Here is an 80971-nt window from a genome sequence, read left to right as displayed (position 1 = left end):
GACCACACCCAGCCAGCACCAGCAACACACCCACTCCCACCCTCACCAAACACCGCGCATCCATACCCCCAAAGTTACCCCGCTCACACCAAGCGTGCAGGAAATCAGCCCAGCTGTGGATAGGGCAGTCTCGTGTCGCGGGGTGGTGTCCTTCAACAAGAAGGGGGAGGTAAGTAGGCCTTGGGGGCCGCGCTGCGAGGTGGGCCTGCTAGAGGACGCAATTGTCCAGTGGGTAGCGGTGCAGTGCCGGGTTGCAGGCCGGGGAGGCCAGAGCGCCGGATCGTGAACCTGAGTCTCGAATCGCGCCGGGTTGTAGGCCGGGGGAGATCGGGTGGTAGAGGTTGGGGGAGGGGAGGCGGTAGGGATGCTGCCCACACTGTCTCGCCCCCACCAAGATTCATGTAATACTTGCGCAAGAGTAAAGAAGGAGAAAAGTTATGGTCTTGCGTGAAGGACGCTCGGCACTGTCGGCATTCCGGAAGGGGCGCTTCCACGAGGCGGGCACGAAGCTGGTCAACCTGGTGGTCAACGTGGGGGTGGATGGCACTGGTCCGCTGAAAAGCGCTCAGGATACCGCCGCCGCTGCTCTGCAGCGCGCGGACGGCGACGTGGAGGCGGCCATCAAGCACCTCATTGCTAGCCACTCGCGCTCCGTGGGGGTGGCCGGGCTGGCAGCCGGTTTTGGGGGTATCGCCTCCCTGCCGATCTCGCTTACGGCAGACCTCGCGGTCGTCTCTACGCAGGCTGCCCGCCTGAGTGCCGCTATCGCGCAGCTGCGCGGCTATGACATTGCTTCCGAAGAGGTCCGCTCGGCTGTCGTGCTGTCGCTGCTCGGTAAGTTCGGCTCCCAGGCGCTGGAGAAGCTCGGCAGTGACACTCCGGGGATCGCGGGGTTTGCCGCGCTGCGCGGGCTGCCGACGACGATGTTGCTGGCTTTGCAGCGCAAGGCCGCTACCCGGCTGATGGCCCGTTTCACCCAAAAGGGACTGTTTAAGCTCACCAAGCTGGTGCCGGTGCTGGCCGGCATCGTGGGCGCGGTTGCCAACGTTGCGGCACTGCGGAAAGTGGCCCGCAACGCCAAGCACAATTTCCCCACCCAACAGGTAGTGCTGGAGGGCTGAGCATTCGCTTTGGCTCGCTCCGTCTCGGGCTTCGGCTCGGGGCGGGGCTTTGCTGTGGGCGCCAGGATAGGGGTGGGCAACAATACGCCGTCGGGCAGGAGGGCCACCGGCACGTGGGAACCAGGCGGTGCCCGCCGTGAGGGTGGTGCCAGACAATAGGGAGGTCCCCCGGCACGGGGGTGCCAGGCATTTCTAATCGGGAGATGAATACGGCCCGATGGGAGGTCCCCCGGCACGGGGGTGCCAGGGTGGTGGTGGGCGCCAGCAGCCGCCCACCACCACGGAATATGCAGAGGTGAATCCGGGCTGAGTGCCCCAAGTTTGTGGGGCATTCAACCGCACGCCAAGAGAGGGCAGCGTGACAGCTGTAGGCTCAATGACATCCGTCAGGCGACCGGAAAGGGGCAGTCATGCAGGTGCGGAAGATCGGTGCCATTGGGAGCGCGCTCCTCCTGCTCGGCGGGATGTTGACCGCCTGCAAGCCGGAAGGCGACGGCAAGCCCGTGTCTGGTGAGCAGCAGCGGCAGATCATCGACGAGATAGCCGCCAAGTTTGTCCAACAAGACGAATCTGACCCAACATATTTGGGCACCAAGGATCGGACGGTCACGGGGGACTTTGATATAGCCGAGGAATCCGCCGGATACAGCGCGGCGTTTGCTGGCAAGATGACTTTGCGGGTGGATGTTGACGCGAAGCTGTCCTTGCTCACCATGGATGTAAGGACCAGGGAGACGCAACCTGACGGTGTTGCTGAGGGCTTCGATTCAAAGTTTGACATGTACCTGAACCTGGAGAAGGACTCGGCCCGCATCTACGCGGGGCAGGACGGGCAATGGCATCAACAGCAGCTCGACCTGGAAAATTTCCGTGACATGGTGGGCTCCCCGCAGCTACAGGTGGACATTAGTTCCTACCTGAAAAATGGCGAGAAGGTGTCACTGGAGGAAAAGGGAGACACCTACGTTTTGCGCGTTGACCCGCGCAGCGAAGCTATCCGGGAACAATTTAGTGAAATCAGCGGGCGCGGGCAGATTAGCGACATCGCTGGGGAAGTCGAGATCGTCGTCGACAAGGATGACTACGAGATGCGCAGCTACCGAGTCGACACACAGGCGCGGTTCGAGATGCAGGGCGAAGAAGGCAAGATGCGGTTCTTCCTTGACATGGATTCTCGGGACGAATCGGTCAAGCTGCAGGTGCCGCGGGAGGCGCTGGATGCACCAGAAGCCGAGATTTTCCCGCACTAGCCGAGCTGGGATGTGCCCGCGGTCCGGGGCGTGCAAGGAGGTGAGTCCGGGGTGAGCGCCCCGAGTTTGTGGGGCGGGGAGCCATGCAGCTGTGGCAAGTCTGCCGTCCCGGTAGGCTCGTTACATCTTCAGACTGACAGGAAAGGCACAGTCATGAAACTGCGGAAAATCAGTGCCATTGGGGGCGCGATACTACTAGTCGGCGGGATGTTGACCGCCTGCAAGTCGGAAGGCGACAGCACGCCCGTGTCCGGTGACCAGCAGCAGATCATCGACGAGATTGTCGCGAAGTTTGCCCAGCAGGACGAAACCGATCCGTCGTACCTGGGGGACAGCGACCGGGTCGTGCAAGGGGACTTCAATGTCGCCATTGACGCCCCCAGTGCCCAAATGGAACTTGGTGGCAAGATGACTGTGCAGGTTGACACTGACACGAAGCTCGCCATGTTAGCCATGGATGCAGGGATCAAGGGGCCGCAGGCTGGTGGCGCTGGGCAGATGCAGACCAAGATCGACCTATACATGAACTTGGCGAAGGAACCGGCGCGGATATATGTCGGGCAGGACGGCAGGTGGCAGCAGCAGGAGATCAGCATCGAGAAGCTGAGTGAGCATATGGCCTCCCAGCAGTCGCAGGTTGATGTTGACTTCTACCTGAACAACGCCGAGAACGTGACCCTGGAAGAAAAGGGGGACACCTACGTGCTGCGCGCCGTCCCTCGTAGTGAAGCCATGCGGGAAAAATTCGCCTCCTCCAGTGGCGATGCGCAGATTAATGATATCGACGGGGAGTTTGTGCTCACCGTTGCCAAGGACGACTACGAGATGCGTAACTTCCGCGCCGACCTGAAGATGGTGGCCGAGACGCAGGGCGAAAAGGGGGACATGCGTGTCACCTTCGACCTGGACTCCAAGGAAGAATCCGTCGACCTGCAGGTGCCGCAGGAAGCGCTAGACTCCCCTGAGGGCAGCATCTTCCCGAACTAGCTAGCTCCACGGGGCGCGGGCGGGCCGCCGTCCCGTAGCTCGTTGACGTTGGTGGCGGCAGGTTCGCAAGGACCTGCCGCCACCAGCTATCCTCACCTAGGGAACCGTCGGCCAGCGAACGGAACCACCATGCTGCACTACCCCTTCACCCATCTCTGCTTGAGCGAGTGGTCGGCCCGCGGCTGTTCCCTGACCGTCCGGCCACGCACAGAGCGCACCGTCGAGGAGCTGTTGGCCTGGCCGCTGGCGTGGGTGCCGCAATTCCGCCACAGTGGCCAGGCACTGTGTCTCCATCCCGACGACGCCCTTGAGCTGCAGGGGCCGAGCGTGAGCGGCCGGGTCTTTGGCATGGTGGGCGACTGCCTGCTGGCGGTGGTTGACACGATTGGGCCCGACGCCGACGTGGCCCCCGCCGCGGCCGCGTCGCGGCCCGGCTGCGTGGTGGAGCTCGACCCCACTGCCCCCGACACCTTGCCTGAGCTGGGCGGCCCGCAGCCACTAATGCGCGTGGCCAACGCCAGCCTGGCGCGCTACGCGGGTGCCCACCTGGCCTGGCTGCGGGCCTGCGCCCGCAGCTGGCAGGCCCACGCTCGCGCCGAGCCCGACGCGGACGAGGTGGCGGCCGCCGAGCTGGCGGCAGAGCTGAGCGCCCGCGGCGACTTCACCGAGTTCTGGCAGGATGCCGCCGAGCTGCTGTGCGAGTTCGGTCCCAGCCGGGGCGGAGCCATGCTGCTGGAGCAGATGGGCGGCCGCGATAGCCTGCCCGCCTGCTGACGCACGCGCCCCTTTTGCTGCGGGCCGCTCTCCTCCGGCCAAGGGCGTCTGCCGGGTGAGGTGTGTCCACCGACGGCTGCGGGCCGCTCTCCTTCTGCCAAGGCCCGCTACCCGCCGCGGCGGGGCTCGCCCGGCAAAGCCACTACCCGCCGCGGCCGGGCCCGCCCACCAAAGCCTGGCCCCGTCGGCGGCAACTAGGAGACACGAAAGCGCTGCGCTGTCCCGCCCGGCGGCGTAAGGTCGCAGGCGTGCTACTCGACAATGTCCGGCTGGTGTCCTTCCGTGCTCGCCCTGCCCTGGCCCGGGCCCGCGTCGCGGGCCGTCTGGCCGCCCCGCCGCCCCCAGACCCGCAGCTGACGCGGGTGCGGGTTGCGCAGGGGCGTGTCACCCAGATCGACCCCACACTGGCGCCCGCGCCGGGAGAGGAGGTGCTGGACGCCGACGGCGCCTGGCTGTTGCCGGGGCTGTGGGACGCTCACGCTCACCTCGATCTGGAGGCCGCACGCACGGCCCGCCTGGACACCCAGGCCACCCGCAGCGCTGAGGAGGCCTTGGCGCTGGTGGCTGGCGCCCGCGCCGCGCTGCCTGTCGGGCAGCCGCAGACCATTCAGGGGTTCGGCCACCGGCTCGCCAACTGGCCGCGCGTGCCGACGGTCGCCGAATTGGACGCCGTCGTCGGCGACATCCCCACCGTCCTCATCTCCGGCGACGCCCACTCCGGTTGGGTCAGCTCGGCCGCCCTGCGGCTGCTCGGGCTGCCAGCAGCCAACGCCACCGACCCGGGCCGCCCCCTGCAGGAGGACGTCTGGTTCAAAGCCCTGGAGCGGCTAGACGTGATTCCCGGCACTGCCGCCCTGCGGGAGTCCGGCTACCTGCCGACCATCAACGCCCTGCTCGCCAAGGGAGTGACCGGGGTGGTGGACATGAGCTGGGGTGCCCAGCCGACTGACTGGCCGGAGCGGGCCCGGCGCCACCCCGCCCAGCCTTGGCCGCGCCTGCGGGTGGCGGTCTACCGGGAGCAATTCCCGCACTGGGTGGCCCAGGGTCTGCGCACCGGCCAGGCTTTGCCGGGTTCTCCCGTCGGCGGGGACGGTCAGGCCCTCTTCACGCAGGGCCCGCTGAAGGTGATCGCCGACGGCTCGATGGGCACCGCCTCAGCACATCTGTGCGCTCCCTACCCGGCGAACCTGCAGGTCCCGCACCCGCATGGGGTGGCCAACATCTCCCGCGCTGCCCTCACCGAGCTGCTGGCCGCCGCCCGGGCGGCCGACTTCGAGGTGGCCATTCACGCCATCGGGGACGCGGCCATGAACGACGTTGCCGCCGCCTTCACCGCCTCGGGCGCGGCCGGGCGGCTGGAGCACGCCCAGCTGCTGCCCGCCGACGCCCTGGCCCCCACTGGCGCCCTGACTCAATTGGTGCGGGCGGGCGTCGAGCTGTCGGTGCAACCCGCCCACCTGTGCGACGACTACCTGGCCGTGGACCGCGTCTGGCCGGGCCGTAAGGAACGAACCTACGCGTTCGCGGACATGGCGGGGGCGGGTGGACTGTTGCAGTTCGGCTCCGACGCTCCGGTCGCCCCGCTGGATCCGTGGCTGGCGCTGGCCACCGCCAGCACGCGGCAAACCCCGGACGGACAGGTGTGGTCGCCCTCCCAGCGCCTGACGGTCGAGGAGGCACTGGCCGCCAGTGTCGACGGGCAGGGGCCGGTCAGTGTCGGCAGCCGCGGCGACCTAGTGCTCGTGGCCACCAATCCACTGACGTGCCCGGCCGCCGAGCTGGCGGAGATCCGTCCGCTGGCCACGTTGGTGGCCGGACAGGTGGCCTGGCAGAAACCTTAAGAACTGGCACGAACAATTCCCAGACAACCCAAAGGTTATATTCCTGTCATCTAACGGCCAGGTGTGGTTGAGTGGGGGCGGCCACAGACAGTGTCCCGGGTATAGGGAAGGAAGAATGTTGCGATCGTCGCGCCTGCTTGCTGCTCTCGCGGTTGCTGCCGCCTCACTTGTTGCCTCTCCGCTGGCGCACGCCGCACCCCCGGCGGTGACCGCGCTGAGCGCCCCGGAGGTAGGTAGCGTCCCGCTGGTAGTCAGTCCGGAAGGGGCCCACCATGCCCAGACCATCCTCGACCGGGTCAACCAGTTGCGCGCCAGCCTCGGGCTGGCGCCGGTGGCCCGAGTGGGGGAGCTGGACGTCATCGCCCAGGATTGGAGCGAGCAGATGGCCGGGCGGCAGGAACTCAGCCACCGCCCGGGCTTCGCTGACATGTATCCCGGCGGCTGGACACGCGGCTCGGAAAACGTGGCCATGCGGGGCGGTTTCGGGGCCGAGGACGTCGGCGCGCAACTCTACTTGCAGTGGGAGAACTCGGCCGGTCACTACGCCAACATGGTCGACCCAGAAGTCAACGCCATCGGTATCGGCATCGCCTACAACGCGGCCGACGACTCCTGGTACGCCACCCAGAACTTCGCGGCCTACCCTGACCTCTCCCAGTTGACCGTCAGCCAGCAAGCCGCCGCCCCAGCCGCGCCCGCCCCGCAGGCTCCCGCCCCCGCCGGCTCGGAGGGCAATGCCGAGGCCCTAGCGGGCAGTGCGCCCGCCGCCCCGCAGGCCCCGGGCGATGACGAAGCCGCAGAACCGGTGGCCCCTGCGGCAGAGGAGTCGGCTGCCTCCGCTGCCCCGGCCGCGCCCGCCCCGACCCACAGTCCCGGCAAGCAACCGGTCGATCCGGCCGCGGTGACGACGGTACAGGCATATGCCAGCCCGCTGCCGGTGGCCGCCGCCGCCCACGCGCCCGCGACGCGCCTGGCCTCGACCGGCCTCAACGTTTGGCTGCCCGCCGTGGCCGGGGCGGGACTGTGTCTGGGGGCCAGCCTGTTGTGGGTGCGCCGCCGCCGCACCATCGACTAGGAGCCACCCGCCTGGGCCCCGGCAGACGCCGGGGCCCAGTCCTATCTAGGGCTCGTTCATCACCCCGAACGGCACGTGCACGCTCGGGGTGGGCGAGAACTCCAGGTGCCGCAGCTGGTCGTCGAAGAAGATATGGGGTTGCAGCACCTCCAGCACACGGGACTTCTCCACCCCGCCGAGGAAAAAGGCGTCGTTGACATGCAGACCCCAGTTCTGGATGGTGCGCACCACCCGCGTGTGGGCGGGGGCGCTGCGAGCGGTGACCACCGCCACCCGCAGGCGGCGCTGATAGGCGGCGTCGGCGGCCACACGTTGCTCCTCCAGCGCCTGAATCCGATTCAGGCCCGCCAGGAAGTCCGCGAGGCGACCGCGCTCCATCGCCACCTCGGCGAGCCGCTCCTCGTTCTCCTGGAACGCTTGCAGTCCCTCGCGTTGGTTGATGCGTTCCGAGGCGTCGTCAGCCAGCACCCCGTCGAAGTCAAAAGCCACCAGCAGCTCCTCGCCGCCCGGATCTTGCCTGCTGGGGCCCACCACCTGGCCGGCGGCGAATCCCAGCCGGGTGGCCTCCCGCACGTCGTCCGGGTTAGCCGACAAAAATAGCGACATGTCGAAGGCCGCCATAAAGGGGTAGGGGCTGCGGCCCTGTGTAAACACTGCCCGGGTGATGGGCAGGCCGTGGTGCTTGATCGACTCCATCACCCGCAGGCCGGTCTCGGGGTCGTTGCGGGACAGCACGATCACCTCCACCAGCGGCGTGGTGGCCGACAAACTGTTCAGGGCCAACAAGCGCCGCAGGAAGGGGAAAGCCACCCCGGGCTGCAGGGGGGCGTGCAGGTGCGCGGCCTGGTACTCGCGGTACGCCTGCTCTCCCTGCTCGCGAAAGACCGCATCCGACTCGGTCAGATCGAATAGGGCGCTGGACGCCACCCCCACCACTAGGCTGTTGGTCAGATCAAGCATGCGTGTTCCCTCCCACGCAGCGAGGCTACTGCACGGCACTGACTTCCTGACTGGCCCCGCTCAACTCAACAGGTCGTCGACCGCGTGGCGGCGCCGCAGCAGCTCGACGGCCGACGTCTGGCTCTCGTCGTACGCCCGGCTGCCGAGCAGTGCCACCACCGCTGCGCGTCCCACTGTCCGCTCCGCTGCCTCGAAGACCGCGAGATCCTGCCAGGCCGCTCCGAGGATGCGCTGGCGGAGGCTCGGCAGGGCCAGCCCGTCCAGGCCGGGATAGAGGATGAAGGGGTCGCCGCCGGGCAGTGCCCCGCCCGCACAGGTGTCCTGATAGGGATCGATGCGGTGCCGGGCGAGCGCCGTGTAGTAGAAATTCAGTCCCCAGTGCAGGAAGCCCTGCGCCCCGCTGAGGAATAGCTGCTCAGCCAGGATCCGATGCCGGGTGGCAGGTTGTGCAATGAAACGGTTGGCTACCGCGCGGTTTTGGGCGACGCAGTGGTAGACCCAATCCGCCCGCCGCCCCGCCTGCCAAAACTGGCGCACGGCGTCGGTGGCCACCACGGGCGTCTGCACCAGGGTGGCAAGCTCAGGAGCCGAGACGGCGTCGAGAACCTGCGCCCCGGCCAACAGGTCTTGCACGATCGCACTGGCCTGGCTGTAGGAGCCCACGTTGTGGGCGTGCGGCTCGTCGGACACGTGCCACCACACGTGCTCCGCCCCGACGGCCCGCTCCAGGTGGGCGCGCAACGGGGGCAACACCTCGGTCAGGAATTCGCGGTAGCGCGGATCGGTGGCCGCCACATCCCAACCGAACTCGCGCCGCCCGTCGACCCAGATCTGCGGGGTGGCACGGGCCCCCCACTGCGTAAACAAGTGCGGGCACTCGATGTCCCGCAGGCCAGCCCCGGTGACCTCATCCAGCCACCGGTCCAACTCGCTCGTGTCCATGACGATGCGGCCGTCCACGCGGCGAAAATCCAACAGCTGCACGTTGGTCCGGTAGGTTCCCTCCGCGGTGTCCAGCGGCGGGGTCCACAGGGGAGCCAACACCCCGGTAACCCCCATGTCGGCCGCTGCCTCCAGGTAGGAACGTAGCGATGCCCAGTGGGCGGGGGAGTAGGGGGAGACACCCAGCTGGTCAGCCAGGGCATCGGCATGCAGCCACTGGAGGAACCGCACCCGGCTGCGCCCGAGCTCCTGCGGCACCAGGCGCACCGCCAACGGGTGCCGGAACAGGACTTCCGCGCCCTGGCTGACGGTGACCACGATCTGGCGTGTGCCCGGACCCAGTTCAACATCGACCCACAGACTGTGCCAACCGACATGGCTGAACGCCACCTGCCCCGTGGAGGGGTAGAGCGGGTCGGGTAGCAACGTGGGCAGGGTGGCCAGCATGTCCGGGTCGTGGTCGGTGAAGCACGGCACCGTCACCGGTACCAGACCCACCTGCCACAGCTGCACGTAGGCATCGTCGGCGGTGACGGACACGGTGACGGTATCGGCGGGGGCGGAGTTGGCGCTCGGTGGCGGCAGTAGCGCCACCTGGAAGCTCAAACGCTCCCCGATGAGGCCGCTAAACGCGGCGGTCAGGGCAGGTGGCTCCTGGCCTGGTAGCACCTTGGTGACCGCGTCAACGAGACGTACTTGCCACATGTCATTCCCCTCCGAAACCGGAACTAGTAATGCCTTGGACGAACTTGCGCTGTAAAAACACGTAGACGATGAACGGCACCATGAAGGCCACCGTCGTGCCGGCCATCACCATGCCGAACTCGGTGCTGAAGGAGCCTTTGAGCTGGGAGATGGCCACGGTGACGGTGCGACTGCTGTCCGAGGTGATGGCGATCAACGGCCAGAGGAAGTCGTTCCAGGTGGTCAGGAACGTGAAGACCGTGAGGGCCACCAGCACCGGCCGAATGAGCGGCAGGATTATGTGGGTGAAGACCCGCCAGTGGGAGGCCCCATCGATGCGAGCCGCGTCCAGCAGCGAGTCGGGGATGGACAGCATGAACTGCCGGATGAGGAACACCCCGAATGCGTTCACCACGGGCAGTGCCAGGCTCAGCGGGGTGCCCAGAATGCCGAGCTGACGGAAGATGATGAACAGGGGAATCATCGTCACCTGGCCCGGCACCATCATGGTGGCGACGTAGAACCAGAACAGCTTGTTATGGCCCGGGAAACCCAGCTTGGCAAACCCGTAGGCAGCCAGCGCGCACACCACATTATTGAGCACGCAGGCGATGAGCACGACCAGTAGCGAGTTGCGTATCGCCACCCCGAACTCTTGCACCGTGAAGAGGTTGATGAAGTTATCGAGGGTGAACTGGCCTGCCGAGAACCGCAAGACCGAGGTTCGCTGGAAGGCGGTAAGCACCATGAGCCCGAAGGGTAGGACGGCGAGCAGCAACAACACCGCGGTGCAGGACCACAACAGCCCCTTGCCGAGTTTGCTCATTTGTCTTCCCTTCCGAACGCCAGCCGCTGGAGGGCGGAGCAGCCGACCACGATGACCAGCAGCAGCATCGCAATGGCGGAGGCGTAGCCCATGCGGTAGCCCCCGGCGAAGGCCAGCTCGTAGATTGCCATGACGATCGTGGTGGTCGCCCCGCCGGGCCCGCCGCCCGTCATGGCGTACACCAAATCAAAGACCTGGAAGGACCAGATGGTGGAGAGCACCAGCACCAGGAACGTCACGTTGCGCACCCCCGGCAGGGTGATGGAAAAGAAACGCCGCACCGGCCCGGCACCGTCCACCATGGCGGCCTCATATAGGTGCTGCGGCACATCCAGCACGGCCGCGTAGTAGATGACCAGGAAATAGCCGATGTTTTTCCACACCGTTACCAGGGCCACGCACACGAGGGCCAAGGTGGGGCGGCCCAAGAAATTGATCGGCCCGACGCCCAGCGCGGCCAGCGTGTCGTTGAACAGCCCACCCTGGGCGGAGAGCAAAAACTGCCAGATGGTGCCCACCAGGATGAGGGAGGCGATGACGGGAATGAAGAGCACCGAGCGCACGAAGCTGGACAGCCAGCGGTCCCGGGTGCGGGCCAATAGTTCGGCCAGCACCAGGGGGAGCGTCATTTGCAGGGGCACCGCAATCACGGTGAAGACGACGGTGTGCCACAGGGCGGCGTGCAGCGACTGATCGGTCAAGAGCTGGCGGTAGTTGGCGAGGCCGACGAACTGCCCCGGCGTGAAGCCGTCGTAGTTAGTCAGGGACAGCCACGCCGAGTAACCGATCGGGGCCAGGGCGATCAGCAGCAGGATGCAGAACGAGGGCAGGACGAAGAACAGTCCGGCGTAGGAAGATTTCTGGCGCATGATGCTGGCGCTGGGCGGTCTCCCGCCCACCGTGACTGGTTATTGCAGTACCTGGCGGCCCTCGGCGGCCGCGTCCCGCATTGCCTGCTCCGGGGTCTTTTCCCCGTTCAGCATCTGCTGAAGGTTCTTGTACAGGGCGGCGTAGGCCCCAACACCCTTCGGCACCACCGGCAGTGGGCGGAGTGCTGCCGCGTGGGAGGTGTAGAACTGCAAGACCTCGGGCGAGAAGTTCGACTTTTCGTCCTTGCCGATGGGCGGGAAGTGCGCCTTGGCGTGGAACTTCTCCATCTGCGGGCCCTGCGTCATGAAGTCCACTAGCGCCGCGCACAGTTTCGGATCCTGGCACTGCTTGAGGATGACCAGCGAGTCCAAGGCGATGAAAGTGCCCTGTTGCTTGTCCTTGAGGGACAGCGCGAAGCCGTAGTCGAGGTTGGCGTACTTGGGGATATCCACCTCGGAGGCCACCGTGTAGGCCGACTTGCCGTCAACGAACAGCTGCGAAGCACTCGCGCCGTCGACCCCGGTGGCGTTGGCGCCGAAGCATCCCGCGTCCTGCATATCTTTAACGAAGTTCGCGGCCCGCACCACCTCCGGGGAGTCGAAGAGCACCTCCTTACCGTCGGGGGAGAAAAGCTGCCCACCGGCCTGCCACACGTAGGGGAAGAACAGGGAGTTCAAGTTGCCCTTATTGGGGTCGCCCCAGCCGGCCGCGTAGGGGGTGTAGCCCGCAGCGGCCAGCGGCTGGCAGGTGGCGAGGAACTCGTCCCAGGTTGCGGGCGGCTGCACGCCCGCCTTAGCTAGGGCCTGCTTGTTGTAGACGAAGATGCGGGCGGCGCCGACGACGAAGGGCACCGAGTACTGCTTGCCGTCAAACAGTCCGTGGTCGAGGAATAGCAAATTGTCGCGTTGCTGGTCGGTGAGGAGGTCGTCGAGCGGCACGAGGAGGTCCCGCGTGGTGTAGTCCCCGATTATCTCTTGGTACATGTACCCCACATCCGGACCATTGCCGGAGGTCACCCCCGTTAGGTATTTCGTCTCGTAGTTGTCCCACGGGACGATAGTGACCTCGATCTTGACCCCGTGTTCCTTGCTGAAGGGAGCCAGGATTTCGTTCCACATGGCCTTGTCCTGCTGGTCGTCGGCGAGCGGCGGCATCCACAGGTTCAAGGTGGTCATCTGGCCTCCGCCGTCCGCCTGCCCGGCATCGGGGGCGCTGGGAGTGCAGGCGGTCAGAGCGCAGGTGGTGGCGACGACTGCGATGCCGAGGCGAGACGGGCGCATGAAGCCTCCTTCAAGGCAGCTACTTTGCTGGGGATTTGTGAAATATATCTCACTTACGGATAGTTGTCTATATCATTTCCATAACTGATTTTCGCTGCCTGACAGTCGTAAGGTGGGCCCGTGGCCCGACCATCCTCGCCCCCGTCCGCGCGCGCGGCCACGCGCGTGCTGGCCGCCCTGGCCGAGGCGCACTGGGCGACCATCGCCGAGCTTGCCCACGCCGCCGACCTGTCACGCCCCACCGTGCTGGGGGCCCTGACGCTCTTCACCGAGTTCGGGTGGATAGAGGCGCAGCAACGCCCCAGTGCCGCTGGTTCTGGCGGGCGTCCGGCCGAGTCCTACCGCCTGGCACCGCAGGCCGCCACCTGCCTGGTGGCCCGGCTCTGGGCGCGAGAGGTGAGCGCACTGCTCCTGGATGCCACGGGCAGACCCTTGGCCCAAGGTCGGGTTCCACTGGCTGAGCCGCGGCAGGCGGCAGCCGTGCTGCAACAACTGGTGGCAGACCTACAGCAGCAGACCCACCGCAGCGAGCTGACCCTCGCGGTCGTGGCCACCATGGGGATTTGCCGCCAGGGCCGCGTGTTGGAAAGCGTCGTCTTTCCCCAGCTGGTGGGTTCGCGGGTGGCCGATGACTTGGCGGAACGGTGGGGCTGCAGCGTCGACTTCGACAATGATGCCAATCTGTCTGCCCTCGCGCAGTTGGCCGACCTAGGGCGGGACGATCCCCACCTGAGCATGGTGGCCATCCACGTTGACGAAAGTCCGGGCTGCGGCCTGATAGTCAATCAGCAGCTATGGCAGGGGGCGCACGGGGCCGCAGGTGAGCTGGCCTTTGGGGCGGACATGTCCTGGCACGTGATGGAGCGCAGGCTGCGGCAGGCGGCCGCCGCCCGCCAGTGCACGCCCCGCGATATCTTCCAGGCCGCTCGGGCCGGGGACCGGGCCGCCCGGGCGCTCATGGCACAGGCCATAGACGCTCTCGCCGACGGCATCATTAAGCTGCTTTTGGTGCTCGATCCGCACGTGCTTAGTCTGGCTGGGCCGGGGGTGCAAAGCGAGCTGTGGGCGGCGCGGCTGCAACGACGTCTCGCCCCACACGTGCCGCGGCTTCCCGAGATTGTGGTGCGGGAAATGGACGAATCCGTCCTGGCGGGTGGCTGTCTGCGGGCGGGCGAGCAGCTGCGGCAGCAGCGCGAACAGCGGCTGCGCAGCCTGCCCGGGCTGGCACCGGTGGCGCACCCGCGGCTCCGGTAGTTCAGCTGCCCAGGGCTAGTGGTAATCGGCGATGGCACGCCCGAGCGTCACGAGATCGTCGGTGAGGCGCCCGTTGGCGGTCAGGAGGTAGTAGCGCTCGGGGGCCTTGCCGGGAATGACGTAGCACGAGGCCAGGCCCGCCACTTCTCCACAAAAGCCGCCGGAAAAGTCCACGACGTTGGCCGAAGAATCGCGGGCGGCGGCCACTTCGGCGGCGGAAGCATCGAGTGAGGAGATAAGCAGGGGGTCGTTGGACTTTGTCCAGTAGGTGTAGGGCGGGGATGCCTCAAACTCCAGGCCTGGCACCTGGGTGGGGAGCGTTGCGGGGTCGACAGGCAGGAACGCGTCGGCGGGGATCTGCGTCTCTTGGACATCGGCACCCTCGCTGTCCTGCACGGCGGTGCGGTTGTCGTGTCGATCCGCCGTCTCCTGCGGGGTTGCCAGCTCGGGGGCAGCTGCGAGGACTTCTTCGGTACCGGGGCCCGCGGACTGGGTTGAGTGGGCGGCGCTGGTGGCCGCCGCCGTGGTATCGCCAGAGTCGCTAAAGAAGAATGCGCCCAAGGTGCCGCCTATGCCGACGCCGAGGGTTAACAGGCATGCGCCCACGACGAGGACATTCTTACGCCGGGCCGCAGCTAATGCTCGCGGCAGCGCGGTGCCGTAGGGATTGGTGGCACCCCGGTAGGGCGACACGGCATCTTCCACCCGAAACTCATCGTCGCCCGCCTCGGGAGATTCGCTCCCCCCGGCACCCACTATTTCCAGCCACGGGGGAGTGCTGGGGGTGTCCGGGACGCCGGGCCCGGCCGCTGGGGCGGCAGGGGCCTGCCCGGGACCGGCAGACATCGACCAGGCGGGCACCGCGGTTGCGGGGGGCGGGGCGGTAGCGGCCACGGCCGGTGTCGGCAAAGGCAGGCTGCCAGTGGGTGGGGTAGTGGGGGGCGGGCAGGCGCCCAACGGGGCGCCGCCAGCCGGAGTAAGCGGCGGGGGTGTAGCGAGCGCGGCTCCCCCTGGCGGGGTGGCCGACGTGATGGTGTGGAGTTGCGGCGGCGGGGCGGAAGGAGGGGTTTGGCGGGGTCGGGTTGCGTCGTCAACCGCCAGCGGGGGTGGGGTGAGGCGTCGCCGGATCCCCCGCATAGTCGAACCCCGCGTTGGGGCGGGGGACGGGTTGGGGGTGGGCGGCGACGGGTGGGTGCTGCCGTCCGCCGGGGTAGGAGAGGGCGGTGGGGCCGCAGTCCGCGGCGCACGCGGCACGGTTTCGGCCGCCGGCCAGTTGTTGGCTGGTGGCGGGAGGGGACCGGAGGAGGGAGTCGACTCCTTATCCGGGGTGGTCATAGTGCCGCCGCGCCTTCTCCGGTGGCCCTAAGCGGGCATAAAACTGGCGGCGCGGCGCAGCAGACGTTGGGGGCGCTGAGCTGCTGGTGTGACTTGCGCATCGTGGCCTCCCTCTCATCTTGTGACTTCGGCACTTTATATGACGCTTTGCGACGAGAGTGCAACCTTGTGGCAAAGGGGGGCGGGTTGGGGTCGCAAATGGGGGCCTATGGGGCAAAACGGGGGCGCTAACGGGGTGGCGTGTCGGAGATGAGAGGTAGGCAACGCCGCCAGGATAGCGACAGGGTGTCAGAAAGATGGGTAAGGTGTGCCTTACGTAATTCCTATGGAGGTGGAAGATGACCGAGCCCCTGTCCGTTGCCCTGAAAAACGCGACGGCTGAGGCCCACGCCGAGGCGGAGAGTGCCAACTTCATCAGTGACCTGATGGAGGGCAAGATCAATCGCGACGCATTCGTGGCGCTCGCGGTGCAGCAACTGCCTATCTACCAGGCCCTAGAGGATGTGCTGGAGAGTCACTACCGCGATCACCCCCTGGTGGCGCCAATCCACGATGTGCGCCTGCACCGGGTGCCGTCCCTGCGTCACGACCTGGCCCAGCTGGTGGGCGACGACATTGCCGCCCAGCCGGTCCATCCCGCCACCCAGGAGTACGTGCGGGTGCTGACCCAGGAACACTCGCCAGAGCTGGTACTGGCCAACCACTACGTGCGCTATCTCGGCGATCTGTCGGGAGGTCAGATCATCGCCCGCCTGGTTCAGCGGCACTACGGGATCAGCCCGGAGGCGCTGACCTTCTACCAGTTCCCCGGCATCGACAAGCTCAAGGTCTACAAGGACGCCTACCGCGCCAAGCTGGACGCGCTGACTCCCACGCCGCAGGAGCGAGCCGAGATCATCGCCCAGGCGGTGCGGTCCTTCGCGCTCAACGCGGCGGTATTTGCCGACCTGGCCGCCGCCGGTTTCGTGGCCGACGGGCAACTTGGCGCTGCCTGATGCTGAAGGAACACCCGTTCGCGGTGGTTTTCGTGTTCCTGTACCTGTTGGGCACGGCCCGCGGGCAGGGCACCTACTGGTTGGCGCGCGTAGTGACAGAGCAGGCATTGGCCCGCACCCGGCCAATGGTCGGCTGGCGCTTGCGCCTTCATCAGTGGTTGGCCGCGGACGGGGTCGGGCGCGGACGGGCCCTGCTCAATAAGTGGGGATTGGTGGCAGTTCCCGTGTGCTACCTGACGGTGGGGGTGCAAACCCTGGTGTTGGCTGCCGCCGGGGTCACGCGGGTGCGGTGGCTGCACTTCACCCTGGCGCAGATCCCGGGCGCCTTGGCCTGGGCCACCATTTACTCCACCATCGGTTTCGCGGCCTGGTATGCCGCCTGGAGGGCGGCGGCGGGAGAGCGGCCGTGGCTGACAGCCGCGGTGGTGCTCGGTATCTGCGTGGCGGGGGCCTGCCTGGGGTGGCGCGCGCGGCGGCGGGTGCGGGCCTAGGTGCCTGGCTGCCGGGCCAACGGCATTGTTAGGCTTCGCCGAGCGGACGCACTCGGGCGCTCGCGTTACGGCAGAGGGGGCTAACTTGGGCGAACTGCGATTTCCGCGGGTGCAGGATGGTTTGGCCAACGCTTGGGCGGGGCCCGGGGAGCGGTTCACGCCGGAATACGAGGCGCGCCTGCAACGGGTGGCTATCACCATCGCCGCCTGCGGCTGGCGGCCGGCGATCGAGTTGCAAGGGACCCAGGACGGTGAGGTCGTCGTCGCCTATCACCCACACGTGGACTATCGGGCAGTCCTCTTCCAGATTGAGGACCCAAGTGAGCAGCAGCGGGTGGACAAATTGCTCGCCGCCGACAGTGTTGAGCCGGGCGGCGCCCAAGGGCTAGTGGCCCACCTGCTGGAGCGTTTTGCCCAGGCGGAGGGGGAGCGCAGCGGGTGTGCCCGCGCATCCGTGCCGAGCACCAAGGGTGGGTGCGGAAATTGCAGCTGCGGGAGCTGACGGTTCGGTTTGACAGGGAGGCCCAACCTGACGACGATTGATAATCGTTATCAATAGTTGTCTGTGCGAGAGGCTTTGTACCCGCATGAATCTTGCATCCCTATCCCGAGCGGGCCGCCGACGCGTCGGCCTCGCGCTGGCCGGTGCCCTGGGTTTGGTATCTGTGCTGGCCACTCCGGCCCTGGCCGGTCCTGATCAGGACCGTGAGCGCATAACCTCCCAGCACGTTGACGCCCCGGTGCCGGCGTGGAATGAGGGCACGCGCGAACTGTCCATCCTGGCTGCCGAGAAGAGCGCCGATGACGTGGTGCTGTGGCTCTCGCGCGGTTGGGGAACCTATCGCGGACGTCCCGTCGCCAAGTACCTCTACACGGTGCCCAGCCGGGTGCCCGCCCTGAGTTTCCTCGGCGAGCCTGGCACCGTCCTCAACCTCGCCCCCCAGGACCCTGGGCGAGGAAACGCCCCTATCTGGGCGGGATTCGGGGCCGACGCCTCCATCGTGGGGGCGGCCCACGAGTTCGAAGGCGGGAACTACGTGCTTGATCTGGTTGACGTGCGGGGGCCGGGCCAGGTGGAGATGTTCTCGCACACCGCCTACGGCGTCACCCGCTTCCTGTCTAGCCACGACTTGGCCCATCGCACGGTATTCGACCCGCGGCACACGCACCTGAATACCACGTTCTCCAAACCCGGGCGGTACGAGTTGGTGTACCGGGCGGTTGCGCGGGATGCCGATGGCCAGCGCCTGTATGCCTCGCCGCCGACGCCGATCGTGTGGCAGGTCGGGGGCACTGACCCGCGTACCGGGCAGATCAAGGACTTCCGGGCCGCCTTTGCCGCCAGCCCCACCGAACGCACCGCTGCGGGCCAGGCGGCCCCCAGCTTCGGCTTGCACCGCCTAGCCACGCTGCAAAATCCCGGAGACGAGGAGCACACCGAGTTCGTTTTCGACACCGGTAACCCCGCGGACACGGGGCGGGTAATCGTCACCATCGACGGTTTCTTCCTTACGGAAATGCCGGTGGAGAACGGGCGCGCGGCGGGCAGCGAGATGATTGGCCAGGCCCCGTCCACGTTCCAGGCCATATTCATTCCGGACGCAGACTCGGGTGTGGCGCGCTGGGCCTCCGCGCCTGTGCGCTACCAGCGGGCGGAAGAGCCGGTGCAGGTGACCACTGGCACCGACGAGCTCGTTGAGGAAACCCCGGCCGAGCCCGCCCCCGCGTGGAACGTGGACGAGCTGCCAGTGAGCGACCCGAGCGTGAACGTCAGCATCACCCCAGTGCCGGACGACGAGGATGAGCACACGATCCGCATCCAGGCCGCCGACCCGACGCTGCGCGCCGCATACAAGGTTGCTTTCTTCCTCGGGAGCACCGACGTGGCGCCGTGGTGCAACGTGGAGGGAGTGCTCGGAGCCGGTGGGGTGAGCGAGGTGGTGGAGGATCTGGAGGGCTGCACCAAGGGTGTCACGATGGTTATCACCATCAAGCCCCACCCGCGCTCGGCGGCCAAGCCGCTCCGGCACGAGGTGAAAGACATCGCGGTGGGCAGCGGCACCTCCTACCCGCTCAAGCTGGCACTGCGCACGGCACCCGCCCCGAGCGAGCCGACCGCCACGCCGACCGTCTCCCCGACCCCTTCTGCCCAGCCGACCACTAACCCGACGCCGCAGCCGACCGCCACCCCAACGGCGACGCCTGCGCCGGACATCCTTGACCAGCCGGTGAGCCTGACGCGCGGGCACGTGGACGTCCGCCTGGCCCAGACGGGGGACGCCTGGCAGGTGCTCCTTAAGGACGACACCTACACTGCCGCCAGCTCCTCTGTCCTGCGGCAGCTGGAGCAGGTGACTTTAGCGGTCCCGCGCCTAGCATTGCGTGCTCGCCCCGCAGACACCGACCCGAGCTTTGACTTCCTGGGGCCGGTGGGCACTCGCAACTATCTGCTGCCCGAGACGCAACACACTGATTTAATCTGGCCGGGCTTTAGCACCGAGGGCATCGATTACGCCAACTTCCCCGCGGGCATCGACTACGAACTGCGTTTGGCCAGCGGCCCCAGCGACGGGCGGGTGGTGCTCTACACCCACCAGGACTTTGGGCGTCGAGCCAACGTGCTGTTTGATTCGGCGGTAGCCAAGCCGACGGGGACGCGGGCGGCGGCGAGCCAGCCCGGCGTCGGGCGCATACACACCGTTGACCCGACCCATCTGCACGCCGCCTGGGCCTTCACCAAGCCCGGCACCTACGAGATTTCCGTGCGCGCGCTGAGCGGCGAGCGGGAGCTGGCCCCCCCGCGCACCTTGCGCTTCGCCGTTGACCCGCAGGCCGCCGCTCCGACTCCTGCGCCGGACCCCAGTCCCACGGCGTCCGTGACGCCCGGGCCGACGGCATCGGCCAGCCCCCTGCCGACCGCCGCGCCCAGCCCCACGCCGAGTGCGGTGCCCACCCCGGGAGGCTCGCCCGAGCCCACGCCGGTGCCGACCGAGGTGCCCACGCCCGAGCCCACGCCGGTGCCGACCGAGGTACCCACGCCCGGACCCAGCCAGGCGCCCAGCCCGGCCCCCGTGGTAACCCCGCCCCCGGCGACTGGCAGCCCGGCGGCCCCGGCGGCCCCGGCGGCGCCCCGCGGCCCGGCCAGCACCGGTAAGCAGCTCCCCCGCACGGGGGCGGACGCGGTGACCCTGACCCTGCTGGCCGCCACCTTCGTGGCGGCGGGGCTAGCGGTGCGAGTAGCCGGACGGCGGCGCGCCCGGTAGCAAAGTGACGGGAAGCGGACGGGAGGTGGCTGTGCTGTCCTCCCGTCCGCTTTTGTGACGATGGGTGAAAAACCCCTCACCAGCCGCAAGTGAAACGGTGGGTTGGCACAAAGCGCCGTTGGATAAGATGAGCGGCACTGAAGCAACCGCGTCGGCGTGTCGGCGTTCGCTACTGGATGCCAAACCGACCGGTTGCAGGAGAGGGAATGGTCTTGCTGGTTGCGTGGCTGGGTTTGGGTGCACTGTTCCTGGCACTCAGTGTGGTCGTCCTCGGGACGGGCTACGCACTGACGCGGTTTACCGGTCTGCGCCCCACCGATGCGCTAATCGTCACCCCCTTTGCCGCGTTCAGCACGATCGCTGCCGGCTCACTACTGGGAGTCAGCACCTCTCTCGGGTGGTCGGTGCTGCCAGTGGGCATCACTGGGGCAGTCCTGGCGCTGCTAGCGTGGCCTGCCCGCCTGGCCCCCCGACCATCGGCCGCCGACGACTGGACGGGTTCCTGGCGCTGGGCGGCGGCACTTACGACCCTCGGCAGCGTGCTCCACCTGACCCGCCTGGCCCGCGCGCTCGGCTCCCCGGTGGCCGTGTCGCAAACCTACGATTCGCCCTTCCACCTCAATCTCATCCGGCAGATGCTGGTGGAAAATGACGGCTACTACTTTCACGCCAACCTGGCCTCTTACGCCAGCAACGAAGGCTTCTACCCGGCCCTGTGGCACCAGACAGTCTCGCTCCTGGTCAAGACGACGGGGGCCGACCTGCTGGTGGCCAATAACGCCATGCTGTACTTCGTCACCGGGGTGTTGTGGCCACTCGGGGTGGCGGTGCTGCTGGGCACCCTCCTGCGGTCCTGGCGCGCGGCCGGGGTGGCGGGCCTGTTGGCGTGCGCACTGCCGCAGATGCCCAACCACCTGACCTGGTTCGGGGTGCTGTACGCCAACGAGCTCGGCTATGCCCTGCTGCCGTTCGGGCTGGCGCTGCTGGCCCGCCTGTTCTTCCCCGGCCCAGCCGCCAGCCGCTGGCGGCTGGCGGTGTGGGGCGTCGTCGTGCTGTACGTCTTCATGATCGCCCACCCGGGCAGCGGCATCTCTCTCCTGGTGCTCGCCGCGCCCCTCGCTACCGTGGCGTTCAGTTGGTATCTGTCTCGCCGCGGGGGAGACAACCGCCGCTGGCGGGTGGCGTGGGCAGCGGGCGGGGTAGCGGTAGGGCTCGGCGTCTCGGTGGCCCTCAATGAGCTGTCCTTGCTAGTGCCTCGCATCGTTGGTCTGCGCACCTGGACGGGCTGGTGGGGGGCCGAAGGAACGCTAACAACCGCCCTGTGGCGAGTATCCACCCTCAATCACGGCTACTACATCGGCCCGTCGATGACCATCTCTTACCTGCTGGGGGCCGTGGTATTGGTGGGTTTCGTGGTGGCCTTCCGGCGGTGGCAGACAGCCTGGCTGCCCATCTGCCACCTCATGGCCGCCTTCCTCTACGTGACGGCCTACTCAGGTGCCAACCCGGGACGCGCCTACTGGACGGGGCTCTGGTACGGCGATACCGAGCGCCTGGTGGCGCTGGCGGGCATAACCGCGCTCCCACTCCTGGTGCTCGGCACCCTGACGCTCGGACGGGCCGCGCAAGCGCTGCTCGACCGCGCCGGGTGGACGGCGCGCCTGCCCGGGCCCTTGGCCGTGTCCGCCGCCCGTCGTCGCCGCGTGGCTCGCTGGGGGCCGACCCTCGTGGCGCTAGCGATGCTCGTGCTAGCCCACGCGCACCCGACCCTGCGCCTGTCGTATTGGACAATCTGGCGAGAACACGCCTACGACACCAGCGAGACCATCGGCCTGCTTTCGGCCGATGAGTATCGCCTGCTGCAACGGGTGGCCCCGCAAGTGCCGCCCACAGACGAGATCCTGGGCAACCCCTGGAATGGATCGGTCTTTGCCCCCGCCGTTGCTGACCGCAAGTTCACTTTCCCGCACGTGGCGCTGCTAAACGATCGGGACGCCTACTACGTGGTCGACCGGTTGCGGACGGTGGCGTACGAACCAGAGGTCTGCCAAATCGTGCGCGCGCGACGACAATTCTGGGTCCTGGACTTTGGACAGGACTACCTGTGGGGCGGGGACCACTACGGCAAATCTCGGCAGTTCCCTGGCCTGCTCCGCCTGGTGGAGCGGGGGCTGGCCGAGGTTGTCGATCAAGAAGGCGAGGCCCGGTTGCTGCGGCTTACCGCCTGCGACTGATCGGGTCGGCTGCCACAATGGGGCCATGAGTATCGACAAGCGGCTCGGCGCCGAGGAATACGTCATCCTGCACCTGCGGACGCACATCAAGGCGCTCTTTCCGCAGCTCCTGCTGCACCTCGTGTTGACCGCGGCCCTGGTGTGCTACTTCGTCTTCGCCCCCGCCGACTGGGGGCAGCTCCCGCTGCTGGTCGCGATCGGGGCCTACCTGCTGCTGGTGGGGATCTTCGTGGCCTGGCCGTTCCTAAAGTGGCGCACCACCACCTACACGGTGACCAATCGGCGTATCATCACCCGCCGCGGAGTGGTCAACCGTACCGGCCACGATCTGCCCCTCCGCCGTATAAACAATGTGCAGTACGAGCGCAGCTTCACGGATCGGCTGCTGGGCTGCGGCACCCTGGTGCTGGAGACCGCGGCCGACGAACCCCTGACGCTGCCCGATCTCCCCCGCATCGAAAAGGTACACGTCCAAATCACGGAGGTACTTTTCGGCGAGGACGGTTTCCTCGATAACGAAGACGAGATCGAGTAGGCCCTGCCGATGGGGCGCGGGCCCCGTTTTAGCCCTTTGTCGCCAGGTTGCGACACTGCGGACACCTCGCTGCCACTTCTCGCCCTTAGGCTCTGCAACTATGAGAAGAGCCATCGCTGTTACTGCCACCATCGTGTTAGGCGCCTCGTTGGCTGCCTGCAAGGAGGAAGAGCAGGCCCTGCCCACCGCGGCCCCGGTGGTGCCCACCGCCCAGGCCACCGTCGAAAGTGAATCCTCTGCGGCACCGACGCGGACGGCCGCGCCGTCCGCGTCCAGTGACGCTGCCCAACCCAACGTTCCGGTGGTGCCCGGCTACGCCCCGGGCGAGTTTCCGCCGGTGGCCCCCATCGTGCTGCCCGACATTTCGCTGCTCACGGGCTCGGCTCCCGAGTTCGGCAGGTCGATTTCTGACTCCATCAAAGGGCTGCCCGGGGTGCGGGTGTCGTCCGCTACCTGCACCGGCGGGGTGCCGCATGCCACCAACTGGTCGGCCAGCCTCGTGGGGGACGTCAACCACATCGGGGACGACACTGTGGTAACCGAGCAAGACGGCAAAACCTCCGTCATCGGGGACGGGCAAGTTGTCGAGCTCAATAACGACGGTTCCGGGAAGAAGATCGGCAACGGCGTCATCGTCAATAACGGGGATGGCACAGGCGAATACATCGGCGATGGGATCGTGATCAAGGTTCTCGGAAACGGCGCCGGTTCGTACATCGGCGGCGGTTCCGTCTACACCATCCCGGGGGACGGCTCCGGCGAAATGGTGACTTCCGCGGACACCATTAAAAACCTCGGGGATGGCTCCGGTGAGCAGATCAGCGCTGCGGCCGTCATCAAAAACAACGGGGATGGCTCGGGGGAATACATCGGGAACGGAATAATCATTAAGAACAACGGGGACGGCACCGGTGAGGTCAATGGGGTGTCCATTAAGGTCAAGCCCCTGCCCAAATTGGCGCCGGTAGGTAAGTTCCCCGAATTGGCGGCCTTGGAACCCATCGACGTATGCGGGCTGGCGATCACTTTCCAGGACGAGGTGCTGTTCGACTTCGGCTCCGACGTCGTGCGCCCCGAAGGCGTGTCCTCCCTGCGGCAGTTGGGCGACGCCGTGGGACAGGTCAATGTGCCCAAACTGCTGGTACATGGGCACACCGACTCGATCTCGGAGGAAGACTTCAACCAGTCCTTGTCGGAGCGGCGAGCCAACGCGGTGGCCAAGGTACTGCGGGACAGCGGACTGACCTCCCAGATCGAGGCCACAGGTTTCGGCGAATCCAAGCCGGTGGCCCCGAACACGCAGCCTGATGGCAGTGATAATCCGGCTGGTCGTCAGCTCAACCGTCGCGCTGAGATCATTATCCCGGCCCCGTAAGTTCCACCTGGCCCGGCCTGGAGCCGGTCTGCGGCTCCCCCGTGCCCGAAAGTAGGTTTTATCCCATGCGTATGCCCCTGCGTGCTGTCGCCCTGGCCACTGCCGCGTGCCTGCTGGCGGCCTGCCAGGTTTCCCTTGAACGGGAAGCAGATCAGGGTGCGCCCACCGCGAGTGCCACCGGTCAGGCAGGCGCGGGGCGGGCGGCCCGCCTGCAGGACCTGCAGGCTCGCACCCGCGACCTGCTCGGTCAGTCCCGGTCGCGTCAGGCCGTCCCGTCGCTGCCCCCGGGCAGTGCCAGCCCCGCCCCGGGGGCAGCGGCGCCTGATGCGATGCCTGCCACCCCTCCCGCCACGCAGGGGGTGGAGATAACCGCAGGGGGCAGCATTGAAGACGAGCTCGGCTTGCACGAGGAAGAACCCTTGGGCGGCCAAGCGCGTCGGGACTGGCTCCAGGAGGCTGCCGACCTGCAAGTGCAGGGTGCAGGCGGAGAATTGGTGCTCGGCGATTCTCACAAAACCACAATCATCAGTGGCAACCTTTCCCGCCTGACCGTGCAGGGGCAGTTCCAGGAAATTGTGGTCGATGACCTGGGGGCGGCGGAAATAGTGGGCAATTACAACACGATTTGGACCCGCTCGCTGCAGGAGGCGAGCATCCTCGGGGACTTCAACCGCGTCTACTGGCTGGGCGGGGCGGAGCCCGCCGTGACCATCAACGGGCGGTTCAACGAGACAGGAGTGAACTAGATGACTGGGCAAGTGGCGGTCAAGCGCTTACTGCTCGTCGATGACGACACCGCTATCACCGCTGCGCTACAGCCCATCTTGCAGCGGGCAGGTTTCGTGGTCAGCGTTGCCGGTGACGGGCAAGCGGCCCTGGACATGTGGGAACAGGTGATGCCCGACGTCGTCGTCACCGATGTTCTCATGCCGCGGCTGGACGGGCGGGAGCTGGTGCGCCGCATACGCTCCCGGGGCAGATGGACCCCGGTGGTGTTGCTGACCCAGGTGGGTGAGTCATTCGAGCGGTCCGCGGCTTTGGACGAAGGGGCCGACGACTACCTCAATAAGCCTTTCGACCCCCAGGAGCTGATCTCGCGCATCCGGGCGGTGCTGCGGCGCAGCATGGGCGGGGTGCCGCCCCTTTCGGCCGCCCCCCGCCTGGTCTCCGGACTCCTGGTATTGGATCGGTTGGCGCGTCGCGTTACCTTGGCCGGGCGGGAGGTGCAGCTCACGCCGAAGGCTTCGCTGCTGCTGGATCACCTCATGGCCCACCCGGGGGAGGTGCATTCACGCGAACGGCTGTTGTCCACCGTGTGGGGTTTCGCGGTGGCCACGCCCTCCCGGGCCGTAGACCACCGCATCCGCGAGTTGCGGCGGGCCTTGGGCGATGATGCGGGGGAGCCGCGCTACATCGAGACCGTGCAGTCGATGGGTTACCGTTTTCGCGGCGAGGTGGTAGCGGCGTGAAGAGTGGCGCTGGGCGGGCGGCGCTGCTGATCGGGTTGTTGGGCGGGGCCCTTACCGCGGTGCTGGCGGTGACGCTGGCGGACGCCACCCTGGTGTTCACGATCCATCCGGCCTTGTTGGCACTGTGGGTGACCGTGGTGGGCACCTTGACGGCGGTGGCGGTCAAGTGGGGGGCGCTGCGCAGGCGACGGGCCATCGGGCAGGCGGTCGAGGCGGCGGAGGCGCGCGCCCGGGACGAGCATCGATCGTTCTTGCGGCGGCTGGACCACGAGGTGAAAAACCCCTTGACGGCCATTCGGGCCGCCATCGACTCGCTGGCCCCCGACGACCCAGCCGTGGCGGTGGTGCGCGCACAGGGTGAGCGACTCGGGCGCCTGTTGCGCGATCTGCGCACCCTGGCAGATCTCGATAGTGTCGAGATCGAGCGGGCGCCCGTGAATCTGGAAGAGGTGGCGAGCGATGCCGCGGAGGCGGTGCGCGACGAGGCGCAGGCCGCGGGGCGGCCCCGCCCGGACATCAGCCTGGTTTTCCCCACCACGCCGTGGCCGATTCCGGAGGTGCTGGGGGATGTGGACCTGTTGCTGCTGGCGATGCACAACGTCGTAGCCAATGCCGTGAAGTATTCCCCGGCGGGTGCAGCGGTGGAGGTGCGGGCGCACGAAGTGCCGGGCGCCGTCGTCCTGGATGTGGCGGACCAAGGTATCGGCATTCCGCCGTCCGAGCTGGATCTCGTGTGGTCTGAACTGGGGCGGGCCTCGAACGCGCGCGCGTTGCCGGGCTCTGGGGTGGGCCTGGCGTTGGTGGCGGCAATTTTGCGGCGGCACGGGGGACGTGCGACCCTGGCCTCGCTGGAGGGCACGGGCACGCGGGTTTCCCTCGTGGTACCCACCGGGCGCTAGGGGCTGCGCGCGCACCGAGTGCCACCGCAAACGGCGGGCCAGCCGCCTTCGCACCGACCGGATGGCATGTGACGTGTTTCACCAATCCCTGAGTGGGGGCCACAACGAACTTAGGGGCGAAAGAAAGGAAACGCGATGACAACTCAGATCATTGTTGGTCTGCTAGGTGGGCTCATTACTGGCATCTCGCCGTGTATCTTGCCCGTGTTACCAGTTATTTTCTTAGCCGGTGGGGCCCCGAGCGGGCGGGCAGTAAGCGGAATAAAGGTCGCCCCGGGGGTGCAACTCGGGGCCGGGGCCACGGCGGGTGGGCCCGCGCCGACGGTCTCCCGCGCCCGGCCGTTCCTTTTCGTGGCGGGCCTGGTCACCAGTTTTACCGCCTTCACCCTGCTCGGCAACGCCGTCTTGACCCTGCTGGGACTGCCGCCGGGCATCATTCGCTGGGCTGGGATCACGTTGCTGTTCCTCATCGGGGTGGCCATGGTGTGGCCGCGCCTGATGGAGCTGTTGGAGCGCCCCTTTAGTCGTTTCGCCCGGACGACCGGTAGGCGGCCCGGCAATGGTTTCTGGCTCGGGGTAGTGCTCGGGGCGGTCTATGTGCCGTGCGCCGGACCGGTGTTGGCCGCCGTGTCTGTGGCCAGCCACACCGGTGAGTTCGGGTGGGAGACGGTGGTGCTCGCCGTGTCCTTCGCGCTGGGTAACGCCATCCCGCTGTTGATCTTCGCGCTCGCGGGCCGCAAGGTAGTGGAGCGTCTCAATCAGTTCCGGGACCGGCAGCGCGCCATCCGCATGGCGGCAGGCGTCACGATGGTGGCCCTGGCCGTTGGCCTGGTGTTCGATGTGCCCGCCAAGCTGCAGCGCCTGCTGCCGGATCACACCGCCGGGGTGCAGCGGCAGCTCGATCAAGCGCTGCACGGCGAGCAAGGACGCGGTGGTTGCGTGGACGGCGCTAGCGAACTGGCCAACTGCGGTCCGCTGCCGCAGATTGAGGGCATCCACGCCTGGTTCAATACCCCCGGTGATCAGCCGGCCGACCTCAAAAACAAGGTGACGCTCATCGACTTCTGGGCCTACTCGTGCATCAACTGCCAGCGCACGGCCCCGGCGCTGGAGAAGCTGCACCAAACCTACAAGGACGCCGGTCTGGTGGTCGTGGGCGTGCACGCTCCCGAGTACGCCTTCGAAAAGGATGTCGACAATGTGCGCTCCGGGGCCGCCCAACTGGGTATTACCTACCCGGTGGCAGTGGACTCCGATCTGGTGACGTGGCGCAACTTCGAAAACCGCTACTGGCCTGCGCACTACCTGGCCGACGCACAGGGTCAGCTGCGGCAAGTCAAGTTTGGGGAGGGCGGGGCGGCCACCACCGAGAAGCTGGTGCGGCAGCTGCTGCTGGCGGCCAACCCGGACGTGCAGCTGCCCAACGCGGTCTTCACCACGGACTCGGCGGGCTACACGGAGCAGCGTTCGCCGGAGATGTACCTCGGCTACCAGCGAGCCCGGCACGTCTCGGGTGATCCGGTGCGCCCGGGGGTCAACGAGTACACCTTGCCCGCCGCCAACGAGCAGGACACCTTCGCGTTGGGGGGAACCTGGCAGGTCGATGCACAGGAGATCACCCCGGCCGCGGATACGGCCAAACTGCGATTGGCGTATCGGGGGCGGGATGTGAACCTGGTGGTGTCCGGCTCTGGCACGCTGCGCTACTCGGTTGACGGCAACCCGCCGCAGGAACTGCCGGTCCCAGCGGTGCCCAACGGGGTAGTGCTGGTTGGCGGCAGCGACAAGACCGAGGGGGTAGTGGAACTGGAGGTACCGCGCGGAGCCGTGCTCTATTCCTTCACTTTCGGCGCCGTGCCCAACATCTTCTCTGGCGGTGGGGGCATGGGGGAGAGCTGTGCGGGCACCGGCAAGTGTGGGGACGAGCTGGGGGGCGCCAACTAGGAGGCCAGCCCTCGCCCGGGCGCGCCTACCATGGGACATATGGACGAGACCAGCAGTGCCCACCTGCTTGCAGCGGTGGCGCGCGGCGACCGTGGGGCCTTCGGCGAACTGTACGACGCCTGGGCCCCACGGCTCTTTGCCCTCATCCTGCGGGTGGTGCGCGACCGGGAACATAGCGAGGAGGTCCTCCAGGAGGTGTTCTTGGAAGTGTGGCGGCAGGCGTCCCAGTTCTCGGTGGCCAAGGGCTCGGCGCGGGCCTGGCTGGTGACGGTGGCGCGCCGCCGGGCGATCGATCGGGTGCGGGCCGTGGAGGCAAGCCGCGGGCGGGAGACGGCCTTTGCCGGGCAGGTGGCCCCAGTCGCGTTTGACGAGACAGAGTTCGTGGCGCACACGCACCTGGCGGTGGGGGAGGTACGGGCGGCCCTGGACGTGGTGGGTGAACCGCACCGCACGACCCTGCTGTTGGCTTATTTTTCGGGCCTGACCGGGCGGGAGATCGCCGTTCGCCTGGGAGTGCCAATCGGGACGGTGAAAACCCGCTTGCGCGACGGTTTGGGCAAGCTGCGAAAGGAATTGGGGGTGACCCAATGACAGAGTTTGACGCGGACGAGCCGTGGTGGCCTGCCGACGAGGAGACTGCTGCGCGGCTGGGGGCAGGACTGACGCCGGTTGCGCCCCCGCCGGAACTGCGGGCGCAGTTGCTGGCGGCCATTGAGCACGCCCCCGCCGAGACGGTGGCGACAGTGCTGCCTGCGCCGGGCAGGCCGGTGGCCCCCGGTGGGCGGCAGGGGACGCGCCCGGCGTGGGGGCGCGGCATTGTCTACATCGCGGCGGCCTGCTTGTTGGTCCTAGCCGGGGTGGGCCTGGGGCGCTGGTCGGTGCAGGGCCCGATGGGGCAAGTCAGCGACTTTGCCTCGTTGAATCAGGCGCAGGACGTGCGGCGGATCAACGACCGGTTGCCGGATGGGCACCTGGCCACGCTTACCTGGTCGCCGCGGATGGAGATGGCAGCGGTGACTATGCCGAGCCACATGGATGTACCCAAGGAAAGTTGTTACCAAATTTGGGTCAAAAAAGAGGGGCAGTTCACCGCCGGAGGCCGGTACGCTCCCGTGTCGAACGGTGGGTTTTCGTTCATTGATGCCATGCCCACGCCGGGAACCGAGATCTGGATTACGGTCGAGCCGCTGACCGGCTCGCCCCGCCCGTCGTCGCGTCCCGTGGTGGTGTGGCAGATAGAGGAAGACCCAGAAATAGGGCAGAGTCCGGACACGCGGAAGGGGACGGTGTGAGTGCTGGTGGGACCAAGGCTGCGCAACTCGGGGCCTTGGTGGCTTGGTTGTGGCGGTTGGGGTTAGCGGTCTTAGCGATGTGGGCGTTGGTGCTCATGTTGCGGGGCCCGAGCCTGGCCAAGGCTTTTGACACGTTGTTGTATTTCACCACCTTGACGACGCTGGTGGTTTTTTTGGTTAACGCCGGGGCGGTCATTCGGCCGGTCATGGTGGAGGGGCAGGGGGGCCGCTTCGAGGGTTCGCTGGGGTGGTTTCGTGGCCTGGCCACGCTCATGGCGGTGTTTACCGGCGTCATGTTCGCCACGCTGCTGGACGGGGGCTACCCCGACCTGCAGGGCAAGATATCGCACCTGGTGTTGCCGATCGCGATGACGGTCGACTGGTTGGTGATCGGGCGCAACCAGACGCGCTTGCCGCTGTGGGTCCCGTTGTCGTGGGCGGTGGTGCTGACACCCTACTTCTGGATCTATGCCTGGGACGCGCGCGCGGATGGCCAGCCCATGTATGCGTTCTTAGACCCGGCAGCGGCGGACTGGTGGAACTGGGTGGGCATCGTGGCGGGCATCGCCTTCGGGATCGGGGTAGCACTGTGGCTGCTCGGGCGTTTGCGCGGGAAGTTGCTGCCCGGTTAACCCCTCCCGGATACCCCCGGGGGTATACTGGGGTGACTTCTACACCCAGGGGGTAAACGTGCGCATCGTAATCGTGGGGGGCGTGGCCGGCGGCATGAGCTGCGCGGCCCGCGCCCGACGGCTGTCCGAAGACGCCGAAATCATCGTGCTGGAACGCGGACAGTACGTGTCCTTCGCCAACTGCGGCCTGCCCTACTACGTGGGCGGGGAGATCGCACAAGCCGACGACCTCCTCGTCCAGACCCCGGCGCGCCTGCGGGCCGCCCTCAACCTGGACGTGCGTCCAGGCCACGCCGTCACCCACCTGGACCCGCACCGCCGCCGCGTGCAGGTGGCCAGTGCCGCTGGGGTCAGCGAGCTGGAGTACGACGCCCTGGTCCTCGCCCCTGGCGCCCGCGCCGTCACCCCCGCTATCGACGGCCTCGACTCGCCGCGCCTGCGCACCCTGCGCACGATCGACGACGCCCAGCACCTGCGGGAGCAGGTCGAGGCGGGGGCACGGCGGGCCGTCGTCCTCGGGGCAGGCTTCATCGGGGTGGAAGCCGCCGAGGCATTGGCGCTGCGCGGTCTGGAGGTGCACCTGGTGGAAGCCGCGGCCCACGTGCTGCCGCCCCTGGAGCGCGAACTGGCCCATCTCGTCGCCGAGGAGATTGCTCGCCTGGGCATCACCGCGCACGTGGGCCGCACGGCCACGGCCATCGACCAGCAGCCGAACGAAGACGTCGTGCACCTCGACGACGGCAGCGCGCTGCGCGCCGACCTCGTCGTCCTCGCCGTGGGGGTGCGGCCAGACACCGCGGCCTTCGCTGACAGTGGGCTGGCCTTGGCCGACGGCGCCATCGTCGTCGACGAGCACGGGCGTACCAATCTTCCCGCCGTCTGGGCAGTGGGCGATGCCACCGCCGTAAGTGACCCCAGCACCGGCCTCGTGCGTCCCACCCCACTGGCGGGCCCCGCCAACCGCGCGGGACGGCAAGTGGCCGACCACATTCTGCGCCCGGAAACCGCCCGGGCGCTGCCCGCCCCGCTCGGCACCGCCGTCGTGCGGGTGGGGCAACTCACCGCCGCCACCACGGGCGCCAACCGGGCCGCCCTGCAGCGCGTCGGCCGGGAGTTCACCACCCTGCATCTGCATCCCAACCAGCACGCGGGCTACTTCCCGGGCGCCACCCAGCTGCACCTCGTGGTGCACATCGCCCCGGACGGGCAGCTGCTGGGCGCCCAAGCGGTGGGCCGGGACGGGGTAGAAAAACGGATCGACGTGCTGGCTACCGCCCTGCGATACGGCGGAGGTGTAGCCGACCTGATCGATCTTGACCTGTGCTACGCCCCGCCGTATGGACAGGCCAAGGATGCCGTCAACCTGATCGGCATGGTCGGTGCCAATGTGCTCGATGGGACCCTGCGGCTTTGGCATGCCGCCGATCTCGCCGAGGTGCAGGCCACCTGCCTCATTTTGGACGTGCGGTGCCCCGACGAGATCGCCACCGGGGCGTTGCCCGCGGCGTTGCAAATCCCGCACACCGAGTTGCGCGCGCGCCTGGACGAGGTAACCCAGGCGGCGAACGGGCGCCCGGTGCGGGTCATGTGCGCCTCCGGGGTGCGCTCAGCCCTCGCGCACCGGGTGCTCACCCAGCACGGCTTCGACAGCGCCTCGCTGTCTGGAGGCATGTTGACGCTGCGGGCCTGGCTCGGCGCGCAAGCGGGGCAGGTGCTGCAGTGAGCGGCCTGCCCGCCGACCGGCGGCAACTGGCCAACCGCCTCAAGCGCGCCCGCGGCCAGCTGGAGGCGGTCATCGCCGCGGTGGAAAACGAGGGCGATTGCCGTCAAGTCGTCACCCAACTCGCCGCGGTCACGGCCGCCCTGCACCGCGCCGGCTTCGTCATGGTCGCCACCGCCATGCGCGAGTGCGCGCAAGGAAAAGACACAGATTTGACGGTGGAAGAGCTAGAAAAGCTTTTCCTTAGCTTCGCTTAGGAGGAAAACATGTGCCGGAAGGTGACGTGCAAGAAATGCGGGAAGCCGACGTGGGCCGGGTGCGGTCAACACATTGAGCAGGCCTTGGCGGGAGTACCGCAAGGGGAGCGGTGCCCCGGCCACGCAGAGGAGTCCAAAGGTTTCCTGCAACGGATACTTGGCCGCTAGGCCGCCGGGCGGCGGGCCATGGGCTTGCCGTCAGCGGGGCAAGGCCGCGGCGGCGCGGGCAAAGTCGCGCCGCGCACTGTCCGACAGTGGCGCGAAGGGCACCAACTCGACCTCCCCGCGCCTGGCGGCCTGCCACGTGCCCACGAGTCGCCCGGCCCGGTGCATGGTCGCGCGAAATACCCCGTTGTTGCCTGGTACCACCTGGCGCAGCTCGGCGGCGTCGGCCAGCAGCAGGCGATCCGGGTAGCCGAGCACCACCTCGTCGAAGGCCGGCAGCAGGTGTGCTGCCCGGCAGGCCGCCCGGGCCGCCGTCAGCTGGTCGCCCAAGCCCGGCGCGCCCCACAGCGTTTCGGCGCGCGCGTCGGTGCCGTAGCTTTCCAGCCCGGCCGTGGCCGTCGGCTCCAGGCGCCGCAGCAGGGTCAGGGGGAGCTTGCTCCACCAAGCAAAGTCGCGCAGGGTGGCGGGCCCGTGTCCCCACAGGTAACGGTGCAGCCAGTGTGCGGTGGCGGCGTCGGCGTCGCCATTAAAGCGCCCGGCGAGGTCGCTGCCCCGCGGTAGCCAGGTGTGGGCGTCGGCCACCAGCTGCTCTTTGCCGTCCAGCGGGCCGTAGACGATATCGCCCGTCAACAATAGCGTGATGCACACGTGGTAGACGGCGGGACTCTGGGTGGGCAACAGGCGCCTGACAAAGTCGGCGCGCGTCAGCGGCCCGTCGGCCAGCACTGCGTGGGCGCGATCGGCCAGGGCCGTGAGCTGCTGCACGGTCAACGAGCGGTGCGCTAGCGAACTGGCAAGCCCCGCCAGTTGCCGGTCGCGGGTTAGCTCCGTCATCCAGGCCAAGTCGGCGGCCGCGGTGAGGAACAGCGTGCCGCGCATGGGGTAGCCCCGCACGAGTTGCCCCGCCGCTAGTGCCGCGGCGGGTGGGGCAGCGCCGGTGGCGGAACGTAAAGCCAGGGCGCGCAAGGCGGCGGGCAGCTGTTGCCCCTGGACACAGGTCAGGTGCCGGGCGGCGTCAACGGCAGAGGCAAAAGGCCGGGTAGCCACGCCCTGCGCCAGGAGGCGCAACAGCGACACTTCCCGGCGGCGCGCCAGAGGCAGGGCGGCGGTGCTGGCTGTCATTGCGGCAGTCTAGGCGCTCCGGAAGCGGCGTCGCAGCCGCGCGCCTACCGCACTTGGCTGATGGCGGTGAGGAGCGGGGCGTAGTGTGCCTCGACGGCATTCTGGTAACCCGCGAGATCCCCGGACTCGGCGGCCACCAGCATCGAGCGGTGGGCGCGGGCTGTGTCGACCAGTCCTGTCAGTTCGGCGTGCTCCCCGGGCAACGACGGCAGGGCGGTCATGTGGATTAGCCACATGGCCGAAGCCAACTGGGCCAGCAGGAGATTATCGACCTTGGCCAGCAACCCCTGGTGGAAGGCGATGTCCTCGTCCATGAAACGTTGCCCTTGTTCGGCCTTGGTAACCATCCGGTCGACCAGCTCGTGCAGGTCGTTGTTGCGGGTGCCGGCCATGGCCCCCACGATCTCGGTGGCCAGGCCGAGGTCCAGCACGCGGCGAACGGTCACCACCTCCGTCAGGGCCTCGAAAGAGTCGGGGGCGATGGAGGAACGCAACAGGAGGGCCCGCACGAGGGGACGCAGCGACATGTCGCCGACGAAGGCGCCCCGGCCCTGCTGCACGCTCACAATCTCCAGGGCCTGCAGCTGGCGCAGTGCCTCGCGCACCGAAGAGCGTGATACCCCGAGGTCGTTGCACAGGGTGGCTTCGGTGGGCAACGGGTCGCCAGGCTTCAGCTTGCGAGCGAGGATGTAGCTCTCGATGGCCTCCATCGTGGCCTGTGAGCGGGAGGCCGCCAACGGCAAAGTCCCCGTCTGGCTGGGACGGGGTAACGGGGGCATAAGAGCAACTCGCTCTTCGTCGGGCGGCATAACGAGATCGTAACAGATGTCTGACAAGTGAGCGAAATGTGCGTGGTGACGGGGGCGACATTGCCCACCGGTGAGCGTTGCGATTGCGGGGATTGCGGCAGGCGGCGGGCGACTGTCGTCTGGTTTTAGCCAGAAGTGGGCGAAAAAAGGGAGTTGCGTCCGTCGGGGTGCGGTTGTATCGTTCGACGCGCGGCGACCTGCCGCCACATGTCAGATGTATGACGAATTCTCAAAGGGGAGGATGCTATGCGCCTCGCGAAGCATCGTGTTTCTGGCCTTATCGCGGTCTCGGCCGCGGTGGCCCTGAGCCTGTCCGCCTGTGGCGGCAAGACCGAGACCACCGACAAGGCAACTGCGTCCGGCGAGCAGACCACGCAGACCGAAGCCGCCCCTGAGGGCGGCGCTGGTGGCGAGATCGTGGCCGGTGTGGCCTACGAGACGACCAACTACCACCCGTCCACCACCTCTTCCGCCCTCGCCATGGGCACCAACTGGCACGTGGTGGAGGGGCTCTACCAGCTCAACATGAAGGACTACTCGGTCTACAAGGCCCTGGCCGCCGAGGACGAGCCGAAGAAGATCTCGGACACCGAATACGAGATCACCCTGCGCGACGGTGCCAAGTTCTCCGACGGCACTGACGTCACCACCGCCGACGTCGTGAAGTCCTTCGAGCGCTCCATGGCCGAAGGCAACCTGTACGCCTCCATGCTCAGCTTCGTCGACAAGGTTGAAGCCAAGGACGACAAGACCGTCAGCATCAAGCTGAAGGAGCCCTTCGCGGCATTCAAGTCCCGCCTCACCATCGTCAAGATCGTGCCGGCCGCCGCCTCCGACGACGACCTCACCAAGCTGCCGATCGGCACCGGTCCGTGGATGTATGAGTCCATCAACGAGTCCGAAATCGTCGCCGTGCCCAACCCGCACTACAACGGTGAGCTGAAGGCCGGGGCCGACAAGATGCGGTGGAGCGTGCTGAAGGACGACAACGCCCGCACCACGGCCGCCGAGACCGGTGTCATTGACGTCATGGAGGCCATCCCCGCCGACGCCATCTCCGCCGTCGAGAGCGCCGGGATGACCGTCGACAAGGTGCCCAGCCAGAACATGCCGTTCCTGCTGTTCAACACCACCAAGGCTCCCTTCAACGACGCCCGCGTGCGCCAGGCGATTCACTACGCCATCAACACCGACAAGCTGGTGACCGACAACATGTCCGGGGAAGCCATCGCGGCCAACTCGTTCCTGGCCACCAACCACCCGATGCACAAGGAAGCCAAGACCGTCTTCAAGCACGACCAGGAAAAGGCCAAGGCGCTGCTGGCGGAGGCCGGGGTGAGTGACCTGTCCATCACCCTGCTGTCCACCGACCACCCGTGGGTGGAGGGCCTGACCCCGCAGATCAAGAACGACCTAGAGGCCATTGGCATCAAGGTCACCCTGAAGGCCGAGGCTTCGTCCTCGCTGTACGAGAACAACCTCGACGTGGAGCAGCCGACTTTCGACGTGGCGCTCGCGCCCGGTGACCCGTCGGTCTTCGGCAACGACCCGGGCCTGATCGTCGGCTGGTGGCTCGGCGACAACAGCTGGACCAAGAAGCGCTCCTTCTGGCAGACCGGCGACCCGGAGAACTTCGCCAAGCTGCAGACCATGATGGCCGAGGCCAACAAGCTGGAGGGCGACGCCGCCAAGGCCAAGTGGGGCGAGGTGCAGGACTTCGTGGCCGAGCAGGCCGTCATCTACCCGCTGTTCCACCGCGTGCTGGCCACCGGCTACAACGGCGACAAGCTCGCCAACGTCGGCGGCATCGGCACCACCGGTCTGTACCTGCTGGGCGCAGCCACCAAGTAGTGCCAGCGGCACACGCCGCACACAACCCCAACTAGCAAGGAGGGGCGGGGCCTTGCATCCCCGCCCCTCCTTGCCGTTGCCGCAATATAAGGAGTAACGGCTCGTGTACAACCTCTTTCGCCTGATAGGGCGCAGGTTGGTGGCCCTGCCAGTGATGGTGCTCGGGGTGACCTTCCTGGTCTTCGTGCTCATGTCCCTGTCACCCATCGACCCGGCCTACGCCGCCCTGGGGGAGAACGCCACCCCCGAGCAGCTCAACGCCTACCGCGAGCTGTACGGCTTGAACGACCCGTGGCTCGTCCAGTTCGGCAACTACGTGCTCAACCTGGTCAAGGGTGACCTGGGCGCCTACGGGCAAAACCAGGCCAGCGTCGCCGACAAGGTCTTCGAGGCCTTGCCGCTGACCATGCAGCTGACCTTCCTCGGCCTGCTGGTGGCGATCCTGGTCGCCTTCCCGCTCGGCATCATCGCCGCCATTTACCGCAACAAGTGGCAGGACCAGGCCATTCGCTTCTTCTCGGTGGCCACCATCGCCACCCCCTCCTTCTGGCTGGCCATGATGCTGGTCATTGGCTTCGCGGGCGTACTGCCGGTCTCCGGCAAGATGCCGCTGTTCTCCGAAGACCCGTCCGGCTGGTTCCAGCGCCTGCTCTTGCCCGCTATCGCCTTGGCAGTGCCGGTCATCGGGCAGTTGACCCGCGTGGTGCGCACCTCCATGGTGGAGGAACTCGACCGCGACTACGTGCGCACGGCCCTCGGCGCCGGCATCCCCAAGCGCGTGGTGGTGGGGCGCAACGTGCTGCGCAACGCTCTGATCACCCCCGTCACCGTGCTCGGCCTGCGCGTGGGCTACCTCATGGGGGGCGCGGTCATCATCGAGATCATCTTCAACCTGCGCGGCATGGGGCAGGTGCTGTTGGACGGGATGGAGAAGAACTGGGTGACCGTGGTGCAGGGCGCCACCGTCGTGGTGGCCATCGCCTTCATCGTGGTCAACATCCTGGTCGACCTTCTCTATGTCCTCATCAACCCGCGGATTAGGGCGGTCTAGTCATGCGTAAGAACAAGATTGACAAAGCGGCCCGTCCCGGGGTGCGCGTGAACCGGTGGGCGGCCATGAGCCTGGGCGCCCGGATCGCCACCCTCCTGCTGGGCGCCATTTTCCTGGCCAGCTTGATCGGCCCGTTCTTGACCAGCATCTCGCCGACCTCCACCGAGTTCGGCAAGTGGCTGGCCCCCAGCGGCAGCAACTGGTTCGGTACTGACCAGTTTTCCCGCGACATCTTCACCCGGGTGCTCCACGGGGGACGCTACTCCCTCGGCATCGGCTTGGCTGCCACCGCCATCGCGCTCGTGCTGGGGGCGATCATCGGCTCGATTGCGGCCGTGGTGCGCAAGTGGTTGTCTGAGTTCATCATGCGCCTGATGGACGTAATGATGTCTGTCCCCGGCATCGCCCTGGCGGCCGTGTCGGTCCTGGCATTCCAGAACCCCGAAAGCCGCCTGCAGATGACCATCGTCATCACCTGCGCCATCGCCGCCGTCTACGTGCCGCAGCTGACCCGCATCGTGCGGGCCAACGTGCTGGCGGCCTACGGGGAGGACTACGTCAACGCCGTCGTCGTCTCCGGGGCCCGTGCCCCGTGGATCCTGATCAAGCACGTGGCCCGCAACACCGCCGCGCCCGTGCTGGTCTTCGCCACCGTGCTGGTGGCCGACGCGATCATCCTGGAGGCCTCGCTGAACTTCATCGGTGCCGGCTTCAACGAAGGCGACGTGGCCACCTGGGGCAACATCCTGTCCTCGGCGCAAAACGGTCTGCGCAACGGGGTGTGGTGGCAGGCGGTCTTCCCCGGGCTCCTGATCATGCTCACGGTGCTGTGCCTGAACATCCTGTCCGAGGGCATCACCGACGCGATGGTGGCCGCCCCCAAGGGCGAGGTGGTCGACGCCCCACGGGCCGACGCCGAGCGCGAGGCCGATCAGCTGCTGATCGACCCGGTCAAGGCGCACGCCGCCCAGGCCGAGAGCCTGCAGGAGCGCCTGGACGCGCTGCGGGCCGTCGAAGAACGGCGCACCGACCGGTTCGTCCCCGCCGCGGCGGCAACCCCGCTGCTGGAGGTCAAGGACCTGTGCATCCAGTTCCCCCGCCACGGCAACGTCAACGTCGTCGACCGCGTGTCCTTCACGGTGCGGGAAGGCGAAACCATGGGACTGGTGGGCGAATCCGGGTGCGGGAAGTCCATCACCTCGCTGGCCATCATGGGGCTGCTCGACCCGCGGGCCGAAATCAGCGGCGAGATCCGCTATCAGGGCCGCGACCTATTGCAGATGTCGGCGCAGGAACGCCAGGCGCTGCTCGGACACGAGCTGGCGATGATCTACCAGGACGCCCTGTCCTCGCTCAACCCGGCAATGCTGATCCGGTCCCAGATGAAGCAGCTGACCAACCGCGGTGGCACCCGCACCGCCCACGAACTGCTGGAACTGGTGGGACTTGACCCGGAACGCACCCTGGACTCCTACCCGCACGAGCTGTCCGGGGGGCAGCGCCAGCGCGTCCTCATCGCTATGGCCCTGACCCGCGACCCCAAGCTGATCATTGCCGACGAGCCGACCACGGCCCTGGACGTGACGGTCCAAAAGCAGGTCATCGAGCTGCTGAACTCGCTGCGGGACCAGCTGGGCTTCGCCATGGTCTTCGTCTCGCACGACCTCGCGCTCGTGGCCGAAGTGGCGCACTCCATCACGGTGATGTACGCCGGGCAGGTAGTGGAACAGGCCCACACCTCGGAGCTGCTGACCAACCCGGTCCACGAATACACCCGCGGTCTGCTCGGCTCGGTGCTGTCCATCGAGGCCGGCTCGGGCCGCCTGCACCAGGTGCCCGGCACGGTGCCCTCGCCGCGGGACTTCCCCGTCGGCGACCGCTTCGCCCCGCGTTCGTCGCACCCCGGTATCGGCCTGCACCAGCCGCCGGTGCGTGTCCAAGTGGGCGAGGCTGAGCACTACTACGCCGCCACCGTGAACGACGACGGCCACCGCCTCGACCCGTTCACCGGGCAAGCAATCAAGGAGGAGCAGCGATGACCGCCCCGACCCCGATCATCGAACTGCGCGACGTCCACGTGACGTTCAACGCCCGCACCGGTGGCCTGCTGCGGCCGCACAAGGTGCACGCCGTGGCGGGGGTCTCCCTGTCCCTCATGCCCGGCGAGACCATCGGCATCGTCGGCGAATCGGGCTGCGGCAAGTCCACCACCGCCAACGTCATGTGTGGGCTGCGCTTCCCGACGGCCGGGCAGGTGTTCTTTAAGGGAGAGGAGGTCACCAAACGCACCGCGGCGCATCGCCGTCAGATCGGCCGGGTGGTCTCCGTGGTCTTCCAGGATCCCGCCACCGCCCTGAACGCCCGCATGCTGGTGCGGGACCAACTGCTCGACCCGTTGCTGGTCCACCAGATCGGCACAAAGGAAGAGCGACAAGCCCGCGTGCGCGACTTGATCGCCATGGTGGGTCTCCCAGACAGCGCGTTGCACGCCCTGCCGGGCCAGCTCTCCGGCGGGCAACGTCAACGTGTCGCCATCGCGCGGGCCTTGTCCCTCAATCCCGACGCGATCATCGCCGACGAACCGACCAGCGCCCTGGACGTGTCGGTGCGCGCCCAGATCCTCAACCTGCTCACGGATCTGAAAGACGAGTTGGGCTTGGCCATGGTGTTCATCTCCCACGACATTCAGACGGTGCGGTACGTCTCGGATCGCATCGTGGTGATGAACCGGGGGGTCATTGTTGAGGAAGGCCCGGCAGCCCAGCTGCTGGCCGACCCGCAAGACCCCTACACCCGCACTCTGCTCGGGGCGGCCCCCTCCCTGCTCCACCCCACACTCTGAACCAAGGAAGTCTCAGTAATGACTACTGTTTTGCGGGGCGTTGTCCCGCCCGTTGTGACGCCGTTGACCGAAACTGGCCGGTTCGACGAAGCGTCGTTCGCCCGCAACATTGAGCGGCAGCTAGCTGCCGGAGTGCATGGCCTGTTCGTGCTCGGCTCCTCCGGGGAGGTGGCCTTCTCAACGACGACCCGGCGCCGCGAAGTGTTGGCCGCCGCGGTGCGCATCACCGCGGGCCGGGTGCCGATTCTGGCCGGTGTCATCGACACCCAGACCGAGCGGGTCATCGAACATATTCGGGACGCCGAAGAGCTGGGGGTGGACGGAGTGGTGGCCACCGCCCCGTTCTACGCGCTGGGCGGTGAGGCGCAGGTGGAGCGCCACTTCCGCGCCCTGCGGGCCGCCACCCAGCTGCCGATCTACGCCTACGACATCCCGGTGTGCGTGCACGTCAAACTATCGGTGGACCTGCTGATGCGCCTGGCAGCCGACGGCATCATCCAAGGGGTGAAGGACTCCTCGGGGGACGACGTGTCGTTCCGGTTCCTGGTGGCCGCCAACCGGGCGGCGGGCTCGCCGCTGACGCTGCTGACCGGGCACGAGGTCGTGGTCGACGGAGCCTACCTGGCGGGAGCCGACGGGTGTGTGCCGGGCCTCGGCAACGTCGACCCGGCCGGGTACGTGCGGCAGTGGGACGCCTACCAGGCGGGCGACTGGCAGACCGTGCGCGCCGAGCAGGACCGCCTGGCGGACCTGATGCGGATCGTTTTCGCCGCGCAGGGCATCTCCGGCTACGGCGCGGGGGTCGGAGCCTTCAAGACGGCCCTGCAACTGCTGGGGGTCTTCGAGACCAACCAGATGCCGGAACCGGTGGCGCGCTTGACGGGCGAGTCGGTGGCAGGCGTGCGGGCCGTCCTGGTGCGCAACGGGCTGCTGGAGGCCTGATGCCCACGCTGGCGATCGACATCGGCGGCACCAAGATCCGGGCGGGCCTGGTGGTGGGGGGCGACGTCGTCGCCTCTCACGCCCTGCCCACCGAGGCCGCGGCGGGCGCGCAACACGTGTTGGAGCGCGTCGTCTCGACGCTGCGGCTGTTTGCTGGCTACGACTCGATCGTGGTGGCCGCGGCCGGCGTGATCGCCGACGGGCGGGTGCTCTCCGCCACCGACCTGCTGCCCGGCTGGGCGGGGACCGACATTCGGGGGGCGCTGGCGGCCGCCAGCGGCCTGCCGGTGGCGGTGCTGGGCGACGTACACGCGCACGCCCTGGGGGAGGCCACCTGGGGGGCGGGGCGCGACTACGCCTCCTCCCTCACGGTGGCGGTCGGCACCGGTATCGGCGGGGCGTTCGTCGTCGACGGGCAAGTGCTGACGGGTGACCACCACCTCGGAGGTCACTTCGGGCACATGAGTGTGGGGGCCGCCGCCGGGCTGGCCTGCTCATGCGGCCGCACCGGCCATATTGAGCCGCTCGCGTCGGGCTCGGGGGTGTGCGCCCAATACCAGGCGCGCACCGGGCAGCCCATCGACGGCAAGACGCTAGACGAGCGCGCGGAGGCGGGGGAGGAGACGGCCCGCGCCATCATGCGCGACTCGGCCTTCGCGCTCGGGGAGTTGCTGGCCTCGGTCGCCAACTTCGCCGATCCGGGGGTAATCATCCTGTCCGGGTCGATGACGCGGTCCGGACCCACCTGGTGGGAGGCGCTGCGGGCGGGCTACGCCGCCAGCGCCATGGACCTGGCCGCCGCCACCCCCGTGGTGGTGGGCGAGCTGGGAGACAATGCGCCGCTGCTCGGTGCGGTCGCTTACGGAAAGGAATAGCAATGATTTCCGCCCTGCAGGGCAAGCTGATCGTCTCGGTACAGGCCTACCCGGGGGAGCCGCTGCGCGACCCGGCCACGATGGCCCGCATGGCACTGGCCGCCGAACAGGGCGGGGCGGCGGCGATCCGCTGCCAGGGGCTGGCTGACATCGCGGCCATCAAGGGCCAGGTGAAGGTGCCGGTCATCGGCTTGTGGAAGGAGGGAGACGAAGGGGTCTACATCACCCCGACCCTGCGCCACGCGCGCGCCTGCTCCCTGGCCGGGGCAGACATCGTCGCTCTGGATGCCACGCGCCGTCCGCGCCCGGACGGCCGCAGCTACGCCGAGACGGTGGCGGCGTTGCACGACGAAGGCATCCTCGTCATGGCGGATTGCGGCAGCTTCGCCGACGCCGAGATGGCGGCGGCGGCGGGCAGCGACATCCTGTCGACCACCCTGTCCGGCTATACCGGCGAGCGCCCTAAGACGGCCGGGCCGGACCTGGAATTGCTGGGGCAGCTGGTGGATGCTTTCGAGCAGCCGGTGATCTGCGAAGGGCGGGTGCACACCCCCGCGCAGGCGCGGGCCGCCATGGAGGCGGGGGCCTGGGCCGTCGTCGTCGGCACGGCGATCACCCACCCGACGTCCATCACTGGATGGTTCGCCCAGGAGGTGCACGGCGGCGGCGCGCAGTAGCCGCCTTGCCCTGCGCCCACCAGCCCGCCCGGGGCCAATCGCCCCGTCCTTGCGGCACCAGCCCGCCCTCATTGCACCGTTGTGAGGGCGGGCTGGTGCATTTGGGGTGGGCTGGTGGAGCAAGGGCGGGCTGGTCGCTGCGCCGCTGCGGGACCATAGGACCCGCGGCCCGGAGTCGGTCGGCGTAGGGTAGGACGCAGGCGGACGCCGCCCGGGCGAGGTGGTCCTGGCGGCCGCAGGTACTGAGCTGGCAGAAGGAGCAGGCAGCGTGCAGCCCTCGACGAACAACTACCTGCGCTGGTTAGCCGCCGATACAGCCCTCACCTTGGGATCGGCCCTGCGGGCGTTCGCGATCCCGGCGCTCGTATTCCTGGCCACCGGTTCGGAAAGCCGGGCGGGCATCATCGCGGCAGTGGCGGCGTTTGTCAGCGGGGCCTGCCTGCTGATCGGCGGGGTACTGGTCGACAAATACGACAAGCGGGTGCTGGTGCTGACCCAGGCCGCCATCGGGGTGGTCGTCATTGGGGCGGCCACCGCCTGGGCCAGCGTTTTTGGCCTGAGCTTCGGCCTGCTCCTGGTGCTCGGGGTAATCATGGCTCTGCGTGGCGGGCTGCTCGGCAGCGCCTCCGACATTTGGCTGCGGGACATCGTCCCGGCTCAGGAGCTGCCGCGCCGCATGGCTGTCAACGAGGGGCGCGACGCCACCGTCGAGCTCGGCGGCGGTCCCCTGGCGGGCGTGCTGGTCACCTGGCACTGGGCCGCCACCTTCGTCACCGAGGTGGTGCTGAGCGCGGTCGGGTTCGTGGCGGCCTGGCGGCTGCGGCCCGCGAAGACAGCGGCGCAGGATGACGTCGCGGGCGCTGACGCGGGCGCGGGTACTGCCAACGGAGCGGGCGTAGATAGCGGTACTGACGCGGGCCAGGCCAACGACGATGCGGACGTGGCCGCCACTGGCGTCGACGCGGCGGGTACTGACACCGCCGACGCCCTCGCGCTGCCGCCTTCCGACGGCGAGCCCCTGGACGCGCCCGCCGTGGAACCGCCCGCGACCGATGCCCCCGCACGGGAGGGCAACATCGCGGCCGCCTTCGCGGGCGTTGCGCTGATTACCCGGCACGCGCTGCTGCGGCGCATAGCCGTGCTGTCGGTGCTCTTCTTTCCGCTCGTCAACGGCTTCCTGCTCTACCTGCTACTAGCCACCCTCGGCGGGGGCGGCAAGATCGTCTCCGCCTCACTCTTCAACTCGGCCGTCGCCGTCGGGGCGCTGGTCGGCTCGGCCGTCGCCACCAAGCTCGTCGAGCGGGTGGCGGCAGGCAAACTGGTGGCCGCCACGTTCTTCCTACCGGCACCCCTCACCCTGGCCGTGACCCTCGTGCCGTGGCTGTGGCTGAAACTCGTGCTGCTGGTGCCGTTGTTCTTCCTGCTGCCGGCGGGCAACGCGTCGTTCGGTGGCTTCATGATGCTGGTGATTCCCAAACACCTGCTGGGGCGGACGTTCGCCGCCACCGGGCTCGGCACCGCGATCTGCGCGCCGCTCGTCAGCCTCGGCCTGGGCTTCCTGCTGGAAAACGCCGGGCCGACCGTCACGGGCCTGACCCTGGCGGCCTGCCTGGCCCTGGTGGCCAGCGCGGCCCTCACCTCCCGCGTTATCACCGGCCTGCCACTGCCGGACCAGTGGGAGGAGTACATCGACGCCCACCAGTTGCGGCCGGCCGAACCGGTCTAAGCGGCGGCCCGGCGGGCGGCGGGCCCGCCTTGGCCACCGAGCCAAGCGCGGATGCTAACTGCCGTCGCCCCCCAGGACGGCGGGCCAACCGCCAGTGCGGGCGGCCTGCCCGGCCCGAATGATGAGGGCGTGAAGGTGCTGCCACTGCCGCACCGGCAGCTCCGTGGCAGCCACCTGGGGCGCCAGTGCCCGGTGCGCCGCGGCGTACGTAGGCCAGGGAGGGTAGCCGACGTGGGCCAGCAGGCGGCGCGCGTACGTGTCGCACACGAAGACCGGGCGGTTAAAGACGTACAGGGCCACCACGTCGGCGGTCTCCGGGCCGATTCCCCGCACCGCCAGCAGCTCGGTGCGCAACGCGGCCGTGGGCAGAGCCCGGGCTGCCGCCCCGCGGTCCCGCCACCAGGCGGCGGCCGCCCGCAAGGAGGCGGCCTTGGCCCGCATAAATCCCGCGGGGCGGATGAGCTCCTCCAGCTCGGGGCCAACCGCGGCCAGGGCGGCGGGGGCCAGCAGTCCCGCAGCCTGCAGGGCCGCCAGGGCGCGCGCCGCGCCCGCCCACGCCGTGTTCTGCACCAGGATGGCCCCGGCGATGATCTCCAGCTCGCTGTCGGCAGGCCACCAGTTCGGGCTGGAGGCCCGCCACCAGTCGCCCACGTCCACCGCCGCGTCCAGGCGACGGTACAACTGGGCCAAACTCGGGGGCGGCGCGCTAGCTGCCATCCGTGCGGCTCCAGGCCGCCAGGTAGGGCTCGATGCGGGCAGCGAACGCCTCGGGGTTCTCCCGGCGCACGCAGTGGCGGGCGCCCGGCAGCAGTTCGCCGCGCAGGTGCGGGTTGCCGGTGGCGGCCAGGCGCGCCAGCCCCGCGGGCCCGAGCAAGCAGTCGGGGGTGTCAGACGTGACGAAGACGGTGGGCACCGCCAGGTCTGCCCCCCAGCTGTCCCACGGCGCGCGGTAGCCGACCCGCCCGGCGCGCACCAGCGCGAGGTCAACCTGCGCCTTCGCCGCCAGCCAGCCCGGCAGGTCGCGCGCGGGCCAGGTCGGGTAGGCCTGCTGCAGGTGCGCGCGGGCCGCCCGCGGATCGAAGGCCGCCAACCGGGCGGCCTCCGCCGGGCCCCAGGCGGCGAAGTGTTCCTCTTGCTCGGGTGTCAACCACGCCGGATCCTCGGCAATGACGCCGCGCACCCAGTGCGGATGCTCCGCGGCCAGGCGGCTGACCAGGGCGCCTCCCATTGAGTGGCCATAAAGGATGGCAGGCCCGTGCGTGGCCACCAACGGCGCGAGCGTGGCTGTCAGGGCCCGCAGGCAGGCGGCCAGCGGATCGCCCGCCCCGTCCCAACGGGGCGAGAGCCCGTGGGAGAGTGAATCGACGGCCACCACGTGGAAGCGCCCCGCCAGGCGGGCGGCGAAATCTGCCAAGCTGGCCGCCGAGTCGGTTACCCCGTGGCAGGCCACCAGCAGGGGAGCCGTGACCGGGCCGTGGCTGAGGGCGTGTAGCACGCTAGTGCTTCTTCCGCCGCGTCAGCAGGTGGGCCAGCCCGGCAAAGATGCCGCCCCACAACAACCCGAATACCAGCGACACGAGGGTGTCAGCCACCCACGCGGCCAGTCCGCCCAACGGTAGGTGGCCAGCGGCGTGCGCCGCGGCGTGCGCCACGTCCGCAAACCACGGCAAGCCAACCTGGGCGAGATTCGCCACCACCAGGTGCCCGCCGACCCACAGCATGGCCGCCGTGCCGATGACGCTGATGGCGGCCAGCACCTTCGGCATGGCGGCCACCAGGGCATGCCCGAGACGTTGGGCGCTCGGCTGCGGCCGCGTGGTCAGGGCCAGGCCGACATCATCCATCTTCACGATCAACCCGACGACCCCGTAGACGGCGACGGTGATGAAGATGGCGACCACGACGAGGATGGCAGCGCGCATGCCGAGAGACTTGTCGGCCACCTCGTTCAGGGCGATCACCATGATCTCGAACGACAGGATGAAATCGGTGACGATCGCGCCCCGCACCACCGTCTTCTCATCCTTCGCCTCCACCTCGCTGGCGGTGGAGTGAGCGTGGCCCGTGAACTTCTCCAGCACCTTCTCGGCACCCTCGAAGCACAGGTAGGTGCCGCCGAGGATCAGCAGCGGCGTGAGCAGCCAGGGGGCGAACTGGGAGAGGATCAGCAGCAGCGGCAGAATGAACACCAGTTTGTTCACCAGCGAGCCGGTAGCGATCTTGCGGATGATGGGCAGCTCGCGGGCCGGGGTGACCCCCTCGACGAACTTCGGGGTCACGGCGGCGTCATCCACCACCACCCCAGCAGCCTTCGCGCTGGCTTTGCCTGCGGCCGCGGCCACGTCGTCCAGGCTCGCCGCGGCGGCCTTGGCGAGCGTGGCGATGTCATCGAGGAGTGCAACTAGTCCACCAGCCATTGGTTCCCTTTCGTCGCCTCAATGGTAGGGGGCGCGCGCCAGGGGGATTGCCGTCCAGGAGCAGACCGCCACGACCTGCGGGGGCCGGGGTGGGGTGCGCGCCCGGGGGATCGCCCTAGTTGGCTATCAGGGGAGGTTATCCGGTGTATATGGCGCTTGTGGTCTCCCTGTTGCAAGTTAGGGCGGCTGCTTGCGGGGCTTGAACTGGGCGGTTGCTTGCGGGGCTTGAACGGGGCAGCTACTTGCGGGGCTTGAACAGGGCCGCTGTCGGCGGGGGTTCTTGCGGGCGGGCCCTTGCCTCGCACCTAGGCTTTAAGGCCCCGAAGTGGGTCGCGGGGGAGCCGTAGCCTGGGGGACATGCCCCTGTCTCTCGCCGCCGATGTCGTGCCCGCGCAGTTGGCTGACCTCGCCCTGGCGCTGTGGCGGGCAGGCCAGTGGCCGTGTGGCGAGGGCATCGACCCGTGGCTGACCCGGTTCGGTCTGGGGATCGGGCAGACCGATCCGTTCTCCCGGCGCGGAGGTGTGGTCTCGGGGCTGGTGCGCGGCGGGCAAGCGCGGATCGAACGGACTGCTGATGCGGCAGGCAAGCTGGTGGAGGTGGCACTCCTGGCTGGTGCGGGCGCGGATCGGTCGGTGTTGGCTGACTGGCAGGCGAGCGTGGCAGCCACCTTGCAGCGGGAGGCCGGGCAGGTGGCCGCGGACGCCTTCGCGGTGGACGTGGTGGAGCTCGCGGTGGGGGCGGTGCTGCCGGGTGGGGTGGCCGCAGCGCCGGGCACGTGGGCGTTGCGGGTGGGCGTGCGCGGCCCGAATGTGAGCACCAGCTGTTAACTTGAGGGGCAAACGAAAGGAGACCCCAATGGCCAACTTGCCCGCCTGCGTCCGGATCCACATGTATGACACCGACCCCGCCGACGCCTACCTGGCGATCGAGGCGGGCGACCCACCCACCAGTGCGCTCATTGAGGAGCTGGGGCACGAGCCCGGCGGCTACTTCTGGGAGGGGGTCGTGTCGTGGCTGACCAAGCAGGGCCAGCTGCCGGAGCAGAACCTGGACCCGGAGAGCAGCATGTTCGTGGCCCGCGGCTCGGTGGAGCAGCTGGAACAGTTGGCGCAGGCGCTGACCCCCTACCTGACGGACGACGCAGCCATACGGGAGCTCATCACGGCGGCCGACGCGGCGGGGCACGACTTCGACGACTAGCCCGCCGCGACGGTGGCGCCGGGAAGGGAACGGGGAGCAGGGAACCATGGGGTCGAGGGCGTTCATTGACCGAGTCGGGGCGGAAATGGTCGCTTTGCAGCTGGCCGCCCGGCCGGGGCGGAACGCGCTGTGCAGTCCGGTGGGGGTGGCCGCGTTGCTGTCGCTGTTGTGCCCCGCGAGCGTGACAGAGCTGACCTCCGTGACCCAGTCGGCGTTGCGGCGCTTCGAGCCAGAGCCCGCTGCCCTGCGGGACTTCGATCCAGGCAATCCGCCGACGGCGCCGCTGCTGCACCTGGCCAGTCATCTTCTCCTCATCGCCGGTGCCCAACCCCGGCCCGCCTATCTGGCAGAGGTGACGGGCCGGGCGGAGATTAGTCGGGTCGCGCTCGGTGACGCGACATCCCGCCTCAATGCTTGGGCGGCGCTCCACACCGGCGGTCTCTTTCCGCAGACGGCGGTGGGGGTGGACGAGCAGACCCGCCTTGTGCTGCAAAACGCCCTCTTGTTCGCTGCCCGGTGGGAGCGGGAGCTCACCCTGGTCAGCTGTGGGGCGGCCTTTCGCCGCGCCGATGGCACCACCTCCACCGCCGACTACCTGGGGACTGTCGCCCAACTCCAGCTAGTACGCGGCGATGGGTGGCGGGCCGTCCGCCTGCCTTACCGGGGAGAAGGTTTGGTCTGCGACTTCATTCTGCCGCGGCGCAGGTGCTCGCTCACCGAGCTGCCCGCCACCACCTGGGCGGAGGCCACCGCGGCCCTCTCCGGCGCTGCCCCGACGCTGGTGCAGCTGCGGGTGCCGAAACTGGATCTCGTCTCCGGCCCGCTGGAGTTGGCACCCTTGTTGGACAGGCTCGGCCTGTCGCTGCAGCTTGACCGAATCCTGCCCGGCCTGTCGGGGTGGCAGGCCGCGCAGCAGGTGCGGGTCGCGGTCTCGGAGACAGGCACGGTCGCAGCGGCGCTGACCGAGCAGTGGATGTGTTCCGCGGTTGCTGAGGACGAGCCTGTCGAGTTCACCGTCAACCATCCCTTCGTGCTGCGCGTGGTGGATCTGGCTGCCGACGTCCCCCTCATTGAGGCCGCTGTTGTCGATCCTGCGTGCTGAACTAGACCATGCCTCGTGAGAGTCGGGCGGGCAATCGGCCGCGCCTGGTCCTCAGGCGGTGGTGCCGAGGCGGGTCAGTAGCCCCGCGCGGACCGTGGGCCACTCGGCGGTCAGCACGCTGAAGTAGTCGACGTCGGCGATGGTGCCGTCGGCGGCCGGTCGGAAGGCGCGCAGGGTGCCCTCGTAGGTGGCTCCGAGTCGGGCGATGGCGCGATGCGAGCGCGTGTTGCGAGCGTCGCACCGCAACGCCACCCGGGTCAGGCCGAGCTCGTCGAACGCCAGGGTGAAGAGCAGGAGCTTGACCGCCGGATTCACCGTGGTGCCCCAGACGTGGCGGGCGTAGATCGTGTTGCCGATCTCGGCGCGCACCGGGCGCACGATGTCGTACAGCGTCGTGCGGCCAACGAAGTGGCCGTCTTGCTCAACTGCGAACGCGTAGGAGTCGGGCTGCGCCGTCAGCGCGGCCAGGTGGTCGCGCATGGCGGCGGCGGTGGGCGGCAGGGGCTGACTCATGCCCGCCCACATGTCGGTATCGGCCAGCGCGTGCAGGGCGGGGCCGTCCGTGGCGGGGGACAGGGGACGCAGGCGCACCCCGTGCGTGGCGAGCGAGAGATCGTGCTGCATGCCGGGAGTCTAAAAGGCTTGACGGGGCCATCCCCACCCCCTAAGTTACCGGGTAACTGGTTACTCGGTAAGTAAGGAGGATGTGTGTCCGTTCGCTACGCCCTGCTGGCCCTGCTGGCCGCGCAGGACCAGTCCACCTACCAGCTGCGTGGGGCCTTCGACGCCGCCACCGCCGCCACCTGGCCCCTCAACATCGGCCAGGTCTCGACCACCCTGGCCCGCCTGCACCGCGACGGCCTGGTGGACAAAGACGCCGACGACGCCGCCTGGCATCTGACCTCCGCCGGCCGCCAGGCGCTGGCCGCCTGGTGGGATGAGCCCGTTGCCCGCCTGGCCGCCGGGCGCGACGAACTCATCATCAAGCTCGCCCTGGCCGCCACCACCGGGCAGGACCTCCCCGCGCTCATCCAGCGGCAACGCGTCGCCACCCAGCGCACCCTGCACGACCTCACCGCCGCCCGCCGCGCCGCTGGTACCGCCGACATCATCGGGCGGCTCATCCTCGACCACCACCTCTTCGCGCTGGAGGCTGAGCTGCGATGGCTCGACGACGTCGAGGCCAGCCTGGGGCGCCTGCCAAGCGCACAACCGCGCCGCCACCCCGGCGCCCACTCGGCGCCGCAGCAATCCGAGGGCGCTGCCACCTCCGCCGCCCCGCAACCGGAGCGCGCCCAATGAGCGCCCTGCTGCGCCTGGTGGAGGCCAGCTGCGTGTATGGCGTCGGCCCCACGGCGGTCACCGCCCTGACCGGGGTCAGCTTGGAAGTGGCGGCCGGGGAGTTTGTCGCCGTGATGGGGGCCTCGGGGTCCGGCAAGTCGACCCTGCTGCACCTGGCCGGCGGCCTGCAAAGCCCCACCGCGGGCACGGTGTGGGTGGACGGGCAGAACCTGGCCGACCTCGGCCCCACCGGCCGGGCCCTGGCCCGCCGCCGCACGATCGGCTACGTCTTCCAGGACTTCAACCTGCTGCCCGCCCTCACGGCGGCGGAGAACATTGCCTTCCCGCTGGAACTAGACGGTGCATCCCGCCGTGCGGCCCGCGCCGCCGCCCTGGCGGCCCTGCAGGAGGTGGGCATCCCCGAGCTGGCCGACCGCTTCCCCGAGGACATGTCCGGTGGGCAGGCCCAGCGGGTGGCCATCGCGCGGGCCACGGTGGGACAGCGCCGCCTACTGCTGGCCGATGAGGCCACCGGCGCCCTCGACAGCGTCACCGGCGCCGCCGTCATTGAGCTGCTGCGGCAGCGGGCCGACGCGGGGGCCGCGGTTTTGCTGGTAACCCATGAGGCGCGTTTCGCCGCCTGGGCCGATCGGACCATCTACCTGCGCGACGGCCGCGTCATCGACGAGGCAGGCCCATCCGACCCCGCGGCGCTGCTGCCCAGTGCCGGTCCAGGAACGGGGAGGCAGGCATGAGGGGATTACGGGTCGCTGCCCGCCTGGCCTGGCGCGACGCCCGCCGTCACTGGGCGCGCTCCTTGTTCGCCCTGCTGCTACTGTCCCTCCCGGCTGCCTTCACCGCCGGGTTAATCATGCGTGACGTGGAGGCCCCTCTCGGGCGCGACAGTCAACTGGCTGCGTTGCCGGACTCCGCCGCCGCCCTGCTGACCGCCACCGCGGTGCGCGACCCCAGCGTCGTGCAGGATCCGACCGGCCCGCGGGGCATCTGGATGGACGACCCCGATATCAACCCCGCCTCCCTGCAGGCCCTGCAACGGGTTCTGCCCGCCCACGAACTGGTGCCCTACTACCGGGTGGAACAACTGGTGGCCACCAGCGGCCAACTACTTCCACCCGGGCAGGCCGGCCCCGTGGGCGGGCACACCGTGTGGGAGGGGGTGCGCGCCCGCCAGCTGGCCCTGCCCAGCCTCCTGGAGGCACCCGCCGACCTGTTACCCGAGTTCCTCCCGCCCCTGACGACCGGGCGGGCGGCCACTAAGCGCGACGAGCTGGTCATCTCCACGGCGTTGGCCAAACGCACCGGGGTGCGAGTGGGGCAACAGCTGACCCTCCTTGCCCCACCCTTCTCCGGCTGGTATTCCACCACCGGCCGGGTCCCGGAAGTCATCGCCGACCGCATGCAGAGCTACACCGTGGTGGGCATCGCCGCGCAGCCAGACGAAAGCGCCTGGAGCGTGGAGGGCCTGGTGGCCGAACTGGTGCGCCAAGATTCGCGCGGCATTCCCCGCCTCTACGCGGCCCGCGGTCCGCAACCCGTGACCTGGCAGCAAGTCAAGGAACTCAACGCGCTGCGCACGTTCGCCCTCTCCCGCCACGTGCTGACCCACTTGCCGCCGCCCGCCGAGCTCTACCCCAGCGTCCTGCTGACCGTGCAGGTGCAGCGGGGCCTAGTGGTCTCGGCCCTGACCACCCTGGCCGGGGTGCTGCTCACCCTCGGCCTGGTCACCCCCGCTTTCGTGGTCGGCAGCGAACAGCAGCGCCGCTCCCTGGCGTTGGCGGCCGTCACCGGGGCCACCGGCCGCGACCTACGCCGCGTCCTGACCTGGCAGGGGGCGAGCCTCGGCGCGTTGGGGGCGCTGCTGGGCACGATCGGCGGCACCGTCCTGGCGGCCGGGTGGTACCGGTGGCGGCTACCCGGGGGCGACATCTGGCAACACCTGCCGTGGGGGCTGTTGGCCCTGCCCGTGCTCGGCGGTCTCGTGATGGGCTACCTGATGACCTGGGGGCCCGCCCGGCGCGTAGCGGGCCTGGCGCCCGTGGAGGCGCTCAAGCGGCGGCCCCGTGCAACGGGTAGCCGCCGCGGCGACCGCGCGCGCCTGCTGGCGGCCCTGGGCAGCGCGGGTGCGGCCGGGCTTTGCGCCGCCGCCGTGCTGGCTGTCCCGCCCCCGTCGCCCGGCGACGTCGTCCCCGCCGGTCAGCCAGTGCTCCTGCCGGTGGCCAACCTCGCGCTCCTGATCTTCCTAATCACCGTCCCGCTCGCGGCCTGGCTGGCCCTGCCCAGCTTCCTGCGGCTGCTGCCGCGCGCCCGGCTCCCTTTGGTACTACGGCTAGCGGCCCAGGAGGCCGACCTCCACCGCGGCCGCACCGTTCCCGCCGCCACCGCCGTCATGGTGTGTGTGGCGTTGGCTAGTGGCCTCATCACGGTCGGCTCGTCCTTCGCCCGGGAGATGGAGGACAACCAGAACGCCATCGTCGGGGCCGGGCACCTGGTGCTATTTAACGAAGTGCCGGTCTCCGCTGGTTTCGATCGGGCCCTCGTGCACGACACCATCGCGCACCTGCGTTCCCAGCTGCCGGTGACCGGGGTGCGGGACCTGTACGCCATCGACTTTGCGGCAGGCTACGTGCATCCCGACATTCCCGGCGCGCATGAGTGTGCCGCGGGGGAGGACTACACCCGCCACACCGCTCGTACTCTCGGCGCCCCCATCGTGTGCGTGCCCGTAGAGCTGGGGGCGGACGACGGGCTCCAATTGCCGTGGCTGGCGGGCAGCGACGCCTTCGTGATGGACGGGGCCACCATGCGTGCCTCCGGGCTGCCGGGAGCCGCCGCGGCCGCTGACGTGCTGGAGAGCGGTGGGGTGGTGGTGCGTTTTGCCCCGCACCTGGACGGCACCCAGGTGCGGGTGGTGCGGACCACCGACCTGGAGGAGGAGCTGGCCGCCGTGCAACGGCCCGGGCACCTGCTGTGGGGGCTGGCCGCCGGCATCGTGGTGCCGCCGACGGTCGCCACCGAGTTGGGGGCCGAGCTGCGGTACGTCGCCTCCTACCTGGAGACCAGCCGCCCCCTGACGGCGCAGGAGATAGCGCTGGCGGACACCGCCAGCGGTGAGCTCAACTCGCTGGTGCGCACCGCCACCCGTCCTGCCGCCCCGCAGTTGGGGGGTGCGTTATACACCCTGCCCCTGGCCGCACTCACAGCGCTGGGATTGCTGGCCACCAGCGTGGCAGTGGCATTGGCCCGCACCGTGCGCGTGGCCGACATGGCCACCATGCACGCCGTCGGGGCCAGCCCCGGCTTCCTGCGCCGCTACGACATGGCGCAAGCCGGGGTCATCCTCCTGGTGGGGATGCCGCTCGGGTTAGCGGTCGGTGGGGCGCTGGCCGTCTTCCAAGTCCTCTGGCTGCGGCGCCTGGGGCCCGTCGGCTCCTGGGCGCACATCGACTTCGCCCCCGCCTGGCAGGCGCTCCTGGTGGTCGGCTTTAGCCTCCTCGCCTTGGCCATCACCTGGCTGGGGGCGCGGCCCCACCGCTTGACCGGCCGGTCGCTGGACTAGGGGCCGCCGTTAGCGGGCCGCCAACTGGGCCAGCAGCCAGTCGTTGGCCCGGTCCAAAAACGCCCGCCCCGGGCGAGTGCGGTTGTGATACGACTCGAAGGCGTGCGGGCCGCCCGGCACCACCACCAGCTCCGTGTCCACCCCCGCGGCGGCTAGGCGGCGCGCGTAGCGGCGGGTCTCGCCGTAGAACAGGTCGATGTCGCCCACCCCGAGCCAGGTGGGCGGCAGGCCCCGCAAATCGGCGCGCCGCCCCGGCGCGGCGTACTCGGGAACCTGGGGACTGCCCGGTGGCAGGCCCGTGTAGGCGCGCCAAGCGAACCAGTTGGAGTGGTTGTTCCACAGGAAGTGGCCGCGCTCGTCGAGCGAGCGGTCGGCCGCCGTGCGGTCGTCCAGCATTGGGCAAAACAGCCACCGGGCGGCCGGTTGGCGCCCACCGGCGTCGTGCAGCTGGTGCGTCAGGGCGGCGGCCAGCCCGCCGCCCGCGCTCTGCCCGCCCACCACCAGCCGCGCGGCGTCCACCCCGAGCTCGGCGCAGTGGTCCACGAGCCAGCGCCAGGCGGCCGCGACGTCGTTTAGGGCCGCCGGGTAGGGATCGGCGGGGGCGAAACGATACTCCGGCGAGACCACCACCGCCCCCAGCTCGTGGGCCTGCCGGGCGCACCGGCGGTGCTCGTGCGCCCCATTGCCGAACAGGTAGCCACCCCCGTGGATCCACAGCAGGCCCGGGCGCTGCCTGGTGCCGCGCGGCGTGTAGACGTGCGCCCCCACACCGTCGGCCAGCGGCACGTAGCGGTAGTCCAGACCGCGGGTCAGGCGCGGCGGGGTGATGCGGCGGCTGGCGGCCTGCACCGCCGCCAACCACCGGGGGTTGGCCACCGGCGGCTGGGGCACCCAGCGGTAGGCCCACCGGAAGGCCGGGCGAATGTCGCGGGCGCGCAGTGGCGGCCCGGGGCGTGCCCGCTCCGCACCGTAGCTACTCTCCTGTGTAAGCATCCCACTCGTCCTTAGCTAAGCCCGTCCAGGTGGCAAAGTTACCCAGATATTCCTCCAGGGCCCCCGACTCCTCCGCCGACGGGAAGCGCCAATTGTCGTCCACCACCTGGTGATATTGCCGCCACTTTTGCCCCCGATTCGGGTTGGCCAGCATATCTGCCAACTCTTGGGGGGTCTGCGGGCTGGCGTCCAGCATCCGGGTGGAGGCAGCCGCCCAATCGTCGCGCTGCGAACTGGGCAGCCCACTGATCAATTTCGCCTGCTCCTGGCCGGATAGGCCCGACAGGAACATGCGGCGCCGCTCGTCGTCCCGCATCACCCGGTTGAGGAAATCGTGCCGTCGGGCCGGTGGCAGTGAGTGCAACCAATCTAGGCGGGTTTGCGCGTCTGTCCCCTGTAACGCCGCCTTGATGTCCTTTCGCCGCGCGGCGCCTAACAGTCCCTCGTCCAGCCGCTGCGTACCCCGGGAAGCGTTGGTGGCCAGCTCCGCCCCGTTTCCCGCCGCCTCGGCAGCATTCCCGGCAGCGCGGGCACTGTTACCGGCGGTGCGCAGGAAATTGGAACCGACATCACTCTTATCGACGAAGGAGCGACCAACACTGCGGCCGGCCGCTACCGCTAAGTCGGACGGTAGGTCAAAGAGGCGCCCCAGACCGCGCATGCTCGCGGTGAGCCCGCGCCCGATAGCCCCGCACTTGGAGATCAGGTTCATGATGGCGTCCAGAAGCTTCTTAATCTTCATGGCCTTGGCCGCCACCCACGCGCTGATCTGCGCGGCCACGATCGGTGTCGCCAGCCCGAGGCTGAGGACCTCCTCCAAGACGGTCTGCAGGAACAGGCCGATGGCTTCGGAGATCATGTCGCGAATGGTCTCGTAGGCGGCGCTGACGACCGCCCCGATCATATTGATGTTGTTAGCGACTCCGGTGGCGCTCGCGGCGAGGGCGGTCAGGGCCAGGCTGTGCTGTCCTAGCTTCGCGCGGTACGCGGTAGCCGACTCGCCGCTTTCCTCGGCTGTTTGCCGGGCCGCAGCCTCCACGTCCGCCGCGGAAGCGGTCAACTGGTGGGAGATGTTGCTCCAGGTCTGGGCCCCCGCCGCGATCTCGTCGCGGTCGCCAGTGACCCACTGGAGTGACTCGCGGATGGGGGTGATGTGCTCCATCAGGTAGCTGATGGCCCACCCGACTCCGGTGGCGAGCGGGTTGAAGGCCATGGAGACCCCGCTGGCCACAATGCCCGCCCCGGCCACAAATTCGCCGACGAGGCCTTCGTTGCCGAGCTCCTCGCTGAAGTTGTAGATATCGGTGATGATGCCGGCGCCGTTGATCCAGCCCTCCGACCCGGCGCTGAAGAAGCCTTCCCCACCCAGCTGGGATTCGGTCACCAGGATGTTGTTCACTGCTCTAGTCCTTTGAGGATGTCGGCGTAGAGCGCCTGCAGTTCCGACTCTGTCTCGGCGAAGTCGTCGGCGAGCTTGCTGGTGGCGGTGGCCAGTCGCTGCGCGGACTGTGCGAGTTGATTGGCGGTGTTTTCCGCTTCCTCAGTGATCGCGTCATAAATTGCGCCGCACAGGGGCGTGAAGAGCAACCCGAACGGCGTGCCGGTCATGGTGCCTTGCGCCGCGGCGCACACCTGCGAGAGGTCCGCGGCGACCGGTTGCAGGAGGGAAGCCTGCGCCTTCCAAGTCTCGCTGCTGAATGACAGGTCAGACATGGTTCCTCCTCTCCCGCGGTCGCAGCACCTGCGGGCCGTCCCAGGGACGACGCGGGCCGCTCGGCTTGGTCGGTTCCGGTTGCGGGGTAGGGCCCGCCAGGAAGGCGTCGACGGCGGCGCTGGTGCGGCGCGCGTCGGGATGCTCTTCGCCCCACGCTTCGGTGACCAACTCCTTAACCCGCTGCCCCACCTGCACCCCCGCCTGCTGAATGGTGCGCAGGATGAGGGCCGCGAGCTCGGCCGGTGCCAGACGGAGCGCTTCGTCCTCCAGCTGTAGGTTCGTCGGGATGCCGTTGGCGTTGGTGGTCACGTGCACCTGGCCACACGGTGAGCTGACCTGCGCGCTCAGGGTTTGAATTCGGGCCGCCAGTTCCTGATCCCGACGGGCTTTTTCCTGCGCCTGCTCGGCCCAGGCCGCGATGTGGGCGGAGGTGGCGGCTCGCAGCGACTCAAATGGATCTGTGTTCACCGTTCCGGCTTCCTCCCTGACTGGTGTAGACGGTCGGCAGCGTAGCGCCTACGGCTGGGCGAGCGCCCCCACTGCGCTGGCCGGGAGCAGGATTGGGGGCGCTCGCCCTGGGACTGGGGTCGCTAGAGGGCGGCCAGCAGGTTGTTGAACGCCTCAATGGGGCGCAGCACGGCCGCCACTTTGCTGGTGTCAGGGTGGTAGTAGCCACCCAAATCGACGCTGCGTCCCTGGGCGGCCACCAGCTCGGCCGCGAAGGCTTCGACGTTCTCCTCCAGGGCGGCCGCCAGGGGGGCGAACTTGGCAGCCATCTGCGGGTCGGTGTCCTGGTCGGCTAGGGCCCGCGCCCAATAGGTGGCCAGCCACAGGTGGGAGCCACGGTTGTCTATCTGCCCCACTTGCCGCGCGGGGGAGCGGCCCTCCAGTAGCACTCGCTCGGTGGCCTGCTCCAGTCCGGCGGCCAGCAGCTCGGCGCGCGCATTGCCGTGCAGGTGGGCCACCTGCCGGAAGGACTCGGCCAGGGCGAGGAACTCACCGAGGGAGTCCCACCGCAGGTAGTTGTGCTCCCGGAAGAAGGCCACGTGGCGGGGGGCGGAGCCGCCCGCTCCGGTCTCGAACAGGCCGCCGCCGGCCATCAGCGGCACGATGGACAGCATCTTGGCGCTAGTGCCGAGTTCCAGGATCGGGAACAGGTCCGTCAGGTAGTCGCGCAGCACGTTGCCCGTCACCGAGATGGTGTCCGTGCCGCGGCGCAGGCGCGCTAGCGTCGTGCGGGTGGCGCTGACCGGGTCGGCGAACGTGATGTCCAGGTCGGCGGTGTCCAGCTCCGCCAGGTAGCCGGTGGCCAGCTCCTGCAGGTTGCGGTCGTGGGCCCGGGTCGGGTCGAGCCAGAAGATCGCGGGGGTGGCCGAGGCGCGGGCCCGCCGCACCGCCAGGGCCACCCAGTCGCGGATGGCGGCGTCCTTGGTGCGGCACAGTCGCCAGATGTCGCCGCTGGCCACCTCGTGGCGCAGCAACACCGTGTCGGTGCCGTCCACCACCTCGATGACGCCGTCCGCCGGCACCACGAAGGTCGTCGGGTGTGAGCCGTACTCCTCGGCCTTGCCCGCCATCAGGCCCACGTTGGGCACGGTGCCGAGGGTCTGCGGGTCGAGGGCGCCGTGGGCGCGGCAATCGTCGATGACGGCCTGGTAGACGCCCGCGTAGGAAGAATCGGGGATGACCGCCAGCGTATCTGCCTCCTCGCCCTGCGGCCCCCACAGGCGGCCCCCGTTCCGAATCATGGCGGGCATCGAGGCATCAACGATGACGTCGCTCGGCACATGCAGGTTCGTCACGCCCTGGGCGGAGTTGACCATCGACAGGCGTGGACCGTCGGCCAGCTCGGCGTCGAAGGCGGCTCGGATCTGCGCGCCGTCGGCCAGCTGCTCCAGGCCCGCAAAGATCGTGGCTAGCCCGTCCTCGGCGTGCAGGCCCGCCGCCGTCAGGGCCTGCCCGTGCGCGGCGAAGGTGCGCGGGAAGAAGGCGCGCACGGCGTGCCCGAAGAGCACCGGGTCGGAGACCTTCATCATGGTGGCCTTCAGGTGCAGGGAGAACAGCAGGTCCTCGGCGCGGGCGCGCGCCACCTGCGCGGTCAGGAAGTCGCGCAGGGCGGCGGCCCGCATGACGGTGGCATCCACGACGTCGCCCGCCTCGCTGGCCAACGGCCCGGCCAGCACCTCGGCCCCTTGTGCGGTGACGTGGCGGATGGTCAGCTGGGTGGCGGCGGGCAGGACGACGCTTTGCTCCCCGGCCCGGAAGTCGTCGCCGGACATGGTGGCCACGTTGGTGCGGCACTGGGGGCTCCAGGCGCCCATCCGGTGGGGGTTGGCTTGGGCGTAGGCCTTGACCGCGCGTGGGGCGCGGCGATCGGAGTTGCCTTCGCGTAGCACCGGGTTGACGGCGCTGCCCTTGATGGCGTCGTAACGCCGCCGGATTTCGGTCTGCTCCGGGGTGGTGGGGGAGTCCGGGTAGGCGGGGACGGCGTATCCCTGCCCCTGCAGCTCGCTGATGGCGGCCTTCAACTGCGGCAGCGAGGCCGAGATATTGGGCAACTTGATGATGTTGGCCTCCCGCTGCTGGGTCAGTTCCCCGAGCTCGGCGAGGTCGTCGCTTTGTCGTTGGCTTGGCTCCAGCTGCTCGGGAAAGGCCGCGAGGATGCGCCCGGCCAGCGAGATGTCGCGGGTGACGACTTCGATGTCGCCTGTACGGGCGAAGGCTTCCACGATGGGCAGTAGGGAGGCGGTGGCCAGGGCGGGGGCCTCGTCGGTGTAGGTGTAAACGATGCGAGACATGCAGTCCTCCGTGAAAAAATATCTTGACGTCAAGATTACTCGACGGGGTCGAGCGGTGCAGTCGCCGCGGGTTTTGCGATAATTTTACGTTGCGTTAATCAGTGCGTGGCACGCTCTGGGGGTGTACCTTGGGGCCGGAGAAACAACGGGGTCGCTGCGTCGGTCGGCAGAAAGGTTGACAACAAGGTATTCTTCGCCGAACGGGAGGGCCTGACCTGCCCGTAGGTGCCTGCTGTGGTGCCGCCCAATGACCTCAGGAAGTAAGCAATATGCCCATTTACCTGCTAAGGCGGATCATCAATTACTTGATCCTGCTCTCGGTTGCTGTGTTCCTGGCCTACATTCTGGCCGCCACCCAGCTGAACCCGCGCTCCTTGTTTGAGGTGCGCAACCCGCCGCTCAACCCGGAAGCCATCGACGCCTCGTTGACGGCGCTGAACCTCAACGACAAGGTGCCGTTGCTGGACCGTTTCGCGACCTGGGCGGAGGGCGTCTTCCGGCACTGGGACTGGGGGAAGAAGCCCGACGGCGGCGATGTCACCGCTGAAATAGGACGGCGTATCTTCGTCTCCCTGCGCTTGGTCACCCTCGGGGCCTTCATCGGAATGGGCTGTGGCGTGGCGCTCGGAGCCTGGACCGCCACGCGCCAGTACAAGCTCTCCGACCGGGCCATCTCGATCGCCTCCCTGGTGATCATCTCCACCCCCACCATGGTCATCGCCATCCTGCTGCAGGTCATCGCCGTGCGCATCAACCAGGCCACCGGCTCCAACTTCTTCGAGTTCCTTGGTGAGACCGGCAAGATCGGTAACTACCCCGGGGCGTGGTTCTTCGACCGCCTGCAACACCTCCTGCTGCCGACCATCTCAATGTCGCTGGGCTCCATCGCGATCTACAGCCGCTACCAGCGCAACCTGATGCTCGACACCCTCGGGGCGGACTACGTGCGCACCGCGCGCGCCAAGGGCCTGCGCAAGGGCACCGCCGTGCGCCGCCACGCCCTGCGCACCGCGCTGATTCCCATGGGTACCTACTTCGCGTTTGCGGTGGCTTCCCTGGTGCTGGGGGCCTCCATTACCGAGCGGGTTTACGGTTGGCACGGCATGGGGGTCTACGGCGTTGACGCCATTAGCAAGCAAGACGTACACGGGGCGGTGGCCGTGGCCGCCTTCTCCGGCACCTGTACCCTCACTGGTGCTTTCCTCTCCGACGTCCTAGTGGCGATCATCGACCCCCGAGTGCGGGTGAGCTGACATGAGCGAAAAATTCGTAGAGAGCCACGCGGACGAAGCCCGCGAAGTGGTAGAAAACAGTGAACAGGCAGCCATCGTTGGGGTGACCACCCCCAAGAAGGACGCGGTGGAGCGCATGAGCCGCCGCAAGCTGCTGTGGCGTCGCTTCAAGCGCAACAAGACGGCCATCGTCGGCCTGGTGGGTTTGACCCTGGTCATTTTGCTGGCCGTGCTCGGCCCGGTTTTCTCCCCCTGGGAGTTCACCAAGTCTGACCGCACCGCCTTCCTCAAGCCGCCCAGCCCCCAGCACTGGTTTGGCACCAACTCCGGTGGCTACGACATGTTCGCCATGACGGTGGAGGGATTGCGGAAGTCGCTGCTCATCGGCTTCATCGTCGCCGGGCTGCAGACCACCATCGCGGCCCTCGTGGGCGCCTCGGCCGCCTTCTTCGGCAGCTGGTTCGATAAGTTGGCGCTGTGGGTCGTGGACCTGCTGCTGGTGATCCCCTCGTTCCTGATCATCGCCATCATCACCAAATCCGCGGCCGGTACCAACAATTCGGTGTGGTTCCTGATCATCCTGCTGGCCGCGTTCGGCTGGATGCTCTCGGCCCGCGTCGTGCGCTCCCTGACGCTGTCGGTGCGCTCCCTGGATTACGTCACCGCCGCCAAGTTCATGTCGGTGCCGTCGTTCTCCATCATCGTGCGCCACATCCTGCCCAACATTTCCTCGCTGTTGATTATTGACGCCACGCTCGGGGTAGCCAGCGCGGTGCTGGGAGAGACCGCGCTGTCGTACTTCGGCTTCGGGGTGCAGGCCCCGGAAGTTTCCCTCGGCACCCTAATCGCCGCGGGCCAGCCCAAGGCCCCCACTCACCCGTGGACCTTCCTGCCCCCGGCAGCGGTGCTGACCTTGGCGCTGGTGTGTGTCAACTTTGTGGGTGATGGCGTACGAGACGCCCTCGACCCGTCGTCCAAGTCCGCAGGAGGCAAGGCGTGAGCAAGGAACAAACCCTGCAGGTGGCGGAAAACAAGCTGGACCTGCCCGTGGCCACCCCCGGTGTCCCCGTCCTGCAGGTCAGCGACCTGAATGTGCGGTTCCCCTCCGAGGATGGTTTGGTCCACGCCGTGCGCGGAGTAAATCTCACCGTCAATCAGGGTGAGGTGCTCGGCATCGTCGGTGAATCGGGGTCCGGCAAGTCCGTCACCTCCATGTCGGTGATGGGGCTGCTCGACGAGACCGCCCGGCTGAGCGGTTCCATCAAGCTGCACGGCACCGAGCTGTTGGGGCGGGACGACAACTACATGTCCCGCATCCGCGGGCGGCAAATGGGCATGATCTTCCAGGATCCCCTCTCCGCCCTCACTCCGGTGTACACCGTCGGCGATCAGATCATCGAGGCCCTGAAGGTCCACCAAAAGATGGGGGACGCCGAGGCCAACGCCCGGGCCCTAGAGCTGTTGGACCTCGTGGGCATCCCCAACCCCAAGGTGCGGTTGAAGGCGTTCCCGCACGAATTCTCTGGTGGTATGCGCCAGCGCGTCATCATCGCCATCGCTATCGCCAACAATCCGGACCTGATCATTGCCGACGAGCCGACGACGGCCCTGGATGTGACCATTCAGGCCCAGATCATGGATGTGCTGCGCACCGCACAGCGGGAGACCGGTGCTGCCATCATCATGATTACCCACGACCTCGGGGTCGTGGCCGGCATTGCCGATCGGGTGGCCGTCATGTACGCCGGGCGGGTGGTGGAGACCGGCGGAGTGGAAGAGGTATTTACTCGCTCCCAGATGCCTTACACCATCGGTTTGCTCGGTTCGCTGCCCCGCCTGGATGGGGAAAAGGACGTACTGACCCCGGTGGAGGGCAACCCCCCGTCCATGCTGGACCTGCCCCCGGGGTGCCCCTTCGCGGCCCGCTGCCCGATGGCGGAGGATAAGTGCCGCACCGCTGAACCCGAGCTGTTGACTAGCCCCACCACGGCGGATCACCAGGTGGCTTGCTGGCGTGCCCGCGAGATTGTCGAGCAGAAGCTGGAGTACACCGACATTTACCCGGTGCCGGAGATTCCGCCCGCTAAGATCGCCGAGATTCCCCGCGCCGAGCGCGAGACGGTGCTGGAGGTCACCGACCTGGTCAAGCACTTCCCGCTGCTGAAGGGGGCAGTCTTCAAGCGCCGGGTTGGCACGGTGCGGGCGGTGGACGGCCTGAGCTTTGACGTGCGCAAGGGCGAAACCTTGGCGCTGGTGGGCGAATCCGGGTGCGGTAAGACCACCACGCTGATGGAGGTCCTCAACCTCGTCAAGCCCCAAGAGGGCAAGATCGTGGTGCTTGGCCGGGACTCGATGGAGCTGGGGCGCAAGGATCGCAAGGTGTTGCGGCGGGATGTGCAGGTGGTCTTCCAGGACCCGATGGCTTCCCTCGACCCGCGCATGCCGATCTTCGACATCATCGCCGAGCCGATGCGCTACAACGACGTGCCCAAGGCCGAGATTCCGGAGCGGGTGGCGGAGCTGATGCGCCTGGTCGGTCTGGAACCCAGCCACGTCAACCGCTACCCGCGAAACTTCTCCGGTGGGCAGCGCCAGCGCATCGGCATCGCCCGCGCGCTCGCCCTGGAGCCGGCCCTGCTGATCCTGGACGAGCCGGTTTCCGCCCTGGATGTGTCCATCCAGGCCGGGGTGATCAACCTGCTGGAGGAGTTGAAGGGACGGCTCGGCCTGTCCTATCTCTTCGTCTCGCACGACCTGTCGGTGGTGCGGCACGTGTCGGACCGGGTGGCCGTCATGTACCTGGGCAAGATCGTGGAGATCGGCGATGTCGACAGCGTTTTCGACGCCCCCACGCATCCCTACACTCAGGCGCTGCTGTCGGCGATCCCGATTCCGGATCCGGTTAAGGAGCGTTCCCGGGAGCGGATTTTGCTGCAGGGCGATCTGCCCTCGCCAGCCAATCCGCCCTCCGGCTGTCGTTTCCGCACCCGCTGCCAGCGGTTCCTGATGCTGGGAGAGTCCGAGCAGCAGCGGTGTTTGGAACAGATGCCGCCGTTGGAGGCGTCGGTGGGCGACGATCATCAGACGGCCTGCCACTTCCCGGAGATCATCAACGTGCTGTAAGCCCGGCCGGGGGTGGGAAATGTGAGATTTCCTGCCCCCGGCTTTTGCTTTTCCCACAATCTGGTGCGGCACGGGAAACAGTTGAGTAACGATTTACCAAATGGCGGAGCGATCTCGCTGGGTGGACGCTGGGTGTGGTTAGGTATGCCGGGTACGCATCACGGCGAAGTCCCTAGCACCTCGTCGCCCCAGCAATGAAGGAGGAACGCAGTATGCGTCTGTATTCCAAGGCCGCGGCGGTGGCCGCGATTGTCGGCCTCGCGTTGGCCGGTTGCAGCGCCAGCACCGAGACCGGTGGCGGGCAGGAAGGCGGGGCCGCCCACGAGTACGGCCCGGCCAACATCAACCCGCAGGACCCCGCTTCCCTGAAGGACGGCGGCGAGTTCCGCATGGCCATCGAGACCATGCCGGACCAGTGGAGCCGGGCTCACGTGAACGGCAACACCAATGACAACAAGAAGCTGCAGGACTTCATGCTGCCGGGCAACTTCATCGTCACCCCGGAGGGCGAGTTCGAGGTCAACAAGGACTTCGCGGAGTCGGCCGAGGCCGTGGAAAAGGACGGCAAGACCGTCGTCACCCTCAAGCTGAACCCCAAGGCTATCTGGAACGACGGTTCGCCGATCACGGTCGAGGACTACATCGCCACCTGGAAGGCCCAGAACGGCTCGAACAAGGAATTTGCGGTGGCCTCCACCGATACCTGGGAGCCGGTGGAGTCCGTGGAGAAGGGCGCCAACGAGTTCGAGGTCATCATCACGTTCAAGTCCACCGCTCCGGACTGGCGTACCGCGGCGGGCGGCGCCTACCACCGCGACTCGATGGCGGACCCGAAGACCTTCAACGAGGGCCAGGTCGGTGAGATGAAGGCCGAATGGTACACCGGCCCGTTCAAGGTGGAGAAGTACGACAAGGCCGCCAAGGTCATCACCTACGTGCGCAACGAGAAGTGGTGGGGCGAACCGGCCAAGCTGGAGCGCATCCAGATTCGCGCCGTGGACAGCGCCGGCCAGGCCACGTCGTTCACCAACGCCGAGCTGGACTACCTGGAGGCCATCGACGCCTCCCAGTACGAGCTGCTGCAGACCCGGCCGGACGCCGAGACCCGCGGGGCCACCTCCCCGCAGTGGCGGCACTTCACCTTCAACTCCAAGGCGGGCCTGCTGAAGGATGTTGAGCTGCGCCGCGCCATCGTCAAGGGCATCGACCGCGAGGCCATCGCGGAGTCCGACCTCGCGGGCCTGCCGGTGACCCCGAAGACCCTGATGCTCGGCAACCACTTCTTCATGCCTGCGCAGGCCGGTTACCAGGACAACGGCAAGGACTACGCCTTCGACCCGGAGAAGGCCAAGGCCGAACTGGAGGCCCTGGGCTGGAAGCCGGGCGCCGACGGCATCCGCGAGAAGGACGGCCAGCGCCTGACCCTCGGCTTCACCGTGCTGTCGGGCATCTTCACCTCGGAGAACGAGGGCAAGCTCTTCCAGGAGCAGATGAAGGAGATCGGCGTCGAGGTGAAGCTCGACAACGCTGCCCCCGCGGACTTCTCCAAGATTCTGGACGAGGGCTCCTTCGAGATCATCGCCTTCAGCTGGGTGGGTACCCCCTACCCGATGCACAACATTGGCCAGATCTACGGCAGCGGCTCCGAGTCGAACTACGCCCAGATCGACGACCCGAAGATTGACGAGTACGTCAAGCAGATCGGTGCCGAGATGGACGTGGAGAAGCGCCGCCAGCTGACCAATGAGGTCGACAAGCTGATCTGGGACAACGTCCACACCCTGCCCATCTACAACCGCGTGCTCTTCACCGGGGTGCCGAAGACCCTGGCCAACTACGGCTCCTTCGGTATCTCCTCCGAGCAGCACGAGAAGATCGGCTACACCGCCGAGTGAGGCAGTGTCGCTAATTTGCTGGGCGGGGGTCGCGTATGCGGCCCCCGCCCGCACTTGGTTTAGCCGGGGCGGCCGCCCATAATGGGCGGGTGAAAGCTCCCCGCGTTGTTTGCCGCTCCCGCTTCGCTCTACTCGGCTTCGGGGTGATGGTGCTAGCCGCCGCCGCCATGGTGGCGGCGTTTTGGGGCAACGGTGGCTGGGCGGAGCTGGGGCGCGACGTGGTCTTCCCGGTGGCCCTGTTGGTGGCGGTGGGGGCGCTGTGGGTGTGGCCTTGCGTCGTCGTCGACGACGACGGCGTCCTAGTCCGAAACATCTCCCGCACCTTTTGGATTCCCTGGGCGGATTACGAGGGCGTCGAGTCGCATTGGGCGCTGAAGTTGTTGACCCGGCGGCGGCCGGTGACCGCCACCGCCTGCCCGGCGCAGGGTGGGGCCAATCGGAGCTACCGGCCGGCCAGCCTGCCGGACCTGTACTTCGCCGCCGAGCAGCCCGTGGTGCGGCTGCACGGCGACTCGCGCCTGGTGGCCGAGCTGATCAAGCTGCGCTCGCCCCACTGGGCCGAACAGTCGCCCACCGCGGCAGCCGCCCAGCCCGCCGCCGAGTTTTCCGCCCGGTGGAACCTCGGCCTGCTCGGGGTGCTGGCCGCCACCGGCGCGGCCCTAACCGCGCGCCTCCTGCTGGGGTGAAGCGGCCCCCTTTTCGCCCCTGAGGGCGGGCGGGGCGCCCCAAATTGCGTGGGCAACGGCACGCCGCCGCTGGCCACCGGCTAGCGTGGGGACTCGGTACGCTTCTGGGGGCGAAATGCCCCCAATTCCCACAGTTAAGGACTTGTATGCCGCAGCGCCCCGATATCCGGAACGTCGCCATTGTTGCTCACGTAGACCACGGTAAGACCACCCTGGTGGACGCCATGCTGTGGCAGGCCGGAGCGTTTAGCGCCCACGATGGGGCAAAGGCCGGGGAACGGGTCATGGACTCGGGTGATCTGGAGCGGGAAAAAGGCATCACCATCCTGGCAAAGAACACCGCGGTGCACTACACGGGCCCGGCGGCCCAGGCGCGCGGGCTGACGGCGGGCGTGACGATCAACGTCATCGACACCCCGGGGCACGCCGACTTCGGGGGCGAGGTTGAGCGGGGCTTGTCCATGGTCGACGGGGTGGTGCTGTTGGTAGATGCCTCGGAGGGACCACTGCCGCAGACCCGTTTCGTGCTGCGCAAGGCGCTGGCCGCGCACCTGCCGGTGATCATCGTCGTCAATAAGGTGGATCGGGCCGACGCCCGCATCAGCGAGGTAGTCTCCGAGGCCACCGACTTGCTGCTGTCCCTGGCCTCCGATCTCGCCGACGAGGTCGAGGTGGACCTAGAACAGCTGTTGGACGTGCCGGTCATCTTCGCATCGGCCAAGGCGCGGCGTGCCGACACCGTGCAGCCCGCCGACGGGCAGCTGCCCGCCAACGCGGACCTGGAGCCGCTGTTCGCCACGATCTTGGAGCGGATCCCGGGGCCGAGCTACGCGGAGGACGCCCCCCTGCAGGCGCACGTGACCAACCTGGATGCCTCGCCGTTCCTGGGCCGCCTGGCGCTGCTGCGGATCCACAACGGCACCCTGCGCAAGGGACAGCAGGTGGCGTGGGTACGGCACGACGGCACCACCCGCAATGTCAAGATTGTGGAGCTGCTGAAGACCGTGGCCCTGGACCGGGTGAGCGCCGAGCAGGCCAGCGCCGGGGACATCGTGGCGGTGGCCGGCATTGAGGACATCACCATCGGGGAATCGCTGGTGGACATTAACGATCCGCGGCCGCTGCCCCTTATCAAGGTGGACGATCCCGCGATCTCCATGACGATCGGCATCAACACCTCCCCGTTGGCGGGCAAGGTCAAGGGCGCCAAGGTTACCGCCCGGCAGGTGAAGGACCGGTTGGATAAGGAACTGGTGGGTAACGTCTCGCTGCGGGTTTTGCCCACCTCCCGGCCGGACGCCTGGGAGGTGCAGGGGCGTGGGGAATTGGCATTAGCCATTCTGGTGGAGCAAATGCGCCGGGAGGGCTTCGAATTGACCGTGGGCAAGCCGCAGGTTGTCACCAAGCAGATCGACGGGGTGACGCACGAGCCGGTGGAGCGCATGACCATCGACGTGCCGGAGGAACACCTGGGGGCGGTCACGCAGCTCATGGCGGCCCGCAAGGGTCGCATGGAGAACATGGCCAACCACGGCACCGGGTGGATCCGCATGGAGTTCCTGGTCCCGGCCCGCGGCCTGATCGGCTTCCGCACCAAGTTCCTCACGGAGACGCGCGGCACCGGCATCGCCTCGTCGATCGCCGAGGGTTACGAGCCGTGGGCGGGAGCCATCGAGCACCGCACGACTGGCTCGCTGGTGGCCGACCGCGCGGGGGCGGTCACGCCGTACGCCATGATCAACCTGCAGGAGCGCGGTTCTTTCTTCGTGCAGCCCACCTCCTTGGTCTACGAGGGGCAGGTGGTGGGGGAGAACTCCCGCAACGAGGACATGGATGTCAACATCACGAAGGAAAAGAAGCTGACCAATATGCGGTCCGCCACCGCCGATTCGTTTGAAAACCTGGTGCCGCCGCGGGTGTTGACCTTAGAGGAGTCCCTCGAATTTGCCGCCGAGGACGAGTGTGTCGAGGTCACCCCGCTGGAGGTCCGCATCCGCAAGGTGGTGTTGGATGCCACGGAGCGCGCCCGGATTGCCGCCCGGAAACGGAAAGGCTGACCGCTATGAGTGACGAAATGGCCCGCCCCGGTTTGCCACCGGAGGATTTCCCGGGGCAACACACCCGCCCCCGCTCGCCCGCCCCCGGGGAGGCGACAGAGAAGCTATCGGCCCCGGTGGTGGCCGAGCTGGTGGCCGAGGCACTGGCCGCCTCCCAGCCGCCCACGCCGCTCGCCGCTGCCCCCGCGGAGGCGGGGGAGGAGACGGTGCGGCTGGCGCGGCCCGCGGGGCCGACCCCCACCGCCACCAGCCACAACGTGCCCGGTGCGGGGGCCGCTGCGGGGGGCCTCCAGCCCCAGGACGACCAGACCCGTCCCTTGGCCCGCCCGGTGGGCACGGCCGGGACGCGGGCTGCGCAGACTACGCGCCTGCCTGCCGTGTCGGGGCCGCCTGCCCCCGCCGTGCCGCCCGCCCAGGCACCGGTGGCAAGCCCGGTCGTCGCCCGGCCGCCGACGGCGAGCGGCGCCGCGGCCGCGGCGGCGGCCCACCAGGCCGACGGCAGCCCCGCCGCACCTGCCGACGGCCCGGCCTATTCGCGGGGAGCAGGGGGGTTGCCCCCGGAGCAGGCGGCCCCCGCCCGGCGCCGCTGGCCAATCTTCGTAGCCGTGGGGGTAGCCCTGCTGGCTGTCGCCTACATCGTGGTGGCCCACCTGCTGGCGGGCAACATGCCTAACGGGCTGGTGCTTTCCGGGGTACCGGTGGGTGGGCTCGGGCGGGACGAGGCCCTGCAGCAGTTGGAGGAGGGCCTCCAGGGCGAGCTCACGGCACCGGTGGTCCTGCAGGTGGGGGACAAGCGCGTCGAGCTCGACCCGGCCGCGGCGGGCCTGCGGGCGGACCTGGCGGCCTCCGTCGACCGATACACCGAGGTCTCCTACCTGCCGCAGGACATCTTCAGCCACTTGTTTGGGGCGCAGGCCACCAATGTGGAGACGGTCGTCGACAAGGCGGCGCTCCGCCAGGCGCTGACGGAGGTGGCCCCCCAGTTGACCACTGAGCCCCGGCCGGGCGGACTGCACCTGGAGGGGATCGAACCGATTCGCACCGAGCCCGCCACGGGCCTGGCCCCCGATCTGGAGGCCAGCGTCGAGCTGGTGGCCGATAAGTGGCTGGCGCAGGTGGGGCCGCTGCAGCTGCCCGCCCGCGCCACCGAACCCAGCATCACGGGGAAGGCGGTGGACGAGGCGGTGGGCTTGGCGCGCACCATCACCGGGGCCCCGGCGGCCGTGGTGGTGGGCGACAAATCCCTGTCCTTCACCCCCGAGCAGCTCGCCGCCCTGGTCTCCTTCGAAGCGCGGGACGGCAAACTGGTGCCGCAGATCAATGTCGAGCGCCTGCACGAGCGGGTGCACAGCGAACTGCCGGGGGCAGAAGTGGCGCCGGTGGATGCCAAGTTCGTGTTCGAGGGCGGCAAGCCCAAGCTAGAGCCGTCGGTGCCGGGCGCCAAGATCGAACCCGACAAACTGGCCGCGGCCCTGCTGCAGGCGGCCAGCAGCAAGTCCGATCGCAATGCGCGCCCTGACCTGGTGGAGCAGGAAGCACAGTTCACCACGGAGGCGGCCGAGAAGCTCGGCATCAAGGAAGTGATCGTGGAGTTCTCCACGCCGCTGACCGAGGAGCCGCAACGCACGGAGAACATTCGGGTGGGCTCGGAGAAGATCACCGGCACCTTGATTAAGCCGGGGGAGACGTTCTCGCTGGAGGAGTCCCTGGGACCAGTGGAGCTGGAGACGGGCTTCGTCGACGCGGGGGTGATCGTGGACGGCCTGCACTCTTCGGCGCTCGGCGGCGGGCTGTCGCAACTGGCCACCAATACCTTTAACGCGGGTTTCCTGGCCGGGTTTGAGGATATTGAGCACAAGCCCCACTCCGAGTATCTCGATCGCTACCCGGCCGGGCGCGAGGCCACCCTGTGGACCGGCAAGCACGACGTGAAGTGGCAAAACAACACCGAATACGGGGTTTTGGTGCAGGCCGGAATAAGTAACGGCGAGGCGTGGATCAAACTGTGGTCGACCAAATACTGGGAAGTGACCACTAACACGTCGGATCGTTACGATTTCGTAGCCCCGATTACCCGTTACTCCACCGACCCGCGGTGCGAACCGACGGGGGCGGGCAACTCGGGATTCTCGGTGACCGTGGAGCGCACCCGCAGGCACGGGCAGAAGACGGAGACGCAGTCCTGGGAGACCCGCTACGTGGCGTCCGACGAAATTATCTGCGGCCCGCAGCCCTAAAAACCTGCCGCTACGAGGCGGGGGGAGCAGGTGTGGGTGCCGCCCAGGACGGGGCGGGCGGCACCAGCTTGCCGGAGACCATCTTGGTGGCCGGCACGACAACGTCCCCCCTGCGGGTGCGGATAGTGACGTGATCTGGGGCCACTTCTAGCAGGTCGCCGAGGGCATCGTAGAGGCCGTCGGCCTCCCGGCGCCGCACCACCACCCGTTGGCCGACCCGCCAGCTCAGCCAGGGCAGGGGGGGCGGAGGCGAATTATTAGTCATGATGAGCGCTACTCTAGAGCGGCAGTGTGAGGAACAAAAGGAGGCAGTCAAAATGACGTACGTCATCGCTCAGCCGTGCGTGGATGTGAAGGATCGCGCGTGCGTCGATGAGTGTCCCGTCGACTGCATTTACGAGGGGGCCCGGTCGCTCTACATTCACCCCGACGAGTGCGTGGATTGCGGGGCGTGCGAGCCGGTGTGCCCGACGCTCGCGATCTTCTACGAGGACGACGTGCCGGAGGAGTGGAGCGACTACTACCGGGCCAACGTCGACTTTTTCAGCGACCTGGGCTCGCCCGGGGGCGCCTCGCGCTTGGGGCCGGTGGACAAGGACGATGCGATGATCGCCGCCTTGCCGCCGCAGAACGTGGAATACCGCGCCGAACACGGGCTGCCGTGAGCGCGCTGCCGCGGCCGCTGCCGCTGCCGGATTTCCCCTGGGACTCGCTCTTGCCCGCCCGGGCAGTGGCCGCTGGTCACCCAGACGGGCTGGTTGACCTCTCGGTGGGCACGCCCGTCGATGCCACCCCGGCGGTGGCGCAGGCGGCCCTGCAGGCGGGAGCCGACGCGCCCGGCTATCCGGTGACGGTCGGCACGCCGCAGGTGCGGCAGGCCATCTGTGCCTGGTTTGCGCGGCGGCGGGGGGTTGGCGACCTCACGGACGCGGAGGTAATTCCCTCGATCGGCTCGAAGGAGGCGGTGGCACTGTTGCCGCTCCTGCTGGGGGTGGGCCCGGGGGACAAGGTGCTGCTGCCGCAGATGGCCTACCCGACCTACGACGTCGGGGCCCGCCTGGCGGGGGCCGCTCCGGTGCCGGTGGGGCCAGACCCGGACACGTGGCCCACCGACGCGGCGCTCGTCTGGTTGAACTCGCCGGGCAACCCGCACGGGCACGTGTTGGGGCGGGCGGAGCTGGCCCGGATCGTGCAGTGGGGACGGACGCACGGGGCGCTTATCGTCAACGACGAGTGTTACGCGGAGTTGGCCTGGAGTGAACCGTGGGTCAGCCAGGGGGTGCCCTCGTTGTTGGATCCAGCGGTGGTGGGAGACAGCCGGGCCGGGGTCCTAGCCTTGTATTCGCTCTCCAAGCAATCCAATCTGGCTGGCTACCGGGCCGGGATCATTGCGGGGGCGGCGGATTTGATTGCGCATATTGTGGAGGGGCGCAAGCACCTGGGCTTGCTGACGCCGGCGCCCGTGCAGGCGGCCATGGTGGCCGCCCTGGCGGATGATGCGCACGTGGCGCGGCAGCGGCAGGTTTACGGGGCCCGCCGGGCGGCCTTGCTGCCCGCTCTGCAGCGCGCTGGTCTGGAGGTCGATCCCGCGACCGGGGCGGGCTTGTACATCTGGGGGCGCGTGCCCGGGTGCACGGGCCGCCAGTTGGTGGAGCTGTTGGCGGTGCGCGGCATCCTGGTGGCGCCCGGCGATTTCTACGGCGAGCAAGCAGCCGACTTCGTGCGAATAGCGCTCACTGCGAGTGACGAACGCATCGCCGCGGCTGTGCAGCGATTGACGGACAATCCCCTGACCCGCGGCTAGTTTGGCAGACGTAGGGCAGCTCTTTGCACTACGATTACTGGGACCAAGGTCCGCATTTCCGGAAATATGGAAGCGAGAAGGAATGTCCGCAGGGAAGCCCAATGGGGTGCTCACCGTAGGGGAACAGCAATTAGCGCTGCCGCGCGTGGAGGCGACGGAAGGCAGCGATGGGTTGGCAATCGCCCCGCTGCTAAAGGAGACCGGGCTCATAACCCTTGACCCGGGCTTTACGAACACGGCGGCGGCGACGTCGGAAATCACCTACATTGACGGAGACGCGGGCATCCTGCGTTATCGGGGCTATCCGATCGAACAGCTGGCCAAGCAATCCTCGTTCCTGGAGGTGGCCTACCTGTTGGTGTACGGGGAGCTGCCCGACGGCGCCACGCTGGAGGCCTTCATTCGGCGCGTTAAGCGGCATCGGCTGCTGCACGAGGACTTCAAAGCCTTCTTCACCGCGTTCCCGGCCAACGGCCACCCGATGGCCATTCTGCAGGCAGGTATCGCGGGCCTGGCCACCTACTACCAGCACACGCTGGACCCGAAGGACCCGGAGCAGGTCAACACCGCCACCGTGCTGTTGCTGGCCAAGGTGCCAACAATGATCTCCTATATCGCCAAGCGCGCCGCGGGCCTGCCCCTGCTCTACCCCGACAACCAACGCAGCTACACCGAAGACTTCATCCGCATGACCTTCGGGCTGCCCTACCAGAGCTACGACATCGACCCGGCGCTCGTACGCGGCTTGGACATGCTGCTCATTTTGCATGCGGACCACGAACAGAACTGCTCGACCTCGACGGTGCGGCTGGTGGGCTCATCCAACGCCAACATGTACGCCTCGGTGGCGGCCGGGGTGGGGGCGCTGTCTGGCCCGCTGCACGGCGGGGCCAACGAGGCGGTGCTGCGCATGCTGCGGCAGATCGACCAATCCGACATGAGCGTCAATGACTTCATGACGAAGGTAAAGAACAAGGAAGACGGGGTGCGGCTGATGGGCTTTGGCCACCGCGTCTACAAGAATTACGATCCGCGCGCCGCGCTGGTAAAAGAGACCGCGCACGACATCCTGGCCCGGCTGGGGGCCCGCGACAACCTTCTCGACATCGCGATGGAGTTGGAGGAAATCGCGCTGAGCGACGACTACTTCATCGAGCGCAAGCTCTACCCCAACGTGGACTTCTACACCGGCCTGATCTATAAGGCGATGGGCTTCCCCACCAAGATGTTCACCCCGCTCTTTGCGCTCGGCCGCATGCCCGGGTGGATCGCCCAGTACCGGGAGCTCATCACCGACCCGGCCACCCGCATCGGCCGCCCACGGCAGGTCTACACCGGCTACCCCGAACGGCAGTACGTGCCGCTGCGTGAGCGCAACCGCGCCTAGCCGCCGCCAGGTAGCAGACAGGTTTCAGGTCAGCATCGTAAGGTGATGCTGGCCTGAACTTGTGGAAAATAGGAGGCGAGCATGTGGGCTTTTTGGCTGCTGTACGTTGCTTTCGGCGTGGTGTCCGCCTGGGCTGGCTATCGCTTGGGGCAGCCGGGGGAGCGGGGGCGAAAGTTCTTCGATCTGCAGGGCTATCAGCTGCCCCTGTTCCTGGGCTGGTTGCTGCTGTGCGGGCAGGTGGCGTTCACTTGGGCGGAGCTGTCGTTGTGGCACCGCACTTGGTACTTCTGCGGCGGCCTCGCCCTCGGGGCGGCGGCGTACTGGTGGGCACGTCTCCGTTCCCGCCGCCCCGAGGCCCGGTCCTAGTTCGCGTGTAGTTCGGCGTTGAGTTCGATGCCCTTGCCGCCGCGCGCCAGGGCCTCCACGGCACCTGTCACCGAGTTCCGGCGGAACAGGACGTTGGAGGCCCCGGACAACTCGCGGGCCGAGACCACCTGCGGGTCGCGGAACATTCCGTGCTGGCCAGGCACCACCCCGCCCGACGGCATGAGCGAAACCTTGGTGCCGGCCGTCAGGTAGAGACCGGCCTCGACCACGCAGTCGTCCCCCAGGGCGATACCCAACCCGGAGTTAGCGCCGAGCAGGCACCGCTCGCCCACCCGCACCCGCTCCTTGCCGCCCCCGGACAAGGTGCCCATGGTCGAGGCACCGCCCCCGACGTCGGAGCCATTGCCGATGACCACGCCCTGGGAGATGCGTCCCTCCACCATGGACACGCCCAGGGTGCCGGCGTTGTAGTTGACGAAGCCGGCGTGCATGACGGTGGTGCCCTCCGCGAGGTAGGCCCCCAGCCGCACCCGGTTGCCGTCGCCGATGCGCACGCCGCTGGGGGTCACGTAGTCAACCATGCGCGGGAACTTGTCGATGCCGCGCACTTCGACGTGTCCGTGGCGTTGGCGCAGGCGCAGGCGGGTGGTTTCGAAGTCTTCCACCGGGCAGGGTCCGACCGAGGTCCACACGACGTTGGTGAGGCGGGAGAAGATGCCGTCCAGGTTGATGGTGTTGGGTTGCACCAGCCGGTGGGAGAGCAGGTGCAGCCGCAGGTAGGCGTCGGCGGTGGACTGGGGAGCATCATCAAGGTCGACGACGGTGCGCACCACGGTCGTGTGGACGCCGCGGGCGGGATCCTTGGCTTCCATTGTTGTCAGGGTGGCGAGCTGTTCGGTGCGAGTGTCGGCCGGAGCGGGCCCGAGGGCGGGCGAGGGGTACCAGACGTCCAAGGTCTGTCCGGCTTCGGAAATGGTGGCGAGGCCGTAGCCCCATGCGTGTCGGGTCGTCATGGAGGAAGTGTATTGGGGTGCAGGCCGCCGGGCAGCTAGCTGTCGCGCCTTGGACGGGGCAGCACGCGGGGGGAGAGCACCTGCGCGCCGAGGGCGCGGGCCCGGGTCGCCAGACCTTTATCGGCGGTGGCCAGCAGCACCTGGTAGTCGGCGGCGCGGCGGCGGGCAACCTGCGCGACTATCTCGTCGTCGCCGGCGGCGGGGGCGCACACCACCGTCAGGCGGGCTCCGCGCGGGGCGGTGACGATCCCGGCTGGGGCGGCGGGGCGGGCGGCCCCTTCGAGGACAACATCGATATCGGGGTACCAGTGCCCGCCGGGGAGCTGGAGGGTGGCGGCGCTCAGCCCGGTGCCGAGTGCGGTGGCGCAGTCGGTGAGGAGGCGGGCGGCCGCCCCGGCGCGGTCCCGCCACCAGCCGTCGGGGCGGGAACCGACGACGTTGGCCGCGTCGATCACTAGCACCACGCGCCGGGTCAACGCCTGCAGCTCGGGGTGGATGGCGGCGAGGGCAGGCAGGAGCGGACCCGGTTCGGTTCCGGGGGTGAGCCAGGCCAGTTCGAGGGATTCGTCGGTACGGGCTACCGGTTGCTGGGGGCCGGTCTGCTCGGCCACCACCGTGGTGTAGGTCCAGGTGTGGTGGGCGGGCCCGGGGTGGGTGAGGGTGCGCGTGGCCCACACGCGCAGGTGGGCGGCGGCGATGTCGGCCTCCTCGCGGGCTTCGCGCAGGGCCGCGGCGAGGGCACTTTCCGCCACCTGCCGGGCCCCACCGGGCAGGCCCCACAGGCTGGGGGCGGGCGGCCGGGGCGGGCGTAACTGGCCGAGATACTGGGGGCCGTCCCCCGCTTGCCGCCACAGGTATAGCCCGGCAGCGCCGAGGGCGCCCCAGTGACGGTCCCCGCAGGCGCACGCGAGCCAGGTGTCGGCGAGGCAATCCATATCGTCAGCCTACTGCCAGGGGGCGGCGCTAATTGGCGGCCACTTTTGCCTTGACAAGGACCGGGAGAAATGTAGAGTAATTCACATTCCTGGGAGCGCTCTCAGTATTGCGGGTACTCCCTCCACGACAACGTGCACCAGCCCGGCACGTCGTCCACCCCCACCCCCTGCTGTGTTGCCATAGACAAAGGAGTTGCAGTGAACACGCCCCGCATGATGCGCGCCCTGGCCGCCTGCGCCGGTGCCGCGCTCGTCCTGACCGCCTGCGGCGGTGCGAGCGATAAGGCTGACTCAGCCGACAACGGTGCCAAGTCCGACGGCACCATCACCCTGACCGTGGCCACCTTCAACGAGTTCGGATACGAAGGCCTCTTTGAGGAGTACATGGCCGCCCACCCCAACATCAAGATCGAGCACCGCAAGGCCGCCACTACCACCGAAGCCCGCGACAACCTCAACACCCGGTTGGCCGCCGGCTCCGGCCTGGCTGACATTGAGGGCGTCGAAGGCGGCTGGCTGCCGGAACTGATGCAGTACCCCGACAAGTTCGTCGACCTGACCAGCCCCGAGGTGGCGGACCGGTGGCTGGAATGGAAGACCAAGCCCGCCACCGATAAAGATGGCCGCCTCCTCGGCTACGGCACCGACGCCGGACCAGTGGCAGTGTGCTACCGCTCCGACCTCTTCGCCAAGGCCGGGCTGCCCACCGACCGGGCCGAAGTGGCCAAGCTGCTGGAAGGCGACTGGGACAACTACTTCAAGGTCGGCAAGCAGTTCACCGAAGCCACCAATGTGCCGTGGTTCGACTCGGTGGGCGGGGTCTTCGAAATCATGATCGCCCAGCTGCCCAACGCCTTTGAACAGGCCGACGGCACCCCCTTCCCCCTCAAAGACAACGCCGACATGAAGAAGGTCTACGACACCCTGGTGGCCCAGGTCCCGCTCTCGGCCAAACTCACCCCCTGGACCGAAGACTGGACTGCGGCCTTCCAAAAGGACGGCTTTGGCACCATGTTCTGCCCGTCCTGGATGATCGGCGTCATCGAAGGTAACGCCAAGGGCGTGGCCGGTTGGGACGTCGCCAACGTGACGCCCGGCGGCGGCGCCAACTCCGGTGGCTCCTTCCTGATGGTGCCCACCCAGTCGGCGCACCCCGAGGAAGCCAAAGCGCTGGCCGCCTGGCTGACCGCACCCGAACAGCAGATCAAGGCCTTCAAGAACAAGGGCACCTTCCCCAGCCAGACCAAGGGCCTGGAGGATCCGATCCTGCTGGAGCACAAGAGCGAGTTCTTCAACAACGCCCCGGTGGGCGAGATCTTCGCCGAGCGCGCCAAGGCCGTGACCGTGGTGCCGTTCGCCGGACCAAACTACTTCGCTATCCGCGGGCTGGTGGGTGACGCCCTGACCCGGGTGGAGACCGCGGTCGAGGACGCCGGGAAGTCCTGGGAAAAGGCGCTGAGCGAGTACGACGCGCTCGGCCTGAACTAGCTCTGGTAAGTAGTCGGGTGGGGGCGCGCCCCGCGCGGGCCCCCACCCCCAGATCGACCGGCGGTAACAAATGGACACCGAGCACAGCGGCGGGCAATTGCTCGACGACCGCAAGCGGCAGCGGCGCGCCTGGCGCGGCAAGCTCGACATGCGGCTCTCCCCGTACCTCTATATCTCTCCCTTCTTTCTACTCTTCGCCCTGGTAGGGCTCTTCCCCCTGCTTTACACCGTGTTCGTGGCGCTGCACGACTGGCACCTGATTGGCGGCAAAGGCGACTTCGTCGGGGTGCAGAACTTCGTGGACGTGCTCCTCCAGCCGCGCTTTTGGACCGCGCTGCGCAACACGTTCTCCATCTTCCTGCTCTCCTCCGTGCCACAGGTGATTGCCGCCGTGTTGATCGCCGCCGTCCTCGACGCCAACATTCGGGCGAAGACTTTCTGGCGCATGGGCGTACTGGTTCCCTACGTGGTCGCCCCGGTCTCGGTGGCCCTCATCTTCGGCAAAGTATTCGCCGACGACTCCGGCCTGCTCAACGCCCTGCTGACCAGTATTGGGCTGGAACCAATTGCCTGGCACGCGCAGCCACTGGCCTCGCATTTCGCCATCGCCACGATGGTCAACTTCCGCTGGACCGGCTACAACACCCTCATCGTGTTGGCCGCCATGCAGGCCATCCCCCGCGAGCTCTACGAGGCCGCCCTCATCGACGGCGCCGGGCGGGTGCGGCAGTTCTTCTCCGTGACCATTCCCATGCTGCGGCCCACCATCATCTTCGTGGTGCTGACCGCCACCATCGGGGGACTGCAGATCTTTGACGAGCCCCGCCTGTACGACGTCGGCGGGGTGGGCGGCCCCGACCGGCAATGGATGACCCTGTCCATGTACCTCTTTGAAGTGGGCTGGGGCAGCCAGCGCAACCTCGGCCGCTCGGCCGCCATCGCCTGGATCCTCTTCCTCATCGTCATCGTTTTCGCCGTCATCAACTTCCTGCTCACGCGCCGCATCGCGTCCGAAGATTCCAGGGGGAAAAAATGAGCGCCCCGCGCCTGTCACTGCCCGCCGTGGAACAGCTAGCGGGGAAGGGCGCCGCCCGGGCGGCCCGGCGGCGCGCACTGCGCAGCGGGCAACTGCCGCGCGCGCGGGCCACCGGCGGTACCGCCCGGCGCCCCGGATGGGTGACCTACATGGTGCTGGCGGCGATCTTGGCCATCTCCTTCTACCCGTTGTGGTTCTCGGTGCTGCTGGCGTCGTCCGACGCCGCCACGATTGCGCAAAACCCGATCCCCTCCCCGGTGCCGCGGGGCAACCTGTGGACCAACATTCAGCGGGTGCTGGAGGCCGACATCAAACTGTGGCCCGCGATCTGGAACTCCGTCATCGTCGCCGTCATCACCTCCCTCTCGGTGGTCTTCTTCTCCACCTTGGCCGGTTTTTCCTTCTCCAAACTGCGGTTTCGGGGGCGGGGACCACTGCTGGTGTTCGTGATCGCCACGATGGCGGTGCCCACCCAGCTGGGCGTGGTGCCGCTGTTCATCATCATGTCCAAGCTGGAGTGGACCGGCTCTCTGCTCTCCGTGATCGTCCCGGGCCTCATCTCGGCTTTTGGGGTGTTCTGGATGACGCAGTACCTGCGCGGCGCCCTGCCTTACGAGCTCATTGAGGCCGCCCGCGTGGACGGCTGTTCGCTCATCCGCACGTTCTGGCACGTGGCATTGCCTGCCGCTCGCCCGGCGGCCGCGATGCTAGGCCTCTTCACCTTCGTCGGCTCCTGGACCAGCTTCTTTTGGCCGTTTATCGCCTTGGGTTCGCAAAACCCGACCCTGCCGGTGGCGTTGCAGCTGCTGCAGGCCACCTATTTCAAGGACTACTCCCTCATCATGGCCGGGGTGGTGATCTCCACCCTGCCGTTGATCCTCGTATTCATCTTCGCCGGGCGCCAGCTCGTCTCCGGCATCATGCAAGGAGCTGTAAAAGGATGACCACTTTGCAATTTCCACCCGATTTCCAGTTCGGGGCCGCCACTGCCGCCTTCCAGATCGAGGGCGGAGGATACGAAGACGGACGGGGCCCGTCCATCTGGGACGCGTTTTGCGAGGAGCCCGGCCGGATCGCGGACGGTTCAAACGGGCTGGTGGCCTGCGACCACTACCACCGCATGGAGCAGGACGTCGCCCTCATGCGCTCCCTCCACCTGGCCACCTACCGGTTTTCCACCTCCTGGGCCCGCGTCTGCCCGGACGGGCGTAGCGTCAACCAGCGCGGGCTGGACTTCTACTCCCGCCTCGTGGACGAACTGCTGGCCGCCAACATCAAACCCTGGCTGACGCTCTACCACTGGGACCTGCCGCAGGCGCTGGGGGAGCAGGGCGGCTGGGTCAACCGCGAGACCTCCTACCGGTTTGCCGACTATACGCAGGCGGTGCACGACGCCCTGGGGGAACGGGTGGGCGTCTGGACGACGCTGAACGAGCCGTGGTGCTCGTCGTTCCTGTCCTACGCCTGCGGCGAGCACGCCCCCGGGCACACCAGTCCCCGCGAGGCGGTGGCTGCCGCCCACCACCTGCTCCTGGCGCACGGCCTGGGGGTGCAGGTGCTGCGGGAAGCGGCCAGCAACCTGACAGTAGGCATCACCTGCAACACCTCATACTTCCACCCCGCCGATCCGGACAATCCGGCCGACGTCGACGCCGCCCGCCGGGTGGACGGGGCCTTCCACCGGGTGTTCCTCGACCCGTTGTTCAAGGGGCACTACCCGGACGATGTCCTGGAAGACATGCGAGAGGCTGGCCTGGGGGAGGACGTCCGGGACGGCGACATGGCGCTCATTAGCGCCCCCCTGGACGTGCTGGGGGTGAACTTCTACAACGGGGGAGCTCACGCCGCCCCCCTGCCCGGAGCCCAACCCGAGGTGCGCATCAACGCGGGGGGCCACCCGGTGGCCAGCCCCATCGTGGGCTCGGAGACCGTGCGCCCCATCCCCCGGGATCTGCCGGTGACCGCCATGGGGTGGGAGGTAGACGCCCGCGACTTGCGGCTGATGCTGAACCGGATGCAGCGCGACTACACCGGCCCGGCGGGCATTCCCCTGGTGGTCACCGAGAACGGTGCCGCCTACCACGATGTGCCCGACGAACACGGCTACGTTGATGACACCGCCGACCGGTTGGCCTACCTGCGCGACCACCTGGCGGCGGTGCACGGGGCCATCGCGGACGGGGTGGATGTCCGCGGCTACCTCGCCTGGTCCCTCCTGGACAACTTCGAGTGGGCGTTTGGTTACTCCCGCCGGTTCGGGATCGTGCGCGTCGACTACGACACCCTCGCGCGTATCCCGAAGG

Annotated in this window: 72 protein-coding genes (1 of these 72 running past the window's edge); 52 read left to right on the top strand and 20 right to left on the bottom strand. The window is 68.2% G+C overall.

Annotated features, from left to right (window positions below; all coding sequences use genetic code 11):
• Window positions 1–437: 437 nt before the first annotated feature.
• From BSZ40_RS05575 to BSZ40_RS05550, 6 genes are all read left to right on the top strand, one after another.
• Window positions 438–1121, top strand: coding sequence for an EcsC family protein (locus BSZ40_RS05575; protein ID WP_073824118.1), 684 nt, complete (start codon window positions 438–440; stop codon window positions 1119–1121).
• A gap of 410 nt (window positions 1122–1531) precedes the next feature.
• On the top strand, window positions 1532–2371 hold the full coding sequence (locus tag BSZ40_RS05570) for a DUF6612 family protein (RefSeq protein WP_073824117.1): 840 nt from the start codon (window positions 1532–1534) through the stop codon (window positions 2369–2371).
• A gap of 153 nt (window positions 2372–2524) precedes the next feature.
• Entirely contained in the window at window positions 2525–3358 is an 834-nt protein-coding gene (locus BSZ40_RS05565) for a DUF6612 family protein (RefSeq protein WP_073824115.1), read from the top strand.
• Window positions 3359–3487: 129 nt separating this feature from the next.
• On the top strand, window positions 3488–4132 hold the full coding sequence (locus tag BSZ40_RS05560; RefSeq protein WP_073824114.1) for a hypothetical protein: 645 nt from the start codon (window positions 3488–3490) through the stop codon (window positions 4130–4132).
• Window positions 4133–4380: 248 nt separating this feature from the next.
• Window positions 4381–5973, top strand: a complete 1593-nt coding sequence (locus BSZ40_RS05555; protein ID WP_342741912.1) for an amidohydrolase — start codon at window positions 4381–4383, stop codon at window positions 5971–5973.
• A gap of 115 nt (window positions 5974–6088) precedes the next feature.
• A complete protein-coding gene (locus tag BSZ40_RS05550; protein WP_073824112.1) occupies window positions 6089–7048 on the top strand; it encodes a CAP domain-containing protein in 960 nt (319 codons plus the stop codon).
• Window positions 7049–7093: 45 nt separating this feature from the next.
• Here BSZ40_RS05550 and BSZ40_RS05545 read toward each other — a convergent pair whose 3' ends face one another.
• Genes BSZ40_RS05545 through BSZ40_RS05525 form a run of 5 tightly spaced genes read right to left on the bottom strand, consistent with a single transcriptional unit; the run spans window position 7094 to window position 12610 of the window.
• Complete coding sequence (locus BSZ40_RS05545; RefSeq protein ID WP_073824110.1) at window positions 7094–8008, bottom strand: 5'-nucleotidase; 915 nt, start codon at window positions 8006–8008, stop codon at window positions 7094–7096.
• Window positions 8009–8068: 60 nt separating this feature from the next.
• Entirely contained in the window at window positions 8069–9655 is a 1587-nt protein-coding gene (locus BSZ40_RS11560) for a DUF4091 domain-containing protein (protein WP_073824109.1), read from the bottom strand.
• Between the two features lies 1 nt (window position 9656).
• Window positions 9657–10460, bottom strand: a complete 804-nt coding sequence (locus tag BSZ40_RS05535; protein ID WP_073824108.1) for a carbohydrate ABC transporter permease — start codon at window positions 10458–10460, stop codon at window positions 9657–9659.
• Complete coding sequence (locus BSZ40_RS05530) at window positions 10457–11329, bottom strand: carbohydrate ABC transporter permease (RefSeq protein WP_187343208.1); 873 nt, start codon at window positions 11327–11329, stop codon at window positions 10457–10459. Before BSZ40_RS05530 ends, BSZ40_RS05535 begins: the two co-directional genes overlap by 4 nt.
• Before the next feature lie 39 nt (window positions 11330–11368).
• Entirely contained in the window at window positions 11369–12610 is a 1242-nt protein-coding gene (locus BSZ40_RS05525) for an ABC transporter substrate-binding protein (RefSeq protein WP_073824106.1), read from the bottom strand.
• 120 nt (window positions 12611–12730) lie between these two features.
• On the opposite strand from BSZ40_RS05525, the gene BSZ40_RS05520 reads away from it, so the two are divergent.
• Window positions 12731–13864 carry an ROK family transcriptional regulator gene (locus BSZ40_RS05520; protein ID WP_073824105.1) on the top strand — a complete coding sequence of 378 codons (1134 nt, stop codon included), beginning with the start codon at window positions 12731–12733 and terminating at the stop codon, window positions 13862–13864.
• Window positions 13865–13879: 15 nt separating this feature from the next.
• Here BSZ40_RS05520 and BSZ40_RS05515 read toward each other — a convergent pair whose 3' ends face one another.
• The gene (locus tag BSZ40_RS05515; RefSeq protein WP_124853087.1) at window positions 13880–14758 is read right to left on the bottom strand and encodes a hypothetical protein; all 879 of its coding nucleotides are present in this window, start codon (window positions 14756–14758) and stop codon (window positions 13880–13882) included.
• A gap of 779 nt (window positions 14759–15537) precedes the next feature.
• On the opposite strand from BSZ40_RS05515, the gene BSZ40_RS05510 reads away from it, so the two are divergent.
• The 16 genes from BSZ40_RS05510 (at window position 15538) to BSZ40_RS05435 (ending at window position 32305) form a co-directional block, all read left to right on the top strand.
• Window positions 15538–16194 (top strand): biliverdin-producing heme oxygenase, encoded by a 657-nt coding sequence (locus tag BSZ40_RS05510; protein ID WP_073824102.1) that lies wholly within the window; start codon window positions 15538–15540, stop codon window positions 16192–16194.
• On the top strand, window positions 16194–16685 hold the full coding sequence (locus BSZ40_RS05505; RefSeq protein ID WP_073824100.1) for a DedA family protein: 492 nt from the start codon (window positions 16194–16196) through the stop codon (window positions 16683–16685). The genes BSZ40_RS05510 and BSZ40_RS05505 overlap by 1 nt, the downstream gene beginning before the upstream one ends.
• 85 nt (window positions 16686–16770) lie before the next feature.
• Window positions 16771–17187 (top strand): hypothetical protein, encoded by a 417-nt coding sequence (locus BSZ40_RS05500; protein WP_073824099.1) that lies wholly within the window; start codon window positions 16771–16773, stop codon window positions 17185–17187.
• Window positions 17188–17272: 85 nt separating this feature from the next.
• Window positions 17273–19948, top strand: coding sequence for a choice-of-anchor M domain-containing protein (locus tag BSZ40_RS05495; RefSeq protein ID WP_073824097.1), 2676 nt, complete (start codon window positions 17273–17275; stop codon window positions 19946–19948).
• A 206-nt stretch (window positions 19949–20154) separates the two neighbouring features.
• Complete coding sequence (locus BSZ40_RS05490) at window positions 20155–22182, top strand: DUF6541 family protein (RefSeq protein WP_073824096.1); 2028 nt, start codon at window positions 20155–20157, stop codon at window positions 22180–22182.
• A 25-nt stretch (window positions 22183–22207) separates the two neighbouring features.
• Window positions 22208–22717, top strand: coding sequence for a PH domain-containing protein (locus BSZ40_RS05485; RefSeq protein WP_073824094.1), 510 nt, complete (start codon window positions 22208–22210; stop codon window positions 22715–22717).
• A 100-nt stretch (window positions 22718–22817) separates the two neighbouring features.
• Window positions 22818–24092 carry an OmpA family protein gene (locus BSZ40_RS05480; RefSeq protein WP_073824092.1) on the top strand — a complete coding sequence of 425 codons (1275 nt, stop codon included), beginning with the start codon at window positions 22818–22820 and terminating at the stop codon, window positions 24090–24092.
• A 65-nt stretch (window positions 24093–24157) separates the two neighbouring features.
• The gene (locus BSZ40_RS05475) at window positions 24158–24838 is read left to right on the top strand and encodes a hypothetical protein (RefSeq protein ID WP_073824090.1); all 681 of its coding nucleotides are present in this window, start codon (window positions 24158–24160) and stop codon (window positions 24836–24838) included.
• Window positions 24839–25561, top strand: a complete 723-nt coding sequence (locus BSZ40_RS05470) for a response regulator transcription factor (protein ID WP_073824088.1) — start codon at window positions 24839–24841, stop codon at window positions 25559–25561.
• Entirely contained in the window at window positions 25558–26460 is a 903-nt protein-coding gene (locus tag BSZ40_RS05465; RefSeq protein WP_084542660.1) for a sensor histidine kinase, read from the top strand. Before BSZ40_RS05470 ends, BSZ40_RS05465 begins: the two co-directional genes overlap by 4 nt.
• 135 nt (window positions 26461–26595) lie before the next feature.
• A complete protein-coding gene (locus BSZ40_RS05460) occupies window positions 26596–28404 on the top strand; it encodes a cytochrome c biogenesis protein CcdA (protein ID WP_073824086.1) in 1809 nt (602 codons plus the stop codon).
• Between the two features lie 39 nt (window positions 28405–28443).
• Window positions 28444–28995 carry a sigma-70 family RNA polymerase sigma factor gene (locus tag BSZ40_RS05455; protein WP_124852489.1) on the top strand — a complete coding sequence of 184 codons (552 nt, stop codon included), beginning with the start codon at window positions 28444–28446 and terminating at the stop codon, window positions 28993–28995.
• Complete coding sequence (locus BSZ40_RS05450) at window positions 28992–29696, top strand: anti-sigma factor (RefSeq protein WP_073824082.1); 705 nt, start codon at window positions 28992–28994, stop codon at window positions 29694–29696. Before BSZ40_RS05455 ends, BSZ40_RS05450 begins: the two co-directional genes overlap by 4 nt.
• A complete protein-coding gene (locus BSZ40_RS05445; protein WP_073824081.1) occupies window positions 29693–30328 on the top strand; it encodes a hypothetical protein in 636 nt (211 codons plus the stop codon). Before BSZ40_RS05450 ends, BSZ40_RS05445 begins: the two co-directional genes overlap by 4 nt.
• Before the next feature lie 58 nt (window positions 30329–30386).
• Window positions 30387–32051, top strand: a complete 1665-nt coding sequence (locus BSZ40_RS05440; protein WP_073824079.1) for an FAD-dependent oxidoreductase — start codon at window positions 30387–30389, stop codon at window positions 32049–32051.
• A complete protein-coding gene (locus tag BSZ40_RS05435) occupies window positions 32048–32305 on the top strand; it encodes a metal-sensitive transcriptional regulator (protein ID WP_073824078.1) in 258 nt (85 codons plus the stop codon). The genes BSZ40_RS05440 and BSZ40_RS05435 overlap by 4 nt, the downstream gene beginning before the upstream one ends.
• A 198-nt stretch (window positions 32306–32503) precedes the next feature.
• On the opposite strand, the gene BSZ40_RS05430 is transcribed toward BSZ40_RS05435, so the two are convergent.
• Both BSZ40_RS05430 and BSZ40_RS05425 read right to left on the bottom strand, forming a co-directional pair.
• Window positions 32504–33592, bottom strand: a complete 1089-nt coding sequence (locus BSZ40_RS05430) for a DNA glycosylase AlkZ-like family protein (RefSeq protein ID WP_073824076.1) — start codon at window positions 33590–33592, stop codon at window positions 32504–32506.
• A gap of 44 nt (window positions 33593–33636) precedes the next feature.
• On the bottom strand, window positions 33637–34401 hold the full coding sequence (locus BSZ40_RS05425; protein ID WP_245793867.1) for a FadR/GntR family transcriptional regulator: 765 nt from the start codon (window positions 34399–34401) through the stop codon (window positions 33637–33639).
• Window positions 34402–34647: 246 nt separating this feature from the next.
• On the opposite strand from BSZ40_RS05425, the gene BSZ40_RS05420 reads away from it, so the two are divergent.
• The 8 genes from BSZ40_RS05420 (at window position 34648) to BSZ40_RS05385 (ending at window position 44365) form a co-directional block, all read left to right on the top strand.
• Window positions 34648–36252, top strand: a complete 1605-nt coding sequence (locus BSZ40_RS05420; protein WP_073824072.1) for an ABC transporter substrate-binding protein — start codon at window positions 34648–34650, stop codon at window positions 36250–36252.
• 103 nt (window positions 36253–36355) lie between these two features.
• Window positions 36356–37303 (top strand): ABC transporter permease, encoded by a 948-nt coding sequence (locus BSZ40_RS05415; protein ID WP_073824070.1) that lies wholly within the window; start codon window positions 36356–36358, stop codon window positions 37301–37303.
• 2 nt (window positions 37304–37305) lie between these two features.
• A complete protein-coding gene (locus BSZ40_RS05410) occupies window positions 37306–39342 on the top strand; it encodes a dipeptide/oligopeptide/nickel ABC transporter permease/ATP-binding protein (protein WP_073824069.1) in 2037 nt (678 codons plus the stop codon).
• The gene (locus tag BSZ40_RS05405; RefSeq protein ID WP_073824067.1) at window positions 39339–40145 is read left to right on the top strand and encodes an ABC transporter ATP-binding protein; all 807 of its coding nucleotides are present in this window, start codon (window positions 39339–39341) and stop codon (window positions 40143–40145) included. Before BSZ40_RS05410 ends, BSZ40_RS05405 begins: the two co-directional genes overlap by 4 nt.
• 18 nt (window positions 40146–40163) lie before the next feature.
• Window positions 40164–41087, top strand: coding sequence for a dihydrodipicolinate synthase family protein (locus BSZ40_RS05400; RefSeq protein WP_073824066.1), 924 nt, complete (start codon window positions 40164–40166; stop codon window positions 41085–41087).
• The gene (locus tag BSZ40_RS05395) at window positions 41087–41962 is read left to right on the top strand and encodes an ROK family protein (protein ID WP_073824064.1); all 876 of its coding nucleotides are present in this window, start codon (window positions 41087–41089) and stop codon (window positions 41960–41962) included. Before BSZ40_RS05400 ends, BSZ40_RS05395 begins: the two co-directional genes overlap by 1 nt.
• A gap of 2 nt (window positions 41963–41964) precedes the next feature.
• On the top strand, window positions 41965–42639 hold the full coding sequence (locus tag BSZ40_RS05390; protein ID WP_073824063.1) for an N-acetylmannosamine-6-phosphate 2-epimerase: 675 nt from the start codon (window positions 41965–41967) through the stop codon (window positions 42637–42639).
• Between the two features lie 268 nt (window positions 42640–42907).
• A complete protein-coding gene (locus BSZ40_RS05385; protein ID WP_073824061.1) occupies window positions 42908–44365 on the top strand; it encodes an MFS transporter in 1458 nt (485 codons plus the stop codon).
• Window positions 44366–44419: 54 nt separating this feature from the next.
• On the opposite strand, the gene BSZ40_RS05380 is transcribed toward BSZ40_RS05385, so the two are convergent.
• Genes BSZ40_RS05380 through BSZ40_RS05370 form a run of 3 tightly spaced genes read right to left on the bottom strand, consistent with a single transcriptional unit; the run spans window position 44420 to window position 46782 of the window.
• Window positions 44420–45082, bottom strand: a complete 663-nt coding sequence (locus tag BSZ40_RS05380) for a hypothetical protein (protein WP_073824059.1) — start codon at window positions 45080–45082, stop codon at window positions 44420–44422.
• Window positions 45072–45860 carry an alpha/beta fold hydrolase gene (locus tag BSZ40_RS05375; RefSeq protein ID WP_073824057.1) on the bottom strand — a complete coding sequence of 263 codons (789 nt, stop codon included), beginning with the start codon at window positions 45858–45860 and terminating at the stop codon, window positions 45072–45074. The genes BSZ40_RS05380 and BSZ40_RS05375 overlap by 11 nt, the downstream gene beginning before the upstream one ends.
• A gap of 1 nt (window position 45861) precedes the next feature.
• Window positions 45862–46782 (bottom strand): DUF808 domain-containing protein, encoded by a 921-nt coding sequence (locus BSZ40_RS05370; protein WP_073824055.1) that lies wholly within the window; start codon window positions 46780–46782, stop codon window positions 45862–45864.
• Window positions 46783–47139: 357 nt separating this feature from the next.
• Between BSZ40_RS05370 and BSZ40_RS05365 the strand changes: the two genes are divergently transcribed.
• The 3 genes from BSZ40_RS05365 to BSZ40_RS05355 are packed head-to-tail and all read left to right on the top strand — an operon-like array spanning window position 47140 to window position 49085.
• Window positions 47140–47610, top strand: a complete 471-nt coding sequence (locus BSZ40_RS05365) for a hypothetical protein (RefSeq protein WP_073824053.1) — start codon at window positions 47140–47142, stop codon at window positions 47608–47610.
• 28 nt (window positions 47611–47638) lie between these two features.
• Window positions 47639–47983: an Imm51 family immunity protein gene (locus tag BSZ40_RS05360; RefSeq protein WP_084542658.1), complete on the top strand. Its 345-nt coding sequence runs from the start codon at window positions 47639–47641 to the stop codon at window positions 47981–47983.
• A 46-nt stretch (window positions 47984–48029) separates the two neighbouring features.
• Window positions 48030–49085, top strand: coding sequence for a serpin family protein (locus BSZ40_RS05355; RefSeq protein ID WP_073824051.1), 1056 nt, complete (start codon window positions 48030–48032; stop codon window positions 49083–49085).
• A gap of 51 nt (window positions 49086–49136) precedes the next feature.
• Here BSZ40_RS05355 and BSZ40_RS05350 read toward each other — a convergent pair whose 3' ends face one another.
• Window positions 49137–49709, bottom strand: coding sequence for a GNAT family N-acetyltransferase (locus tag BSZ40_RS05350; RefSeq protein WP_073824049.1), 573 nt, complete (start codon window positions 49707–49709; stop codon window positions 49137–49139).
• 84 nt (window positions 49710–49793) lie between these two features.
• Here BSZ40_RS05350 and BSZ40_RS05345 point away from each other — a divergent pair, with 84 nt between their 5' ends.
• From BSZ40_RS05345 to BSZ40_RS05335, 3 genes are read left to right on the top strand one after another with little or no spacing between them, the layout of a single operon-like run.
• Complete coding sequence (locus BSZ40_RS05345; protein ID WP_073824047.1) at window positions 49794–50387, top strand: PadR family transcriptional regulator; 594 nt, start codon at window positions 49794–49796, stop codon at window positions 50385–50387.
• A complete protein-coding gene (locus BSZ40_RS05340) occupies window positions 50384–51121 on the top strand; it encodes an ABC transporter ATP-binding protein (protein WP_073824045.1) in 738 nt (245 codons plus the stop codon). Before BSZ40_RS05345 ends, BSZ40_RS05340 begins: the two co-directional genes overlap by 4 nt.
• Window positions 51118–53943 (top strand): ABC transporter permease, encoded by a 2826-nt coding sequence (locus BSZ40_RS05335; RefSeq protein WP_073824043.1) that lies wholly within the window; start codon window positions 51118–51120, stop codon window positions 53941–53943. Before BSZ40_RS05340 ends, BSZ40_RS05335 begins: the two co-directional genes overlap by 4 nt.
• A gap of 9 nt (window positions 53944–53952) precedes the next feature.
• Here BSZ40_RS05335 and BSZ40_RS05330 read toward each other — a convergent pair whose 3' ends face one another.
• The 5 genes from BSZ40_RS05330 to BSZ40_RS05310 form a co-directional block, all read right to left on the bottom strand.
• The gene (locus tag BSZ40_RS05330; RefSeq protein WP_084542655.1) at window positions 53953–54936 is read right to left on the bottom strand and encodes an alpha/beta hydrolase; all 984 of its coding nucleotides are present in this window, start codon (window positions 54934–54936) and stop codon (window positions 53953–53955) included.
• Window positions 54917–56335 (bottom strand): hypothetical protein, encoded by a 1419-nt coding sequence (locus BSZ40_RS05325; RefSeq protein WP_073824041.1) that lies wholly within the window; start codon window positions 56333–56335, stop codon window positions 54917–54919. Before BSZ40_RS05325 ends, BSZ40_RS05330 begins: the two co-directional genes overlap by 20 nt.
• Window positions 56332–56649 carry a hypothetical protein gene (locus BSZ40_RS05320; protein ID WP_073824039.1) on the bottom strand — a complete coding sequence of 106 codons (318 nt, stop codon included), beginning with the start codon at window positions 56647–56649 and terminating at the stop codon, window positions 56332–56334. The genes BSZ40_RS05325 and BSZ40_RS05320 overlap by 4 nt, the downstream gene beginning before the upstream one ends.
• Window positions 56642–57118, bottom strand: coding sequence for a YbaB/EbfC family nucleoid-associated protein (locus tag BSZ40_RS05315; RefSeq protein WP_073824037.1), 477 nt, complete (start codon window positions 57116–57118; stop codon window positions 56642–56644). Before BSZ40_RS05315 ends, BSZ40_RS05320 begins: the two co-directional genes overlap by 8 nt.
• A gap of 122 nt (window positions 57119–57240) precedes the next feature.
• On the bottom strand, window positions 57241–59448 hold the full coding sequence (locus tag BSZ40_RS05310; protein ID WP_073824035.1) for an NADP-dependent isocitrate dehydrogenase: 2208 nt from the start codon (window positions 59446–59448) through the stop codon (window positions 57241–57243).
• A 269-nt stretch (window positions 59449–59717) separates the two neighbouring features.
• Here BSZ40_RS05310 and BSZ40_RS05305 point away from each other — a divergent pair, with 269 nt between their 5' ends.
• The 7 genes from BSZ40_RS05305 (at window position 59718) to BSZ40_RS12360 (ending at window position 70678) form a co-directional block, all read left to right on the top strand.
• Window positions 59718–60701: an ABC transporter permease gene (locus tag BSZ40_RS05305; protein WP_073824033.1), complete on the top strand. Its 984-nt coding sequence runs from the start codon at window positions 59718–59720 to the stop codon at window positions 60699–60701.
• Between the two features lies 1 nt (window position 60702).
• Window positions 60703–61680 carry an ABC transporter permease gene (locus BSZ40_RS05300; RefSeq protein WP_084542654.1) on the top strand — a complete coding sequence of 326 codons (978 nt, stop codon included), beginning with the start codon at window positions 60703–60705 and terminating at the stop codon, window positions 61678–61680.
• Entirely contained in the window at window positions 61677–63803 is a 2127-nt protein-coding gene (locus tag BSZ40_RS05295) for an ABC transporter ATP-binding protein (RefSeq protein ID WP_084542653.1), read from the top strand. Before BSZ40_RS05300 ends, BSZ40_RS05295 begins: the two co-directional genes overlap by 4 nt.
• Before the next feature lie 212 nt (window positions 63804–64015).
• The gene (locus tag BSZ40_RS05290) at window positions 64016–65698 is read left to right on the top strand and encodes an ABC transporter family substrate-binding protein (RefSeq protein WP_073824031.1); all 1683 of its coding nucleotides are present in this window, start codon (window positions 64016–64018) and stop codon (window positions 65696–65698) included.
• Between the two features lie 89 nt (window positions 65699–65787).
• Window positions 65788–66384, top strand: a complete 597-nt coding sequence (locus tag BSZ40_RS05285; RefSeq protein WP_158020868.1) for a PH domain-containing protein — start codon at window positions 65788–65790, stop codon at window positions 66382–66384.
• Window positions 66385–66530: 146 nt separating this feature from the next.
• On the top strand, window positions 66531–68441 hold the full coding sequence (gene typA / locus BSZ40_RS05280) for a translational GTPase TypA (protein ID WP_073824027.1): 1911 nt from the start codon (window positions 66531–66533) through the stop codon (window positions 68439–68441).
• Window positions 68442–68446: 5 nt separating this feature from the next.
• On the top strand, window positions 68447–70678 hold the full coding sequence (locus tag BSZ40_RS12360) for a VanW family protein (protein ID WP_073824025.1): 2232 nt from the start codon (window positions 68447–68449) through the stop codon (window positions 70676–70678).
• A 10-nt stretch (window positions 70679–70688) separates the two neighbouring features.
• On the opposite strand, the gene BSZ40_RS05270 is transcribed toward BSZ40_RS12360, so the two are convergent.
• On the bottom strand, window positions 70689–70943 hold the full coding sequence (locus BSZ40_RS05270) for a hypothetical protein (RefSeq protein WP_245793863.1): 255 nt from the start codon (window positions 70941–70943) through the stop codon (window positions 70689–70691).
• 52 nt (window positions 70944–70995) lie between these two features.
• Here BSZ40_RS05270 and fdxA point away from each other — a divergent pair, with 52 nt between their 5' ends.
• From fdxA to BSZ40_RS05250, 4 genes are all read left to right on the top strand, one after another.
• On the top strand, window positions 70996–71343 hold the full coding sequence (gene fdxA, locus BSZ40_RS05265) for a ferredoxin (protein WP_073824023.1): 348 nt from the start codon (window positions 70996–70998) through the stop codon (window positions 71341–71343).
• The gene (gene dapC / locus BSZ40_RS05260; protein WP_073824021.1) at window positions 71340–72482 is read left to right on the top strand and encodes a succinyldiaminopimelate transaminase; all 1143 of its coding nucleotides are present in this window, start codon (window positions 71340–71342) and stop codon (window positions 72480–72482) included. Before fdxA ends, dapC begins: the two co-directional genes overlap by 4 nt.
• An 82-nt stretch (window positions 72483–72564) precedes the next feature.
• On the top strand, window positions 72565–73869 hold the full coding sequence (locus BSZ40_RS05255; RefSeq protein ID WP_073824019.1) for a citrate synthase: 1305 nt from the start codon (window positions 72565–72567) through the stop codon (window positions 73867–73869).
• A gap of 81 nt (window positions 73870–73950) precedes the next feature.
• The gene (locus BSZ40_RS05250; protein WP_073824016.1) at window positions 73951–74235 is read left to right on the top strand and encodes a hypothetical protein; all 285 of its coding nucleotides are present in this window, start codon (window positions 73951–73953) and stop codon (window positions 74233–74235) included.
• Here the strand turns inward: BSZ40_RS05250 and dapD are convergent.
• On the bottom strand, window positions 74232–75209 hold the full coding sequence (gene dapD, locus BSZ40_RS05245) for a 2,3,4,5-tetrahydropyridine-2,6-dicarboxylate N-succinyltransferase (RefSeq protein WP_073824015.1): 978 nt from the start codon (window positions 75207–75209) through the stop codon (window positions 74232–74234). The two genes, BSZ40_RS05250 and dapD, sit on opposite strands and share 4 nt — an antisense overlap.
• A 35-nt stretch (window positions 75210–75244) precedes the next feature.
• A complete protein-coding gene (locus BSZ40_RS05240; protein ID WP_073824012.1) occupies window positions 75245–76144 on the bottom strand; it encodes an NUDIX domain-containing protein in 900 nt (299 codons plus the stop codon).
• A gap of 198 nt (window positions 76145–76342) precedes the next feature.
• Between BSZ40_RS05240 and BSZ40_RS05235 the strand changes: the two genes are divergently transcribed.
• From BSZ40_RS05235 to BSZ40_RS05220, 4 genes are all read left to right on the top strand, one after another.
• Window positions 76343–77632: an ABC transporter substrate-binding protein gene (locus BSZ40_RS05235; RefSeq protein WP_245793861.1), complete on the top strand. Its 1290-nt coding sequence runs from the start codon at window positions 76343–76345 to the stop codon at window positions 77630–77632.
• A 70-nt stretch (window positions 77633–77702) separates the two neighbouring features.
• A complete protein-coding gene (locus BSZ40_RS11555; protein WP_124911888.1) occupies window positions 77703–78668 on the top strand; it encodes a carbohydrate ABC transporter permease in 966 nt (321 codons plus the stop codon).
• Window positions 78665–79612 (top strand): carbohydrate ABC transporter permease, encoded by a 948-nt coding sequence (locus tag BSZ40_RS11550; RefSeq protein WP_073824010.1) that lies wholly within the window; start codon window positions 78665–78667, stop codon window positions 79610–79612. The genes BSZ40_RS11555 and BSZ40_RS11550 overlap by 4 nt, the downstream gene beginning before the upstream one ends.
• Window positions 79609–80971, top strand: the 5' portion of a protein-coding gene (locus tag BSZ40_RS05220; RefSeq protein WP_073824008.1) for a GH1 family beta-glucosidase. The gene runs 56 nt beyond the window's last position; 1363 of the gene's 1419 nt are visible here — the first part of the coding sequence; it begins with the start codon at window positions 79609–79611; its stop codon lies beyond the right edge, outside the window. The genes BSZ40_RS11550 and BSZ40_RS05220 overlap by 4 nt, the downstream gene beginning before the upstream one ends.

It is taken from the genome of Buchananella hordeovulneris (assembly GCF_001907235.1).
Lineage (GTDB): Bacteria > Actinomycetota > Actinomycetes > Actinomycetales > Actinomycetaceae > Buchananella > Buchananella hordeovulneris.
The sequence above is the reverse complement of the archived record's forward strand: the minus strand, read 5'-3'. Positions and strand labels throughout refer to the sequence as shown.

What these genes read in the sequence shown, in the direction of transcription:
- BSZ40_RS11555 (WP_124911888.1), top strand. Translation starts at nt 77,703, where the DNA reads ATGGACACCGAGCACAGCGGCGGGCAATTGCTCGACGACCGCAAGCGG.
- BSZ40_RS05545 (WP_073824110.1), bottom strand. Translation starts at nt 8,008, where the DNA reads ATGCTTGATCTGACCAACAGCCTAGTGGTGGGGGTGGCGTCCAGCGCC.
- BSZ40_RS05450 (WP_073824082.1), top strand. Translation starts at nt 28,992, where the DNA reads ATGACAGAGTTTGACGCGGACGAGCCGTGGTGGCCTGCCGACGAGGAG.
- BSZ40_RS05530 (WP_187343208.1), bottom strand. Translation starts at nt 11,329, where the DNA reads ATGCGCCAGAAATCTTCCTACGCCGGACTGTTCTTCGTCCTGCCCTCG.
- BSZ40_RS05355 (WP_073824051.1), top strand. Translation starts at nt 48,030, where the DNA reads ATGGGGTCGAGGGCGTTCATTGACCGAGTCGGGGCGGAAATGGTCGCT.
- BSZ40_RS11550 (WP_073824010.1), top strand. Translation starts at nt 78,665, where the DNA reads ATGAGCGCCCCGCGCCTGTCACTGCCCGCCGTGGAACAGCTAGCGGGG.
- BSZ40_RS05370 (WP_073824055.1), bottom strand. Translation starts at nt 46,782, where the DNA reads ATGGCTGGTGGACTAGTTGCACTCCTCGATGACATCGCCACGCTCGCC.
- BSZ40_RS05490 (WP_073824096.1), top strand. Translation starts at nt 20,155, where the DNA reads ATGGTCTTGCTGGTTGCGTGGCTGGGTTTGGGTGCACTGTTCCTGGCA.
- BSZ40_RS05505 (WP_073824100.1), top strand. Translation starts at nt 16,194, where the DNA reads ATGCTGAAGGAACACCCGTTCGCGGTGGTTTTCGTGTTCCTGTACCTG.
- BSZ40_RS05560 (WP_073824114.1), top strand. Translation starts at nt 3,488, where the DNA reads ATGCTGCACTACCCCTTCACCCATCTCTGCTTGAGCGAGTGGTCGGCC.
- BSZ40_RS05535 (WP_073824108.1), bottom strand. Translation starts at nt 10,460, where the DNA reads ATGAGCAAACTCGGCAAGGGGCTGTTGTGGTCCTGCACCGCGGTGTTG.
- BSZ40_RS11560 (WP_073824109.1), bottom strand. Translation starts at nt 9,655, where the DNA reads ATGTGGCAAGTACGTCTCGTTGACGCGGTCACCAAGGTGCTACCAGGC.
- BSZ40_RS05310 (WP_073824035.1), bottom strand. Translation starts at nt 59,448, where the DNA reads ATGTCTCGCATCGTTTACACCTACACCGACGAGGCCCCCGCCCTGGCC.
- BSZ40_RS05335 (WP_073824043.1), top strand. Translation starts at nt 51,118, where the DNA reads ATGAGGGGATTACGGGTCGCTGCCCGCCTGGCCTGGCGCGACGCCCGC.
- BSZ40_RS05525 (WP_073824106.1), bottom strand. Translation starts at nt 12,610, where the DNA reads ATGCGCCCGTCTCGCCTCGGCATCGCAGTCGTCGCCACCACCTGCGCT.
- BSZ40_RS05380 (WP_073824059.1), bottom strand. Translation starts at nt 45,082, where the DNA reads ATGGCAGCTAGCGCGCCGCCCCCGAGTTTGGCCCAGTTGTACCGTCGC.
- BSZ40_RS05430 (WP_073824076.1), bottom strand. Translation starts at nt 33,592, where the DNA reads ATGACAGCCAGCACCGCCGCCCTGCCTCTGGCGCGCCGCCGGGAAGTG.
- BSZ40_RS05405 (WP_073824067.1), top strand. Translation starts at nt 39,339, where the DNA reads ATGACCGCCCCGACCCCGATCATCGAACTGCGCGACGTCCACGTGACG.
- BSZ40_RS05480 (WP_073824092.1), top strand. Translation starts at nt 22,818, where the DNA reads ATGAGAAGAGCCATCGCTGTTACTGCCACCATCGTGTTAGGCGCCTCG.
- typA (WP_073824027.1), top strand. Translation starts at nt 66,531, where the DNA reads ATGCCGCAGCGCCCCGATATCCGGAACGTCGCCATTGTTGCTCACGTA.
- BSZ40_RS05300 (WP_084542654.1), top strand. Translation starts at nt 60,703, where the DNA reads ATGAGCGAAAAATTCGTAGAGAGCCACGCGGACGAAGCCCGCGAAGTG.
- BSZ40_RS05575 (WP_073824118.1), top strand. Translation starts at nt 438, where the DNA reads ATGGTCTTGCGTGAAGGACGCTCGGCACTGTCGGCATTCCGGAAGGGG.
- BSZ40_RS05425 (WP_245793867.1), bottom strand. Translation starts at nt 34,401, where the DNA reads ATGCCGCCCGACGAAGAGCGAGTTGCTCTTATGCCCCCGTTACCCCGT.
- BSZ40_RS05570 (WP_073824117.1), top strand. Translation starts at nt 1,532, where the DNA reads ATGCAGGTGCGGAAGATCGGTGCCATTGGGAGCGCGCTCCTCCTGCTC.
- BSZ40_RS05255 (WP_073824019.1), top strand. Translation starts at nt 72,565, where the DNA reads ATGTCCGCAGGGAAGCCCAATGGGGTGCTCACCGTAGGGGAACAGCAA.
- BSZ40_RS12360 (WP_073824025.1), top strand. Translation starts at nt 68,447, where the DNA reads ATGAGTGACGAAATGGCCCGCCCCGGTTTGCCACCGGAGGATTTCCCG.
- dapD (WP_073824015.1), bottom strand. Translation starts at nt 75,209, where the DNA reads ATGACGACCCGACACGCATGGGGCTACGGCCTCGCCACCATTTCCGAA.
- BSZ40_RS05485 (WP_073824094.1), top strand. Translation starts at nt 22,208, where the DNA reads ATGAGTATCGACAAGCGGCTCGGCGCCGAGGAATACGTCATCCTGCAC.
- BSZ40_RS05410 (WP_073824069.1), top strand. Translation starts at nt 37,306, where the DNA reads ATGCGTAAGAACAAGATTGACAAAGCGGCCCGTCCCGGGGTGCGCGTG.
- fdxA (WP_073824023.1), top strand. Translation starts at nt 70,996, where the DNA reads ATGACGTACGTCATCGCTCAGCCGTGCGTGGATGTGAAGGATCGCGCG.
- BSZ40_RS05495 (WP_073824097.1), top strand. Translation starts at nt 17,273, where the DNA reads ATGAATCTTGCATCCCTATCCCGAGCGGGCCGCCGACGCGTCGGCCTC.
- BSZ40_RS05470 (WP_073824088.1), top strand. Translation starts at nt 24,839, where the DNA reads ATGACTGGGCAAGTGGCGGTCAAGCGCTTACTGCTCGTCGATGACGAC.
- BSZ40_RS05390 (WP_073824063.1), top strand. Translation starts at nt 41,965, where the DNA reads ATGATTTCCGCCCTGCAGGGCAAGCTGATCGTCTCGGTACAGGCCTAC.
- BSZ40_RS05550 (WP_073824112.1), top strand. Translation starts at nt 6,089, where the DNA reads ATGTTGCGATCGTCGCGCCTGCTTGCTGCTCTCGCGGTTGCTGCCGCC.
- BSZ40_RS05400 (WP_073824066.1), top strand. Translation starts at nt 40,164, where the DNA reads ATGACTACTGTTTTGCGGGGCGTTGTCCCGCCCGTTGTGACGCCGTTG.
- BSZ40_RS05270 (WP_245793863.1), bottom strand. Translation starts at nt 70,943, where the DNA reads ATGACTAATAATTCGCCTCCGCCCCCCCTGCCCTGGCTGAGCTGGCGG.
- BSZ40_RS05395 (WP_073824064.1), top strand. Translation starts at nt 41,087, where the DNA reads ATGCCCACGCTGGCGATCGACATCGGCGGCACCAAGATCCGGGCGGGC.
- BSZ40_RS05460 (WP_073824086.1), top strand. Translation starts at nt 26,596, where the DNA reads ATGACAACTCAGATCATTGTTGGTCTGCTAGGTGGGCTCATTACTGGC.
- BSZ40_RS05250 (WP_073824016.1), top strand. Translation starts at nt 73,951, where the DNA reads ATGTGGGCTTTTTGGCTGCTGTACGTTGCTTTCGGCGTGGTGTCCGCC.
- BSZ40_RS05240 (WP_073824012.1), bottom strand. Translation starts at nt 76,144, where the DNA reads ATGGATTGCCTCGCCGACACCTGGCTCGCGTGCGCCTGCGGGGACCGT.
- BSZ40_RS05565 (WP_073824115.1), top strand. Translation starts at nt 2,525, where the DNA reads ATGAAACTGCGGAAAATCAGTGCCATTGGGGGCGCGATACTACTAGTC.
- BSZ40_RS05420 (WP_073824072.1), top strand. Translation starts at nt 34,648, where the DNA reads ATGCGCCTCGCGAAGCATCGTGTTTCTGGCCTTATCGCGGTCTCGGCC.
- BSZ40_RS05290 (WP_073824031.1), top strand. Translation starts at nt 64,016, where the DNA reads ATGCGTCTGTATTCCAAGGCCGCGGCGGTGGCCGCGATTGTCGGCCTC.
- BSZ40_RS05340 (WP_073824045.1), top strand. Translation starts at nt 50,384, where the DNA reads ATGAGCGCCCTGCTGCGCCTGGTGGAGGCCAGCTGCGTGTATGGCGTC.
- BSZ40_RS05475 (WP_073824090.1), top strand. Translation starts at nt 24,158, where the DNA reads ATGCGTATGCCCCTGCGTGCTGTCGCCCTGGCCACTGCCGCGTGCCTG.
- BSZ40_RS05330 (WP_084542655.1), bottom strand. Translation starts at nt 54,936, where the DNA reads ATGCTTACACAGGAGAGTAGCTACGGTGCGGAGCGGGCACGCCCCGGG.
- BSZ40_RS05360 (WP_084542658.1), top strand. Translation starts at nt 47,639, where the DNA reads ATGGCCAACTTGCCCGCCTGCGTCCGGATCCACATGTATGACACCGAC.
- BSZ40_RS05320 (WP_073824039.1), bottom strand. Translation starts at nt 56,649, where the DNA reads ATGTCTGACCTGTCATTCAGCAGCGAGACTTGGAAGGCGCAGGCTTCC.
- BSZ40_RS05350 (WP_073824049.1), bottom strand. Translation starts at nt 49,709, where the DNA reads ATGCAGCACGATCTCTCGCTCGCCACGCACGGGGTGCGCCTGCGTCCC.
- BSZ40_RS05455 (WP_124852489.1), top strand. Translation starts at nt 28,444, where the DNA reads ATGGACGAGACCAGCAGTGCCCACCTGCTTGCAGCGGTGGCGCGCGGC.
- BSZ40_RS05305 (WP_073824033.1), top strand. Translation starts at nt 59,718, where the DNA reads ATGCCCATTTACCTGCTAAGGCGGATCATCAATTACTTGATCCTGCTC.
- BSZ40_RS05365 (WP_073824053.1), top strand. Translation starts at nt 47,140, where the DNA reads ATGCCCCTGTCTCTCGCCGCCGATGTCGTGCCCGCGCAGTTGGCTGAC.
- BSZ40_RS05510 (WP_073824102.1), top strand. Translation starts at nt 15,538, where the DNA reads ATGACCGAGCCCCTGTCCGTTGCCCTGAAAAACGCGACGGCTGAGGCC.